The organism is Rhizobium terricola, from assembly GCF_012927355.1.
In the GTDB taxonomy this organism is placed as follows: Bacteria; Pseudomonadota; Alphaproteobacteria; order Rhizobiales; family Rhizobiaceae; genus Allorhizobium; species Allorhizobium terricola.
Window position 1 is genome coordinate 170,410 of the sequence record NZ_JABBGK010000003.1, and the last position, 113,774, is coordinate 284,183.

At 61.0% G+C, this 113,774-nt stretch carries 104 protein-coding genes, 1 tRNA gene and 2 pseudogenes (2 of these 107 only partly in view); 46 read left to right on the top strand and 61 right to left on the bottom strand.

The annotated features are described in order from the left end of the window. From thiB to HHL25_RS15870, 4 genes are all read left to right on the top strand, one after another. Window positions 1-415 carry the 3' end of a thiamine ABC transporter substrate binding subunit gene (gene thiB, locus HHL25_RS15855; protein ID WP_169593335.1) on the top strand. The gene continues 611 nt to the left of window position 1, outside the view, so 415 of the gene's 1,026 nt are visible here — the last part of the coding sequence; its start codon lies beyond the left edge, outside the window; it ends in the stop codon at window positions 413-415. Between the two features lie 2 nt (window positions 416-417). Then, the gene (gene thiP / locus HHL25_RS15860) at window positions 418-2,064 is read left to right on the top strand and encodes a thiamine/thiamine pyrophosphate ABC transporter permease (RefSeq protein ID WP_169594016.1); all 1,647 of its coding nucleotides are present in this window, start codon (window positions 418-420) and stop codon (window positions 2,062-2,064) included. After that, a complete protein-coding gene (locus tag HHL25_RS15865) occupies window positions 2,054-2,782 on the top strand; it encodes a thiamine ABC transporter ATP-binding protein (RefSeq protein ID WP_169593337.1) in 729 nt (242 codons plus the stop codon). Before thiP ends, HHL25_RS15865 begins: the two co-directional genes overlap by 11 nt. 275 nt (window positions 2,783-3,057) lie before the next feature. Next, the gene (locus HHL25_RS15870) at window positions 3,058-4,575 is read left to right on the top strand and encodes a M48 family metalloprotease (RefSeq protein WP_246701846.1); all 1,518 of its coding nucleotides are present in this window, start codon (window positions 3,058-3,060) and stop codon (window positions 4,573-4,575) included. 46 nt (window positions 4,576-4,621) lie between these two features. On the opposite strand, the gene HHL25_RS15875 is transcribed toward HHL25_RS15870, so the two are convergent. The 5 genes from HHL25_RS15875 to HHL25_RS15895 form a co-directional block, all read right to left on the bottom strand. After that, window positions 4,622-5,497, bottom strand: a complete 876-nt coding sequence (locus HHL25_RS15875) for an RNA polymerase factor sigma-32 (RefSeq protein ID WP_169593339.1) — start codon at window positions 5,495-5,497, stop codon at window positions 4,622-4,624. Between the two features lie 257 nt (window positions 5,498-5,754). Next, window positions 5,755-6,501 (bottom strand): lipid A 1-phosphatase LpxE, encoded by a 747-nt coding sequence (gene lpxE, locus HHL25_RS15880; protein WP_315853083.1) that lies wholly within the window; start codon window positions 6,499-6,501, stop codon window positions 5,755-5,757. 113 nt (window positions 6,502-6,614) lie between these two features. After that, entirely contained in the window at window positions 6,615-7,727 is a 1,113-nt protein-coding gene (gene leuB / locus HHL25_RS15885; RefSeq protein WP_169593341.1) for a 3-isopropylmalate dehydrogenase, read from the bottom strand. 160 nt (window positions 7,728-7,887) lie between these two features. Continuing rightward, entirely contained in the window at window positions 7,888-8,493 is a 606-nt protein-coding gene (gene leuD, locus HHL25_RS15890; RefSeq protein ID WP_169593344.1) for a 3-isopropylmalate dehydratase small subunit, read from the bottom strand. Window positions 8,494-8,637: 144 nt separating this feature from the next. Continuing rightward, a complete protein-coding gene (locus HHL25_RS15895) occupies window positions 8,638-8,871 on the bottom strand; it encodes a hypothetical protein (RefSeq protein ID WP_169593347.1) in 234 nt (77 codons plus the stop codon). Window positions 8,872-8,982: 111 nt separating this feature from the next. Between HHL25_RS15895 and HHL25_RS15900 the strand changes: the two genes are divergently transcribed. Both HHL25_RS15900 and HHL25_RS15905 read left to right on the top strand, forming a co-directional pair. Then, window positions 8,983-9,894: an HpcH/HpaI aldolase/citrate lyase family protein gene (locus HHL25_RS15900; RefSeq protein WP_169593349.1), complete on the top strand. Its 912-nt coding sequence runs from the start codon at window positions 8,983-8,985 to the stop codon at window positions 9,892-9,894. Next, the gene (locus HHL25_RS15905; protein WP_028737317.1) at window positions 9,891-10,097 is read left to right on the top strand and encodes a DUF1737 domain-containing protein; all 207 of its coding nucleotides are present in this window, start codon (window positions 9,891-9,893) and stop codon (window positions 10,095-10,097) included. Before HHL25_RS15900 ends, HHL25_RS15905 begins: the two co-directional genes overlap by 4 nt. Window positions 10,098-10,145: 48 nt before the next feature. Here the strand turns inward: HHL25_RS15905 and HHL25_RS15910 are convergent, their stop codons facing one another. Continuing rightward, window positions 10,146-10,895, bottom strand: coding sequence for an SDR family oxidoreductase (locus tag HHL25_RS15910; RefSeq protein WP_169593352.1), 750 nt, complete (start codon window positions 10,893-10,895; stop codon window positions 10,146-10,148). A 226-nt stretch (window positions 10,896-11,121) separates the two neighbouring features. Continuing rightward, the gene (locus HHL25_RS15915; RefSeq protein ID WP_169593355.1) at window positions 11,122-11,589 is read right to left on the bottom strand and encodes a metallopeptidase family protein; all 468 of its coding nucleotides are present in this window, start codon (window positions 11,587-11,589) and stop codon (window positions 11,122-11,124) included. 156 nt (window positions 11,590-11,745) lie between these two features. On the opposite strand from HHL25_RS15915, the gene HHL25_RS23535 reads away from it, so the two are divergent. The 5 genes from HHL25_RS23535 (at window position 11,746) to bfr (ending at window position 18,826) form a co-directional block, all read left to right on the top strand. After that, window positions 11,746-12,669, top strand: a complete 924-nt coding sequence (locus HHL25_RS23535; protein ID WP_246701847.1) for an ImuA family protein — start codon at window positions 11,746-11,748, stop codon at window positions 12,667-12,669. Window positions 12,670-12,709: 40 nt separating this feature from the next. Continuing rightward, window positions 12,710-14,119, top strand: coding sequence for a Y-family DNA polymerase (locus tag HHL25_RS15925; protein WP_315853086.1), 1,410 nt, complete (start codon window positions 12,710-12,712; stop codon window positions 14,117-14,119). Next, window positions 14,116-17,457, top strand: coding sequence for an error-prone DNA polymerase (locus tag HHL25_RS15930; RefSeq protein WP_169593359.1), 3,342 nt, complete (start codon window positions 14,116-14,118; stop codon window positions 17,455-17,457). Before HHL25_RS15925 ends, HHL25_RS15930 begins: the two co-directional genes overlap by 4 nt. A gap of 134 nt (window positions 17,458-17,591) precedes the next feature. Beyond that, window positions 17,592-17,903 (top strand): (2Fe-2S)-binding protein, encoded by a 312-nt coding sequence (locus HHL25_RS15935; protein WP_169593362.1) that lies wholly within the window; start codon window positions 17,592-17,594, stop codon window positions 17,901-17,903. A 437-nt stretch (window positions 17,904-18,340) separates the two neighbouring features. Beyond that, on the top strand, window positions 18,341-18,826 hold the full coding sequence (gene bfr, locus HHL25_RS15940; protein WP_169593364.1) for a bacterioferritin: 486 nt from the start codon (window positions 18,341-18,343) through the stop codon (window positions 18,824-18,826). Between the two features lie 443 nt (window positions 18,827-19,269). Here bfr and HHL25_RS15945 read toward each other — a convergent pair whose 3' ends face one another. The 11 genes from HHL25_RS15945 to obgE form a co-directional block, all read right to left on the bottom strand. Further along, entirely contained in the window at window positions 19,270-19,797 is a 528-nt protein-coding gene (locus HHL25_RS15945; protein ID WP_169592988.1) for a hypothetical protein, read from the bottom strand. 172 nt (window positions 19,798-19,969) lie between these two features. After that, on the bottom strand, window positions 19,970-20,497 hold the full coding sequence (locus HHL25_RS15950) for an RNA pyrophosphohydrolase (protein ID WP_169593367.1): 528 nt from the start codon (window positions 20,495-20,497) through the stop codon (window positions 19,970-19,972). Window positions 20,498-20,508: 11 nt separating this feature from the next. Continuing rightward, window positions 20,509-21,705: a divergent polysaccharide deacetylase family protein gene (locus HHL25_RS15955; protein WP_169593370.1), complete on the bottom strand. Its 1,197-nt coding sequence runs from the start codon at window positions 21,703-21,705 to the stop codon at window positions 20,509-20,511. A 66-nt stretch (window positions 21,706-21,771) separates the two neighbouring features. After that, a complete protein-coding gene (locus tag HHL25_RS15960; protein WP_169593372.1) occupies window positions 21,772-23,094 on the bottom strand; it encodes a S41 family peptidase in 1,323 nt (440 codons plus the stop codon). Beyond that, the gene (locus HHL25_RS15965; protein ID WP_390624519.1) at window positions 23,084-24,496 is read right to left on the bottom strand and encodes a murein hydrolase activator EnvC family protein; all 1,413 of its coding nucleotides are present in this window, start codon (window positions 24,494-24,496) and stop codon (window positions 23,084-23,086) included. Before HHL25_RS15965 ends, HHL25_RS15960 begins: the two co-directional genes overlap by 11 nt. Window positions 24,497-24,644: 148 nt before the next feature. Then, window positions 24,645-25,127 carry a 23S rRNA (pseudouridine(1915)-N(3))-methyltransferase RlmH gene (rlmH, locus tag HHL25_RS15970; RefSeq protein ID WP_169593377.1) on the bottom strand — a complete coding sequence of 161 codons (483 nt, stop codon included), beginning with the start codon at window positions 25,125-25,127 and terminating at the stop codon, window positions 24,645-24,647. Window positions 25,128-25,238: 111 nt separating this feature from the next. Continuing rightward, entirely contained in the window at window positions 25,239-25,625 is a 387-nt protein-coding gene (rsfS, locus tag HHL25_RS15975) for a ribosome silencing factor (RefSeq protein WP_169593380.1), read from the bottom strand. 147 nt (window positions 25,626-25,772) lie between these two features. Beyond that, the gene (locus HHL25_RS15980; protein ID WP_169593382.1) at window positions 25,773-26,423 is read right to left on the bottom strand and encodes a nicotinate-nucleotide adenylyltransferase; all 651 of its coding nucleotides are present in this window, start codon (window positions 26,421-26,423) and stop codon (window positions 25,773-25,775) included. Beyond that, window positions 26,398-27,681: a glutamate-5-semialdehyde dehydrogenase gene (locus HHL25_RS15985; protein WP_169593384.1), complete on the bottom strand. Its 1,284-nt coding sequence runs from the start codon at window positions 27,679-27,681 to the stop codon at window positions 26,398-26,400. The genes HHL25_RS15980 and HHL25_RS15985 overlap by 26 nt, the downstream gene beginning before the upstream one ends. Continuing rightward, window positions 27,674-28,852 carry a glutamate 5-kinase gene (proB, locus tag HHL25_RS15990; protein WP_169593386.1) on the bottom strand — a complete coding sequence of 393 codons (1,179 nt, stop codon included), beginning with the start codon at window positions 28,850-28,852 and terminating at the stop codon, window positions 27,674-27,676. The genes HHL25_RS15985 and proB overlap by 8 nt, the downstream gene beginning before the upstream one ends. Then, entirely contained in the window at window positions 28,853-29,917 is a 1,065-nt protein-coding gene (gene obgE / locus HHL25_RS15995; protein ID WP_169593388.1) for a GTPase ObgE, read from the bottom strand. 85 nt (window positions 29,918-30,002) lie between these two features. Here obgE and HHL25_RS16000 point away from each other — a divergent pair, with 85 nt between their 5' ends. Next, window positions 30,003-30,860, top strand: a complete 858-nt coding sequence (locus HHL25_RS16000) for an endonuclease/exonuclease/phosphatase family protein (protein ID WP_169593390.1) — start codon at window positions 30,003-30,005, stop codon at window positions 30,858-30,860. 44 nt (window positions 30,861-30,904) lie between these two features. On the opposite strand, the gene HHL25_RS16005 is transcribed toward HHL25_RS16000, so the two are convergent. From HHL25_RS16005 to rplU, 4 genes are all read right to left on the bottom strand, one after another. After that, window positions 30,905-31,438 carry a GNAT family N-acetyltransferase gene (locus tag HHL25_RS16005; protein ID WP_246701872.1) on the bottom strand — a complete coding sequence of 178 codons (534 nt, stop codon included), beginning with the start codon at window positions 31,436-31,438 and terminating at the stop codon, window positions 30,905-30,907. Window positions 31,439-31,467: 29 nt separating this feature from the next. Further along, window positions 31,468-32,103 carry a GNAT family N-acetyltransferase gene (locus HHL25_RS16010; protein WP_169593394.1) on the bottom strand — a complete coding sequence of 212 codons (636 nt, stop codon included), beginning with the start codon at window positions 32,101-32,103 and terminating at the stop codon, window positions 31,468-31,470. 137 nt (window positions 32,104-32,240) lie between these two features. Further along, window positions 32,241-32,513 carry a 50S ribosomal protein L27 gene (gene rpmA, locus HHL25_RS16015; protein ID WP_169593396.1) on the bottom strand — a complete coding sequence of 91 codons (273 nt, stop codon included), beginning with the start codon at window positions 32,511-32,513 and terminating at the stop codon, window positions 32,241-32,243. A gap of 36 nt (window positions 32,514-32,549) precedes the next feature. Continuing rightward, the gene (gene rplU, locus HHL25_RS16020; RefSeq protein WP_169593398.1) at window positions 32,550-32,864 is read right to left on the bottom strand and encodes a 50S ribosomal protein L21; all 315 of its coding nucleotides are present in this window, start codon (window positions 32,862-32,864) and stop codon (window positions 32,550-32,552) included. 298 nt (window positions 32,865-33,162) lie between these two features. On the opposite strand from rplU, the gene HHL25_RS16025 reads away from it, so the two are divergent. The 5 genes and pseudogenes from HHL25_RS16025 to HHL25_RS16040 all read left to right on the top strand — a co-directional run bounded on the left by HHL25_RS16025 (window position 33,163) and on the right by HHL25_RS16040 (window position 37,126). Then, window positions 33,163-33,252, top strand: a tRNA-Ser gene (locus HHL25_RS16025). A gap of 78 nt (window positions 33,253-33,330) precedes the next feature. After that, window positions 33,331-33,492: pseudogene (locus HHL25_RS23770) on the top strand (DUF6538 domain-containing protein); the annotation flags it as partial. Between the two features lie 36 nt (window positions 33,493-33,528). Continuing rightward, window positions 33,529-34,995, top strand: coding sequence for a site-specific integrase (locus tag HHL25_RS16030; protein ID WP_169593400.1), 1,467 nt, complete (start codon window positions 33,529-33,531; stop codon window positions 34,993-34,995). 146 nt (window positions 34,996-35,141) lie between these two features. Then, entirely contained in the window at window positions 35,142-36,410 is a 1,269-nt protein-coding gene (locus tag HHL25_RS16035) for a hypothetical protein (RefSeq protein WP_169593402.1), read from the top strand. Window positions 36,411-36,775: 365 nt separating this feature from the next. After that, complete coding sequence (locus HHL25_RS16040) at window positions 36,776-37,126, top strand: hypothetical protein (RefSeq protein ID WP_169593404.1); 351 nt, start codon at window positions 36,776-36,778, stop codon at window positions 37,124-37,126. A gap of 418 nt (window positions 37,127-37,544) precedes the next feature. On the opposite strand, the gene HHL25_RS16045 is transcribed toward HHL25_RS16040, so the two are convergent. Further along, window positions 37,545-37,841 (bottom strand): hypothetical protein, encoded by a 297-nt coding sequence (locus HHL25_RS16045; protein ID WP_169593406.1) that lies wholly within the window; start codon window positions 37,839-37,841, stop codon window positions 37,545-37,547. Between the two features lie 181 nt (window positions 37,842-38,022). On the opposite strand from HHL25_RS16045, the gene HHL25_RS16050 reads away from it, so the two are divergent. The 8 genes from HHL25_RS16050 to HHL25_RS16085 all read left to right on the top strand — a co-directional run bounded on the left by HHL25_RS16050 (window position 38,023) and on the right by HHL25_RS16085 (window position 46,856). Continuing rightward, window positions 38,023-38,346, top strand: coding sequence for a plasmid mobilization protein (locus tag HHL25_RS16050; protein ID WP_169593408.1), 324 nt, complete (start codon window positions 38,023-38,025; stop codon window positions 38,344-38,346). Further along, a complete protein-coding gene (locus tag HHL25_RS16055; RefSeq protein WP_169593410.1) occupies window positions 38,343-39,521 on the top strand; it encodes a relaxase/mobilization nuclease domain-containing protein in 1,179 nt (392 codons plus the stop codon). Before HHL25_RS16050 ends, HHL25_RS16055 begins: the two co-directional genes overlap by 4 nt. Then, window positions 39,518-40,117 carry a hypothetical protein gene (locus tag HHL25_RS16060; RefSeq protein WP_169593413.1) on the top strand — a complete coding sequence of 200 codons (600 nt, stop codon included), beginning with the start codon at window positions 39,518-39,520 and terminating at the stop codon, window positions 40,115-40,117. Before HHL25_RS16055 ends, HHL25_RS16060 begins: the two co-directional genes overlap by 4 nt. Before the next feature lie 205 nt (window positions 40,118-40,322). Beyond that, window positions 40,323-42,122, top strand: coding sequence for a site-specific DNA-methyltransferase (locus HHL25_RS16065; RefSeq protein ID WP_169593415.1), 1,800 nt, complete (start codon window positions 40,323-40,325; stop codon window positions 42,120-42,122). Further along, a complete protein-coding gene (locus tag HHL25_RS16070; protein WP_169593418.1) occupies window positions 42,119-44,674 on the top strand; it encodes a DEAD/DEAH box helicase in 2,556 nt (851 codons plus the stop codon). The genes HHL25_RS16065 and HHL25_RS16070 overlap by 4 nt, the downstream gene beginning before the upstream one ends. A gap of 25 nt (window positions 44,675-44,699) precedes the next feature. After that, the gene (locus HHL25_RS16075; RefSeq protein ID WP_169593420.1) at window positions 44,700-45,362 is read left to right on the top strand and encodes a hypothetical protein; all 663 of its coding nucleotides are present in this window, start codon (window positions 44,700-44,702) and stop codon (window positions 45,360-45,362) included. Further along, a complete protein-coding gene (locus HHL25_RS16080) occupies window positions 45,352-45,660 on the top strand; it encodes a hypothetical protein (RefSeq protein ID WP_169593423.1) in 309 nt (102 codons plus the stop codon). The genes HHL25_RS16075 and HHL25_RS16080 overlap by 11 nt, the downstream gene beginning before the upstream one ends. 179 nt (window positions 45,661-45,839) lie before the next feature. Further along, a complete protein-coding gene (locus HHL25_RS16085; protein ID WP_169593425.1) occupies window positions 45,840-46,856 on the top strand; it encodes a reverse transcriptase domain-containing protein in 1,017 nt (338 codons plus the stop codon). Window positions 46,857-47,098: 242 nt separating this feature from the next. Here HHL25_RS16085 and HHL25_RS16090 read toward each other — a convergent pair. After that, a pseudogene (locus HHL25_RS16090) lies at window positions 47,099-47,476 on the bottom strand (integrase core domain-containing protein); the annotation flags it as partial. Between the two features lie 404 nt (window positions 47,477-47,880). Further along, window positions 47,881-48,723 carry a helix-turn-helix transcriptional regulator gene (locus HHL25_RS16095; RefSeq protein ID WP_169593427.1) on the bottom strand — a complete coding sequence of 281 codons (843 nt, stop codon included), beginning with the start codon at window positions 48,721-48,723 and terminating at the stop codon, window positions 47,881-47,883. Window positions 48,724-48,854: 131 nt separating this feature from the next. On the opposite strand from HHL25_RS16095, the gene HHL25_RS16100 reads away from it, so the two are divergent. Next, a complete protein-coding gene (locus tag HHL25_RS16100; RefSeq protein WP_169593429.1) occupies window positions 48,855-49,637 on the top strand; it encodes an IclR family transcriptional regulator in 783 nt (260 codons plus the stop codon). Between the two features lie 44 nt (window positions 49,638-49,681). On the opposite strand, the gene HHL25_RS16105 is transcribed toward HHL25_RS16100, so the two are convergent. Together HHL25_RS16105 and HHL25_RS16110 are read right to left on the bottom strand one after the other, a co-directional pair. After that, window positions 49,682-50,551: an alpha/beta fold hydrolase gene (locus tag HHL25_RS16105; protein WP_169593432.1), complete on the bottom strand. Its 870-nt coding sequence runs from the start codon at window positions 50,549-50,551 to the stop codon at window positions 49,682-49,684. A 127-nt stretch (window positions 50,552-50,678) separates the two neighbouring features. Then, window positions 50,679-51,509 (bottom strand): IclR family transcriptional regulator, encoded by an 831-nt coding sequence (locus HHL25_RS16110; protein ID WP_169593434.1) that lies wholly within the window; start codon window positions 51,507-51,509, stop codon window positions 50,679-50,681. A 172-nt stretch (window positions 51,510-51,681) separates the two neighbouring features. Between HHL25_RS16110 and HHL25_RS16115 the strand changes: the two genes are divergently transcribed. From HHL25_RS16115 to HHL25_RS16170, 12 genes are all read left to right on the top strand, one after another. Further along, window positions 51,682-52,071 (top strand): hypothetical protein, encoded by a 390-nt coding sequence (locus HHL25_RS16115; protein WP_169593435.1) that lies wholly within the window; start codon window positions 51,682-51,684, stop codon window positions 52,069-52,071. Between the two features lie 32 nt (window positions 52,072-52,103). Further along, window positions 52,104-52,952, top strand: a complete 849-nt coding sequence (locus tag HHL25_RS16120; RefSeq protein ID WP_169593437.1) for an alpha/beta fold hydrolase — start codon at window positions 52,104-52,106, stop codon at window positions 52,950-52,952. Between the two features lie 193 nt (window positions 52,953-53,145). Continuing rightward, complete coding sequence (gene attM / locus HHL25_RS16125; protein WP_169594022.1) at window positions 53,146-53,916, top strand: AttM family quorum-quenching N-acyl homoserine lactonase; 771 nt, start codon at window positions 53,146-53,148, stop codon at window positions 53,914-53,916. Between the two features lie 44 nt (window positions 53,917-53,960). Further along, window positions 53,961-55,127 (top strand): ABC transporter substrate-binding protein, encoded by a 1,167-nt coding sequence (locus HHL25_RS16130; protein ID WP_169593439.1) that lies wholly within the window; start codon window positions 53,961-53,963, stop codon window positions 55,125-55,127. Window positions 55,128-55,239: 112 nt separating this feature from the next. Further along, window positions 55,240-57,093: a sugar ABC transporter ATP-binding protein gene (locus HHL25_RS16135; RefSeq protein ID WP_169593441.1), complete on the top strand. Its 1,854-nt coding sequence runs from the start codon at window positions 55,240-55,242 to the stop codon at window positions 57,091-57,093. Continuing rightward, window positions 57,090-58,481, top strand: coding sequence for an ABC transporter permease (locus HHL25_RS16140; RefSeq protein WP_169593443.1), 1,392 nt, complete (start codon window positions 57,090-57,092; stop codon window positions 58,479-58,481). The genes HHL25_RS16135 and HHL25_RS16140 overlap by 4 nt, the downstream gene beginning before the upstream one ends. Further along, a complete protein-coding gene (locus HHL25_RS16145) occupies window positions 58,481-59,842 on the top strand; it encodes an ABC transporter permease (protein ID WP_246701850.1) in 1,362 nt (453 codons plus the stop codon). Before HHL25_RS16140 ends, HHL25_RS16145 begins: the two co-directional genes overlap by 1 nt. Window positions 59,843-59,890: 48 nt before the next feature. After that, on the top strand, window positions 59,891-60,592 hold the full coding sequence (locus tag HHL25_RS16150; protein ID WP_169593445.1) for a bacteriorhodopsin: 702 nt from the start codon (window positions 59,891-59,893) through the stop codon (window positions 60,590-60,592). Window positions 60,593-60,640: 48 nt separating this feature from the next. Beyond that, window positions 60,641-62,311, top strand: a complete 1,671-nt coding sequence (locus HHL25_RS16155; RefSeq protein WP_169593447.1) for a flotillin family protein — start codon at window positions 60,641-60,643, stop codon at window positions 62,309-62,311. Window positions 62,312-62,380: 69 nt separating this feature from the next. Next, window positions 62,381-62,809, top strand: coding sequence for a hypothetical protein (locus tag HHL25_RS16160; RefSeq protein WP_169593450.1), 429 nt, complete (start codon window positions 62,381-62,383; stop codon window positions 62,807-62,809). Next, complete coding sequence (locus HHL25_RS16165) at window positions 62,806-64,722, top strand: hypothetical protein (protein WP_169593452.1); 1,917 nt, start codon at window positions 62,806-62,808, stop codon at window positions 64,720-64,722. The genes HHL25_RS16160 and HHL25_RS16165 overlap by 4 nt, the downstream gene beginning before the upstream one ends. A 27-nt stretch (window positions 64,723-64,749) precedes the next feature. Continuing rightward, window positions 64,750-65,874 (top strand): zinc-dependent alcohol dehydrogenase family protein, encoded by a 1,125-nt coding sequence (locus HHL25_RS16170; protein WP_169593454.1) that lies wholly within the window; start codon window positions 64,750-64,752, stop codon window positions 65,872-65,874. A gap of 208 nt (window positions 65,875-66,082) precedes the next feature. Here HHL25_RS16170 and HHL25_RS16175 read toward each other — a convergent pair whose 3' ends face one another. After that, entirely contained in the window at window positions 66,083-66,655 is a 573-nt protein-coding gene (locus tag HHL25_RS16175) for a helix-turn-helix domain-containing protein (RefSeq protein ID WP_246701851.1), read from the bottom strand. A 535-nt stretch (window positions 66,656-67,190) separates the two neighbouring features. Between HHL25_RS16175 and HHL25_RS16180 the strand changes: the two genes are divergently transcribed. After that, window positions 67,191-69,641, top strand: a complete 2,451-nt coding sequence (locus tag HHL25_RS16180) for a GcvT family protein (protein ID WP_169593458.1) — start codon at window positions 67,191-67,193, stop codon at window positions 69,639-69,641. Next, complete coding sequence (locus HHL25_RS16185) at window positions 69,638-72,085, top strand: GcvT family protein (protein WP_169593461.1); 2,448 nt, start codon at window positions 69,638-69,640, stop codon at window positions 72,083-72,085. Before HHL25_RS16180 ends, HHL25_RS16185 begins: the two co-directional genes overlap by 4 nt. Before the next feature lie 198 nt (window positions 72,086-72,283). On the opposite strand, the gene HHL25_RS16190 is transcribed toward HHL25_RS16185, so the two are convergent. The 6 genes from HHL25_RS16190 to HHL25_RS16215 are packed head-to-tail and all read right to left on the bottom strand — an operon-like array spanning window position 72,284 to window position 79,322. Continuing rightward, entirely contained in the window at window positions 72,284-73,249 is a 966-nt protein-coding gene (locus HHL25_RS16190) for a nucleoside hydrolase (RefSeq protein ID WP_315853087.1), read from the bottom strand. A gap of 32 nt (window positions 73,250-73,281) precedes the next feature. After that, window positions 73,282-74,199: an ABC transporter permease gene (locus tag HHL25_RS16195; protein ID WP_169593466.1), complete on the bottom strand. Its 918-nt coding sequence runs from the start codon at window positions 74,197-74,199 to the stop codon at window positions 73,282-73,284. After that, on the bottom strand, window positions 74,196-75,251 hold the full coding sequence (locus tag HHL25_RS16200; RefSeq protein ID WP_205927879.1) for an ABC transporter permease: 1,056 nt from the start codon (window positions 75,249-75,251) through the stop codon (window positions 74,196-74,198). The genes HHL25_RS16195 and HHL25_RS16200 overlap by 4 nt, the downstream gene beginning before the upstream one ends. Next, window positions 75,248-76,774, bottom strand: a complete 1,527-nt coding sequence (locus HHL25_RS16205) for an ABC transporter ATP-binding protein (RefSeq protein ID WP_169593468.1) — start codon at window positions 76,772-76,774, stop codon at window positions 75,248-75,250. The genes HHL25_RS16200 and HHL25_RS16205 overlap by 4 nt, the downstream gene beginning before the upstream one ends. Window positions 76,775-76,780: 6 nt before the next feature. Next, window positions 76,781-77,893 carry a BMP family ABC transporter substrate-binding protein gene (locus HHL25_RS16210; protein ID WP_315853088.1) on the bottom strand — a complete coding sequence of 371 codons (1,113 nt, stop codon included), beginning with the start codon at window positions 77,891-77,893 and terminating at the stop codon, window positions 76,781-76,783. A gap of 55 nt (window positions 77,894-77,948) precedes the next feature. Continuing rightward, window positions 77,949-79,322 carry an amidohydrolase family protein gene (locus tag HHL25_RS16215; RefSeq protein ID WP_169593471.1) on the bottom strand — a complete coding sequence of 458 codons (1,374 nt, stop codon included), beginning with the start codon at window positions 79,320-79,322 and terminating at the stop codon, window positions 77,949-77,951. A 214-nt stretch (window positions 79,323-79,536) separates the two neighbouring features. Here HHL25_RS16215 and HHL25_RS16220 point away from each other — a divergent pair, with 214 nt between their 5' ends. After that, window positions 79,537-80,442, top strand: a complete 906-nt coding sequence (locus HHL25_RS16220) for a LysR family transcriptional regulator (protein ID WP_169593473.1) — start codon at window positions 79,537-79,539, stop codon at window positions 80,440-80,442. On the opposite strand, the gene HHL25_RS16225 is transcribed toward HHL25_RS16220, so the two are convergent. From HHL25_RS16225 to HHL25_RS16235, 3 genes are read right to left on the bottom strand one after another with little or no spacing between them, the layout of a single operon-like run. Beyond that, a complete protein-coding gene (locus HHL25_RS16225; protein WP_205927880.1) occupies window positions 80,396-81,283 on the bottom strand; it encodes a sugar phosphate isomerase/epimerase family protein in 888 nt (295 codons plus the stop codon). The genes HHL25_RS16220 and HHL25_RS16225 overlap by 47 nt on opposite strands. A gap of 12 nt (window positions 81,284-81,295) precedes the next feature. Continuing rightward, a complete protein-coding gene (locus HHL25_RS16230; protein WP_169593476.1) occupies window positions 81,296-81,616 on the bottom strand; it encodes a 2Fe-2S iron-sulfur cluster-binding protein in 321 nt (106 codons plus the stop codon). 27 nt (window positions 81,617-81,643) lie between these two features. After that, on the bottom strand, window positions 81,644-82,873 hold the full coding sequence (locus tag HHL25_RS16235) for a cytochrome P450 (protein ID WP_169593478.1): 1,230 nt from the start codon (window positions 82,871-82,873) through the stop codon (window positions 81,644-81,646). A 109-nt stretch (window positions 82,874-82,982) separates the two neighbouring features. Here HHL25_RS16235 and HHL25_RS16240 point away from each other — a divergent pair, with 109 nt between their 5' ends. Beyond that, window positions 82,983-83,879: a helix-turn-helix transcriptional regulator gene (locus tag HHL25_RS16240; RefSeq protein ID WP_169593480.1), complete on the top strand. Its 897-nt coding sequence runs from the start codon at window positions 82,983-82,985 to the stop codon at window positions 83,877-83,879. A gap of 214 nt (window positions 83,880-84,093) precedes the next feature. Here the strand turns inward: HHL25_RS16240 and HHL25_RS16245 are convergent, their stop codons facing one another. From HHL25_RS16245 to HHL25_RS16355, 23 genes are all read right to left on the bottom strand, one after another. After that, window positions 84,094-84,657 (bottom strand): sugar transferase, encoded by a 564-nt coding sequence (locus HHL25_RS16245; RefSeq protein WP_205927881.1) that lies wholly within the window; start codon window positions 84,655-84,657, stop codon window positions 84,094-84,096. Between the two features lie 3 nt (window positions 84,658-84,660). Continuing rightward, window positions 84,661-86,121 (bottom strand): aminotransferase class I/II-fold pyridoxal phosphate-dependent enzyme, encoded by a 1,461-nt coding sequence (locus HHL25_RS16250; RefSeq protein WP_169593483.1) that lies wholly within the window; start codon window positions 86,119-86,121, stop codon window positions 84,661-84,663. Window positions 86,122-86,128: 7 nt separating this feature from the next. Continuing rightward, on the bottom strand, window positions 86,129-86,734 hold the full coding sequence (locus HHL25_RS16255) for an acetyltransferase (protein ID WP_169593486.1): 606 nt from the start codon (window positions 86,732-86,734) through the stop codon (window positions 86,129-86,131). Further along, entirely contained in the window at window positions 86,731-87,858 is a 1,128-nt protein-coding gene (neuC, locus tag HHL25_RS16260; RefSeq protein WP_169593489.1) for a UDP-N-acetylglucosamine 2-epimerase, read from the bottom strand. The genes HHL25_RS16255 and neuC overlap by 4 nt, the downstream gene beginning before the upstream one ends. A gap of 4 nt (window positions 87,859-87,862) precedes the next feature. Further along, on the bottom strand, window positions 87,863-88,936 hold the full coding sequence (gene neuB, locus HHL25_RS16265) for an N-acetylneuraminate synthase (RefSeq protein WP_246701852.1): 1,074 nt from the start codon (window positions 88,934-88,936) through the stop codon (window positions 87,863-87,865). Then, window positions 88,894-89,814: an NAD-dependent epimerase/dehydratase family protein gene (locus tag HHL25_RS16270; RefSeq protein WP_169593491.1), complete on the bottom strand. Its 921-nt coding sequence runs from the start codon at window positions 89,812-89,814 to the stop codon at window positions 88,894-88,896. The genes neuB and HHL25_RS16270 overlap by 43 nt, the downstream gene beginning before the upstream one ends. A gap of 258 nt (window positions 89,815-90,072) precedes the next feature. Further along, on the bottom strand, window positions 90,073-91,374 hold the full coding sequence (locus HHL25_RS16275; RefSeq protein WP_246701874.1) for an oligosaccharide repeat unit polymerase: 1,302 nt from the start codon (window positions 91,372-91,374) through the stop codon (window positions 90,073-90,075). 438 nt (window positions 91,375-91,812) lie between these two features. Continuing rightward, window positions 91,813-93,246: a hypothetical protein gene (locus tag HHL25_RS16280; protein WP_169593495.1), complete on the bottom strand. Its 1,434-nt coding sequence runs from the start codon at window positions 93,244-93,246 to the stop codon at window positions 91,813-91,815. Beyond that, window positions 93,236-94,501 (bottom strand): lipopolysaccharide biosynthesis protein, encoded by a 1,266-nt coding sequence (locus tag HHL25_RS16285; RefSeq protein ID WP_169593498.1) that lies wholly within the window; start codon window positions 94,499-94,501, stop codon window positions 93,236-93,238. The genes HHL25_RS16280 and HHL25_RS16285 overlap by 11 nt, the downstream gene beginning before the upstream one ends. Further along, a complete protein-coding gene (locus HHL25_RS16290; RefSeq protein WP_169593500.1) occupies window positions 94,479-95,288 on the bottom strand; it encodes an SDR family oxidoreductase in 810 nt (269 codons plus the stop codon). Before HHL25_RS16290 ends, HHL25_RS16285 begins: the two co-directional genes overlap by 23 nt. 10 nt (window positions 95,289-95,298) lie before the next feature. Further along, entirely contained in the window at window positions 95,299-96,675 is a 1,377-nt protein-coding gene (locus tag HHL25_RS16295) for a glutamate-1-semialdehyde 2,1-aminomutase (protein WP_169593502.1), read from the bottom strand. Between the two features lie 11 nt (window positions 96,676-96,686). Continuing rightward, window positions 96,687-97,364 carry a serine acetyltransferase gene (locus HHL25_RS16300; RefSeq protein ID WP_169593504.1) on the bottom strand — a complete coding sequence of 226 codons (678 nt, stop codon included), beginning with the start codon at window positions 97,362-97,364 and terminating at the stop codon, window positions 96,687-96,689. Then, entirely contained in the window at window positions 97,361-98,134 is a 774-nt protein-coding gene (gene hisF, locus HHL25_RS16305) for an imidazole glycerol phosphate synthase subunit HisF (RefSeq protein WP_169593506.1), read from the bottom strand. Before hisF ends, HHL25_RS16300 begins: the two co-directional genes overlap by 4 nt. Beyond that, window positions 98,135-98,752: an imidazole glycerol phosphate synthase subunit HisH gene (hisH, locus tag HHL25_RS16310; protein ID WP_169593508.1), complete on the bottom strand. Its 618-nt coding sequence runs from the start codon at window positions 98,750-98,752 to the stop codon at window positions 98,135-98,137. 1 nt (window position 98,753) lies between these two features. Beyond that, window positions 98,754-99,965 carry an N-acetyl sugar amidotransferase gene (locus HHL25_RS16315; protein ID WP_169593510.1) on the bottom strand — a complete coding sequence of 404 codons (1,212 nt, stop codon included), beginning with the start codon at window positions 99,963-99,965 and terminating at the stop codon, window positions 98,754-98,756. Then, window positions 99,962-100,705 carry an acylneuraminate cytidylyltransferase family protein gene (locus HHL25_RS16320; protein WP_169593512.1) on the bottom strand — a complete coding sequence of 248 codons (744 nt, stop codon included), beginning with the start codon at window positions 100,703-100,705 and terminating at the stop codon, window positions 99,962-99,964. Before HHL25_RS16320 ends, HHL25_RS16315 begins: the two co-directional genes overlap by 4 nt. A 2-nt stretch (window positions 100,706-100,707) precedes the next feature. Continuing rightward, a complete protein-coding gene (locus HHL25_RS16325) occupies window positions 100,708-101,499 on the bottom strand; it encodes a glycosyltransferase family 2 protein (RefSeq protein WP_169593514.1) in 792 nt (263 codons plus the stop codon). A gap of 10 nt (window positions 101,500-101,509) precedes the next feature. Further along, the gene (locus tag HHL25_RS16330; RefSeq protein ID WP_169593516.1) at window positions 101,510-102,007 is read right to left on the bottom strand and encodes a dTDP-4-dehydrorhamnose 3,5-epimerase family protein; all 498 of its coding nucleotides are present in this window, start codon (window positions 102,005-102,007) and stop codon (window positions 101,510-101,512) included. A gap of 107 nt (window positions 102,008-102,114) precedes the next feature. Further along, complete coding sequence (gmd, locus tag HHL25_RS16335; RefSeq protein ID WP_169593517.1) at window positions 102,115-103,236, bottom strand: GDP-mannose 4,6-dehydratase; 1,122 nt, start codon at window positions 103,234-103,236, stop codon at window positions 102,115-102,117. 409 nt (window positions 103,237-103,645) lie between these two features. After that, the gene (locus tag HHL25_RS16340; protein WP_169593519.1) at window positions 103,646-104,695 is read right to left on the bottom strand and encodes a hypothetical protein; all 1,050 of its coding nucleotides are present in this window, start codon (window positions 104,693-104,695) and stop codon (window positions 103,646-103,648) included. A gap of 265 nt (window positions 104,696-104,960) precedes the next feature. Beyond that, window positions 104,961-105,470 (bottom strand): VOC family protein, encoded by a 510-nt coding sequence (locus HHL25_RS16345; protein WP_246701853.1) that lies wholly within the window; start codon window positions 105,468-105,470, stop codon window positions 104,961-104,963. Continuing rightward, window positions 105,457-107,235, bottom strand: a complete 1,779-nt coding sequence (locus tag HHL25_RS16350) for an HAD-IIIC family phosphatase (RefSeq protein WP_169593521.1) — start codon at window positions 107,233-107,235, stop codon at window positions 105,457-105,459. The genes HHL25_RS16345 and HHL25_RS16350 overlap by 14 nt, the downstream gene beginning before the upstream one ends. Beyond that, window positions 107,235-107,468: an acyl carrier protein gene (locus HHL25_RS16355; protein WP_169593523.1), complete on the bottom strand. Its 234-nt coding sequence runs from the start codon at window positions 107,466-107,468 to the stop codon at window positions 107,235-107,237. Before HHL25_RS16355 ends, HHL25_RS16350 begins: the two co-directional genes overlap by 1 nt. 92 nt (window positions 107,469-107,560) lie before the next feature. On the opposite strand from HHL25_RS16355, the gene HHL25_RS23710 reads away from it, so the two are divergent. From HHL25_RS23710 to HHL25_RS16375, 4 genes are all read left to right on the top strand, one after another. After that, window positions 107,561-108,472 carry a class I SAM-dependent methyltransferase gene (locus HHL25_RS23710; protein WP_169593525.1) on the top strand — a complete coding sequence of 304 codons (912 nt, stop codon included), beginning with the start codon at window positions 107,561-107,563 and terminating at the stop codon, window positions 108,470-108,472. Window positions 108,473-108,496: 24 nt separating this feature from the next. Further along, complete coding sequence (locus tag HHL25_RS16365; protein WP_169593527.1) at window positions 108,497-109,900, top strand: MBOAT family O-acyltransferase; 1,404 nt, start codon at window positions 108,497-108,499, stop codon at window positions 109,898-109,900. After that, complete coding sequence (locus tag HHL25_RS16370) at window positions 109,869-111,035, top strand: hypothetical protein (protein WP_169593529.1); 1,167 nt, start codon at window positions 109,869-109,871, stop codon at window positions 111,033-111,035. Before HHL25_RS16365 ends, HHL25_RS16370 begins: the two co-directional genes overlap by 32 nt. Before the next feature lie 403 nt (window positions 111,036-111,438). After that, on the top strand, window positions 111,439-113,388 hold the full coding sequence (locus HHL25_RS16375; protein WP_169593531.1) for a polysaccharide biosynthesis protein: 1,950 nt from the start codon (window positions 111,439-111,441) through the stop codon (window positions 113,386-113,388). Between the two features lie 149 nt (window positions 113,389-113,537). Here the strand turns inward: HHL25_RS16375 and HHL25_RS16380 are convergent, their stop codons facing one another. Then, a protein-coding gene (locus HHL25_RS16380) for an O-antigen ligase family protein (RefSeq protein ID WP_169593533.1) crosses the window boundary here: on the bottom strand, window positions 113,538-113,774 show its 3' portion. It continues 1,101 nt past the right edge of the window; only the last 237 of its 1,338 coding nucleotides appear in the window; its start codon lies beyond the right edge, outside the window — the gene reads right to left on this strand; it ends in the stop codon at window positions 113,538-113,540.

Here is a 113,774-nt window from a genome sequence, read left to right on the forward strand (position 1 = left end):
CACTCCCGGCTGGTCGGAGGCCTATGGCCTGTTCACCAAGGGCGAGGCACCCATGGTGCTTTCCTACACGACGTCGCCAGCCTATCACATGGTTGCCGAAAACACCGAGCGCTACCAGGCTGCCGATTTCGCCGAAGGCCACTACGTCCAGATCGAGGTGGCCGGCATCCTGAAGTCGGGACCGGAAAAGGACCTCGCACGGCAGTTCCTGCAGTTCATGGTGACGCCCGGCTTCCAGGATACGATCGCCACCAACAACTGGATGATGCCGGCGACGGCGACGTCCGAGCCGCTGCCGGCAGCCTTCGACACGCTGGTAAAGCCGTCCAAGACCTTCCTGATGAGCCCGCAAGAGGTTGCCGAGCACCGCAAGGCCTGGATCGACGAGTGGCTCGCGGCCATGACGCTCAACTGATCATGGCGGCCGGGTTCCGTTCCCCGGGACGCAGGTGGCTGCCGGCTTTTGCCGGCGGCCTTGTCGTGCTCGCGCTGATCGGAGCCTTCGTTGGAACGGCGATCGTCTCCCTGCTGAAGATCGGCAGCGAAACCTCGCCGGTGTCCATATTCAGCGATCCCGTGGTTCGCTCCGTCTTGCGGTTCACGCTGCTGCAGGCTGTGCTGTCGACCCTCTTCTCGATCCTTGGCGCGATCCCGGTCGCCCGTGCACTGGCCCGGCAGCCCCGTTTTCCCGGGCGGGCCTGGCTTATCCGCCTGATGGCGGTGCCGATGGGGCTGCCGGTGCTCATCGGCGCGCTCGGCCTTGTCGGGATCTGGGGACGGCAGGGGCTGGTCAACGACCTGTTCGTCGCGCTGGGCGCGGACGGCCGTTTCGGCATCTACGGGCTTTCCGGCATCCTCATCGCGCATGTGTTCTTCAACATGCCGCTCGCCGCCCGCCTGATGCTGGCCGGGCTGGAAAACGTTCCGGCGGAATACTGGCGGTCCGGGGCGAGCCTCGGAATGGGCAGCCTTTCGACCTTCCGCTTCATCGAATGGCCGGTGATTGCGCGGGTCATCCCCGGCATTGCCGGCCTAATCTTCATGCTGTGTGCGACCAGCTTCACGCTGGTCCTGGTGCTCGGCGGCGGACCGGCGGCAACGACGATCGAGGTGGCGATCTACCAGGCGCTACGCTTCGATTTCGATCCGGTGCGCGCCGTCTCCCTGGCCTTCGCGCAGATTGCCGTCACGGCGGCGATCCTCGCGGCGATGGCGCTTTTCCCGGTGCCGTCCGATCCGGGCATGACGGCTGGAGCGGTGCCGCGCCGCTATGACGGCCGGAGCCTGCGTTCCCGCATCGCCGACGGGGTGGTCATTGTCGCTGCGGCGCTCTTCCTCGGGCTACCGCTCGGCCAGGTCGTGGTCGCAGGCCTCGGGGCCGATCTTCCGAAGCTCGTCAGGGAGGAGGCCGTCTGGCGGGCGGGGCTGACAAGCCTGACGATCGGGTTTTCGGCGGCCCTGCTTTCCGTTGCGGTTGCGGTCGCGATCATCCGTGCGCGGGCCGGGCTCGGTGACGGCCGGCGGATGCCGCTGTTCGGCTACACGCTCTCGGTCCTTCTCTCGGCTGCGTCCTCGCTCGTCCTACTCGTGCCGACCGCCGTGCTCGCCACCGGCTGGTTCATGATCCTGCGTGGTTTCGGAGACACCGCGACCTATGCGCCGGCGATCGTCGTCGGTATCAATGCGCTGATGGCGCTGCCCTTTGCCATGCGCGTCCTTTCGCCCGCCTTCGAAGAGCACAGGCTGCGGAGCGCGCGCCTAATCGACAGTCTTGGTATCCGCGGCATGGCGCGGCTGCGGCTGGTGGACTGGCCGGTGCTGCGCCGACCGGTGCTGACCGCACTCTCCTTCGCCATGGCGCTGTCGCTTGGTGATCTCGGGGCGGTGGCGCTGTTCGGCTCGGAAAACCTCACGACGCTGCCCTGGCTGATCTACAGCCGGATGGGCGCCTATCGCAGCCAGGATGCTGACGGGCTCGCGCTTGTGCTGGGCATCGTGTGCCTGATGCTTGCCCTCGCAGGGACGTCCGGTGCGGGACGAAGGGAGAGTGACAATGCCGCCTGAAACGAGAAGCGCGGTGGAGCTCGAAGACGTTGGGCTCAAGCTGGGGAGTGCCGAGTTTTACTTCGACTGCCGCATCGCCACCGGTCAGATCACCGCGATCGTCGGACCTTCGGGATCCGGCAAGTCGACGTTGCTCAACCTGATCGCCGGCTTCGAGCAGCCGGATACGGGGCGGGTCAGGATCGAGGGCGAGGACGTGACGGAGCGGCTGCCTGCCGCTCGGCCTGTCTCACTGGTGTTCCAGGACAACAACCTGTTTTCCCATCTCGATCTCTTCACCAATGTCGGGCTGGGGATCGACCCGGCCCTCCGGCTCACGGCCGCGGATCGTGCGTCGGTCTCGTCGGCGCTTGTCCGTGTCGGGCTCCAAGGCCAGGAGAAGCGCATGCCGGCAACACTTTCGGGTGGCGAGCGGCAGCGCGCGGCCTTTGCCCGGGCGCTGGTAAGAAAAAAGCCGGTGGTGCTGCTCGACGAACCTTTCGCCGCGCTCGATCCGGGCCTGCGCGCCGCGATGGTCGATCTCCTGGCCGATCTTCACCGCGAAACCGGCTTTACCATCGTGCTGGTGACGCACGATCCGCAGGACGTGGTTCGCCTTGCGTCCGACGTCCTGTTCCTGGAGCATGGCCGGATTGCGCTGCATGCAACGCGCGACGTGTTCTTCTCCCGGACGGATCTGCCGGCCATCGCCGCTTTTATCGGAGAATCAGCCCTCTAGCGGGATGGTGCCAGCGTTGTTCCGCCTTATTTTGGACGCTCGCGAGTGGCATTCGCTCAAGCCTCGACCGCCATACCGGCCCTTGTTTGTTTCCTTGTTCTCGACCTGCGCCTCTTTTTTCCCTATGCGAGTTTATCCATATCTAATGAATGGTGTTAAAAGGGCCGCACTGGTGAACGGCCTTGAGGGTTCATCCGTTTTCAGGTTGCGTCGGTCGGTCGGGCGCTTCAAAAGGAGTTGGGAAGGCACGGTGTCATCGGGGCAGGAAGCAGGTCATGGGCGTTAAGGGCGTATCGCGTCTCAGCCGCGTTCGGCGAAGCCTTTCGGCTGGTGCCACGCCGGGCATCGCGGCGATTCTGTCTGCCTCGCTCTTGCTGTCCTCCTGTCAGTCGATCTTCGAACAAGCCTATGAGCCGACGGTCGGTCCTTCGAGCAATCCGCAGATCGTCGATGAAGTGCAGAAGGACGACCCGCGCGCGCAGATGGGTGCGCGCGAGCATCCGCGCATCGTCGCGAGCTATGGCGGCGAGTATCATGACGAACGCACCGAAAAGCTGGTCGCCCGGATTGCCGGCGCGCTGACGGCGGTTTCGGAAAACCCGAACCAGTCCTATCGCATCACCATCCTGAATTCCCCGGCGATCAATGCCTTTGCCCTGCCGGGCGGCTATCTCTACGTGACGCGCGGCCTGCTCGCACTGGCCAACGATGCCTCGGAAGTGGCGGCCGTGCTCAGCCACGAGATGGCCCATGTGACGGCGAACCACGGCATCGAGCGGCAGCGCCGCGAGGAAGCAGAAGTGATCGCCAGCCGCGTGGTGGCCGAGGTTCTGTCGAGCGATCTCGCCGGCAAGCAGGCGCTGGCCCGCGGCAAGCTCCGGCTCGCCGCCTTCTCGCGGCAGCAGGAGCTCCAGGCCGACGTCATCGGCGTGCGCACGCTCGGCGAGGCCGGCTACGACCCCTATGCGGCGGCCCGCTTCCTCGATTCGATGGCCGCCTACAGCCACTTCACCTCCGTCGATCCGGATGCGGACCAGAGCCTCGACTTTCTGTCGAGCCATCCGAACGCGCCGCAGCGCGTGGAGCTTGCCCGCCGGCACGCCCGGGCCTTCGGGCCGGAAGGCTCTCATGGCGAATCCGGTCGCGACTACTATCTCAAGGGTATCGATGGCCTGCTCTATGGCGACAGCCCGCAAGAGGGCTATGTGCGCGGGCAGACCTTCCTGCACGGCAGTCTCGGCATCCGATTCGACGTGCCGGACGGCTTCCAGATCGACAACAAGGTGGAGGCGGTTCTGGCAACCGGACCTGGTGACGTCGCGATCCGTTTCGACGGCGTGTCCGACAACCAGCGCCGCAGCCTCAAGAACTACATTTCCAGCGGTTGGGTGACGGGCCTGTTGCCCGAGACGATCCAGGAGGTCACGGTCAACGGCCTGGAGGCTGCGACCGCGCGCGCCACCGCCGAGCGCTGGGACTTCGACATCACGGTGATCCGCATCGGAACGCAGATCTTCCGTTTCCTGACGGCCGTTCCGAAAGGCAGCGCGGCACTTGCCCCGACGGCGGACAAGCTGCGCGCGAGCTTCCGCCGGATCACGCCGCAGGAAGCCGCGTCTCTGAAGCCGCTCAGGGTGCGCGTCTTGACGGTCGGGGCGAACGACAATATCGGCACGCTTTCGGCCCGGATGATGGGCACGGACCGCAAGCTGGAGCTTTTCCGGCTGATCAATGCCCTGACGCCGACCTCGACGGTGGCGCCTGGCAGCAAGGTCAAGATCATCTCGGAGTGACAGAAAAGGCCAGTCGAAACCGGCCTTTTTTCGTGTCGGACTTTCCTCAGAAGGCCATTTCGAGCGGCTGACCGCTCTTCGGTCCGTAATGGGCCAGCGCCATCTTGAGTTTCTCGAGCGCCCGGGTCTCGATCTGGCGCACGCGCTCCTTGGAAATCCCGAGTTCCATGCCAAGTTCCTCGAGGGTCGCGCCTTCCTCGGTGAGGCGTCGCGCCGCGATGATGCGGCTTTCGCGTTCGTTGAGTTCGGTCATGGCGTTGCGCAACCACCCGCGCCAACGTTCGCCGTCGATGATGCCCCGCACCTGTTCGTCCGGCGGCAGTTCGTCGCTTTCCAGCATGTCCAGCTGTTCGGTGCCCTCGCCGTTGCGGCCCATCACGGGCGTCTGCAGGGAGGTGTCGGCGCTCGACAGGCGGGCGTCCATCGACTGCACGTCGGCGAGGCTGACGCCCAGCGCCGAGGCGATTTCCTGATGGATGGCCTGTTCGCTGAGGCGGTTGTCGCCCTGGGCGAGCTTGGCGCGCAGGCGGCGCAGGTTGAAGAACAGCGCCTTTTGAGAGGAGCTCGTCCCGCCGCGCACGATGGACCAGTTGCGCAGGATGTAGTCCTGCATCGAGGCACGGATCCACCAGCCGGCATAAGTGGAGAAACGAACTTCGCGTGCGGGCTCAAAGCGGGCCGCCGCCTCCAGCAGGCCGATGTAACCCTCCTGGATCAGGTCGTTGAGCGGCAGGCCGAAGCCGCGGAACTTGGCGGCCATGGCGATGACGAGGCGCATATGGGCATGGGCAATGCGGTTGCGGGCGTCCTGATCGTTATCGTCCTTCCAGCGGATGGCGAGGTCTAGTTCCTCCTCGCGCTCCAGATAGGGCTGGGCCATAGCGAATTTGATGATGTGTCTGTCGGCGGACATGGCGTTCATCGGCGTCTCCATGGGCAAAAGGATTGGGCGAAAAGGTCGTAAAGTCCGGTCACTCCTGCATGAACGGGCCGGGGGCCGATCGTGTTCCATCGCGCGTAGGACAAATCTTGCAAAAGACAAGATGCGGCCCGGCGACGCCACCGTTCAATTGACAATACGCAAGATGTGGGGATTCGGTTCGCCGCTGTCAGTGCGAAATGATCAAACTGCGCCTGTCTCACGCAGATGTGATGGCCGAGGCCTGCCTCGGCGAGACGTCAGTCTGCGGGAAAGAGGCGGAACCGCGGGACCGGCCAGCCCTTGGGATCCGGCATGAAGACGAGCCGGTAGCGGGCGAAGACATTGGCGAGCAACAGGGCACACCATGCGCCATAGGACAGGCCGGCTATCACGTCGCTCGGATAATGGGCGCCGACCATGACGCGGCTGAAGCCCATCCAGAGGCCCAGGAGAACGAATGCGAGGCGATAGCGCGGCAGGATGAGGATGAGCACCATGAAGATGGTGCCGACGGTCGTCGCGTGGCCGGACGGGAAGCTTTCGAACTTCGAGCCGCTGAAGGCAGAGAATCCGAACGCGCCCCAGTCGTCGAACTGGCCGGGCCGGGCCCTGCCGATGATCCGCTTCAGGATGTTGGCGGTAAGGCCGGAAAACGCCACCGCCAGGAAGAAATAAGCGCCGATCTGTGCGGCATAGAGGGCGCGGAAACGCTCCTTCAGGCCGCGGGCGAGGCGCGAGGAGGCAAGACCCGAGACGAACAGCATGGCGGATGCGATGAGGATCCAGCCGGAACTGCCGAAATCGGTGATGATCTCGCCGAGCGAGCGAGTGAAGAAATCCCTGTGGCGGATAGCGCCGACCGGATTGTCGAAAATCAGGAAGGAAAGGACCACCAGATTGGCGGCGACGACGGCGAAGATCTGCCAGTAATGCGGGGCCGGCGGGTGCCGGTTGAGATCACGGCGTCTTTCCAGCCAGGTCCTGATCTTGTCGATGCCGTTCACGTCTCTGTTCCGCTCCGCTCAAGCCTGCCGGGGGGACGGGAAAATATCGGGTTTCCGCAAACGGCATGCAGCCGCGGCAAGATGGTTGCCGCGGCTGGCAATTGCAAGGCTTGTCAGGCAGACAGCGCCTTGAATTCGGCGAGAATGGCAGCGCCCATCTCGGTGGTTCCGACCTTGGTGCAGCCTTCGGCCATGATGTCGCCGGTGCGGATGCCCTTGTCGAGCACGTTGGCGATTGCCTTTTCGAGGTTGTCGGCTTCCTTCACCATGTTGAAGGAATAGCGCAGGCACATAGCGAAGGAGGCGATCATGGCGATCGGGTTGGCGATGCCCTGGCCGGCGATGTCGGGGGCCGAGCCGTGGACGGGCTCGTACATGGCCTTGCGCTTGCCGGTCTTGGCATCCGGGGCGCCGAGCGAGGCCGAGGGGAGCATGCCGAGCGAGCCGGTCAGCATGGCGGCCACGTCGGACAGCATGTCGCCGAACAGGTTGTCGGTGACGATGACGTCGAACTGCTTCGGGGCGCGTACCAGCTGCATGCCGCCGGCATCGGCCAGCATGTGCTCGAGCTTCACGTCCGGATACTTGGCCTTGTGGGTCTCGGTGACGACCTGGTTCCACAGCACGCCGGACTTCATGACGTTGCGCTTTTCCATCGAGCAGACGGTGTTCTTGCGGGTGCGGGCCAGCTCGAAGGCGACGGAGGCGATGCGCTCGATCTCGTAGGTGTCATAGACCTGGGTGTCGATCGCGCGCTTCTGGCCATTGCCGAGGTCGGTGATGGTCTTCGGCTCGCCGAAATAGACGCCGCCGGTGAGTTCGCGCACGATCAGGATGTCGAGGCCTTCGACCAGTTCCGGCTTCAGCGAGGAAGCGGCGGCGAGTGCCGGATAGCAGATCGCCGGGCGCAGGTTGGCGAAGAGTTCGAGATCCTTGCGCAGACGCAGCAGGCCGGCTTCCGGGCGCACTTCGTAAGGCACGGCATCCCACTTCGGGCCGCCGACGGCGCCGAACAGCACGGCATCGGCGGCGAGTGCCTTTTCCATGTCGGCGTCGGTGATGGCGACGCCATGGGCGTCATAGGCGGAGCCGCCGACGAGGCCTTCATCTGTGGTGAAGCCGGCGCCCTGCTCGGCGTTCATGTAGTCGATGATCTTGCGGACTTCGGCCATGGTTTCCTGGCCGATGCCGTCGCCGGGCAGAAGGAAGAGATTGCGCTGTGTCATGGGAAGCCTCCCTGGCTTGATCAAGAGTTGCCGCCTTCTATCGGGCAGGAGCCCGGATTTCAAGGACACTCAGGGGCAGAACGGTACGGAGGGAGGGGCCGTAGCGGGCGTTGCGGTGCGGCAGCGGGAGACCGTTTGCCGCACCGGAGCGTTTTTCAGATCAGGCCCAGGGATGAACCTGAGCGTTGGTCTTTTCGAATGCCGTGATGCTGTCGGCCTTCTCGAGCGTCAGGCCGATGTCGTCGAGGCCGTTCAGCAGGCAGTGGCGCTTGAAGGCGTCGATGTCGAACTTGATGCGGCCGCCATCCGGCCCGGTGATTTCCTGGGATTCCAGGTCGACCGACAGGACGGCGTTGGAACCGCGGCCTGCGTCGTCCATCAGCTTGTCCAGGTCATCCTGGCTGACCACGATCGGCAGGATGCCGTTCTTGAAGCAGTTGTTGTAGAAGATGTCGGCGAACGAGGTCGAGATGACACAGCGGATGCCGAAATCGAGAAGCGCCCACGGTGCGTGTTCGCGCGAGGAGCCGCAACCGAAGTTGTCACCGGCGACCAGGATCTGAGCGTTGCGATAGGCCGCCTTGTTGAGGACGAAATCCGGATTTTCCGTGCCGTCCTCGTTGTAGCGGGCCTCGGCGAACAGACCCTTGCCGAGACCGGTGCGCTTGATGGTCTTCAGGTAGTCCTTCGGGATGATCATGTCGGTGTCGATGTTGACGACCGGAAGGGGTGCTGCGACCCCGGTGAGCTTTACGAACTTTTCCATCAGACCCTGCCTTCGGAATACAATTCAGGAATTCCGCTGCCCATAAAAGAAAACCGCGCGGATTTGAAGGCCTTTCCTGGTCGAAAGGGTACGCTTCGGCATCAAAAATGCCGGTTCCCGCCTCTTATCGGCGGGGCGCGCGTCTCAGAGATCGATGATCGTGCCGCGACCGTCGTTCCAGACGCGCATTTCGTCGCGGCGCTTGTTCGCCTTCGCATAGACCGGAGCGGCCTTCCTCTTCGGGCTCAGCATGCGGGCGGCGAGCGAAAGCGTCAGCACGGCGCCAGCGATCAGCGTCAGTGAGACGGTGAAGGCAGCAGCCAAGGCCAGAACGGCGATGCCGGTAATGCCAAGTGCGACGGAACGGAGATTCTGCATGATCGAAATCCTTTCTCGACAGTGAAGGTGGTCCTTCTTCTCCGGGAATGCAAGGGCTTTCCGCCAAATGTCGCCTTGCGCGGCTGGCCAAAGCTTGGCAAAAGTTCGCCCATGACTTCGATCACCTCACATCACCCCGCGCGGCTGCGCCGCTCGGTGCTCAGCGTGCCGGCCATCAACCCGCGTGCGCTGGAGAAGACCCATGGTCTATCCTGCGACGCCGTCATCTTCGATCTCGAGGATTCGGTGGCGGTCGAGAAGAAGGCCGAAGCCCGCGAAAATCTCAGGCGTTTCTTTGCCGAGACGCCGCTTCGGGGCCGGGAAAGCATCATCCGGGTGAACGGGATCGATACCGAATTCTTCTCCGACGACATGGCCGCCGTGATCGCCTGCCGGCCGGATGCCGTGCTGCTGCCGAAGGTCGACGGCCCGGACGACGTGCAGCGGGTGGCCGACCTCATCGCCGAAACCGATGCGACGGAAAGTCTCAGAATCTGGGCGATGATCGAAACGCCGCGCGGCGTGCTCAACGCAGCGGCGATCGCCGGCGCGGGACGCACCGCCGGCGGCCTGCTCGACTGTTTCGTCGTCGGGCTGAACGATCTGCGCAAGGAGACGGGCGTGGCTCCGGAGACGGGGCGGATCTATCTCGTGCCCTTCCTGATGCAGGTGATCCTTGCGGCGCGCGCCTACGGGCTCGACGCGATCGACAGCGTATCGAACGAGTTCAGGCAGCTGGACGCCTATGAGGCGGAATGCGCGCAGGGCCGCGCCATGGGGTTCGACGGCAAGATGCTGATCCATCCGGCGCAGATCGACGGCGCCAACCGGCATTTCGGCTTTTCGGAAGCGGCACTCGCCGAGGCGAAGGCGATTGCCGCCGCCTTTGCCGATCCCGCGACCGACGGCCTCAACGTCATCAATCTCGACGGCCGGATGGTCGAACGGCTGCATCTGGAGCAGGCCGAGCGACTGCTCGCCAAGGCTCGCGTCATCGCAGAAAGAGAAGGCAGAACAGCATGAAGGTCTATCGTTTTCTCACCGGCCCGGACGACGCGGCCTTTTGCCATCGCGTCACCGATGCGCTCAACAAGGGCTGGGAACTGCACGGCGCGCCGAGCCTTTCCTTCAATGCCGCGACCAACCAGATGCATTGCGGGCAGGCCGTGGTGAAGACCGTGCACGGCAAGGACTACGATCCGAGCATGAAGCTCGGCGAGCAATGATAGAAACGGAGCGCCTGCCGTCTGCGGCGGGCGCCCCGGGATAACGCGTCACTTGACGGCGGCATTTCCGCCGTCGGCGTAGAGCGCCGAGCCGGCGACGAAGCTTGCCATGGGGCCCGCAAGGAAAAGGGCCGCGCGGGCGATTTCTTCCGGCCGGGCGATGCGCTTCAGGGCATGCAGGCCTGCCGCCCAGTCCTTTTGGGCCTGATCGCCGGCCATCCGCGTATCGGTGCCGCCCGGCAGGAGCGCATTGGCCCGGATGTCGCGGCTGCCGTAATCCGCAGTGATGCCCTTTACCAGACCCATGATGCCCGCCTTGGAGGCGGCATAGGTGCCCATTCCGGGAAGGCCGACGCTCGTTCCGACGAAGGTCGAGACGAAGACCAGGGCGCCGGAGCCACGTTCCAGCATGGCCGGGATCTGGCAGCGGGCGGCGAGAAAGGCCGAGGTCAGGTTTGCCGCCAGCGTCTCCTGCCATTCGGGCATCGTGACTTCCGCGAGGGGCTTGATCGGACCGACGGCCCCGGCATTGTTGACGGCGATATCGAGGCCGCCGAACCGGCTCATGGCCGCATTGACCAGTCTTTCGTGGGTTTCGACACGGGCGACGTCACCCGGCACGGCATGGGCGATGCCGCCCCGGCTCTCGATCAGATCGACAACCGCGTCGAGTGCTTCGCTGCCCCTGGCATTGAGCACCAGGGATGCGCCCTCTGCGGCAAACAGCAGGGCGGTTGCGCGGCCGATGCCGGACGACGCTCCGGTGATGATGGCGACCTTGTCATTCAGGCTTGTCATGGAAACCTCCTTTGGGTGTCGGAGGCCAAGGGATAGGCGAGGAGGCGGGGCGGCGGCCACCCGTTTCCGGACGGGGCGATCGGCGGGCGTCTGATGGTGGTGGGCGGCGGCCTGCCGTGCTTTTCGACGGCGAGGTGGCGGGCGGGATCGGCATCCGTTCAGGTACGCCGGCACGGGATCTGCAATGTGCCGAAGCCGGGACCGCGCATTTTCTTGCGAAGCGCGACTAGTCCTTTACCGCGACAGAGAGGCCGTCCGCTTCCGCGGCGGCGTCCTCGGCGCTTTCCTCGATGCGTTCCATGTCGTCGTCGGAGAGGCCGAAATGATGGCCGATCTCGTGGATCAGAACGTGGGTGATGATGTCGCCCAGGGTTTCCTCGTTTTCCGCCCAGTAGTCGAGGATCGGGCGGCGATAGAGCGTGATGCGGTTCGGCATCTCCCCGGTTTCCATGGTGAAACGTTCCGAGATGCCGCGGCCCTCGAACAGACCGAGCAGGTCGAAAGGCGTCTCCAGCGCCATGTCCTCGAAGACTTCGTCGGTCGGGAAATCGGCGATCTCGATGATCAGATTTCCCGTCAGCGCCCTGAATTCCTCCGGCAGATGGCCATAGGCCTCGATCGCCAGCGATTCGAACGTGCTGATCGTCGGGGCATGGCGCTCGCGCCAATCTTCGGTCTGGTCAATGCGGGCCATCTGAACTCCTTACTGGTTCTCCATATAGGAGTTTTGTTCCCGCTTTTCGAGTGGGAATCCTGTCAAGGAATAAATTCACAATGAATCCGGTTGACTCTTTTCGAAAGCTCTGGAATCCATAAGAACATATAGAGAACATTTCGACGGAGACACGTCATGGGCGGGACCGCTCTGGCGCAGGGGAAGCTGTTTGCCCTGCGCGAGGCTATCGCGAAGATCGAAGGCAGGCCGCTTGCGGCCGGGCTCGAACCCGAGCCGGATGCCGGCTGTGCCGAGGTGGATGCTGCCGGCGGTTCCGCAGGGGCGGAGGAGGCTTCAGGCCTCGAAAGCGTGCTGCCGGAGGGGTTTCCGATCGGTGCGATGATCGAGCTTCGCGGCGCGCAGCTGAGGAACGCGGGCGCCGTCAGCGGCTTCGGGCTCGGCTTATGTCTTGCCTGTCTGCCTGCCCAGCCGGAAAAGCGCATTCTCTGGATCGGCGAGAGCTTCGTCGCCCGTGAGGCGGGGCTGCCCCACGCGGCGGGCCTCACCGATTACGGGTGCCGGCCGGGTGAACTCGTCTATGCCATGCCCCGGCGGGTTGAGGAGGCGCTGTGGCTGGCGGACGCCGCCCTTTCCTGCGGCGCCTTCGCGGCCGTGATGCTGGAGGTCAACGGCAACCCGCGCGGCTTCGGACTGACCGAAAGCCGGCGTCTCAGCCTCAAGGCGCGCAGCACGGGTGGCTTTCTTCTTCTGGTGCGGCAGGGAGGGGAAGAGGAGGCGAGCAGCGCCTCGCTTCGCCTGCGCATCGAACCCGCGCCGGCGGCGGCGCGCATTCTGAGCGACGGAACGATGCTCGGCGGCAGCATCGGCAATTCCGTCTTCCGCCTCGTTCCGGAAAAGAGCCGGCTCGGGGCATCCCGCGAACTGACCCTGGAGTGGAATAAAGATGACCGCCTGTTTTACCCCGCAACTTTCGCTCACACCGGCCAGCACCGCCCCGAACGGTCGGCGTATCCTGGCGCTCTGGTTTCCCAGGCTTTCGACCGATCGGCTGGCGCGTCGCCGCTGGGGACTGTCGTGGCGTTCGACAGGGCGTCCTGACCATCCGCCGGTCGTCTGTGCCGGGCGGGTGCAGAACGCGGTGCGCCTCACCGCGCTCGACGAGACGGCCGAAACGATCGGCCTGCGGGTCGGGCAGGGTCTTGCCGAGGCCCGCGCCATCTGCCCGTCCCTCGACGCTGCGGAGGAGGATCCCGCCGCCGACCGGCGGTTTCTGGAGGCGATCGCCGACTGGTGCGACCGCTATACGCCACTGGTGGCGCTGGACGGCACGGATGGACTGATGCTCGACGTCACCGGCTGCACGCATCTGTTCGGCGGCGAAGAAGCGATGATCGAAGACCTGCTGGACCGCCTTCTGCAGCTCGGGCTCGATGCGCGTGGCGCGATTGCCGGAACGCCCGGCCTGTCCTGGGCGGCGGCCCGTTTTTCAGGAAAGACGGTGGTGGCCGATCCCGAGATGGTTGCGGTGCTGTCGCCACTGCCCCTCAAGGCGCTGCGGATCGACGCCGGCATGGCGGCGTCGCTTGCCCGGGTCGGGCTGAAGCAGGTGGGCGATCTCCTCGCAATGCCGCGCGGCCCGCTGACGCGGCGTTTCGGGCCGGCCTTGCTGCTCAGGCTCGACCAGGCGCTGGGGCGCGAAGGGGAGCCGATCGTACCACGTCGGCCGGTTGCCCTGCTTTCGGTCGAGCGGCGGCTCGCGGAACCGATCCGTGACGAAGAAGCGATCCTCGATCTCGTCGGGCGGCTGGCCGCGGGGCTGAAATCGGGTCTCGAAGGGCGCGGGGAGGGAGGGCGGCTTTTCGAGCTTCTGCTCTTCCGCGTCGACGGACGGGTGTTCCGGATCGAGCTCGGTGCCGCCGCGCCGCTTCGCGATGCCGGGCGGATCAAGGCGCTGTTCAACGAGAGGCTCGCCGTGCTGCATGACGATCTCGACGCCGGTTTCGGTTTCGAGATCCTCAGGCTGAACGTGCTCTGCACGGACAGGCTCGCCGAGACCCAGGCGCGTTTCGGTGCCGGCGAGGCGAAGAACGATGCCGCGCTCGATTTCATCGACCGGGTGACGGCCCGGTTCGGCGAAGGGTGCCTGAGGCTTCCGCTGTCCCATGCGAGCCACTGGCCGGAGCGCGCCTCTGGCCTTGTTCCACTTGCGCAAGCGCCGGCGAGATCCGGGCCGAGGCCCTTGCCGCCGGTTCGCAACGACCGGCCGATCTGGCTCTTTGCTTGTCCGGAGGCGGTCGAGGTCACTGCCGAGGTGCCTGACGGTCCGCCAGCCAGCTTCCGGTGGCGCCGTACCCAGCATCGCGTAGTGCGGGCCGAGGGACCGGAGCGACTGGCGCCGGAATGGTGGATCGACGGGGAGGACGCGCTGCCGCGTGACTATTTCCGCATCGAGGACAGTGTCGGCCATCGCTACTGGCTGTTCCGCGAAGGCCTCTACGAACGGGGAGCGGATCGGCCGAACTGGTTCATGCAAGGGGTCTTCGCATGAGCGACCCGGCCTTTTTCGAGATCGGCTGCCGCAGCAACTTCTCCTTTCTGGAGGGTGCCTCGCATCCGGAGGAAATGGTGACCACGGCTGTCCGGGTCGGGCTTTCCGGATTGGGGCTCGCCGATCGCAACACGGTGGCGGGGGTGGTGCGCATGCATGCAGCCGCCAAACTCAAGGGGCATGCCTTCCGGCCGGGGGCGCGGCTTTGCTTTGCCGATGCGACGCCGGAATGCGTCGTCTATCCGATGAACCGGCGCGGCTGGGCGCATCTGTGCCGGATGCTGAGTGTCGGCAATCTCCGGTCCGAAAAGGGTGCCTGCACGCTCTATGAAAGCGATTTCGCCGAATGGGCGGAGGATCTGATGGTGGCGGCGATGGTACCTGCCTTTGCCGACAACGGAGCGGCCGAAGACTATTGCGCCCGGCTCGCGCGGCTGGGGCCGGTGCTTGCGGGACGGCTCTACCTCGCGATCGTGCCGCGTTATGACGGTCTCGACCGGCTGGCCTTTCACCGGATCGCGGAGATGGGCCGGCGGCTGTCGCTTCCGCTGATCGCCAGCAATGATCCCTTCTATAACGCCCCCGACCGCAAGCCGCTGGCCGACGTGATGACGGCCATCCGCGAACATGTGACCGTTGCCGAAGCTGGTTTCCGGCTGCAGGCGCATGCCGAGCGGCACCTGAAGGATCCGCGGGAAATGGCGCGTCTCTTTCGCGCCTATCCTCAGGCGATCGCCGGGTCGGGCGAGTTCTTCAGCCGGCTTCATTTTTCCCTCGATGAACTCAGCCATCAATATCCCGACGAAGCGGTCGGGGGGGAGCCGGCTGACCTGGCGCTGCGCCGGCTGACCTATGAGGGCGCGGCCCGGCGGTTTCCCGGCGGGGTTCCGGCAAAGGTCGCCGACCTGCTCGCCTATGAGCTGAACCTGATCGGCGAGAAGCGCTACGAGCCCTATTTTCTGACCGTGCACCGCATCATCGGCTTCGCCCGCTCGGAAGGCATCCTGTGCCAAGGACGAGGCTCGGCGGCCAATTCCGCGGTCTGCTATTGTCTCGGCATCACCGAGGTGAACCCGGAGAAGACCACGCTTCTCTTTGATCGCTTCATCTCGACCGAGCGCGACGAGCCGCCCGACATCGACGTCGATTTCGAGCATGCGCGCCGCCAGGAGGTGATTCAGTTCATCTACGATACCTATGGGCACGAGCATGCGGCGCTGACGGCGGCCGTGATCAATTACCGGGCGCGTTCTGCCGGGCGCGAGACGGCCAAGGCCTTCGGTCTTTCCGATGATGTGCAGACGGCATTGTCCGGGTCGATCTGGGGCTGGTCCACGGCCGATCTCTCCGAGCGTGAGGCCCGGGCTGCCGGGCTCGACCTGGCGGATCCGACCACCCGGCGCGTGCTCGACCATGCCTCGGCCCTGGTGGGTTTCCCCCGACACCTTTCACAGCATGTCGGCGGTTTCGTCATCACCCGGGACCGGCTCGACGAGGTCGTGCCGATCATGAACACGGCGGACGGGCGTTACATGATCGAGTGGAACAAGGACGATCTCGACACGCTGAAGATCCTCAAGATCGACGTCCTGGCGCTCGGCATGCTCACCTGCCTGGCCAAGGCCATCCGTCTGCTTGACCAACATTACGGGAGACAGTTGACGCTTGCTTCCTTCTTCGAGGATCACAGGCCGGAGGTCTACGACATGATCTGTCGTGCCGATACGCTCGGCGTCTTCCAGATCGAGAGCCGGGCCCAGATGAGCATGCTGCCGCGGCTCAAGCCCAGGGAATTCTACGATCTGGTGATCGAGGTGGCGATCGTCCGGCCGGGGCCGATCCAGGGAAACATGGTGCACCCCTATCTGAAGAACCGCAAGGAGAGGGAAAACGGCGGGAAGATCACCTATCCCAAGCCGGAACTCGAGGCCGTTCTGGCGCGAACGCTCGGTGTGCCGCTCTTCCAGGAGCAGGCGATGCAGATCGCCATCACCGCCGCCGGGTTCGCACCCGCGGAAGCCGACCAGTTGCGTCGCGCCATGGCGACCTTCCGCCGGACGGGGCAGGTCGCCAATTTCAGACAGCGTTTCATCGACGGCATGATGCGGCGGGATTATACGCTCGAATTCGCCGAGCGTTGCTTCAGCCAGATCGAGGGCTTCGGCGAATACGGTTTTCCCGAAAGTCACGCGGCCTCCTTCGCGCTGTTGGTCTATGCCTCGGCCTGGATCAAGACTTTTTATCCGGATGTCTTCTGCGTGGCGCTGCTCAATTCTCAGCCGATGGGTTTCTATGCGCCGGCCCAGTTGGTGCGGGATGCCCGGGAGCACGGGGTCGAGGTACGACCTGTCGACGTCAACGCTTCGTCCTGGGACAGCACGCTGGAAACGGACGGCTTCGATCCGCGGCGCCTTGCCTCGCGCCACGCCTCAATGCGCAACGTCATCCTGGGAAACCGGGCCGTGCGGCTCGGCTTTCGCCAGGTCAAGGGGCTTTCGGAGCCGGAGATGAAGCTTCTCGTGACACGGCGCGGCAGCGGCTATGCCTCGGTCCGCGATCTGTGGATGCGGACCGGGTTGCCGCGGGCCGCCGTCGAACGGCTTGTCGACGCCGATGCCTTCTCCTCACTCGGCCTCAGTCGCCGCGAGGCGCTCTGGGCGGCGCAGGCGCTTGATCACCAGGCTGCCGTCGAACATCTGCCGCTCTTCGCCGACGCGGCAGTCGATGCCGCGTCGCAGGTAGAGACTGCGGTTTCGCTGCCTTCGATGCCTGCCGGTGAAGAAGTTGTCAGCGACTACCGTGCACTGTCGCTTTCTTTGAAGGCCCATCCGCTCGCCTTCCTGCGCGAGGCCTTTGTCCGAAGCGGTATTCTCGTTTCCGTCGATCTGGAGAAAATAGCAAACGGGTGTCAGGTCGAGGTGGCGGGTCTGGTTCTCGTGCGCCAGCGGCCGGGCTCGGCCAAGGGGGTGATCTTCATGACGATCGAGGACGAGACCGGGGTTGCCAACATCATTGTCTGGCCGAAGACCTTCGAACGCTATCGCAGCATCGTCATGGGGGCGAGGCTGGTGAGAGTGAGGGGGCGTCTGCAGAAGGCCGAAGGCGTCATCCATGTCGTGGCCGAACATCTCATCGACGAGACCGAGAGGCTCGGCCTGTTGCGCGAGGACATGCAGGGCTTCGGCGGGCTTGCCCATGCCGACGAGGTTCGTCGCCCGGTCAACGAGCACCGGCATGACAGCCGATCCACCGGTTCCCTGGCGCGACTGATCCGGGATGTTCCCGATCTGGTTGGCGAGGTCAGGCAGGCCATGCCGAAGGGGCGCAATTTTCATTGAGGGAAACCGAAGGGAGGTGAAACGGGACCTGAATACCGGGACAGGCAGCGCCGGCCGGAAAATTTCTTGACAAAGGCCATCCTCTTTAGCAGAAAGAAGGGGCTGAAAGTCAGGTTTGAAAGTTCATCGACGCCATGCTCGTCTGCAGCTGCAATTACATCACCGACAGGGAAATCAGGGACGTCATCAACGAGCTCCTTGACGAGGACTGTTGGCAGCTGATCGTTCCGGCGAAGGTTTATCATGCGATGGGCAAACGGGGCCGTTGCTGCGGCTGCTTCCCGAACGTCGTCGACATCATCATCCGCACCACCGAAGACTATCACGCGTCCCGTCAGACCGATGGTGCGGAAGTGGTCGATTTCATGGAACGCTTGAAGCGTTTCCACGAAGAGCAGAAGACTGCAAGCCTGGAGCGCCGCCAGCGTGCCGCGCAGGTGGCCTGACCCTCTGCTTTCTTTCACTGCCGCATTCCGTTCCGATACCCGTCGCCGAGGACCGAGGTTCTGCCTTTCGCACGCCCTCTTCTGCATACCGACATTTCCCGGCCTGTCGTCACGGCGGTGCCTGTCGGCGTCGCGTGCGGCACCCAGCGGCGCTCCGGGTGCAAGATCCGGCGCCTTCGCCGACTGGAACGCTCCCCGGCGAACTGCGCTGAAAGCTCTGCGTTTCACGGTCTTAACGCCGCCCCGCTGCAATGGGTACTCGCGGCTTCGCCCGAGCGCCATGGGCGTCACGTCCGGACGGCGTCAGCCGAAGTGCCACCGGGCCGGTGTGGCGACGCGGGAACCAGGGTAGACCTCGGTCGTTTCACGCTTGCTCGACAGCTTCCGGCAATTCTGCTCTATTCTCAGAACCAAAAACACAAGAAGGGTGATTTATCATGAAGGGTGATCAGAAAGTAATCGACCGACTGAACGAGGCCCTGTTCCTCGAGCTTGGCGCGGTCAATCAGTACTGGTTGCACTACCGCCTTCTCGATGACTGGGGCTTCACCAAGCTCGCCAAGAAGGAGCGCGCCGAATCGATCGAGGAGATGCAGCATGCGGACAAGCTGATCTCGCGCATCATCTTCCTCGAAGGCCACCCGAACCTGCAGACCGTGGCGCCGCTGCGCATCGGCCAGAATGTCAAGGAAGTGCTCGAGGCCGACCTCGCCGGCGAATATGATGCCCGCACCGCCTACAAGGCATCGCGCGACATCTGTTCCCAGGCTGGGGACTATGTCAGCATGAAACTCTTCGAAGAGCTCTTGATGGACGAAGAGGGCCACATCGACTTCCTCGAGACCCAGCTCGAGCTGCTGTCGAAGATCGGCGAAGAAAGATACGGCCAGCTCAACGCCGACTCGGCAGATTCCGCCGAATAACAAGGTGGACCGGGCCTGCCCGAACAGGACAGGCCATCATCACCAAATTGCGTGGCGCGATCAGCGCCACGCCGACGGTTCGATGTCTGCCTCGCGCGGTTGCGACCAAGGTCCCGACAAGGCAGCTCACGTCTCTCGGCGCAACGCGCACAGGGGGCTGTGCGCCCGTCTCACTTCCAACACATCTTTCCGTCGCGCCGCCGCCTTGCTCGGGCAATCGTGCCGGAGCGTTTGGCTTCGACGGTTCTGACCGGCCCGGGCCGGGGCAGGACGCATGCAACGCCCTTAACGCAGTTTCGATGGCGGGCGTCCCGGGGTCTCACGGATCGGCCCTATCGGCGAAGACCGGCCACCTGACCACCCAAAGCCCCAGTTCACCCCGCGTGGTCGTCCGTCGAGTCACCGGCCTTTGCTTGGGAAAGGCCGGCGGATGCTGGGCAACCTCACTTCCACTCGAAGAGCTTTTCGGTGCGGAACGGCCGCTCGCGAACGAGGATAGAGGGATCCGGCAGGGCTTCCGCATAGCGGGCGGCATCCTGATCATCGTTGAAGCCGACGAAGATCATCACCATCGACCGCGCCATCGGCTGGCCCTTCTTGCGATAGGCGAAGCGGAAAGCGCAGGATGGATATTGCGATCCGATTGACGTTAGTCCTTGGAAGGGGTCGCCGCCCATCGCGCCGGCGCTGCCGTCGAGCGCAAGAAACTGGCCGAGCGCCATGAAATGGTCAATGGCTGCGAAGGCGGTCTTCTGGGCAATCTGGCGATTGCTCTCGTCCGGACCGGAGCGGCCGTAATAGAGGCTGTCGGTAAGCCCTTTCCGCCTGCGCGTTTCATAGACGACCAACCGGCCCGCGGCCGCCACTTCCACATGGAGATCGAAGTTCTGGAACAGGTCAGGCTGTCCGTCGAGTTCGGCAAACAGGACCCGCAGGTCTTTTACGTAATCCGCATAACGCGCGGCTGTCATGATATTCGTTCCCTGCTTGCTGATGTTCAATGCGACGTCTGCAGCGGAGGCGCGGAGCGGAAGGGTCACCGGCCGAGATCTACCTGTTTCAGTGTGATGCTGATGACCGCTCGTTGTCACGCCGCCTGTCACCCGGCTGTGGTCCGCCAACCGCGTCGGCGCTCCGCCCGGGCTAGCCGGCCAGATGGGTGAATTCGGCAACAACCTGTTCATACACGGCGCGCTTGAAGGGGACGATCAGGTCGGGCAGTTCCCGCATCGGCTTCCATGCCCAGGCATCGAATTCGGCGACGTGGCCGCCGGGCGGCGGATCGATGGCGATCTCCCTCTCATCGCCCTCGAAGCGGAAAGCGAACCAGCGCTGGGTCTGGCCCCGATAGCGGCCCCTGAGGCCGATGCCGATGAGTTCCCGCGGCAGGTCGTAGTTGATCCAGCGGCCGGCTTCGGCAAGCAGCGAGACACTCTTCATGCCCGTCTCTTCATAAAGCTCGCGGATAGCGGCGGCGAGCGGGTCTTCCCCGTCGTCGATTCCGCCCTGGGGCATCTGCCAGAGCATCGGGGAGCCGTCATATTCGGAATTGCCTTCCGGGATGCGCCGGCCGGCCCAGACGAGGCCGGCCCGGTTCAGCACCATGATGCCGACACAAGGGCGGTAGGGCAGGTCTTCAGGTTCGAGCCGGGGTGGCATGGTGATCTCCATCTGGATCCTCTTTACTCCACGGCGTCGGCGGCAAGGGCCGAGACGCCAACGATTTCAATACCGCGGGCTTTCGCCTCCTCGCTCCATTCGCGCACGGCGGCGATGGTCTCGTCGAAGGCGGAGGCCGTGCCGATGGCCTGTCCGTTGCGGCGGGCGATGCGTTCCAGTTCGTCGAGCTTGGCGAGCACGGCCTGCTTTTCCGGCTGGCCGTCGAGCAGCAGGTCGCCGTCCGCATAGGGCATGCCGATGGCCTTGGCAAATCCGTCCGTCAGCGAGCGGGCGGTGGAGCCGTCATCGAGGAAGAGCAGCCCGCGCTGGCCGATGTCGCGCATCACCGGCTCGAAGACGGACGCATCCGACATGAACTTGCCGCCCATGTAGTTCATGACGCCGGTGTAGTTGGTGATGCGGCCCAGGGCCTGATGCAGCTTCTTCAGGCTCTCTTCGGGCCGGTCGCTGGTCAGCAGAGTGCCCCTGCCCGGATCGTTTTCCGGATAGTCGAAGGGCTCGAGCGGGATCTGCAGCAGGATCTCGTGGCCCTTCATCCGGGCCTCCTGCATCCAGCGCGACAGGCTGTTGCCGGTAGAGGCGAAGGCGAGCGTGACCTCTTCCGGCAGGTCGCGAATGGCGCGCAGGCTGCCGGTCTGGCTGAGCCCGATGCCGCCGACGACGATCGCGATGCGGGTGCCGCGGGCGCCGGACCACGGGCGGGCATACTGGTCGACCGGGCGCTGGCCGTCAGGCCCGACGACGGGAAGGCGACCTTCGGCCGTCTCCTCGATCAGGTCGTCGTTGGGAAGCGCGGCAAGACGGCCTTCCTGCCCGAGATTGCGATTGTCGATCAGCACAGGCCCCTTGCCGTCGCGGGGCTTGGGCGAGAATTTGGTGACCACCGATCCGTCGTCGGTCAGTGTGCGTTCCACTGCCGCGCCGCCAAGCGGTCGGCTGTTCGCCATTGTCTGTCCGTTGCCGTCAGCTGCGCCCGCGGCCGGTGTCGTTTTGCCGGCGCCGCTGGCGGCGTCTTGCGCTGGTTCCGTGGCTGGAATGGGTCTCTGAAGGGGAAGCGGCTCGAAGGCCGAATAGGTCGAAAGCCCCAAGATGGAGAGGGCAGCGATCCCGCCGAAAATGGCAGACACGGGAAGGCGGCGGAGCGGCCTTTTCGCGGCCTTGCGATCCTGGCCGAGCGGTGCGTGAAGATCAGCGCCCAATTTGTCGTCCGCTCCCGTCGGGTCGCAAATGTGTTCGGGCGCCGGATTGCTCCGGCGCCCAATTCCTTACTTTGCGACGACGGCCTTTGCCGGGTCGGCGGGGAAGGACGGATCCGTCTTCACGCCACGCAGCAGGTCGAGCGCATAATTGAGCTGCATGTCGTCCTTGGCTTCCGGCGGGACGTAGGCGGACGAGCCGGAGCCTTCGTCGTTCTCGTTCTGGCCCTTGATGTGGCCCTTGAGCGAGGATTCGCCTTCCGCACGGACCTTGCCCTGCAGTTCTTCCGGCAGCGGCTGGTCGACCTTGATGTCCGGCTCGATGCCGGTGCCCTGGATCGACTTGCCCGACGGCGTGTAATAGAGCGCCGTGGTCAGCCGGAGCGCACCCTTTTCGCCCATCGGGATGATGGTCTGGACAGAACCCTTGCCGAAGGAGCGCGTGCCGACAACGGTCGCGCGCTTCAGGTCCTGGAGCGCGCCGGCCACGATTTCAGAAGCCGAGGCGGAGCCGCCGTTGACCAGCACGACCAGCGGCTTGCCGTCGGTCAGGTCGCCGGCGCTGGCGTTGAAGCGGCGGGTGTCTTCCGGATCGCGCGAACGGGTGGAAACCACTTCGCCACGCTCGAGGAAGGCATCCGAAACATAGATCGCCTGATCGAGCAGGCCACCCGGATTGAGGCGGAGGTCGAGGACGAAGCCCTTGAGCTTGTCGGCCGGGACTTCCTTCTTGATCTTGGCGATCGCGGCTTCCAGATCGTCATAGGTCTTCTCGGTGAACGAGATGACGCGCAGATAGCCGACATCGCCCTCGACGCGCGACTTGACGGCGCGGATCGGGATGATTTCGCGGACGATCGACAGTTCGATCGGCTTGTCGGCGCCCTTGCGGAGGATCGTCAGCTTGATCGGCGTGTTGACCGCACCGCGCATCTTGTCGACGGCTTCCTCAAGCTTGAGGCCGCGCACCGACTCGCCGTCGATCTCGGAGATGAAGTCGCCGGCGAGAATGCCGGCCTTGGAGCCGGGCGTGTCGTCGATCGGGGTGATGACCTTGACCAGTTCCTCTTCCATGGTGACTTCGATGCCGATGCCACCGAATTCGCCACGGGTCTGGGTCTGCATGTCCGCCGCATCCTTGGCGTTCATGTAGGTCGAATGCGGGTCAAGCGAGGTGAGCATGCCGTTGATGGCGTTCTCGACCAGCTTCTCCTCGTCCGGCGGCGTCACGTATTGTGCGCGAACGCGCTCGAACACGTCGCCGAAAATCGACAGTTCCTTGTAGGTGGAAGCGCCGGCGGCCTGTGCGGGAATGCCGGCCGAATAGAGAACGCTCATCGCAGTCGCGCCCATCAGCGCACCAACGAGAACAAGAGAGACCCTAGGTATCATTCTGTGCCTTTCCAGAACCGCTTCCGGCCCACCACTGGCGGGAATCAACCGGTTTTCCATCTTTCCGAAATTCTATGTAAAGTGTCGGGCGATCCGTTTCCAGCGCCAATGCCGTCGCGCTCGCCACTCTTTTTTCCCCCATCACCGCCAGCGGCTCGCCGGACAGGACGAACTTACCCTGGCTGGTGTTGATGCGGTCCATGCCTGACAATACCATATGATAACCGTCGCCGGTATTCAGGATGATCATCTGCCCGTAACTGCGGAATTCACCGGCGAAGACAACCCAGCCATCCGCGGGAGCGGTCACCAGCGCCCCGGGCGTCGATGCAATGACCATGCCCTTGGCCTCATGGCCCGTGCCGTCCGGATCGCCGAACTGGCGGAGGATATCGCCCGCGGCCGGCAGCTCCAGTTTCTGCTTCAGATCGGAGAAAGCGTATGCCGGGGCAATACGGTTTTTATCGGGCAATGACGATAGGGCAAGCTCGCGCGCCTTCTGGCGCTGCTCCTCGCTCAGGGCCTTCAGGCGCTCTTCCTCGGCACGCGCCTGCTCGGCCGCGTCGCGGACCGAGCGGATCTCGTTTTCCAGACTGGCGATGAGGCCCTCCATGTTGGAGGCCTTTGCCGCAAGCTCTTCAGCACGGCGCTTCTCGGTCGCGAGTTCCAGCGTGTTCTGGCGCGACAACCGGTCGTTCTCGACCAGCAGGAGATCCATGCGACGCTCTTCCTCCTGCCGGCTGGCCATGGTGGCAATCAGCGTCTCGGTCTCCTTCTCGCCTTCCTGGCGCAGGCGCACGAGTTCGGCGAGATCGTCGGCGAGCTTTTCCGTCTCCTTGCGGATGCCCGGAACGACCGCGCCGAGAAGAATGGCAGTGCGCACCGAGGCGAGTGCGTCCTCGGGCGTCACGAGCAGGGCGGGCGGCGGGTTGCGTCCCATGCGCTGGAGTGCGGCCAGCACTTCGGCGAGGATCGCACGCCGGTCGCGGAAGGATGCCCGGATCCTGTCCTCGCTAAGCCCCAGATCGGCTAGCTTGCGTCCACCCTCGGCAATCTTGCGCTCCAGGTCCTTGCGACGGGCGGCCGATTCGATGAGGGCAGTCTTCAGGCTTTCGGAGGTCTTGGCGAGCGCTGCGATGCTCGATTCCAGTTCCTTCGCCTTGTCGCCGGAGACCTGCATGCTGCGGGAAAGCTCCTGCAGTTCGCGGCCGATCTGGTCGCGTTTCTGGCGCAGGGCGACAGCCGCGTCCCCGGTGCCGGATTCTGCACCCGCCGGAGAAGGAGGTGCCGGCGGCGACGCCTCTACCGAGGCGGGAGGGGGTGTCTGCGCGGTAGCCTCTTGCGAAGAGCCGCCGGCCGGAAGGACAAGCAGGGTCGTGGCTGCCAAAGCGCGAAGGAGCAGTGCCCGGCTTCGGCCTGCAGAAACGATCTTGTTGGTCGGACGGTCGTCGTGTCGCAAAGCGCTATCCCGGTTCGCGCGGAAAATACGCTGATTTGCGCCGACAAGCAAAGAGCCCGGACAGGGAGCCCGGACAGGCCGGACGGTCATCTCAGACGCGATGGTAGGGATGGCCCGACAGGATGGTGACGGCGCGATAGAGCTGCTCGGCGAGCAGGATGCGCACCAGCTGGTGAGGCCAGGTCATGCGGCCGAGATTGAGAACGAGCTTGGTCTTTTCGCGAAGATCCGGATCGACGCCATCGGCGCCGCCAATGACGATCGCAAGGTCACGTTGGCCGCGGTCGCGATGATCGCCCAGAAGATCGGCGAATTCCTGGCTGTCGAGCGCCTTGCCGCGTTCATCGAGAACGATGACGAGGGCACCTTCCGGCATGGCCTTGACCAACTCCGCCGCTTCCTCGCGCTTGCGGGTGGCGGCGTTCGACGCGCGGCTTTCGGCAATTTCGACCGAGCGGAACAATTCGAGCCCGCAGGCAGGCCCGGCCTTGGCGAAACGATCCATATAACGGGACGCGAGTTCCTTTTCCGGTCCGGCTTTCAACCGGCCCACGGCATAAATGCCAACGCGCATGTCCCAATCCTTCCATGATGGCCGCAAAACCCTTTGAGCGGCGAACAGCGATGATCGCCACCTCGTTCCGTTTCGCTGCTGCCGGGATCAGCGGCAGCCGGCCACAGGTCCTTAGTGCAGACGTCCTTCCTCGATGTCCGGAGCCGCCCACATCTTCTCGATGTTGTAGAACTCGCGGATTTCGGGACGGAACACATGCACGATGATGTCACCGGTGTCGATCAGGACCCAGTCGCCCGTTTCCAGACCCTCGACGCGGGCAGAGCCGAAGCCCTCCTCCTTGAGGTCCGAAATGAGGTGTTCGCTGATCGCCGCCACATGACGGTTCGAACGGCCGGACACGACGACCATGTAGTCGCCCAGCGCGGACTTCCCGGCAATGTTGATGGTGACAATATCTTCTGCCTTGGAGTCCTCGAGGCTTGCGAGGACCAGCTCAAGCGCGCGGGCTGCGGCATCGGCGCCACGTTCCGGGCTTTTCGGGAGGATGGCGTGCATCTTTCCCTTGGTGTGTACTGTTGTCAGAGTTCTTCCTTTCCTTGAATAACAGCACGGAGGCGATTCCCGTTTCGGCAATCGCTGATAGAAGGTGGCATCGATCCGTCAATCTTTCAAGAGATCGGTGCGCCGGGAGGGCCGCAGAGCTCACTTTCCGGCCGCTTCGCGCAGCGCCGTCGAGCTCAGCGTGGAGCGCGGGCCATGGATGAAGGTCCAGGCCGGCGCCTTTTTCATCCAGAGCACGCCCGCATCGTCCTCGTCTATCCGTGCATAGTCGAAGGTACGGGCCATCTTGGAGGACAGGTAGGAGAGCGTCGAACCCGGTCGGTCGATGACGGCGATTGGGAAGGTGGTCGCGATGTGTCTCCAGCGCTGCCAGCGATGGAATCCTGCCAGGTTGTCGGCACCCATTATCCAGACGAAACGGGCGTCCGGATTGCGGGCCTTGATGGAGTCCAGGGTGCGGGCGGTGTAGCTGGTGCCGAGCGTCAACTCGAAAGCCGTGACCTTGATGCGGGGGTCGGAGGCGATCGCCTCGCATTTCTCCAGCCGTTCGGCGAGCGGAGCGAGGTTGCTGTGGCTTTTCAAGGGATTGCCGGGCGTCACGATCCACCAGAGCTGATCGAGACCAAGGCGCCGGAGCGCGATCTCGGCAACCAGGGCATGCCCCTGATGCGGCGGATTGAAGGAGCCACCGAAGAGGCCGACGATCATGCCGCTTTCGACATGCGGCATGCGGCGGTAGCGGTAAGCGATCGGCCCGTCCGCCACGTCAGGGCCGCACCTGTCCGGAGCCACGCACCCGGTATTTGAACGAGGTCAGCTGCTCGACGCCGACCGGACCGCGGGCATGCATCTTGCCGGTGGCGATGCCTATTTCGGCACCCATGCCGAACTCGCCGCCGTCGGCGAACTGGGTCGAGGCGTTGTGCAGCAGGATCGCCGAGTCGATCTCGTTGAAGAAGCGCTCGACGACCGCCGGATCTTCGGCGATCACCGCTTCCGTATGGTGGGACGAATAGTGTTCGATGTGGTCGATGGCACCCGATACGCCGTCGACGATCGCGACCGCGATGATCGCGTCCAGATATTCGGTGCGCCAGTCTTCCTCGGTCGCCGGCTTGAAACCGGGATGGACCTTCAGCACGGTCGGAGACGCATGGATCTCGCAGCCCGCCTCGGTCAGGGCCTCCAGCAGCGGCATCAGATGCGTGCCGATCGCGGCGCTGTCGACCAGCAGGGTTTCGGCTGCACCGCAGATGCCGGTGCGGCGCATCTTCGAATTGACGACAATGCGCTTGGCCATCTCCAGATCCGCCGAAGCGTCGACATAGACGTGGCACAGGCCCTCGAGATGGGCGAAGACGGGAACACGCGCTTCCGACTGGACGCGGGCGACGAGGCTTTTTCCGCCGCGCGGAACGATGACGTCGATTGCGCCGCCAAGACCCGTCAGCATGGCGCCGACGGCCGCGCGGTCGCTGACGGGGACCAGCTGGATCGCATCGGCCGGAAGGCCGGCGGATTCCAGGCCGCGCACGAGGCAGGCATGAATGGCGCGCGAGGAGTTCAGTGAATCCGAGCCGCCCCGCAGGATCACGGCATTGCCGGATTTCAGGCAAAGGGCGCCGGCGTCGGCCGTCACGTTTGGCCGGCTCTCATAGATGACGCCAATGACGCCGAGCGGCGTGCGGACGCGCTCGATGTGCAGGCCGTTCGGGCGATCCCATTCGGCAATCAGCTCTCCCACCGGATCCTTGAGATCGGCAATCGCACGAATACCGTCGGCTATCGCGGCCACGCGCTGCGGATTGAGCGTCAAGCGGTCGATGAAGGATCCAGCAAGGCCGCTTTCACGGCCGTTCTTGAGGTCGATGGCGTTGGCGGCAAGGATTGCCGCCTCGTCGGACAGGATCGCGTCTGCCATGGCAAGGAGTGCGCGGTTCTTCGCATCGGTCGAGGCGATCGCCAGTGGTCGAGCCGCCGCCCGGGCACGCTGGCCGATGTCGAGCATCAGCGCGTCGATCGTCCTGTCGTTGGTGACGGTATCAAGCATGGGCCTCGTCCCTGGGTTCATTCGCTACCTGCCCGGCCTTGCCGGCCGGGTCGGTCATCACGAGATCGTCGCGATGGATCATTGCGGCACGGCCGGCATAACCGAGCAAAGCTTCGATCTCGCCCGACTTGCGCCCGGCGATCTTGCGGGCGTCTTCCGCATCGTAGGCGGCGAGGCCGCGGGCGATCTCGCGACCCTCGGTGCCGATCACCGAAACCGTGTCACCACGGCTGAACTGTCCGACGACCTGGCGCATCCCGGCGGGAAGGAGGCTCTTGCCGGCCTTCAGCGCGGCCTGAGCACCGGTATCGACGTGCAGGATGCCGGCGGCCTGCAACTGGCCGGCGATCCAGGTCTTGCGGGCGGTGACCGGGGCCTTCGAGGCGGCGAACCACGAATGACGGGCGCCGGTCTCGATCGCCTTCAACGGATGATCGGTCTTGCCGGAGGCGATGATCATCGCGCAGCCGGCGCCGGTCGCGATCTTGCCGGCATCGATCTTGGTGCGCATGCCGCCGCGCGACAGTTCGGAAGCCGCGCCGCCGGCCATGGCCTCGATCTCCGGGGTGATCTCGGCAATCGTGTCGAGGAAACGGGCATCGGGATCGAGATGGGGTGGGGCAGTGTAGAGGCCGTCGATGTCCGACAGGAGGACCAGCAGGTCGGCGCCGGCCATCGTCGCGACGCGGGCGGCAAGCCGGTCGTTGTCGCCGTAGCGGATTTCCGTGGTCGCCACGGTATCGTTTTCGTTGATGATCGGCACCGCGCCGATTTTCAGAAGCTGCTGCAGGGTAGCGCGCGCATTGAGGTAGCGGCGGCGTTCTTCCGTGTCGCCGAGGGTGAGCAGGATCTGGCCGGCAACGATCGAGGAGCGCGACAGGCTTTCCGACCAGTGGCGGGCGAGCGCGATCTGGCCGACGGCCGCCGCCGCCTGACTTTCCTCCAGCTTGAGGGCGCCGGAAGGGAGATCGAGGACGGTACGGCCGAGGGCGATCGCACCGGATGAGACGACGAGTACGTCGACGCCGCGGGCCTTCAAGTCGGCAATGTCGTCGCAGATCGCATCGAGCCAGGCCTTCTTCAGGCCGCTGCCGCGATCGACGAGAAGGGCCGAGCCGATCTTGATGACGATGCGCTTGTAGCGTGACAGCGGCTTGCGGGCGGTCGACATCTATTCGTCGCCTTCCTTGTCTTCCTGGTCACGCTTGCGGTGCTTGTCGCTCTTTTCCCGGAGCTCGACGTCTCCGTTCTCGGCGACGATGATGTCGCGGAGCGTGCGCAGCGCCTCGGTCATGCCCTTGCCCGTCACGGCCGACAAAAGGAGCGGCGCCTTGCCGGATGCCTTCTTCAGCTCCTGGGTCTTCTTCTTGAGGCTTGCCTCGTCGAGCACGTCGATCTGCGATAGCGCGACGATCTCCGGCTTGTCCTCGAGCCCGCCGCCATAGGCTTCCAGCTCGTGCTTCACCGTCTTGTAGGCCTTGCCGACATTCTCCTCCTGGGCGGAGACGAGATGCAGCAGGACGCGGGTGCGCTCGACATGGCCGAGGAAGCGGTCGCCGATGCCGACGCCCTCATGCGCACCTTCGATCAGGCCGGGAATGTCGGCGAGGATGAATTCGCGTTCGTCGATGGTGGCGACGCCGAGATTGGGGTGCAGCGTGGTGAAGGGGTAGTTGGCGATCTTTGGCCGGGCGCGGGTGACCGAGGCGAGGAAGGTCGACTTGCCGGCATTCGGCAGGCCGACGAGGCCGGCGTCGGCGATCAGCTTCAGGCGAAGCCAGACCGTCTTCTCCTCGCCTTCAAGACCGGGATTGGCCCAGTTCGGCGCCTGGTTGGTCGAGGTCTTGAAGTGGGCGTTGCCGAAGCCGCCATTGCCGCCCTTGCCGAGGCGGAAACGCTGGCCCTCGACCGTCATGTCGACGATCAAGGTCTCGTTGTCTTCCTCGAAGATCTGGGTGCCGACCGGCACCTTCAGCGTCACGTCCTCGCCATTGGCACCTGTGCGGTTGCGCCCCATGCCATGCGTGCCGGTCTTGGCCTTGAAATGCTGCTGGAAGCGGAAATCGATGAGCGTGTTGAGGCCGTTCACCGCCTCGACCCACACGTCGCCGCCACGGCCGCCGTCGCCGCCGTCCGGACCGCCGAACTCGATGAATTTTTCACGGCGGAAGGAGACGCTGCCGGCGCCACCGTCGCCGGAGCGGATATAGACCTTAGCCTCGTCGAGAAATTTCATGCTTCTGCCATTGATAATGTGTCGGGATAAGCGGTTTTATGTGGGCCATCGATATAGCCGGTTGAAGCGGAGGTCAAAGAGTATCGTGAAGTTCGTCAGCTACAACATCCAGTTCGGCATCGGGCTGGATGGCAAATTCGACCCCCGCCGGATCGCCGACAGCATCGCCAAGGCGGACGTGATCGCCCTGCAGGAAGTGACCCGCGGTTTTCACCGCAACGGACATGCCGATCTGGTCGAGACCTTCGCCTCGCTCTTTCCCGGCTATTCCCATGTCTACGGGCCGGCCTGCGACGTGTTCGTCGACCACGAGACGATCGACGGGCGCCGGCGCGAACGCCGCTTCCAGTTCGGCAACATGGTGCTGTCGCGCTATCCGATCCTTTCCTGCCGGATGCTGCTTCTGCCGCGCAGCCGCACCTTCGACAAGCTCAACCTGCAGCGCTGCGCGACCGAGGCGCTGATCGACGCGCCTGGCGGACCGCTGCGCGTCTATTCGGTTCATCTCGACCACGTCTCGCCGAACGAGCGGATCGCGCAGATCCGCTTTCTCAAGGAGCGCGCAACCAACCATCTCAACGAGGGCGGCGCATTGACAGGCATCAGCGAGTTCGACCTGCCCGAGCTTCCGCTCGCGCCGGACTATCTGATGCTCGGCGATTTCAACATGGAGCCGGAATCGCCGGAATATGTCGAGATGGTCGGACACGACGACGCATTCTACGGCCGGGTCGCCCGCGCGGACCAGCCGCTGGACGCCCAGACATGCTGTGGCGGCCACAGCGCGGACGGCTTCAGCTGGGTGAGCCCGGACGGCAAGGTGCGCAAGCATCTCGACTATTGCTTCCTCAGTGGCAGCCTTCAGCCACGGTTGAAATCCGCCCGCGTCGACACGACGGCGGACGGATCGGATCATTTCCCGCTCTGGGTCGAGATCGACTGACCTTTGCCGGGCGGCCCGAAGGCCGCCCGGCAAAGGAAGAGCGCTCAGCGGTGGAAGGTTTCCGCCGTGATCTGCGTCTCGATATGCGGCACCAGTGCACTGCGCGAGATGCAGTAGATCTCGCTGCAGCGCCGGATCGCGAAGCCCAGCTTTTCCTGCAGACGCAGGGAGGCCGCGTTGTCGGCGAAGACGCCGGAATGGAGCACCGTTTCCGGCATGCGCCGGAAGAAGCGCTCGATCGCGGCACTGGCCGCCTCGCTCATTAACCCCTTGCCCCAGTAGAAGCGGTTCAGCCAGTAGCCGAGATGCCACTGGCCGTGCCTGAGCTCGATCGAGATAACGCCGAGATGGACATCGTCCCCGGCCGTGACGGCAAACGCCCAATCAGGGGTGAGGCCGGATGTCGCCCGGCTCAACCAGTCGTTCGCATCCTCGCGGTCGTAGGGGACGGGAACCCGCGCCAGCATGCGCGAGATCTGGAAGTCGGACAGCGAAGCGGCGATCGCGTCCGCATCGCTCATGCGATGCGGCCTGAGCGTCAGCCGCGACGTCTCGATGACCGGGCAGGGGCCAGGCATCGGAAGGGTCGTCTTTCTCAAGGGCGCGTTCACCGCATTTCCCCCCAGCTCTTCAGCGACATCCAGGTCTTGCGGTCGAGGCGATACCATTCGACCGGAACCATGCCGCCCATGGCGAGGTTGCCGACCATGCCGGTCCCCTGGAACTGGAAGCCGCACTTCTGGATCACCCGCCGCGAGGCGATGTTGGTGACCCGGCAGCGGGCGTCGATCCGGGCGATGTCGCGGGTACGGAACGCCATGTCGATCAGTGCATGGGCGGCTTCCGTCGCATAGCCCTGGTTCCAGTGGGGCTCGCCCAGCCAGTAGCCGATTTCCAGCGTGTCCTCGTCATTGACCTGGGGCTCGAGCGCGCAACAACCGAGAAACGCGCCGTTTCCGACCTTGGTAATGGCATAGACGCATTTGCCGATCTCGCCAGCCTTCGTACGTCGCACGAAATCGGCGGCGTCCTTTGCCGTATAGGGATGCGGCATGCGCGATACCATCGTTGCGACGGCGGCGTTGTTGGCGAGATGGGCAAGGGCGTCAATGTCTTCTTCGTGCGGCGCGCGCAGGACGAGCCGCTGCGACAGCAAGACGGGGCAATCGCTTCTTAACCGATCCGGCCTCAACCGGTCTTCGGGTGACCTGGACTGGTCGACCCGTGATAATTCGAGTTGCATGGTTCAGTCTCCTTCCAGTTGGAAAAAAGGCACAAGAAAAAGGGGAGATGGCGTCCCATCTCCCCTGTTTTCTGGACTGAACCTGGTACGGCCAGCCGGGTCGATGAGACGCCGGCTGTTTTAGAGCGTTACCGGCTTTATTCCGCTGCTTCGGCCGTTTTCGGCGCTACGGACACGTATACGCGGCCATTGGCCTTCGTACGGTAGGCGACATTACCGGCGGTGAGCGCAAAGAGGGTATGGTCCTTGCCCATGCCGACGTTCGGGCCCGGATGCCACTGGGTGCCGCGCTGACGCACGATAATGTTGCCTGCGACGACGACTTCGCCGCCGAACTTCTTCACGCCAAGGCGCTTGGATTCGGAATCGCGACCGTTACGCGAGGAACCGCCAGCTTTTTTGTGTGCCATTGGAGTTCTCCTTTAAACCTTGTTCCTGTTGAGCGCTTAAGCGGCGACGATGTCGGTGATGCGAACCACGGTGTGGTGCTGGCGATGGCCGCGCGAACGCTTGGAGTTCTGGCGACGACGCTTCTTGAAGGCGATGACCTTCTTGCCACGGTTCTGTTCGACGACTTCGGCCGTGACCTTGGCGCCGGCGACGAAGGGAGCGCCGATCTTGGCATCCGCACCTTCGCCGACAACGAGGACTTCGGTGAATTCGATGGTTGCACCAGCTTCGGCTTCCAGCTTTTCGATGGTCAGCACGTCGTTGGCGTTTACGCGGTACTGTTTACCGCCGGTCTTGATGACTGCGAACATTGGTTATCCTTTCATGTTCGTTCCGGCTCTGCCTGGCAACCAGGCGGCCGTCTTCTTGTCAGTCGGGTATTGGCAGACGGCGAAATCCAGGGAAATCGCTTGCCTGCCGGCGAAGCTCCGCGAGCCGCGGAGAAATCAGGACACAGTAAGCCCATGTCTAATTCACGGGCTCGCATACGTGAGGCCCAAAAAACTGTCAAGATAAAAGCTTGGTCTGGCGCGATATTCGCGCTTGCAAGCCTCAGAATCTCTCGCTATGTAACCCCCGCGCTTCAAACGCGCCGACCAAGGATGACCCGGAGAGGTGGCTGAGTGGTCGAAAGCACCGCACTCGAAATGCGGCATACGGGCAACCGTATCGTGGGTTCGAATCCCACCCTCTCCGCCAAAATTCGCGCCATTGATTTCATGCGGTTTTCAAAAGTCCCGGTTTGGGTCCGTACCCATCCATGTACCCGGGCTTTCCATGTATCATACACGTCACGGCAACGGCTTCAGATTTCAACGCCGAATCCCGCATGATCTCGTACCTATCCTTGGTAGGTCTCCAATCCGTCTAAATCTCGGCAGGGTGTCTAATCGACAGGCTGCGACAATCTGCCGGCTCTTAGCCGCCCGCCTTGACCGGCTATTTGCTCATACCCTCAGAACAGAGGGAAAAACGATGGCCCAAAAACAAGACCCGAGAGACATCATCATCGCCGAACTGCAGGCCGAGGTGGATTATCTCATGAGGACGATGAAAGAGGTGGCTGACGTCACCGATCAGGTCATGGAAGAGCAAGACCGCCTTCATGCAATCGAACTCGAAAATCAGGGTCTCAGACTACGAGCGGAATCACATGAGCGCGAGATTACCTTCAAGCGCGAGGTTAACGCCGTCTACTCGTCATTCATTGATACGCAAACCTCAATCCTCCAAACGCTCCAGCGCGGGAGGACGACCACCACGACGACTCCGGAAAATGTGCAAAATCAGTTGGAGGCGCTTGCCAGAAAAATGGCAAGCCTCAACCAGTCTGTCGAAATCATGCTTGATGGCGGCCATCCAGGTCCGCTGCTGTCAGAAGCACTTGAGCATTGGTTCAAGGTGCGGTCCGGACTCGGTCTCGACCAGAAGAAAGTCGATACCGACTACAACCGGGTAAAGGATTTCATTTCCTTTGCTGGTGACAAACCAATTAACAGATATCGCTATCTCGAGTTTCAGGAGTTTGCGAACCTGCTGGCGCACGTTCCCGCAAAATTCAGCATGAAACCTGAATTCAAGGGCATGACGCAATTCGAGGCGGCAGCACATAACCGTAGCCTAGACCCAAGGAAGCGCGAGAAAACCCTGACGGGCAAAACCATCGAGTCAAATTACCTCTCGCCATTGAACATGATTTTTCACGACATGTGCGCCCATCACGGTTTTCCATCGCCGCTGGCCAACGTCAGCATTCGAATTTCTCAAGAGGCGCGCGCGTCGACAGAGCGTCTGCCGATTGAAGTACCGGAGCTCAATAAGTGGTTCGAACATGCGGCAAAGGAAACCCGCGGGGACAACAAATGGCTACCGCTTCTGGGAACCGTAACGGGAGCTCGTATTGGCGAACTCATCTGGCTTCAGAAGAAGGATATCTACCAGGTCGAGGGCGGCATTTGGGTCATGGACCTTACGACCGACTTGATAGACGCCCAAGGCATTCCAGTCGCTCGTCGGATCAAGAACAATTCTAGCCGGCGGATTATTGCCATCCACCAAGCGATCGTCGATGCGGGGTTCATTGAGTACGTTCAGTCCTTTCCGAAAGACGGATGGATATTCCCGTGGGCATTTCACCATGGGAAAAACGAGGTCAAGCGCCCTGCAGATGCGGCGTCGAAACGGCTTAACGCTCAGCTGAAGAAACTGGGAATTCACAAAGAGATAGAGCAGACATTTCATAGTACGCGTCATACCGCGAAAGACATCATGCGCGTCGCAAAGATTGACCAACGAACGCATGATATGCAGACCGGGCATGCGCAGAAGACGGTTTCCGACAGCTACGGAGCCAAGACACTCAAAGCTGACCAGCTCGAGGTGTTGGTGGCTTTGTCACTTCCGCATGGCCTTGATCTCTCGCCTTACCTTGCAAGTCGGTAAGTTGATCGGCGCTTGACCCGTGCGCAAAAGGCCGGGAGCATGAAAAAACCGCCGTCGACGGGCTGGAACCCTCAGGCGGTTTTTTTGGGATGCGAGTTCATGTTGATCTACAGCGAGACTGCAGTAAAGCCCCGTCACTTTAGCCGGTGACCCGCTGGCTGGTAGATACCCCAGCCAAGTCCAAGCACGACCTCGCCCAACGACGTCAACAATTTTGGAAGCCCCGCGCCATCGGCGACGAAGTATGGCAAGGGCGGGATCGCGATCGCGCCCTTCGTCTGTCATGGCGTTGTAACGAGTATGAGTTTGCTAAATGCCTGGACCTTCCCCTTGCGGGGTCGGCGAAGAATGTGCGGGCGATGATCTCCGTCGCCGTCGATGCAGTTCACACGGCGCTTCATTTCCCCGAGCTTCGCGTCTCTTGTTCCCGCCGTAATGGCTGGTGGCAAGAGACACGGCGGTATCGCGATCCTGATTTCACCTACTATAATGTCGTGCCGGCGATCGATGCCCTGCTGGAAGCCGGAATTCTAGTCGACTACGACCTTCAGCCCGCAGGCCGATCCACTGGCGTCCAGTCGAGCTACCGGCCCGCCCCATGGCTTGCGGAGATCATATTGCCGGAGCTGCGCTACGAGGTCGGCGAGGTCATCCGATTGAGAGACGCCGAGGGGCGCTTGATCGACTACCGTGACAATGACAAGACGCGGCGCGATCGCGCCATGCTAGCGAAGATCAACCGCAGCCTAGCAGAAGCCGCTATCGATCTCGATGTTCCCGCCGCCGTTCGGGACGCCAATGCGATCCGCCTCGACGGCTATTCGGTGTTCCCGGGAATGACATCCCTGTACCGGGTCTATAAAGGCGGATGGGATCGCGGGGGCCGGTTTTATGGTGGGTGGTGGCAATCGTGTCGGAAGACGCACCGGCAGCACCTCACTATCGACGGCCACCGCACTATCGAACTGGACTACCAGCAAATCCATCCCCGCCTGCTCTATGGCATCGCCGGGCGGCACTTGGAGGGAGATGCGTACACTATTCCCGGGTGGGATCGCGGTGTCGTCAAAAAAGCGTTCAATACCCTCTTGAACACTCAAGACTTCAAGGAAGCCCGCGGCGCAATCGCCAAAAATCTAGGCACTGATCGTGACACCGCAGAATGGCTGATGCTCGATATCACGATGCGGCACCCGGATATCAAATCCTACTTCCACAGCGGCATCGGCATGACGCTCCAGAATATCGATTCCGAAATCTGTCGGCAGGTTCTCGTAGAGATGTATCGTAAAGGCATCGTCGCGCTTCCTGTGCATGACTCCTTCGTCGTCGCCGAGGAGCACGAGGACACACTCTCGCAGGTTATGCAGACGACGTTCGACGCGGTCGCGAAAACGGCCAAAAAACTATTCTAAAACACGTGGATAGAACCGTCATAGACTACAAGCGGCCCCGTAAGGGGCCGCTGCCCTTGGAGGCTTCCTTCTCTGTCAGGATGTAAACGGTCAACGATATCTCCAGTAAGCGCATCCGGGTCATTGAATATGCCAAAGTGTTGCGTCGAATCCGCTAGATTCCGATGGGATGTAAAACGTTGGAGTGCGTCCCGCCAGATGAGCGAACAGGCCTGCGATGGTGAAGGGCATCAATTGATGTCCCCTACTGACGCGCTCACTGGAACAAACGCATAGTGAGAATGAACTTGACCCAGGCTATTGCCGACCAGACCCTTTGATAAAGGCGCGATCATTTGACGCCGCCTATGCCAGGAGGGAAGTTTATGAAGACGTCAGGCCAAACGCTCAGGACGTGTGCCGCGGAACTCTCGACCGACTTGGAGGAAGCGGATGGCGCGTGGAAACTCGCGCGGCTGGACGCTATCGCAAGGATGGATGATCCGGCAATCCGTGAAAACAACCGGTACGTCTTGCGGTACATGGTCGGCAACTCGGGTGACTATGATGATGCCGCGTTTCTGCAGACTTTCGGCTCGATGGTCCTATTGAAAGACGCCGCGTGGCAAAGAGGGAAACTGGACGCGCAATCCGAAGCTATTCGATCAGGATATATCCGCGATCCAAAGACTGGAACGCTCTGGAGTTTACACGCCCTACCGTCCGACAGAGATTAAACTGTCGGACTTCCACGTTCAGAAAGTTGCTCAATGGAAGATTGCGGCCCGTCAGCACCGCACAAACGTTTCAATTGGGTCCGACATCGCTTTCGGCGCTGGACCCCATCTGTCGGGCCTAGAAACCGCAAATTCGGCCATGCAAATGAGAAGCGCTCATTGGCGCTGGCCTAGTCCCGGCCATGGTTTCATGTCCGGGTGCGGAATGATGGTGGACTACGATCCGTCAAGTTGTCGTCTTCGCGACCGAGGCTCGGCTTTGCCTGCGCCCGCACCGCCCGCTTGACGAAACTGGACAGCTCTTCTCTGTCCAATCGACTGTTTCAAAGTTCGAACGGTATGCTTCGAAACTCGAAATACCGGACAGTTCGACAATCGAACTATAGCCGTTTCGGGAGCGGAGGCATCATGTAATAGTTCATGATGATGACATTGGCACCGGCTTTTCAAATCCCCTGCTTGATGGTTCGAGCCTCGAAATATCTGTCCGTTCGAGTTTCGAAAGGTTCATTTCGAGTTTCGAGCTTTTTAGATGGAGATCGAAATCGGCGGCGGTCGATCCCGGATCGCTATGGCGACCTCCTGCGGCAGCCTTTTCTCCGATTTCTTCACGCGCGAATTCCCGAAGTCCCGTCCTCGACGGCGCTATGCTGACTTCTCCGATATGCTCATCCTTGTCCCGAGCCTTCGCAAGCGATGGCGGTTTAAGAAACATTTGAATGCTTCGAACTTCGAAGGACACCATTTGCGCCGGTGAACTTACGGGCACACCATTCTGAGAAGCAGAAGGGGATAGCCAGCAATGCCTCGTGCCCACAGGCACTCGGCGCTGGTCAGGGGAGATACTCCCCGTGAACCCCTCATCCCCGACGTCGGGGCAGAATGGAGGAAGACGCATGCGCGATCGCATCATCCGCATCCGTGCGAGCACGGAAGAAATGTCGAAAATCGAAGCACTCGCGAAAGGTCGAGGTCTTTCGATTTCCGAAATGATGCGGCGCGCTGCGCTCGGTGTGCGAATGCCCGTCCGAACGTTCGACGCAACCCAGGTCGTACTGCTGACCCGTGCCTTGGGCGAAGCCGGTAGGATCGGGGGAAATTTGAACCAGCTTGTCAGACGCGCGAATTCGGGAAAGCTCACCGGGCACGACGCCGATCTAGCCCAAACTCTTTCGGGCATCGACACCCTGCGGCATCATCTCCGGAGCATCATATCATGATCCTCCAAACCTCACGCATCTCCCGAAAAGGCGGCGTCCGCTATCTCTCTCATCATCTACTCGGCAAGGTTCACGAGAACGAGAGAATAGAAGTCCTTGCTGGTGATCGACATGTTCTTGACGACGCCCAGTCGCTCGCCGCCCTAAAAGGCTGTCGATACAGCATTCGGCATCTCTCAGTATCACCGGAACGCGAGATGACGCCCGCGCAGCTAGGTGAATTCTTGAAATCCGTTGATGTCGAGTTTCGCATTGGGCCGGACCGGCCGCGGCTTGTAGTCCGTCATATCAAGAAAGGTCGATCGCATTTTCACATCGCGATTGCCGAAGTCGATCCTGTAACGCTTCGCGTCTTGGATTGCCGTAACGACTACGCGCGTCTCGAAGAGCTCGCTCGTCGCTACGAACAGCGCCACGACGAGACCGTGCAACCGACGCGAACCGAACGTCGCCAGCGCAAGGTACAAGGGTGCTCAGATGTCGCCCGCAAACGTGCCGAGCGAGTTAGCCCCAAGTTCGACCGAACGAAACTGAAACTGGCGTTCGGCGTCGGCGGACAGGCCTTCGCTCATGAGCTTGCCCGACAGGGACTGCGGATCACAATCGGCTACAAGGGGCCGATCCTGGTTAACATAGCAGGGACGTTCGTCGCCGCCGCAAACCGCGCTGTTGGTGTCCGCCGCGGCGAATTCTCGAAATTTATGGAGACCCTCACTTATGACAGAAATCATTTCCGCGTCGATGCGGACGCTGACGTCGGTCGAGCGAAACACCGAGATGCTGTTGCCCCTTCTATCTCTGCTGGACACGCAGGACGGCCCGGATCGCATCGCCCAGCTCCTCGATCTACTGACGCACATTCTCGACGCGCAGAATCAGCAGGTAGAGGCTTTGAGGATCGTGGGCGACCGGCTCGATCGTCTATCTCGCCGCTGACCCGACGTCTTCGGCGAGAACAGCTCTTCCTGCACAGAATCGGAAATGTGGACCTTGATGATCTCCTGCGGCGCGCTCGCGAAATGGCCTTGTGGATTCAAGCGATCTTCGAACCACCGGCGCAGCGGCTGACCCGACGAATTCAAGAACTCAAGCAAGAGCAGAACAGGATCGTGCCGGCGGAGATTTCCACGCCTTCGCCGTCGACTTTCACATTCCAGAGGAGGAGGACACCATGAAAGACATGAGGAATAAGCGCAAACGGCGAAACTGCTATCATAGGCTTCGGGCACGTTACATCGAGGCCCAGCGAGCTCGTCGCGGCAATCCTGCCGCGTCTGCCGCAACGCAGTTGTTCGCCATCTTCGCGGTGGTAATCGGACGTGCGCCCTTGCTCCCCGCAGCGCCCGTCTGTCCTCGCTACAGTCCGCCGCAACTATCGCCAGCGGCGGCACACCGTACGGCGATGGCGCGGCGGATGGGGGTGCCTGTCAGATATCTCGATTTGGTCCTCTCACAGGGCCAGGTACCCTATGCTGTATTGTTCAATCACATCCGCCAAGGCGGCGTTTTGCGCCGTGATGCGATGATCGAATTACGGAAGCGGATACCCGAGGCGGCGCTTGATTGGCTTGATTACGTTGAAAAATGGGATCGATGGTCTGAACTCCTCCGCTGCCATGTCGCCAAGGAGCAGGAAGACCTAACAGATGTCAGGGTCTTGAAGTCGACGGTGCGCTGGCTTGAACATCTGAAGGACAACGTGCCCTTTCAGCCCGGTACAACGCTCGAAACTGCCGGCGGCGATACCGATCCTCAGAAACCCAAGACTTGAAATCGTACGCGCAAATTTGGGAAATGACGAGGCTTGAGGCCCCGGTCCTTTCCGATTAAGGCCGGTACAACTCTCGATTATCGCGCAGGGATCGTTGAGAGCCGGGTCCCGCTCGTATATCCGTAGAACAACGGCCACGGCGTTTAGGATTCTGGGTCCCGACGAGCTTTGGCGCGGGAATATTGTCGTCTGAAACGGAAATCGCATGAGCAGTTACGAAGACCTTTCCCGTGAACAACTAATCCAGCTGTTGAAGAAGCGCGATCGTACAAAGAAGCTTGGGCTTGTGTGGGAGCGGGACGAGATCGAGGCCGACAACGCTATTGATGCGAACTTCGTTGCCGCAACCATAATTCCCGAACTGTCGGATAGACCTGCACCTTGGCGTAACATGGTTATCGAAGGTGACAACTTCGACGCGCTACGTTGGTTAAGGATGACGCTGGCAGGCAAGGTAAAGTGCATCTACATCGACCCTCCATACAATACGGGAAACAAGGACTGGGTCTACAACGACCACTATGTAGAGAAAGAAGACCGATATCGCCACTCGATGTGGCTGGATTTCCTGTATCAGCGGCTTCGCATAGCGCGGGATTTGCTTTCTTCAGATGGGCTGATCCTAGTGTCGATCAGTGACGAACAGCGGGCAAAGTTGGAAATGTTGATGGACGAGGTGTTCCCGGGCATGCGCATCGGAACATTCGTCTGGAGAACGAAGGATTCTTCCAACGACGCTGATCGTAACCTGTCGTCCGTTCATGAGCATGTTTTGGCGTACGGAAATTCAGATTTTAGTTTCTTGGGCTTCGAACTTGATGACGCAAAATACCGACATGACGATGGGGATGGACGCGGCAAGTATAGCCTCGATCCGATAACCAAAGCCCATGACTACACCGAACGCGAGAACACTTATTATCCGATTCTCGACCCACAATCTGGGTGGTGGTACCCATGTAATCCGGATAGCGTGTGGCGTTTTGCTACAAAGGAAAAAGTTAAGGAGGGTCAGAAGCTTCGCAGTCAGACGATTGAAGACCTCATCAGCGATAGGAGAATTCATTTCTCCGCTTCCGACTACGTTATTTACGACACCATCGATGATCTGCTTAGCGCCATCGATAACCGTGTAGGCCCGGTTGACGGCAACGGCCGTCAGCTTTTACGCCGTGGCCTTCCCGATCTTGAGTTTTGGGTTGGTAAGAAAATTGGTCTCGGGCGTCCGTCGAAGAAAGCCTATTGGAACGAGAAGGGGGCTACAATAAAGCCGGTGAGCAGCTTCGTGCTGGGTACGAAGGAGGCAAAGGTTGAGAATTTTCACGAGCTAGTTTCGGAAAAGCAAGGCAAAGCGACAGGTATTGTCACTGAACTCTTTGGAAAGAGGGTCTTTCAAAATCCCAAGCCGGTTTCGCTCCTGAAGTCTTTAATCTCCGCATCAGTGCCAAACGATGGCTTAATTCTAGATTTCTTCGCTGGTTCAGGCACTACTGCACATGCCGTAATGGAATTGAACGCAGAAGATGGGGGGACGCGACGCTTCATATTGGTGTCCTCTACAGAAGCTACCAGTGACGAACCTGATAAAAACCTTTGCCAAGATATTACCGCCGAGCGTATTCGCCGCCTGAACAAATCTGAGGACCCCAAGTTCGCCGAGCTTGCCGCCGAGTTCGCGTATCTCCGCTGCGAGGGTATCGAATTCGAAGACCTTGATCACGATCTTCGGCCGGCGCAGGTATGGACGGCTTTGGAGGTGTTACATGATCTTCCGTTGACACATTATTGCGCCGGCCCATGGCAGGAGCACACGACCGATGAGCTGACGCTTATTTTTGCAGACCGGGTGAACTCCGACCTGATCGAGCACCTGAAAGAGATCGCACGGGAGCGCGTAAACGCTTTCGTATATGCCTGGGCACCCGGCCAGATCACTCAGCAGATCGGCCAAGCTCTTGATGTGAGGTCCGTGCGCGAAGAACTTATCGGAAGGTTCCGCCAATGAACGCGCCGGCTGATTTCCGTCTCTCCCTTGCCGCCTATCAACAGAAGGCGGTGGACGCTATCGGAGAGACACTGGATTATGTCGCGGAGCTTCATACGCGAGAGCCAAACCACCGGGCGAGGATCGCCAGGGAATTAGGCGTCATACTCCTGCAAGCTCCGACTGGGTCCGGAAAAACCCTGATGCTCGGTCGTACCCTCGAGGCAGTCCGCGGAAAGCTGGATGCCAAGACAATCTGGTTCTGGTTCGCTCCCTATTCAGGCTTGGTGGCTCAGACTAAATCGGCACTTGCCGCACAATGCGGGTCCCTTCGCCTACGCGATGTCTACGTCGATCGCGAGGCGATCGGCGCGCGCGATGGAGACGTCTTCGTACAGACATGGGCGTCTGTCGCCGTGGTGAAAAAGGAGAGCCGCAAGGTAAGAACCGACAAAGAGGCGGCGCTTTCCATCGACAGCATGATTGAGGAACTCCGTGAACGCGGCTTCCGTATCGGCGTCGTTATTGACGAGGCGCATCTGAACTTCGGGTCCGGCGCGGCGGCCACGGCCGATTTCTATCTCAACGTCCTGTCTCCGGATTATACGATACTCGCAACTGCGACCCCCAGCGACGCCAAACTCGAGAAGTTCGAGAAAGACGTCGGCCTGAAGGTGGAAAGCCGCGTCGTCGTTGGTCGTGACGAAGTCGTGAAGGCAGGTTTGAACAAAGTCGGCCTGATGGTCGGCGTCCTGCGCTTCAAGGAAGAAGACCGCGCCCTCATAGACGTCGAGATGGCGACGCTCACCGCCGGATGGTCGCAACACAGCTTTATCAAAAGCAGGCTTGCCGAGAAGGGCATCCATGTGACGCCCTTGATGTTAGTGCAGGTGGAAGACCAAGCAGAAGGAAAGGATGACCCCGTGGCTCGCGTCCGCGAGCGGCTGCTAGAAGTCGGTGTGCCTGAGAAGGCAATCGCTGTTCATACCTCGGGCGAACCAGACCCCGCCTTCCACACACTGGCATACGATCCCCAAATCGAAGTCCTGATTTTCAAAGTGGCCGTCGCCACCGGCTTCGATGCCCCGCGCGCCTGGACGCTTGTTTCCGTTCGCCCAAGCCGCGGCCGTGACTTCGGCCTTCAGATAGTTGGTCGAATCATGCGCGTTCATCCTCTGGTGCGCCCTCTTCATGGCACAGAGCCATTACTTGATCGTGGCTATGTGTTTCTGTCAGACCCTGAACTTCAAGTCGGACTGGATGAAGCCGCCGCCGACTTAAAGGCCGTCAGGGAGGGCATTGAGGTCCTGACTGATCGCCTGGAGGTCACAATCCTGGGGAATGATGATCGCGCATCCGAGGTCTTCGGCACGACGATCGCGCGCGTGCCTTTTCACGAGGCGTCCCCAGTCGATCCTGTAACTGAACGCGCAGAAAGACAAGCTGCGCTGGGGCTTCTGATTCCGGGGTATGTCACTGCTTCACCGGCACAGTTGGAAAGCGCGGTGGCGGTGATGGGGATTTTTACCGAGTCCGACGCTCCGCCGTTGTTTCCCGACTTACCTGAAGTAAGTTCCGCAAATTCAAGACCAGCCGCAACCGGCCCTAGTGCCGATCATCTGATCAAGTATCCACTCCGTCGGGAACTGGGAATCCCGAACTCACTCATCCGGGAGGAGCTTCCGAGCTTATACGACATCGAGGCCGATCTCTGCCCGCAGATCGCACGGGAGTTCTGCAAACATATACCGATGACGTCGCTCATTTTAGCGGTCAACAGTAATGCGGAACTGTCGATGCGCGACCTCTTCAACGAGGGGCTGATTGACACTCGGCATCTAAATGTCCGTATGTCCGCGGCCCGCATAGCCGAGCAAGCGCAGATGCAGCTCTCCTTCAATGACGGCATAGACCCGCGCCGGATCAGGGAGGCCATCGAAAGTGAACTTCAGCGTATTTGTCAGAAAGAGGGGTTCGACGTCACACTGCGTGACATCCGACGCACAATTAATCTGGCAATCTTGCGGCATCCTCATGCCCTAAGGGAAGCCGTCCGCGTGGCACAGGGTCTTCATATCCGGCTCGAAGACAACGAACCGATTCCTGAATTCCAGTATGGTGCAAAAGATGCCGCTGCCTCGAAAAAGGGAGCTTACGGCGCGTTTATCGGTAACTTTAACAGACCTGAACTTGCTTTCGCCCAGATGCTCGACAACGACGATACGGGTCTCGTTAAATGGTGGATTCGAAATCCTGAGAGCCAGACGTGGGCGACCCGGCTAATTCTGCCGACGGGTAGGCGATTTTTCCCAGACTTCGCGGTCGGCATTGCTGGACGTAAGACTAGGCACAGCGTCGCATTGGTCGAAATCAAAGACGATGGCGAGACCGGTCGTCTGCAATCGGACAGCAACACGATTAAAATCCGGTCTGAACATTCGGAGTATAAGAAGGTTTTTTGGACGTATCAGGACGTCGATAGCGTCTTCCTGAAGGCCGTATGGAACCAGTCCCACAATCGCATCTTCCCGGCCGGGCCGTTCGAGATCGGCGATATGGTGATGGTCAACTAGGCCTTTCCGGAGAGGCAGTTTATGGATGCGCAGTATTGCATGCGTAAAAAAATCGGTAGTAGAAGATAGCCAATCACAACCGTTCGATCGTCTTTCAAAAATGCAATTTGACCGGATCAAGAAACTGGCAATGGTGGCGCGGGCTGACGAAATCAGACGCGCCGCCGAACGTTACGAGATATTTGTTGCCGGTCCCTTCATCGATATAAATCTAGACAAGGACGATCCTGTAAACGCATCGACAGACGCGAAGCGGCTTCGCTTCCACGTTCATCAGTACTACCGAGCCGCGGGACATAATTTGTACCTCGGAGAGGACGTTGAGCTGCGGACGATCGGGGAAAAGCATTATGGCGCGGCTGCCAATGCGACCTTCTACGAAAGACACTACATTGCTGACAACATTGATGCCCTAATTGTTTTTCCTGCGGGACCTGGAGTCTTCTGCGAGTTTGGAGACTGGGCGACTTCACAACATTTTTGTCGAAAGATGTTGGTGGTAATTGATAAGGAATACGAAGGTCAGCCGAGCTACATCAACGACGGGACCGCGAAAGCTGCGGCATATAATGGCGCAACCATAGTCTACGAGAAATACTCGGACCAGGCTGCCGTCCTAGTTGAATGTGACAGATTTATCGATCGCTTAGCGACTCGGGCCAGAGTGGACCAACTCTATGGAAGATAGATTTTCGATTGCCGATAGATACATTCTTACCATGAGGATTATTCAGCCTGCCCGCGTTCAAGATGTTCTGCGGGCATATGCTGAAATGTGGGACGTAAAAGAAGACGATCGATTGAAGGACGTGATCTACAGCTTACACGAGAAGATGAGAGAGGACGGGCTTCTAGTCGATGTCCGTAAGGGCACATATCTGCTTACCGCCAAAGGAATGGAGATCGCCGCCCGTTTCATAAAGGAGCGCGAAATAGATAATCGACGATTGTTCTTGATGAAACGCCAACGCAGGTTGTATCAATGAGTCGCGAGGCGGTATCGGATAGGGGGCTGCACCAGCCTTCCTGCCATTCAGGTCAAATAGTATAAGGATCGCGTGAGAAGTAAGGATCGGTCAGCGATTGGCTGAGCCTTCACCCAACCACTGACCGATCCTTACTTCTCACGCATTCAAAGCAATCTTCTTGGAGATTGGTTTTTCCCATGCCGCCTCGCTCCTACTACAAAGAACCGCGCGTCTCGGACTACATCGCATTCGCGGATGCATATTTTCCTGAGGAAAGGAATCTGGCCGCCGAATTCGCGGAACGGACGCGGTTACCGTACGTCGAAAGCTCCAAGCACCTAGCGGCCTATGTGGGGGTGTCGCCATCCCTTCTCCGCCAAATCATGCACAAGCCCTCATACCATTACCGAGAGTTCCCTCTTCACAAGGCGGATGGGAGCGAGCGGAAAATTTCGACGCCAAAGACCTATCTCAAGGTGGTGCAATGGTGGGTCTTAGATAACATCCTCGCGCGACAGGCGCTCGATGAGTGCGTCCACGGTTTCCGGAGCGGGCGCAGTTATGTGACTAACGCTCGCGTCCACCAAAACTCCCGGCATATATTGAACGTTGACATCAAAAGCTTCTTTGACAGCATCAAGATGTCCCAAGTCGCCAACGTTTTTTTGTCGTTGGGATACTCGGAAGCTGGAAGCCTTACTTTGACGGCCTTAACCACGAAGGACGGGGTGGCACCGACTGGGGCTCCTACCAGTCCCATGATTGCAAACCTTATATTCCGTGATGCCGACCTCGCATTGGCCGAATTCGCGGAAGCTAACGGTTTAATCTACTCAAGATATGCAGACGATCTTACTTTCTCCGGCCAACACAGAATACCAGATGAGGCGGTCGCAAAGATCGCGGAGATCGTTAATGCTGCCGGCTTCGAACTAAACATAAAGAAGACCAAATTCATGGGACCCGGTGACCGACAGGATGTCACCGGAGTAGTTGTTAACAGCGGCCTCAATGCCCCGAGAGAATGGCGAAACTGGGCGAGGGGCTACCTTCACCGCGTCCGGCTGAACCCCGATAAGAGCGCTGAAGAGTTAGGTCGTGTTCGCGGCGTCTACGGCATCCTTCGTCAGTTCGATCCTGAGCGGACGAAAAGCCTGACACGCGCTGCATTCGAAACCCTAGAAGCGCTGAAACAGTATCGAACTGAGCCCTGAAACGGGGCCTCGTATGCGTGCGAACTCCCCTAGACAAAGGCACTCCATTTCTCTATTTCAGCGCCGTACCCACGAATGTACCCAAACCGCATTTTGGCGATGCATGAATCAATGGGTTACGCGACGTTTGGCGGGCGGTCCCACCCTCTCCGCCATGTCAGATCTTCGGCCTTAAGGTTTCCCCGAGACTAGCTGGCTTACTTCTATATTTGGAGTGCGCCCCGTTTCACCGGAGAGGTTGGCTAGTTTGATTTAGCCCCGATGAACTGCCGTGGGGATGCCATCTTGAGCGCGGAATGGGGATGGGTTTCTTTGTAGTCCTCGATCCATCCGTCGATGAGCCGGGGCGCCGTTTCAGCGTCCGGTAGGGTCGAGATGCGGATATAGTCTCGCTTCAGGGTTTTGACGAATGCCTCGGACCTGCCGTTCGACTGCGGACTGGCCACCGGCGTGAAGCAGGGCGTCAGGTTGAGCGCCTGGGCAAACAGCTTGGTCTCCCGCGCTGTGTAGGCCGAACCATTGTCCGAGAGATGCTCGATAGCATGTGGGGCTCGGGTGGCGCCGAACCCTTTCTCGAACGCCTCCGGCATCATGTCGCGCCCGTCTGAGCCGGAGAAGCCTGTGCCACCGGCAACGCAGATTGGGCGCAACGCCATCGCGGCGAGCAGTGGAAGACACTGTCTCGCCTGGTTCGGGGCGCTGCTCAATGATCGTTAGCTGCTACTCGGTTGTCCACGGCCTGCGGCGAACATCACCCGTCAGCAGTTCAACGTGCCGATACGCGTTGGACATACGCCCGTCCTCAAGCCTGTGCTTGAACCTCTCTGCTTGTGCCGACTGTCCGGTCGAAATGGGGGCAGCTCAGACGTGAAACGGTGCCGCCTGAAATCGCATATCAATGGTCGCGCCGAAAATCATCAGCAGGGTCTCGAGTGGTGTATTGACTGCAACGGTCACCACTGTCGCGGTCAACCCGTCCCTTCTGAAGTCCTCGCCAGCCTGCGACAACGGCTGGTTGGAGACGTCAGCGGGAAAGCCAGTCGGAAGCGCCCTGGCGGTAGAGGCGGGGCGAGACGGCGGTGTGATTACGAAAGAAGCGGCTGAAATGGGCCGGGTCGGAGAAGCCGAGGCTGCTTGCCGCCGCGCTGAGCGTCTCCTGAGAGACCACCGTGAGGCGGATCGCCTGTTCGAGCCGCACCACATTCTGGAACAGGCCCGGCGACATGCCCGTGCATGCCTTGAACTGGCGGAAGAAATTTGCCCGGCTCATGCCGATCTCTGCCACGACCTGGTCGATGGTATCGAAATCGGCGTTGTTCTGCTGGAAGAACTTGACTGCCTTGCGGATACGCCAGTCGAAGAGATGCGGCCGACCGCATCTGGCGCCGGCATGGCCCGCGGCGCCGGCTCGCGAGATTGTGGTCAAGACCAACTGGCTGAGCAGGAACTCCACATCCATCCGTGACGGAGATACGCCACTCAGGCAATCGACGACCGCCATCAGGATGCGATAGGCGTCACGCGAGACATGTCCCGAATTCGACTTGAAGAAGTCCATCGGGTTGAAATCGCCGAGATCTGCGCTCAATGCTGCGAGCCAGTCGGAATCAATATAGAGTGCGATGATCTGCGTGGGCGGCTGGCCGGGTCGGTAGACGAACTCGTGGGGCCGCCAGGCATCGACCAGCACCACCGAATCTTCCGTCAGCGGCGCCGCGACATCATCGACGATGAAGCTCGAATCCGCTCCGCCGACCTTGAACAGCATGTGGCAGTGGGGATGAGCATGGCGCACGAGGCAGTGCTCGAGCTCGACAAGCGCAACCCGACCAAAACTCCCCAACATGACACGTACGGCTGACGTCATGATCGCTCGATTACCAAGTTTCCAGTTTGAAAGAGAACAGAACTGCCGCAGTCATTCAAGTCGTGAATTGACTTAGCAAAGGCGTGAAGCGATACGATATTCGCCAGGGCACGAGAGGTGGGAGACGGCAGTTGGACGAAGACGAGTCCACGCGACTGAGGCTGGTTCCTGCCGTGGAACGCGCGTCCATCATTCTTGACATCGTGTCCGCCTCCAAGCGCTACCTCACTGTTTCCGATCTCGCGCGCGAGACGTCCCTTCCGAAGAGCACTGTGCACGGCCTCTGCACCACGCTCCTGCATCTCGGGCTTCTCATTCGGCGGCCGGACCAGACCTTCGTGCTCGGTCCGCATCTGCTGAAATGGTCGAACGCCTTTGAACGGCAGACGGACATCGCTGCCGAGTTCGCGGCTCTCTGGGACCAGACCGACGAGTTCAGGGATTCGGTGGTGTCGTTGTGCATTCTGGACGAGACGGACGTGGTGTTCATCGCGGCGCGGCAGCGAAGCGCGCTCGAGCATTTCACTGTCCGACCGGGCATGCGACTTCCGGCAGTCTTTTGTGCGGCGGGCAAGGCGATGATCGCGCGCTGGCCCGATCACGACATTCATCGGGCTTTGAAGGCTTTTCCGGAGCGGTTGACGGAGCGATCGATCACCGACGTCGGCGAATTTCTCGAAGAGGTGAAGGCGGTGCGTGCCGATGGCGTCGCAGTCGACGTGGGGCAATGCCAGCGTGGCGTTACCAATTTCGCTGCCGCGGTTCTCAATTCGTTGAACCGAACCGTGGCCGCCGTGCTGATCAGCGTCAATTCGGAAGATCTTCCGGAGGATGCGATCAGGGAGTTCAGCGCCAGTGCACGCGGGCTCGCGACGCGCCTTTCGCAGCGTCTGGGCGCGGAACTGGCCGGCTGAGCCAGGCGTGTACGCGCGTGGGCGTTGCTGCGCGCGCATCGGCATCAGCGGGCGGCACGGGTCCGTATCCGGCCGCTCCCGGATTTCCATTCGATGTCCTCCAGATGGCCGCAAATCAGGTCGAGCACCACTTCCGTGCTGTCATGCTGCGGGAAATGGCCGTCATTGCGCAGGATTACCCACTTCATCGGTCCCCGAACGTGTGCCGACAGTGCCGACATCTGCTGATGGGCACCGTATTCATCGTTCAGCCCCTGGACCAGGAGCAGAGGGGCGCCGAGCGTGGCGAGGCGAGCGAGCACATGGTCGGGGCGCGCAGCCAGCGCCTCGCGCGCGGCGGCCCAGCAACGAACCGCAAGGTCGGGATCCAGATGCTCGGCCTCCAAGCGGGCGATGTCATCGCTGAAACGGGAATCCGCCAGAAGGTCGCCGGTCGTGGCGACGAACTGCCGGTCGGCGTGAACCTGCGGCGAGAGTGCCACGATCCGCTCGACCATCGAGGGGTGGGCGCATGCAAACAGCATGGCCACCGCCACGCCGTCGCTGTGGGCTACGATGTCCGCCGACGTGATGCCGAGTGCCCGCAGGATAGCAGGCAGCACCCGCAGCGACTCGTGGGTGAGATGGTCGTCCGCCTCGATCCCGGGGCTTGCAGGACTCGATCCGCGGCCGGGGCGGGAGTAGGCGATGATGCGTCGAGCCGGATGGCGAGCCTCCAGCGCCTCGGCGATCTCCTGGAAGGATTCGAGGCTTCCCAGCCCGTGCGTGATGAGCAGGATAGCGCGTGGCGCATCCTTCCCAATGTCCAAGACGTCGATGCTGCCCGCATCCGTCGCGACAATCTGGCGCCTCCAAGCCGGCAATCTCGCCATGCGTGCGGCAGTCGCACTTCTGTCCTGTCTGAAATACAGCATTGATCCCCTCCCAAGGATGAGCCGCCGGCATCCCTGCTCTTGCAGATCAGCGCCGGCCCGTCAGGATCATGGCATCAACAGGCGAGGGCGATAAGCCCCGGGGCCTGCCGGAACTTGCCCCAGAATCTCATTTTTGTTCGCGCGGGGGCCGACCGCGGCTCCCCACCTCGCCGGCGACAGAGAGATCCGCGCCCATGCGATGGGAGAGCCGGGTGGCCATCTGCAGCACGTTGTCGATGATCGAGGAACGGTCGGCCATGGCATCGGCATCCATCGAGAGGCTGACGGCGACGCCTGCGATCGGTCGATTGCGCGAATCCAGCACCGTTGCGCCGAAACAAACCATGCCTTCGACAATCTGCTCCTCGTCGCAACTGTATCCGTCACGTCTGACGGCGCGCAGTTCGGTCAAGAGCTCGTCCACGCTGCGGACGCTGTGGCCCGTCCGCGCCTCCGGAAGGCCCTGGGCATAGAGACGACGGACCTCGTAGTCACTCATGTGGCTGAGAAAGGCCTTGCCCGTCGCGGTGAAGGCGGCGGGAAGGCGCATGCCAACCCGGAATTCGAGGGAAGAGTGCGCGCGCTCGTTGTTGCGGGCGGCAATGTAGACGACTTCCGCACCATCCTGCACGGTCAGCGTGATCGTGGCGCCAGGCAGCCCCGTCTCCTGGTCCCAAACGGCGGCGAACTCGGTGGCCACGTCCGATTGCAGCGTGAAGGCGTTCGACCAGCGCATCAGATGTGGTCCGAGCTGGAAGGTCTGGTCCGGGCGTCGGATCAGGAGCTCGAGATTGACGAGTGTCTGGCAAAGGGAATGAACGCTGGAACGCGCAATCTTCAGTTCGCGGGAGAGATCGGAGAGGCTCAGAAAGGTTTTCGAACGCGCCACGACGTCGAGAATACGGGCGCCTCGTTCGAGCGCGGGCGACTGATGTGCCTTGGTGTCCGTTGAAGCCATGAAGCGATCCGCAGATTTGGTAGGGCGTCATTTTTCTTCTTGACATTCGTATAGCCCGCCGACTAGCGTCCAGTCCAATGAAAAGTGTTCAGTATATTGAACGATTATCGAAATGCAGGATGCGGTCCCGGTTATGAGGATCGCGTGAAGTGAAGCGCTGGAGGTTTCAGGCATGGTCATGAGCGTGCGAGACTGGGCTGTCCGTTTCGGCGAGGCATCGGACCGGGATCCGACGATCGGTGCCATGGCCCGGTATTTCACTTGCCGCTACCTCTGGGACATGGGCTCGGCAAAGGTCATCGTCGATGTCCGGGACGGCAAGGTGCACAGCATCAATACCGACCCCCAACCGCTGGACGCCTATGACTTTGCGCTTCGGGCAAGCGCGGGAACCTGGCGCGAGTTCGCCAAGCCCACACCGGAGCCGATGTATCACGGCATCTGGTCGGCCAGCTTCCGCCGCGACCTGAAGATCGAGGGCAACATCCTCCTGATGATGCAGAACCTGCGCAACTTCACGGTCCAGTTCGAATTGCTCCGCAAGGTCGGCGTGCCGGTCTGACGACGTCCCCATTACCTACAGGAATAACCGGAATGGCCAAGCACTCCCCCGTTATCGGTCGTTACGTCACCATCGATGTGGACGGCTACGAATACAAGGTCTTCTATCTCAGGAATGGCAGCGGCGTTCCGCTGGTTTGCCAGCACACTGCGGGCTGCCACAATCACCAGTGGCGGGGCCTGCTCGAGGACGAGTCGATCACCGGTCGCTACGACGTGATTGCCTACGACCTCGCACGCCACGGCAAGTCCGACCCGCCTCTCAACAAGGAGTGGTGGAAGGAAGAATACGTACTGACCGCGCGTCACTACATGAACTTCATCATAGCGCTCTGCGATGCGTTGGAACTCGACCGGCCGATCTTCATGGGATCGAGCTTCGGCGGCAACGTGGCTCTGCAGCTGGCCCTGCATCATCCGGACAAATTCCGTGCCGTCATTCCCGTCGAGGCGGCCGAACACGCGCCCGGCTTCTATCTCGACTGGTGGCGTCACCCCCATGCCAACGCGGCACAGGTCTGCGCCAGTGGCGTCTGGGACTTGATGGCGCCGCAGAGCCCGGACATGGATCGCTGGCTGACCTGGCACTACTACACACAGGGTTCCGAAGCCTTCAAGGGCGACCTGTTCTTCTATTCCATCGATCACGACCTGCGCGGCAAGCTCGGGAACATCGATACGAAGCGCTGCCCGGTCATCATGATGACCGGAACCTACGACTATCTCACGCCGCCCGAAGCGACGGAAAACACCGCCCGCCAGATCCCCGGCGGCATCTACATCGAAATGGAGGACATCGGCCATTTTCCGATGTCAGAGAACTATCCGCTGTTCGCCGTCTATCTGAAAGAGGCGCTTCGACTTGTCGAAGCGCGCACCTGAAACCGATTCCGAAAGCGGGAAATCATCCATGAAGATCATTGAATTCGATGACAAGGGGCAACGCATCGAGACCGAGGCATCCGCCCCCTCGCGTTCCGCCACGACGTCATCTCTGGCGCCGCGCCCCAGTTTCTCCCCGGCCCCGAAGGAAGCGACCCGCACGCGTCGCAAGTCTTCGGGGATCGAATTGCACATGTTCCAAACCGGAACGCTGAAGACCAAGACCAAGTACATCAAGATGAACCAGGGAGAGGATGAGTTCGAGATCCCCGTGCCGTGGTTCCTGATCAAGCATCCGCAGGGCAACGTTGTCATCGATGGCGGCAATGCGGTCGAGACCGCGATCGACAAGCGCGGTCACTGGGGTGCCGTGGTGGACGCCTATGACCCGGTGATGTCCGTCGCGGACAACTGTGTCGACCAACTGAAGATGGTCGATGTGAGCCCGCAGGACGTGCGTTATGTCGTGCAGTCGCACCTGCACCTCGACCACACCGGTGCGATCGGCCGCTTCCCGAAGGCCCAGCATATCGTTCAGCGCAGCGAATACGAATATGCCTTCAAGCCGCACTGGTTTTCGGCCGGCGCCTATATCCGGGCCGATTTCGACCGCCCGGGTCTCAACTGGAAGTTTCTCGGCGGTGAGTTCACCGACAACTACGACCTGTTCGGCGATGGCACCGTGCGGATGATCTTCACGCCTGGTCACTCCCCGGGCCACCAGTCGTTCCTGATCACGCTGCCGGAAAGCGGGCCGATCCTGCTCACGATCGATGCCGCCTATACCGTGGATCACTGGGAAAACCGGGCGCTGCCCGGACTCGTCACCTCGTCGATGCAGGCGGCGGACTCGGTCGCCAAGCTTCGGCGCATCGCCCACGACACGAATGCCATGGTCGTGACCGGCCATGACCCTGTCACCTGGCCGGGGTTCCGAAAGTCCCCGCAGGATTTCTACGACTGATCGCGGGACGGGATTATCCGTCCACAACTAGGAGGAGAGTTGGAATGTTACGCAAATTGCTGTGCGCAGCGGCGCTCATCGCCGTTTCCGCCACCGGTGTGCTCGCCGAGGGTGTCGACGAGTTGAACCCCGACGTCGCCAAGCGGCTTTACAACAAGGACATGCTGGACCCGATGCAGCCGGTCGGCCCCAGCAAATGGCGCGATTTCAAGCCGAAGAAGGGGCCGCCGTGGAAGATCGGCTATGCTTCCTCCTACGCCGGCAATACCTGGCGCGCTGCCGCCATGGACGAGCTGCAGAACGTGATCGTGCCCGAATGGCAGAAGCTCGGGTTGCTGTCAGAAGTCGTGGTCACGCAGTCCAACCTCAATGACTCCACGCAGATCCAGCAGATCCGCCAGCTGGTCGACCAGGGTGCGGACGCCATCATCCTCTGCTGCTCCAATCCGACGGCGCTGAACGCATCGGTGAAGTATGCAGCCGACAAGGGCGTTCCGGTCTTTTCGATGACCGGCTACCTGACCTCCGAATATGCCGTCAACTCGTCGGTCAACTATCAGGTCGGCGGCTACGAGATCGGCAAGGCTATGGCCGATCAGCTCGGCGGCAAGGGCAATGTTCTCGTGGTCGAGGGCATTCCGGGCACGTCCGGTTCCGACAGCCAGAACCGCGGCGTGCTTGCAGGCCTCGCATCTTCCCCCGACATCAAGGTCGTCGGTTCCGTCGCCGGCATGTGGACGGACCAGGTTGCCCAGGGCGAAGTGCAGAAATGGCTCGCCACCAACCCCGGTAAGCTCGATGGCATTGTCGTTCAGTCGGCTGCGGAAATGGGCGTTCTGCGTGCCGTGCAGCAGGCTGGCCGCGGCGAGATACCGGTTGCGATCGGCGGCGAGCTCGGTGCACTCTGCCACTGGCGCAAGAACCCGAACTACATCAATGCCGCCTTCCAGCTGTGGCCGCCGGCCGACGACATCGAGCTGATGTGGCATATCATGATGCGCACGCTGCAGGGTCAGGGCCCGAAGGTGCAGTCGATCCTCGTCGATCCGGTGAAGCTCACCCATGAAGACCTGACCAAGGTGATGGACGAGAATTGCAATCTCGACAGCGCCGAATGGCTGAAGGTCGGTTCGAAACGCTGGGGCTATGATCCGTCCTATCTGGACGACTTCTTCCTGCACCCGGCCGATCCGCGCGCCTTCAAGCCGTGACTGACCGGGGCTGGCTTCGCCGCAATCCGGCGCGGCCAGCCCCGTTTTGAACCCCTCTCAACTCCCGCTTCCTTCGTTTCATCGGCCGTACCGCGACCGGATGGGTAGATCCATGACGTCCATTGCTCCAGAAATCGCACAGCCTGCCGGCCGGGAGACAATCCTGGTGCGTGGCGTGAAGAAGTATTTCGGGCCGACCCGGGCGCTCGACGGTGCTTCCTTCTCGGCGCGGGCAGGCGAGATCCATGCCATCGTCGGCGGCAATGGTTGCGGCAAGAGCACGATGGCGAAGGTGGTCTCCGGCATCCTGCCGGTCGACAGCGGAACGGTCTCCATCCTCGGCGAGACACCGTCCACCCCGGCGGAAAGCCGGGCGCTCGGTATTTCCACCGTCTATCAGGAAGTGCTGGTGGCGGATGAAAGCTCCGTCGTCGACAACATCTTCATGGGCTCCGACCGGCTCTTTTCCAAGACGCTGTCCCAGGACCGCAAGGTGGCCCGCGCAGCCGAACTCATGGAAGAGCTTTCCGGCGAACCGATCGATCCGCATGCGCTGGTCGGAACCCTGCCGCTGGGGCTGAAGCAGTGGATCACGATTGCCCGCGCGCTTCTCTCCGAACCGAAGATCCTGATCCTCGACGAAAGCTCCGCGGCCCTCGATTTCGATTCCACCGAGCGCCTGTTCGCCCGCATGCGAGCTCTGCGGGATCGCGGCACGACCATTCTGATCGTCACCCACCGCATTGCCGAGCTGGTGCGCATTTCCGACCGTGCCACGGTGTTTCGCGACGGCCGCGACGTGGGCGTGCTCGAAAAGGCAGACATTACCGAAAAGAACCTGCTGCGACTGATGACCGGGGACGACCGCTCGGGCGGTCACGGCCATGCGGAAGCGCCGGTGCCCACGAATTCAGAGCGCGCGATGAAGGCGCGCAAGCTTGCGGTCTGGCCGAATTCGAAACCGTTCGACTTCGATCTGCGCCGCGGCGAGGTCCTCGGCATTGCCGGCCTCGACGGACAGGGGCAGGACGCCTTCGTCCGCGTGCTGGCCGGTGTCATGAGCGCTTCCCAAGGAATGGTCCAGGTCGCGTCGCGCGACGGAAGCTGGCAGCCGGTACGCAATCTTGCCGAAGCCGTCGCGAACAAGGTCGCCTATGTCTCCGGCGACCGCAAGCGCGAGGGTATCTTCGCCTCGCTCTCGATCTTCGAGAACATGGTGATGCCGCTTTACCGGGAAAAGAAGCGTGGCGGCATCCTTGGCTTCATCGATCGCGGCACGCTCTCGACCCTGTTCAAGCGGGAGGCGGACAACCTGCTGATCAAGTTCGGCGTCAAGGAGGACCGCATCACTTCGCTGTCGGGCGGCAACCAGCAGAAGGTGCTGATCGGTCGCGGCTTCGCCATGCGGCCGGACGTCATCATCCTCAACGATCCGGCGCGTGGCATCGATGTCGGCGCCAAGACCGAGCTCTACCGTCACCTGCGCAACTATGCGGAAGAAGGTCGGGCGGTGATCTACCTCTCATCCGAGATCGAGGAATTCCTGGGCTTTGCCACACGCGTGATCGTCTTCCGCGACGGCGCGCCTTTCGATGCGTTTGACGGCCGCGGTCTGGAGCCGAAGCGGGTGCTGGAGGCAATGTTCGGCCAGACCGGGGGCGAGGGCCTTGCCTCGGCCACCTTTGGACTGCGTCCCGGCGCACCACAAGCCTCGGGCATGGCCGCAGCATCGGCAGAGCCGCTTCCCGGCGACGGCGTTCGCATTCGTGTCGACATGCCCGCGGATCTCAAGCCGAACCCGGTGTCCCAAGTCCTTCCACACGCGGCGGGTGGCTCATCGCCGGCCGCGGTCGACCCGTCGCCGGAAATCTCTGCATCGCACGCCAGGAGCATACCGGCTGCGAAGCCCATCCGGATCGTCGAGTTCGGCGAAAATGGTGTCCGGATCGAAGGAGGGCGCCGATGAGCCTGCCCGCGACCCAGACATCCGAGACGACGACGGCCAAGGCAGAACTGCAGGGCGGGCGGTCCAATCCGTTCCTGCTCATGCCGATCACGCTGTTTTTCGCGTTGCTCTCCATCGCGGTGCTGCGCACGCCGAGCCTGATGACGGCGTCCGGTATCGGCGCGGCCATCATCGTGGTGACGCCGTTGATCCTTGCCACCTATGCGCTGATGGCCTCCACGATCGCCGGCCGAGGTACGGTCGACCTGTCGGTCGGGCCGCTGATCGGCTTCATCAACGTGACGATGATCCAGCTCCACGCCGCGGGCATGCTGGAGAACCCGATCCCGGTGTTTCTCTACTGCATGATCGTCGGGGCGGTGTATCAGTTCATCTTTGCACTGATCGTCATCTATGTCCGCGTACAGCCAATCATCGTTTCGCTGTCCGGCTATCTAGCACTGTCGGGCATCAACCTCGTGATCCTGCCACGGCCCGGCGGCATGGCGCCGCCCTTCATGGCGGAATGGGGATATGGCACCTCGATCTTTTCGCCGGTGCTGATCATTCTGATCGTCGCCACCCTGGCCTGGCTGCTGTTCACCGCAACCGCTTTCTACACGCATCTGCGTCTGATGGGTTCGGACGAACGTGCGGCCTACACGTCCGGTGTGCCGATCACCGTGGTGCGCATCGGTGCCCATCTCATTTCCGGTTGCTTTGCCGGCCTTGCTTCGATCTGCTTCACGGCGCTGATTTCGTCCGGCGACCCTTCGCAGGGCACGACCTACACCCTGATCGCGGTGACCGCGCTGGTGCTTGGCGGCGCCTCGCTCGCGGGTGGTCGCGGCGGCGTCTTCGGATCGGCACTGGGCGCGCTCAACCTCTACATGATCACCTATGTGCTCTCGACCTTCAACTTCGGGGCCGTGCAGAGCTTCGTCACCAATCTCGCCTATGGCGCCATCCTGGTGATCTCGCTGCTGCTGACGCTGCTGATTCCGGTCATTCAGCGCTACATCCGCAACTTCTCGCCTCTGCTCTATTTCATCGCATTGTCGGTGGTCGTGCTCGGCATCATCCTTCATGCCACCTTCGACTACGCGAGCCTCGGCGCGGCACCGGCCTATCTGCCGGGACCGATGGACATGCAGGCGGCGCTGACCGGGCCGCTCGAGATCGCCACGCTCTCGCCGGAGACGCAGGCACTCCGGCTTGAGGCGGCCCCGTTGGTGTTCTTCGTCATTCTGCTGGTGATCCTCGCGGTGTTCCTGCGACTTGCGGTCGGCCAGTCGAGCCGGCGCACGATCGGACCCGCGGTTGCGGTCATTGTCGGAGCCCTCGTCCTCGGTGGCGCCTGGGTCATGCATGAAAACGCCATGCCCAGCAGCACGGAGGCCGTAAACTGATGGAAAAGCTGCCCCCAATCAGCCTTCCGGCCCGCATTCTCGGCCTCGTCATCGCCATCCTGCTTGCGGGGTTGGGCGCCGGTTTCGGCTTTGCGCAAGGCATGGCCGTCCAGGTCGTCATCCTCTCCGCCGTCGCCACGCTGGCGCTTTCGGTTTGGGCGTGGCGCTATGTCATCGGCCAGTTCGTCGAGAGCGAGCCGCTCGCCACGGACGCACAGAGCCCGCTGCGGCAGGCCTGGGTGCAATATCGCTGGCCGCTGATCGGCCTTGCGCTGGTGCTCGCTGCCTTCCTGTTGCTGTCGCTTTCCATCGAAGGCTTCTTCAACATCTGGAATGTGATCTCGCTATTGATCCTGCTCGCCATCCTCGTGCTCACCCGCACGCTGGGCCGGCAGTTCCAGCAGAACCGGTCCGCCTTTATCGGCATCATGGTGCTCGCGGGCCTGTTTTCGGTCGGTTCGATGAACATCGAGGGCTTTGCCTCGGGTAACAACATCAAGTCGATGCTGCTGTTTGCCTCCTTCCTTGGCATCGCTTCGATCGGCCAGACGCTGGTCGCGCTGCTCGGTGGGCTGGATCTCTCCATTCCCTTCATCATCGGCGGTGCCAATGTGGGACTGCTGTATCTGATCGGCCTCGGCGTCCCGCCATGGCTCGCCACGCTGATCGTGCTCCTGATCGGCACCGTTCTCGGGGTGATCAACGGCCTGCTCAGCTATCGTCTGCAAGGGCAGGCGCTGATCGTCACGCTCGGCACCGGCTTTGCGATTTCCGGCGGTGTGCAGATCGTCACGTCGATCGGCTCGGCCTATTCCGGCAACGTATTCGGCACGGTGCCGGCATGGCTCTCCAACATATCCGCCATGAACGGGTCCACCTTCGGACTGCCGTTCCCGCCGGTCATCCTGATCTGGGCGGTCATCGCGCTGATCCTGATCATCGGCCTGAGGACGACGGTCTATGGGCGCTACCTCTACGCGCTCGGCGTGAACAGGACGTCCGCCAGCCGCGTGATGATCTCGGAGATGCGCTACTGGGTCATGATGTATGCGCTTTCCGGCTTCTTTGCCGCGCTCACCGGCGGCCTGCTGCTCGGCTGGTCGGGCGGCGGCTTCATCGGAGTGGGCGACCAATACCTGTTCCTGACGCTGGCGGCCGTGGTGGTCGGGGGGACATCGCTTCTCGGCGGAGCCGGGGGCTACGGCTTCACCGTTATCGGCGTGCTCGTGCTGCAGGTGCTCTCGAGCTTCCTGGTCGGCATCGGCCTCGATTTCAAATGGCAGCAGTTCATCTTCGGCCTACTCATCCTGCCCATGGTGGCGCTCTACGCACGGTCGCCGCACATCCGGACGCAGATTTAGGGAGAACCCAATGCGACACGACATTTTCCTTCAAGAGGGACAATAACCATGGTGGTCTACCAGACATCCGACCTGACTGCGGCGAGCTTTTCTGTCGCCCTGTTCGGCCTGGCCGCGACCACGGTGCTTCTGCTGATGGGCGCAGCCTGGGTGGGCCAGAAATGGCGCATCCCCGTGGCGCTCTGCGCAATTGCGGCGCTGATCGGCATCGGTTCCGTCTACGAAGCGCGCGAGGCCTGGCTTGCCGGCCAGGGCGTGCCGGTGGTCTATCATTACGTGGGCTGGTCGATATCCATGCCGCTACAGGTGATCGCGCTCTTCTTCCTTGCGCGTACCGCCGGAACATTGACTGCCGGGCTCTTCTGGCGCCTCACGGTTGTCTCTGCGCTGATGGTCTTCGTCCGCTATCTCGGCGAGGCGCAGTTCATGCATCCGACACTTGCCTTCCTGATCGGACTGGTCTTCTGGCTTTATCTGCTCGGCGAGTTCTATTTCGGCCGCATGGACGACGTCGTCCGTGCCTCCACCGGCGACCACCTGCGTCGTGGCTATTTCTGGCTGAGACTGATCGTTACCATCGGCTGGGCCATCTATCCGCTCGGCAACTTTCTCACTGCCTTTGCCGGCATGGTCGACGATGGCAGCCTCTCGGTTGCCTACAACGTCGCCGACATCCTCAACCGCATGGCCTTCGGCATAGCCGTCCTCGCGACCGCCTTCCTCGTCACGGAGGAGAGCGCCCGTGCCTGAAATCCATCACCTGCCTGAAACCCCTGCTCATTCAAAAGGAACACGTCCATGAAGGGTGCAGACGTCATTGCCATCATCATTCTGGCGGCCATCGTCATCGCTGTCGCCGCCTATCTTCTGCACTGGCTCTATCGCCGTTCCACCAAGGACGTGAGCTTCGTTCGCACCGGCTTCGGTGGCGAGAAGGTCGTCATGGGCGGCGGCGCGCTGGTGTTGCCGATCCTGCACGACCTCACCGAAGTCAATATGAACACGCTGCGGCTGGAAGTGACGCGTGCCCGCGAAAAATCGCTTATCACCAAGGATCGCATGCGTGTCGAGCTGACCGTGGAGTTCTATGTCCGCGTTTCGCCGAACACCGAAGCAGTGGCTACCGCCGCCCGCAGCCTCGGCAACCGTACCATGAACGCGGAGCAACTGAAGGACCTGATCCAGGGTCGCTTCGTCGATGCCATGGGTGGCGCCGCCGCCAAGATGACGCTCGAGCATATCCATGAAACCCGCCAGGCCTTCGTCAAGGAGGTCAAGCAGGAGGTGGCGGAAAGCCTGGCGCTTGACGGCCTTGAGCTTGAGTCCGTCTCGCTGACCTCTCTCGATCAGACCGACATCAAGTTGTTCGATCCTTCGAACACCTTCGACGCCGAAGGTCTGACACGCCTGACCGAGCAGATCGAGAGCCGCAAGAAGAAGCGCAACGACATCGAGAAAGATACCGCCGTCGCCATCCGTGCCAAGAACCTCGAGGCCGAGAAGCGCAGTCTCGAAATCGAGCGGGACAGTGAATATGCACGGCTGTCGCACGAGGCCCAGGTGGCGATCGAACGGGCGGCCAAGAAGTCCGAAATTGCCGCCCAGAATGCCCTGCGGGAACGCGAGATCGAAGCGGTGAAGCTCAAGGAGCGCGAAGCCGTCGAACGCAGCCGCATCGATATGGAACGCGAAGTCGAGATGCTGGAGATCCGCCGGCGCGAGACGATCCAGCTCGAGGAGCAGACTCGCGAGATCGCGGTCTCGCTGAAGTCCAAAGAGCGCTCCGAGGCACAGGCGCAGGCAGAGCAGGCCCGTGCTGCCATGGTCGAGGCCCAGGAACGCGTGCAGACGATCCGCGACACCGAGATCGCCAACCGCCAGAAGGCCATCGAGCGCATCGACGCCGAACGTTCCGCGGAAGCGGAAGCCGTGCGTGTTCGCATCCTCGCGGAAGCGGAAAAGGTGGCGGCCAAGGACAAGGCCGATGCCGATCGCATCGCGGTCGCAGCGCTTGAAGCCCGCATGAAGGTCGAGGCCGAGGGCAAGGAAAAGCTCAACGCGGCGGAGAACATGCGTACCGACGCCAGCCGGCGTTCGGCCCTGCACAAGGCGCTGGTCGAAAACCTGCCTGCGATCATCCGCGAAAGCGTCAAGCCCATGGAGAAGATCGAAGGCATCAAGATCATGCATGTGGAAGGACTGCCCGGTCTCTCCGGCCATGGCAGCTCGACCGTGATGCAAGGGGTCGAAGGTGGCTCGCCGCGGGACGGAAACCTTGCCGAACAGGTCGTCAGCTCGGCGCTGCGCTATCGCACGCAGGCCCCCTTTGTCGACACGCTTCTCGGCGAGATCGGACTGACTGCCGAAACGGTTCATCGGCCGCATACGCTGAGCGACCTCTCCAAGGTCGTCTACACCGAGCCGTCCGCGGCCGCGCCGACGGTCGAGGAAAAGGGTCGTCCGAACTGATCCGGCAAACGCCGGCCGGGAGGTTCCCGGCCGGAGACCTCCCTCTGAGGAAACGCAGGAAATCGTATCATGAACCCAACCGGTCCTCACATCGAACGTGCCGTCCTGGTCTTTGCAATCTGGGCCGTCCTTGGTTTCCTCGGTCTCGGCGTATTCCTCGAGGGCATGAAGGATGACCTCTGGTCATTGTCGTCAGCAGGTGTGCTTCTCATTGTTGTCGCCTTTGCGGCCCATATCATTGTCAATGGAATATTCGACACCGGCTTCACTCAGGGCGAAGCGGCGCTTGGAATCGGGGCCTATGGAGTGCTGGGTCTCGTCTTCGTCGTCTCGGCGGCCGGCGGTGTCCTGACGATGGCGGACTACTACTCCGGCCTCACCCTGTTTGGCGTGCTGGCGGTCGGATTCCTTGCCTATCTTTTCACCCGGCATGGTCTGCGCGGCGCCTTCTCGCGCTTCCACATCAAGCCGATGGACAAGCGGGAGGAAGGCCTTTGATCTGGCTGCCGCTCTACGGATTGTTCTATGCCGTCGCCACGCTTTATTGGGCGCGTCTCAGCGCCCGTGCAAATGGCGACTATCAGACCTATTTTTCCGCTGCACACGGCCTTTCGCCGTGGATTTCGGCACTGGTCATCGCTGGCGCAAGCATGTCCGGATGGGCCGCGCTTGCCGGCGTGGATCAGATCGGCCGCCAGGGCTTTGGCCTTGCCGCAGTGCTGCAGGCCGGCATTGCGCTGGCCCTGCCGGGGGTAATCTTCTTCAAGCGGATCTGGCTGCTGGGCCAGCGCCTGCGTATCTCCTCGCTGGCGGAATTGCTGCGCGCCTATTGGGGGTCGGAATTCCTGACCGCCGTAACCGCGATTGTTGCGGTACTGTTTGCGGTTGCCTTCGCCGGCCTGCAGCTTCAGGCACTAGCCCGACTGATGGTTGCGCTCGGCGACGGGATGGTTTCGCAGGCGATGGCATCAAGCCTCCTCGGCATACTGCTGTTCGGAAGCGTGGTGATCGGCGGCATGCGCGCCAGCGGATATCTCGGCGCGATCCAGTCCGTGCTGGCGGCGGCGGCGCTTGTGGTCCTGGCGATGTTCTCGCTGATCGATGCCGGCGGCTTTGCCGCGCTCAACGCCGGGCTTACCAGGATGGCGGCCGAACCGACGACGGCCACCCGTTTTTTGGTGGCCGGCGTGGTCCAATTCACCGCGGGCATCGGCAAGGAAGCTGCTGCGGGGCACGAGGGCACGGCGCTTGCCAACCTGTCCTTCGCCATGACCCTGATGGGTCTGCAGGCCAGTCCGATGATCATGAAGGTGGTGCTATCGACCTCAAGTCCTCGCGGCTTGGCGGCCGGGCAGACCTGGGTGATGGCGGGAGCCTTCGGCGCGCTGGCCGCCTTCTGCATGGCGGTCATCGGTGCCCATGCGCTCGTCGATCCCGCGCGAGGTCTTTCGGGATTGCTGTCGGCGCTGTCGCCCTGGTTTTCGGCCTGGCTGTTCATCGGCCTCCTCGCCGGCGTGCAACTGATGGCCGGGCTTGCACTTCTTTCCGCTGGCGAGACGCTGGTCCGCCACCTCTACAAGCCTTTCTTCCATTCGAGCCTGTCGCGGCGGGATACGGTGACTGTGACACGGGTGGTCATCGGCCTGTTGCTGCTCGCCAGCGTGCTGATGCAGGTGCTCACACCGGTCACGCTCTCGCTGCTGGCCTCGCTTGCCCTGCCTTTGTCCTTCCAGCTTTGGGTGCCTCTGCTCGGTATGACCTGGCTGCGCTGGATGACGCGACCGGCCGTCGTGACCGGCGTGGGTTTTGGTATTGCGGGCGTTCTGCTTACCGAGCCGTTGGGCATCGCGGTTCTCTCCTTCTTCGGGCTTGATTTGCCCTGGGGACGCAATCCGTGGACGATCTATTCGGCTGCCTGGGGCATGGCCGCCAATACTGCGGTCACCCTGCTGGTGTCGGCCTTCACGCAGCGCCGCGGGTTCGGGGAAGAAGGCGAGGAAGCAAGACGTTTTCTGTATGTCCAGCTCGCCAGCAGCACGCGGATCAGGGCGCTACGCTCGACCGCCTGGTCGGTCACGCTTGCCTGGTTCTTCCTCGCGCTTGGTCCCGGCCTGATCTTCGGCAACTACGCCTTCACCGACGTCGAGGGCCACTGGACCCTCGGCATGCCTTCGCTCTGGGGTTGGTCTTTGATGCTCTGGGTGGCCGGGCTCGGGCTCGTCTGGTTCCTCGCCTACAAGATGGAGATGGCGAGCCCGCTGGCGATCGACGTGCCGGCCTACACGCCCCGCCCGAGGCTGAAGCAGAACCGGATCGGGGCCGAGCGGGAGCGGCGTCGTGTCGCGCTCATCACCCTGGTCATCGGTTTCAGCCTTGCGGTGATCGCCGCAATGTCCTTCGGACGCCTCTGAGAATCTATTGAAACAAGGAAATTCGAGATGAAAGCCAGGATTGCGCTTCTGAGGTCCATGGGTGCAGCGCGCCCCTACCAGGACACCAAGCCGCTCGAGATCGTCGAGGTGGATCTGGACGAGCCGGGTGCAGGGGAGGTGCGGGTAAAGATGGTCGCGGCCGGCCTTTGTCACTCCGATCTCTCGGTGATCAATGGGGACCGCCCGCGAGACATGCCGGTCGCACTCGGCCATGAAGCCTCGGGCATCATCGAAGCTGTCGGGCCCGGGGTTTCCCGCTTCGTCCCGGGTGATCACGTTGTTCTCGTCTTCGTCCCGTCCTGTGGCCACTGCGTTCCCTGCGCCTCCGGTCGGCCGGCGCTCTGCGAACCCGGTGCAGCGGCCGCAGCCAAGGGGACGCTGATCGGTGGCGAGCGCAGGCTCCGTTACAAGGGGCAGCCCGTCAACCATCACATCGGCGTATCCGCCTTCTCCACCCATGCAGTCGTTTCCGTGAATTCCTGCGTCAAGATCGACAAGTCCATCCCGCTCGACAAGGCCGCTCTGCTCGGCTGCGCGGTGCTGACCGGCGTCGGGGCTGTGCTAAACTCCGGCGAACTGAAGATGGGTGAGAGCTGCGCTGTCATCGGTCTCGGCGGCGTCGGACTTGCCGGGCTCTTGGGAGCCATCGCCGCCGGGGCACAGACGATCATTGCCGTCGATACCGCGGAGAACAAGCGAGCGATGGCACTTGAGCTGGGGGCGACCCACGTGATCGACCCCATGGCGGATGATGCCGTCGCACAGGTGAAGGCGCTCACCGGCGGGGGGGTCGATCTTGCCGTCGAACTGGCCGGTGCTGCGCCGGCGCTGAAATTTGCCTACGACATCACGCGCCGCGGAGGTACGACCGTCACCGGCGGCTTGCCCAATCCGAAGGCCGAGTTGCACATACCGGCCGTCTCGCTGACGGTCGGGGAGCAGACACTGAAGGGATCGTATGTCGGCTCCTGCGTTCCGGTGCGCGACATTCCCCGCTTCGCCGCGATGATGCAGTCCGGCCGCCTGCCGATCGAGAAACTCGTGACGCACACGATTTCACTCGACGAGATCAACGAGGGTTTCGAGCGCCTTGCCACCGGGGAGGCCATCCGTCAGATCATCCGATTCTGACAGCTACGTGGATGTCGAAAGCCGGCAAAGCTCCGTCGTTGGCTTCAAACGTGCCAACACGCTCGATGAACCGTTGAAGACGATCGGTTTAGTCCGAGACATCACCGAAGAGGGTGAGTGCCTCTCTTCGGGAAGGAATTCTGGCGATCGGGTAAAGGCTTCGGCCTCGTAAGCGGTCTGATGCCTTTTCGAAGCAATGTCCCGTGGCCTAATAGTGTGGAGGGGTGATCACCCAAACCACTTTGGTGGGTTCGTTGCCGCTGTTTGCGCAGCGGTGAACCTCGGTGCTCTTGAAGGAGAAGCTGTCTCCCTTTTCGAGCTGAAAGAACTGCCCGGACACCCAAAGATCAAGCCGGCCGGACAGCACGAAGCCGGCTTCAACCCCGTCATGGGTGTAGTCGCCGCTGTCTGCGCCGGGTTCTATGGTGCTCAAGAGCATCTCGAGCGGGCCACTCAGATTGGGTGACAGCAGTTCTTCCTCGATGCCGATCCCCGTGAAAGTGAACCGTCTGCGGTTGTGCGAGCGGACAATGATGTCCTTCTCCTGGGCCGGCGTATCGTTCGCCTGGAAAAACCAGTTCATGTGGACGCCCAGCACATCGCTGAGTTTTCTGAGGACGCCGATCGGCAGTTTGGACTGGTTTCGCTCGATCTGGCTGAGGTAGCCCACGGATATCCCGGCGCTGTCGGCCAATTGCTGAAGCGTCAGGCCCTTGACCTTTCGAAGCTCTCTTATCTGGCCGCCGACGGCCATTTCCTGGTCCGGGTCGGCGGTCTTCAAATCTTCTGATCTGCGAACTGCTCTCGGCGGCATGGCATTCCTCGGTGATTTTCACGAACAGGTACAGTCGTTGGATGCCGGTGACAACCGACAGTCACGCCTTGTGAAAAACATCACTGCAGTTGTCATGCAAGTTCCCCACCTAGGCAATGATAACTCTGCATATGTGAAAAAAGCGATCTATTTTTTCATACTTGTAAAAATTTTTTCGGTGTGACATGATTTTTCCATCCGCCGCAGTGCGGTCCGCCGGACCTGCCCGTTGCCGGGCAAGAGACGGGTTCGCGAGATGATAATGGAGTGGGAACGATGAATGACCGGAAACGGGTCGTCCGATCGGACGGCGCCCCGAATGCGAACCCCTGTCCTCTTGCTGGCTTCGCCGACTTGGTTTTGCTGCGCGATGACGCTTGGGAATAGGCCATCGCGCTAGGTCAACGTGCCGTTAATACGAGCCCACGGCCGCATCCGATGTGCCGAGCCGCGTCCGGCGACTTCCAATTCGCTCCCACAGGCCATCGACAGGAGTTGTTGAATGTCTGAACTACCATCGAGAACCCGCGTGGTGATCATCGGCGGAGGTGTGGTCGGGGTTTCCGGCCTCTATCATCTCGCCAAGGCCGGCTGGACGGACTGCGTGCTGCTCGAAAAGAACGAACTGACCTCGGGTTCGACCTGGCATGCTGCCGGCAACGTGCCCACTTTTTCCTCCTCGTGGTCGCTGATGAACATGCAGCGCTATTCGACCGAGCTCTACCGACGGCTCGGTGCGGAAGTCGACTACCCCATGAACTATCACGTGACCGGGTCGCTACGGCTTGCGCATAGCGATGAGCGCATGCAGGAGTTCCAGCGCGTCAAGGGCATGGGCCGATATCAGGGCATGGATATCGACGTCCTCGGCGTCGACGAGATCAAGGGGCGATACCCCTTCCTCGAAACCCACGACCTGAAGGGCGCGCTCTACGATCCCAATGACGGCGACATCGACCCGGCACAACTCACCCAGGCCTTAGCCAAGGGCGCGCGCGACATGGGTGCGAGGATTGTCCGCTTCTGTCCGGTGACGTCGGCCCGGCGCGAAAATGACGAATGGATCATCACCACCGGCAAGGGGGAGATCCGCTGCGACTATGTCGTTAACGCCGCTGGCTATCGTGCAAGGGAAGTCGGCCGCATGTTCGGCCGCGATGTGCCGATGGCGGTGATGAGCCATCAATACATCCTGTTCGACGAGATCCCGGAACTGGCGGCCTGGTCGAGGGAAAACGGCGGGAAGCTGCCGCTCCTTCGCGATGTCGACAGCTCTTACTATCTCCGGCAGGAGAAGAACGGGATGAATCTCGGCCCCTATGAACGCAACTGCCGGGCTCACTGGCACACGCCGGATGATCCGATGCCGGAGGACTTTTCCTTCCAGCTCTATCCGGACGATCTCGACCGGCTGGAATGGTATCTGAACGACGCGGTTGCCCGCGTGCCCATCCTGGGCACCGCCGGCCTCTCCAGGGTGATCAACGGTCCCATTCCCTATGCGCCGGACGGCAATCCGCTCATCGGCCCGATGCCCGGTGTTCCCAATGCCTTCGAGGCATGCGTCTTCACATTCGGTATCGCCCAGGGCGGTGGCGCCGGCAAGGTGCTGGCCGAATGGATCATCGAGGGCAAGACCGAGTGGGACATGTGGTCTTGCGATCCGCGGCGGTACACTGATTACACCGACCCGCAATACTGCGTGGACAAGGCGATGGAGATCTACGGCAACGAATACGCCATCCATTTCCCACGGCACATGTGGCCGGCCGGCCGCGACCGCAAGCTCTCGCCCGTCCACGACCGCATCAAGGCGCTTGGCGGACAATTCGGCCCGTTCAACGGCTGGGAGCGTGCCAACTGGTATGCGCATCCGGGAGACGACATCTCCGAACAGGCGTCGGAAACCTTCCTTCGCGATGGCCCGTGGCAGGCCCGTGTCCGGGAGGAATGTCTCGCCGTACGCGATCACGCCGGCATTCTCGATCTGCCGGGCTTTTCGCGTTTCGAGGTCCGTGGCGCTGGCGCCCGTGCCTGGCTGTCCGGCCTGACGACGGGCCTCATTCCCAAGCCCGGCCGGATCGGCCTTGCCTACTTTGCCGACGACGGCGGCCGCATTGTCACCGAGATGTCCGTGACCGCACTGGGCGAGGACGATTTTATCCTCGTGACCGCTGCGGTGGCGCAGTGGCATGACCGCGAGTGGCTGGAAAGGCACCTGCCCGGCGGCGGCCCGATCACCATCACCGATGTGACGGAGCAGTATGACTGCCAGATCCTGACCGGGCCCAAGTCGCGTGACATCCTTGCGGGCGTCGCGGCATCGGCTGATCTCGGAAAAGGCTGGCTTACCCACCAGACGGCGACGATCGCTGGGCGGGAATGCCGCTTGGTCCGCGTCTCCTTCGCCGGCGAACTGGGATGGGAAATTCATAGCCGGATCGAGGACACACCGGCGATCTTCGATGCCGTATGGGATGCGGGGCAAGGTTTCGGACTGAAGCCTTTCGGCATGCTTGCCCTGGATTCGCTGCGCATCGAAAAGGGTTACCGCGCCTGGAAGGGCGACCTCTCCACCGACTATAGCGTGCTTCAGGGCGGCCTTGAGCGCTTCGTCCGCTGGGAGAAGGAAAGCTTCATCGGCAAGGCGTCGCTTGCCGCCGAGAAGCAGGCCGGCGTCGACAAGCGTTTCGCCACGCTGACGATCGAAGACAGCGACTTCGATGCCCCGTACATGTCGATCCTCTGGCTTGGCGACACCATCGTCGGTGAGACGACGTCAGGCGGGTTCGGCTTCCGGACCGGAAAGTCGATCGCGCTCAGCATGCTGCGCGCAGACCTGCATGAACCCGGCACCCGTCTCGAGATCGAAATATTCGGACAGAGATACCCGGCGATCGTCGAACGGGACGAGCCGCTCTGGGATCCGAAAAATGAGAGAATCCGCGCATGAGCACCATTCCTTCCAAGGCGCGCGTCGTCATCATCGGCGGCGGCATTTCCGGCTGCTCCGTGGCCTATCACCTCGCCAAGCTCGGATGGACGGATATCGTCCTTCTCGAACGCAAGCAGTTGACCTGCGGCACGACCTGGCATGCCGCCGGCCTGATCGGCCAGCTGAGGGCCTCGCAGAACATGACGAGGCTGGCGAAGTACTCGGCTGATCTCTACGTCAAGCTCGAGGCGGAAACCGGAATTGCAACCGGGATGCGGCAGAACGGCTCGATCACCGTCGCCCTGACCGAGGAGCGCAAGGAGGAGATCTATCGTCAGGCGAGCCTGGCACGGGCCTTCAACGTCGACGTCCGGGAGATCTCGCCGGAAGAGGTCAAGAACCTCTATCCGCATCTCAACATCTCGGATGTGCTGGGTGCGGTGCATCTGCCGCTGGACGGCCAGTGCGATCCTGCCAATATCGCCATGGCCCTTGCCAAGGGCGCACGCCAGCGCGGCGCGAAGATCATCGAAAACGTCAAGGCCACCGCCGTCCATGATCGCGACGGCCGGGTCACCGGTGTGTCCTGGGCGCAGGGCGCGGAGATGGGCACGATCGAAACCGATCATGTCGTCAATTGCGGCGGCATGTGGGGCAGGGATCTCGCGGCGCGTTCCGGCGTGACGCTGCCGCTTCACGCCTGCGAGCATTTCTACATTGTCACCGAGGCCATCGAGGGGTTGACCCGCCTGCCGGTTCTGCGCGTCCCCGACGAATGCGCCTACTACAAGGAAGATGCAGGCAAGATGTTGCTCGGCGCCTTCGAGCCGAAGGCCAAGCCCTGGGGCATGGAAGGCATCCGAGAGGATTTCTGCTTCGATCAGCTGCCGGAGGATTTCGAGCATTTCGAGCCGATCCTCGAAAAGGCCGTCAACCGCATGCCGATGCTCGAGACGGCCGGCATCCACACGTTCTTCAATGGTCCGGAAAGTTTCACGCCTGACGATCGCTATTATCTCGGCGAAGCGCCCGGGTTGAAGGGGTATTGGGTGGCGGCCGGCTACAACTCGATCGGCATCGTTTCCTCCGGCGGCGCCGGCATGGCGCTTGCGCAGTGGATGAACGACGGCGAGCCGCCCTTCGATCTCTGGGAGGTCGATATCCGCCGCGCCCAGCCGTTCCAGAAAAACCGCCTCTATCTCAAGGACCGCGTCTCCGAGACGCTCGGCCTGCTCTATGCCGACCATTTTCCGTATCGCCAGATGGCAACATCGCGGGGCGTGCGCCGCTCGCCGCTGCATGAGCATCTCAAGGCCCGCGGGGCCGTCTTCGGGGAAGTTGCTGGCTGGGAGCGTGCGAACTGGTTCGCCAGAGAGGGGCAGGAACGCGAGTACCGCTATAGCTGGAAGCGCCAGAACTGGTTCGAGAACCAGAAGGAGGAGCATCTGGCCGTCCGCAATGGCGTCGGCCTGTTCGACATGACATCCTTCGGCAAGATCCGCATCGAGGGCCGCGACGCACTCGCCTTTCTCCAGCGGGTCTGCGCCAACCAGATGGATGTGGTGCCCGGCAAGATCGTCTATACGCAGATGCTCAACGAACGCGGCGGCATCGAGAGCGACCTGACCGTCACCCGCCTGTCGGACACGGCATTTTTCGCCGTCGTCCCAGGTGCCACGCTGCAGCGTGATCTTGCCTGGATGCGCAAGCAGTTGAAGGCCGACGAGTTCGCCGTCATCACCGACGTCACCGCAGCGGAATCCGTTCTCGTCCTGATGGGACCCAAGGTTCGGGACGTGATAAGCCGGGTCAGCCCGAACGACTTTTCCAATGACGCCTTTCCCTTCGGCACGGCGCAGGAAATCGAAATCGGCATGGGCCTCGCGCGGGCACACCGCGTATCCTATGTCGGCGAACTCGGCTGGGAGCTCTATGTATCAAGCGACCAGACGGCGCACGTGTTCGAGGCGATCGAAGAGGCAGGCCGGGAAACGGGCCTGAAACTCTGTGGCCTGCACACGCTCGACAGCTGCCGCATCGAAAAGGCATTCCGCCATTTCGGTCATGACATCACCGACGAGGATCACGTCCTCGAGGCCGGGCTTGGCTTCGCGGTCCGGACGGACAAGGGCGACTTCATCGGCCGTGACGCCGTCCTGCGCGCACGGGAGGAAGGACTGAAGCGCCGACTGGTCCAGTTCCGTCTCAAGGATCCGGAACCGCTGCTCTTCCACAATGAGGCGGTGGTTCGCGACGGAAAGATCGTTTCGATCATCACGTCCGGCAACTACGGCCATCATCTCGGCGGCGCGATCGGCATGGGCTACGTGCCTTGCGAAGGCGAGAGCGAGGAACAGGTTCTCGCTTCCAGCTACGAGATCGAAATCGCCGGTGTCCGTCACCAGGCCGTGGCATCCTTGAAGCCGATGTATGACCCCAGGGCGGAGCGCACCCGGTTTTAGCAGATCTCCGGTTGCAGAGTTGGTAATCTCCCACAAACGTCGTTGGTCACCTTCGCTTGAGAAGGTCGAAACACGTCGGTGCGAGCGGCATGTGGTGAAGCCCGTTGGTCGTCGTTACCGGCGCCTGGGGGCGTTCGGACAGATCGAGATGCCGGACTCCTCCATTGTGCCCCTGCGGCTATCCGGGTCGGCAAACGGTCAAGCCAATATCCTGCCGGTCAATATCGTCGCCCGGTAAAGTTCGCGAAGGCCGGCAGCATCTACCGACACGCACGCCCGGTGAGAGGGGCGATCGTCCCACGCACCGGGCGGGAAGGCTAGCGTATCCGGCTTCTGAATCGTCATGCCCCGCGTAATGCCGGTGGTCGACACGCGGATCGCTCCGGTACGGGTTTCAAAGAGGTCCGGCCTCAGCAGGTAGGCGACGGCGGAGGAGTCGTGGACATAGATCGACGGCACGCCACCAGCCTGGTGGAAGGCTTCATAGAAACGTGAGACGTCCCAGATGAAGCGCCCGCTTTCGCCGCCGAGGTCGGCCAATTCCGACAGATAGTCGGTCGGCATGTGGGTCTTCTGGGTCACGTCCAGTCCGACGAATGTGATAGGCCAGGCTGCCGCGCAGATCTCGTCGGCTGCTTCGGGGTCGCCGATGATGTTGGCCTCGGCGGCCGGTGTCACGTTGCCCTGGACCCCGGCGATGCCGAAGGCACCCCCCATGATGATGACCTGCTTCACCAGTCCGGCGATTTCCGGGTCCTCGCGTAGCGCCAGCGCCAGATTGGTCATGCGGCCGACAGCGACGAGGGTGATCTCGTGCGGCGCGGCACGCACCGTGTCGATGATGAAGCGGTGGGCCGGGCGCGGGTCGGCCGCGGTTGTGAGTTCACCCGGCAGCGATATGTCGCCAAGCGCGTTCACCCCGTGGACGAAGTCCGGCGGATCCATCGGCTCGCCGACGAGCGGCTTGCCGGCTCCCTGCGCGACCGGCACGTTCATGCCGAAGCGTTCGACCAGGTAGAGCGCGTTGAAGGTCGTCTGCGCAATGGTGCCATTGCCGAACGTGGTCGTGATCCCGACCAGTTCGATTTCCGGAGCATGGTGCAGGAAGAGAAGCGCCATGGCATCGTCCACGCCGGGATCGGTGTCGAAGATGACTTTGTGAATGGTCATTGGGGGCTCCTTGGAGAGATCTGCCGTCAGGAATGAAGCGCGCGCTTCTTGCGGGCACGGGCGTGAATGACGAGGGCGACGATCGGGACGAGATAGGGCAGGGCCTGCAGCAACTCGCTCGGGAAGCCCTTGCCCTGCAGCGAGATCGCGACAGCGTCCGCGGCCCCAAGCAGCAATGACGCCGCCAACGTGCCCCAGGCGCTGCCATGTCCCATCAGATCTGCGGCAAGCGCCACGAAACCGCGTCCCGCGCTCATGTTCTGCGAGAACCAGCTGACATAGCCGAGCGACAGGAAGGCGCCCGCTGCGCCCGCGAAGAGGCCGGACAGCACGAGCGCCGCAACCTGCATTTTTACGACGTCGATGCCTGCGGTTGCCGCGGCCTCGGGATTTTCGCCGACGGCCCGCAGACGGATTCCGAACGGCGTGCGCGTCATGGCGATTGCCACGACAGGGACGAGCAGAACGGCAACATAGGTCAGTACGTGATGCCCGGAAAGCAGTCTTCCGAGGACGGGAAGGTCGGCCACGAATGGCAGCGAGAGCGATGGCAGGGTGCCGCTCGAAAGCGACCCCGACATGCCCTTGTCTCCGGTCAGCATGTAAAGGACCAACGTTGTACCGGCCGCTGCAAGCATGTTGAAGGCTATGCCCGAGAGGATGAGGTCCGCCTTCAGGATATGGACCGCCAGCGACAGCAGCATGCCGAGTAGGGCGCCGGTCAAGAGGGCGCCGACGAGCCCGACCCAGGGATTGCCGCTTGCCGCACTCGCCAGCACGGCGGCGAGTGCGGCTGACAGCATCATGCCCTCGATGCCGAGATTGAGCACGCCGGCCCGCTGGGAAATGTGGACCCCGAGTGCGGCCAGCAGGATCGGTGTCATCACCCGGAGAAGAACTGGCACGAGATCGAGAAAATGGCTGATATCCGCCAGTGCCGTCATGGCCTTACCTCCTGTCGCCGGCCGGCGATCAGGGCAAGAAGACGCGGATTGCGGGTGATCGCGGCGGCCGTCACAAGGATCAGGATAAGCGCCTGGATAACCCCAACCACTTCGTTTGGCACGTCGTGATTGCGCGCCACCAGATCGCCACCGACCTGAAGGTAGGAGAGAAACAGCGCCGAGGGGATCAGGAGCAGTGGATTGTCGCGCGCGAGGATCGCGACGACGACGCCGGTCCAGCCATTGCCGGGAAGCGCCTGCCACGAAAAGCGCTGGTAGAGTCCGAGAAGCTCGATACCTCCGGCGAAGGCGGCGATCGCGCCGCCGATCACCTGGGTCCTGAGCATGATCGAGCGGATCGGCAAGCCGAGATGAGCGGCGAAGCCGGGATTGGCACCGACGATGCGCGATTCGTAACCGACCTTGGTGCGGAAGAGGTAGATGGCGCCAGCAATGCAGGCGACAAAGGCGAAGAGCGTGCCGAGGTGAATGCGGGTGCCATCGACGAGGCGGGGCAGCCGGGCTTCCGTCGGGATCTTGTAGCTGACCATGGCGCCGGCGGCCGGATCGCGCAGGATCGAATTGACCACGTAGAGGCCAATGAACATCACGGCGAAATTCAACATGAGGGACGAGACCAGTTCGGAAACCTCGAACCTGCTGCGCAAGACTCCCGGCACCACGCAGGCCGATGATCCGATGATCGTGCCGCCGATCAGACTGACCGGCGCCATGATCCAGCCGGGCAGCGGCAAGAGGATGACGATGGCGACGGTGGCAAGGCCGCCGAGGAAGAAGGCCCCCTCGACGCCGAGATTGAACATGCCGGCCCGGAACATCAGTGCGACTGCCAGTCCGCAGAGCATAGCCGGCGTCGCCATCTCGACGATGTTACCCGTGTGGCGAAAACTGCGGAACGGACCGAACAGGAATGTATCGATCACGCCGGCCGGATCCGCGGTGCTAAGCGAAACCGGGACCAGCACGACGGCGATGGCAACCACCAGAACGGCAAGTGTCAGGACGAAGGGTGCGAGCGTTTGGCGGATCATGCCGTCTCCTGCAATCCGAGCATGAAAGGCCCCAGTTTCTCCGGCGTGAGGTCCGGTTCGTTGTCGAGTACGGCACTGATCCGGCCGGCATAAATCACGGCGATCCGATTCGAAAGCGCCAGTAGTTCGTCAAGATCGGCGCTGATCAGCAGGACCGCCGCGCCGTCTGCCGCAAGCTTGAGGATCTGGCCCTGGAGAAAGGCGGCGGCAGCCACGTCGATGCCGCGTGTCGGCTGGTCGGCGATCAGGAATTTCGGTCCGGTCGCGAACTCGCGTGCGGCGATCACCTTCTGCGCATTGCCGCCGGACAGGGCCGAAAGCGGTGCTCGGGGGCCCGGACAGCGGATGGCGAAGCTGTCGATGAAGGCATCAGCCTGCGCTTCCATTTCCGCCCTTCGCAGGAACGGCCCCCGCGAAAAGCGCATGCCGCGATGGGCGCCGGCAAGGGCATTGTCGGTGACGCTCAACTGGCGGGCGCCCCCTTGATGGAACCGGTCCGCCGGCAGGTGGGCCATTCCGCGGCCGCGAAGCAAGGCGGTGGTGCTCCCCTTGCCGGTCTGGCCGTCGAGATGGAAATCGCCGTCATCGGGGCGACGCTCGCCGGTCAGGACGGATACCAGCCCGCGTTGGCCACTGCCGTCGACGCCGGCGAGCCCGAGGATCTCGCCGGCCCGGATGGAGAGGTTGATACCGCTCAGCCGGTCGGCTCCGGCGGCCGCATGCAATGTGAGGTTTTCTATCCTCAGCCGCTCCTCGGCCAACGTCCGGTCGCTTCGGAGCGGCGGTGTCGATTTTGCGGCGCCCATCACGAGCGCGGCGATCTCGGCATTGGAGATTTCGCTCATGGGAGCATCGCCGGACACCTCTCCGGCGCGCAGGGTGGTCACATGGTCAGCGAGTGCGCGCACTTCTCCAAGCTTGTGGGAAATGAAGAGAATGGTGAGCCCGGCTGCTCGCAGATCGGCCAGGCGCTGGAACAGCTCCTCCGTTTCAGGCGGGGTCAGCACCGCGGTCGGTTCATCGAGGATCAGTACCCGGACGTTGCGCGACAGCGCTTTCAGAATCTCGACCTTCTGCTGAGCCGCGACGGAGAGGCTTGAGACGCGCGCATCCGGATCGATGTCGAGATTGTATCTTGCAGCAAGCCCCGTCACCCGCTCGCGCGCCGCCCGGCGGTCGATGAACGGTCCTTTGCGCGGTTCCTGGCCGAGCAGGATGTTTTGCGCGACGGTGAGCGACGGCAGAAGCGAGAAGTGCTGGTGCACCATGCTGATACCCAGCGTAGCGGCGGCCTTCGGCGAGGCGATGTCGACCGCTTTCCCATCGATGAGAATCCTCCCGGATGTCGGCTGTTCGAGGCCGAACAGGATCTTCATCAGCGTTGACTTGCCGGCGCCGTTTTCACCGCAGATGGCGTGCGTTGTGCCCGATGCGATCGAAAAGGAGACGCCTTTCAGCGCCACCGTTCCGTTCGGATAGCGCTTCGAGATGGCCTCGAAGCGGATGAGGGGCTCTGCCGTCATGGGCGGTCAGGGCCGGACGGATGTGCGCAGGGCCTCGAGCGCTGCCGGATCGACGGCGAAGCCGGACGACACCTTGATTGCGCCCGAAATAATGCCTGCCTTCGCATCCGCGATCTTCTGCTTAAGCCCCGCCGATGCGAGGCTTGCCATGTTGCCGTCTTCGGCAAGGCCGACGGCATCCTCCTTGAGGCCGATCGCCTCGGTGGCACCGACCGGCAGCTTCCCGTCGACATAGAGGTCGTAGGCCCGGGCGAGTGTCACGTCGACCTTCTTCAGCATCGAGCTGGCAACGCGCGCTGCCATTTCCGGATCGCTTTCCTTGAAGATCAGTTCCTGGTCGGAGTTGACGCCAAGCGCCCACTTGCCGGTATCCTTGGCCGCGGCGATCTGGCCGATGCCGGTCAGTCCCGCGACGTTGAAGCCGATCGCGGTTCCGGCGCGATACTGGGCAAGGGCCAGTTCCTTGCCCTTTGCGGCGTCGTTGAAACTGCCGGCATAGGAGATCGCGACCTTGACATTCGGTTCGACGGAGCGAGCGCCTTCGATGTAGCCGACAAGGAAGTCGTTGATGACGGGAATGTCCATTCCGCCGAGGAAGCCGAGCGAGCTCCCCATGGAGGCCGCAATGGTGCCGTCCTTCAGCAGGCCAGCAGCGAGAATACCGGCGAGATAGGACCCTTCGTTCTGTTTGTAGACCACCGAATAGACGTTGCCGTAGTCACCCTTGTCGTAGGGCATCACGCCGTCGATCAGTACATAGGTCTTGTCCGGATACTCCGGCGCCACTTCCGTCATGATGTCGGAAATCTCGAACGTGCAGGCGACGATCAAGTCGTAGTCCTGTTCGGAAACGTCCTGGAAGGTCGGTAGCCATTTCGTCTGGTCGGTTCCCATCTCGATGACCTTGGTCTCGACGGCGTCGCCATACTTCTGCTTGATCATCTCCATGCCCTTGGCGCCGAGGTCGAAATAGGACTTGTCGCCAAGGTTGCCGTTGACGAGAAAGACAATCTTCTTCGGTTCGGCGGCAACGGTGCCGGTTGCCGAGGAGACAAAAAGAGCGCTCGTGGCTGTCAGCAGAATTGCGCCCAAAGCGGTGCGGCGGTTCATTGCGGTCATCTTCATGGGTTCCCCTTGATTATTGAATGAAGGACGACGTTGCTGGGATCGGTATTCAGGCGGCACTGATCGGGCTTATCGCTCCCTTGCTGTTGTCCGCAAGCCATTCGGCCCGGCGGGCGAAGAGACCGGGCACGACGCCGTGTACTTCGGCGATCAGTTCGCCGATGCTGGCTGTCTTCAGATGCCCGTCCTCGACGATGATGCGGCCGTCGACCATGGTGAGGTCGACGTCGCTGCCGCGCACGGCATGGACGAGATTGTGGTGCAGGTTACCGTCGCGTCCTCCGAAAAGCGGCGTCATGCGCGGTGTGTCGGTGCGCACTGCGATTATGTCTGCCTTCTTGCCAACTTCCAGCGAACCGATCTCGTGATCCTTGCCGATGGCGCGGGCACCTTCGATCGTCGCCATGCGCATGACGTCCCAACTGTCGAGGGCCGATGCGTCGAGTGTCGCGAACTTTGTCAGCAGGGACGCGAACTTCATCTCCTCGAACATGTCGAGATTGTTGTTTTCCTTCTCGCCGTCGGTGCCGATGCCGACGGCGACGCCGGCCGCGCGCAGCTTGCCGACCGGCGCGTAGCCGCTGGCGAGCTTCATGTTGCTGGTCGGGTTATGGGCCACCGCGACCCCGCGTCTGGCCATCAGTTCGATCTCGCTGTCGTCCAGCCACACGCAATGGGCAAGCAATGTCTTGTCTGCATCCAGGAGGCCAAGCTTCTCGAGTGCCTGGATCGAACGGCAGCCATAACGGCGCTGCATCTCCTTCAACTCGACGTCGGCCTCATTGGAATGGGTGTGGAAGCCCGTCCTGAACTTCCGTGCCAGTTCAATCGCCCGACGATGACCGGCCTCGGTGGAATAGAAGGCGTGTTCCAGGCCGACCCAGACTTCGACCCGGCCGTCGGCCTTGCCGTGCCAGGTTTCGAGCAGGCGTTCGGTGTCGTCGAGATGGTCGAAATAGTCATAGTCCGGATGCTCGCCGACATAGGGCGCCATGACCGTGCGGTTGCCGATCTGGCTTGCGGCGCGGGCTGCGCCCTCCATGTAGCGCCACATGTCGACGACGGTCGTGGTGCCGGAGAGGACCGCCTCGGCGTAGCATAGCCAGGACGCGGCTTCCGCCTCGCGCGGAAGAAGGACGCGGTGCATCGGGTCGATATACATGCGCAACCAGTCCCAGACCGGCAAGCCTTCGGCCGTGCCGCGCAGCAGTCCGGAATGGAGGTGCGCATTGACGAGGCCGGGCATCAGCACGCGGTTCGGCATCCTTCGCACACGTGCATGCGGAAGATCGGCGACGAGCTTGCCCAGGCTTCCGACGGCCTGGATCCGGCCGTGCTCAACGGCCACGGCGCCATCGGCGATCACGTTGTTTGCTGGATCCATTGTGATGACTTGGTCGGCGGCGAGAATTTGCATTGCCATGGCTATCGGTCATTCCTCAAAACGGCGCATGCGGTCGGCCGGAAGGACGGGGCGCGCCCGCGGCTTTCCTGCGTTTACCTTTTTCGCCAGAGAGTTAAGATCATCGGCAGGGGATGCTGCCTGCATGCTGGAGAAAAGTTTATGGTTGCATCTGGTCCCCGACAAGAACAGTTTATTGCACGCCCCGTGCTCAAAGTGAGAGCAGTCATATTGCATGCCTATTTTTACGACAGCCGCCCGTTGCCTGGTGGAAGTGATTGATGCCGGCTCGATCCGGCGTGCTGCCGAGATCCTCAACACTGCACCATCTGCGGTTAACCGACAGATCCTGAACCTCGAGGCCGAATATCGTACCACCTTTCTCGAACGCCTCCCGCGCGGGGTGCGTGCGACGACGGCCGGCAGACTGATGGCCGACCAGATCCGCAAGTGGCAGGGTGACATGGAGAAGGTTGCCGACGAACTGGCGAGACTGAGGGGTGCCGAACGCCACCAGGTGACTATCGGCATGATGGAGTGTTTTGCCGGCTCGTTCTTCGCCGAGGTGCTGGACGAGGTGCGCCGCAGCCACCCGGAGGCGAGCGTGATTGCCCGCGTGGGGGGCACCCGGGAACTCGTGAACCTGCTCGAGGATGGCGAGATCGATCTAATCATCGGCTTCAATATCCCGCCGAGCTCGAACTACTGGGTTATGGAGACGATCCCGGTGGCCATGGGCGTTGCGACGGCGGCAAACCATCGCCTTGCCGGAAGGAAGTCGCTCTCTCCGGCCGAAATCGAATCCGAACCCTTGCTGCTGGTGGATGACACGTTGAGCCTGCGGCCCTTCGTCGACAGCATCATGCCGAATGCCTCGTCCTGGTCCAACGCACCCCTGACATCCAACTCGATCGCCATGATCCGCACTGTTGTCGGCAGCGGTGCGGGTATTAGCATCCTGACGCGCCTCGACGTGCGTGACGAACTCGCTGCCGGGCGGATCATCCTTGTGCCGCTCGATGCTGCGAATACCCGCGAAAACCTGTCGATCTGCGTTCGCGATCAAACGGCCGTCCCGGCGCTTATCACGGCCTTCACCCAAGCCATGATTGCTGCGATCCGCCGAGATCTGGCTGCGTGACGGTGTTGGCTGCGCATTCCGACCATATCTGCCGCGCGATGCGCATCAGTTCGAGGGAATCCTTCCAGCGATTGCCGATGTCGATGCCGTCCGGACCGGTGATCGCATAGGGTGCGGCGCCGAGTTCGCACAGAAACGTCAGCTCGTCACCCTCCCCGTGGCGGTTCTGCCATGCATGAAAGCCGTATCGCCACCAGGATTCGAACTGCTTGAGCCAGTCCCGGTTGCAGCTGAAGCCGATGTCGAGCTGTATCTGCTCGGCCGAGGCAACCCGGCCATGGAAGGCCTCGGCGTGATCGAGGATGCGCCGCATCTGGGCTTCGGTTTCCCCGGCTACCGGCAGAAGGATCTCGCGACCGACGACGTAGTGGGAAAGATCGGCCGTGAGCCTGAGGCGGGGCAGCCCATCGAGCAGCTTCAATGTGAACAGCAGGTCGTTTGTCATGCGACCGCGATGGGTTTCGACATAGATCGGAAAATCCACCTGTTCGGCAAGGCGCTGCCAACCTTCAAGTATTCGGCAGGCTTCGCTCACTTCCGTCGGGCGGATGTCCGGCTGAATGTTGAGGTGGTGCAATCCGAATTCTGTGCCCCATTCGAGCGCGGGTTTCAGTGCGTCGATACTGTCGGGCAAGGCCGTGCCCTCGATTGCCAAGCCGAGTGCTCTGGCAGGCCTTGCCACTTCGCGAGCCGCTTCTCGCTCAAGCCAGAGCGTTCCTATCCCGTCGAAGCCACTGGCGCTGGCCAGGGCGAGCCGGCCGTGCAACGTTTCAATGCCCAAGGGCGGGTGGCGCAGGGCTTCGAATGTCCAGAGCGATTGCAGGACGAGAAGTCGTGACATGGGCCCGTATCCTCAGTGTTGCGCGCGCGGCAGGTGGATGATCAGGCCGTCATGGTGTTCGGTGAGGGTTACCTGGCAGCTCAGGCGGCTTTCCGTACGTGGATCGATCACGCACTCGATCATGTCCTGCTCGTGGGCGCCCGGAGCCGGCAACTTCGCGATCCAGCTCTCGTCAATGTAGCAATGACAGGTGCCGCAGGCGCAGGCCCCGCCGCACTCGGCGATAATTTCGGCGATTCCGCCGTTGACGGCGGCGGCCATCAGGCTGTCGCCCGGACTGGCTTTCACCTCGATCGGCTGATCTTCGGCAGGGATAAAAATGACGCGTATCATCGTATCTGGTTCCTTGGTCAGTCGTACTCAGTTGGCCAGTCGAAGCTTCAGTGCTTTCGGGCCACGGACCGAAAGGCTGTGTTTGTACTCGGGCGCTTCGGTCAGCTCGATGCGGGAGAAGCGCGAGAGCAGGATCGTGAAGACGATCTCCATGTCTAGCCGGGCGAGATGGTTGCCGAGGCAGAAATGGGCGCCCCCGCCAAAGGCGAGGTGGCGGTTCGGCTTGCGGGAAATGTCGAAGCGGTTCGCGTCGGCAAAATGCGCAGGGTCGCGATTGGCTGCGCCGTAAAGCAGGCCAAAACGGGTGCCGCGCGGAAAGCGTCGGCCGGCAACCTCGACGTCGTCGCTTGCATAGCGGTCGAAAAAGGGCAGCGGGCATTCGTAACGGAACATTTCCTGCACGGCCGTCTGGGCAAGGCCCGAATTGGCGCGCAGCATTTCCATCTCCTGCGGAAACGCCAGCAGCGCATGCATGCCTGATCCGAGGACATCGATTGTCGAGCCGTGTCCCGCCATCAGGATCAGCATTGCGGTCGAGATGAACTCATCCTCCGACATCAGCCCGCTGTCCTGCGCGGCAATCAATTGGGATGTCAGGTCTTCCTTGGGGCTGCGGCGGCGCTCGGCCTTCAGATCGCGCAGGTAATCGGCAAATTCGGCCGTTGTCTTCTCCGCAAGTTCCTTGCGGTCGGCACTGCGGTCGATGTCGAAATACTGGACGATGTTCTCCGACCAGGTACGCAACATCGGACAATCCTCCTCCGGTACGCCGAGCAGGTGGCCGATGACATGGCCCGGGATGGCGGCGGCGAGGTCTTCGATGAATTCGATTTCGCTGTTTTGGTCAAAGCGATCGACCATGCCGACGACCAGTGCCTGGATGAAGTTCCGATGCGAGGTAACGTAGGCGGGTGTGAAGAGCCTGAAAACCAGCCGCCGCAGGCGATCGTGAACCTCGCCGTCGCTGTTGAGCATGGAGAATTGCACGAAGCGCGCATGGTGGGGCATGTCGTGGAAATTGTCCTGCTGTCGGCGACGTTCTAGTTCGTCCGCCGGCAGGATGCCGTTCGGCATACGCGGCATGTTCGGATTGAGGACGATCGAGGAAACATCGTCGAAACGCGAGGCCAGCCACATATCGAGGGGCGCGAAATAGGCGAGCCCTTCCGCTTCCCGCAGGCGGGCGTAGGCCTCATAGGGATCTGCGGCGAAGGCCGGCGAAAGCGGGTCAAACGCGGCGGGGGTGGATTCGGTCATGGTCTGGTCTCCGTGGGGAAAAGCAGGCTAAGGCGGCAAGGCTCGCCGGACCATTTATCGATGTTGCATCGACATAGATATTTGTCGCATCCTGTCGGCTAATTTTCCCATGTTTCCAGAACTGTCACCGCCAATGAATGACGAAATCTACTTTCCCGTGGCCAGGGCCGAGGCAGCATTCTTTGCCTATCGGCTGCTTGTGGCTGGCTCGCGCCGCGCCCGGCCGGCGGATCCGGCAATCACCACGCTCTTTCACGAGCAGTGCCTTATCCTGACTTTGTCCGGACGTGGCATTGTCGACGCCGGCAGGACCCGATCCGTCGTCACGGCCGGCGATGTCGCATGGATAGACACGGCGCGGCCCTATGCCCACCACTGCCATGGTGAAAGCGATATCTGGCACTATCTCTGGATCAGCATAGACGGCACCGGGATTGCAGACCTGCATGGCTGGTTAGGCTTCCGTGAGGCGCCCGTCATCGCCTGTGGCGAAGCCGCTGAACTCGCGGACCAGATGAGGGAGATCCTTCGTCTTGCCAGAATGCCCGACCGTCACGTGCTGGGAACCCTCAACGTGGCAGTCGCTCATGTACTCTCGGTGATCGCCCGGTCGCGCTTGACCCTGGCCGAGAAAACCCTTTCCCGCGGCGACCAGGCGATGGAGGCGCTGGTCGCTCAGGTGCGACGGGATATTGCCGCCGACTGGTCCGTTCCGCGCATGGCTTTGTCGGCGGGCGTAAGCTGTTCTCAACTTCATCGCCGCTTCCTGAAGACCTTCGATCAGTCCCCGGCCCGGTGGCTGCGGCAGGAGCGGATCAACCTGGCGCGCCGCTACCTGCTGAGCGGATTTGAAAAGATCAGCACGATTGCCAGTCGCTGCGGTTATGACGATCCGTTCCACTTCAGCCGTGACTTCCGAGTCTTGACCGGCCTGAGCCCCACCGACTACCGGAAGTCGCAGGCTGACGGAGCCAGCGCCGATCGCGGAAGTTCGGCTGAAACCTGAGGCTCTGGCGCAGGATCGCGAAGGGACGACGCCTGATGACGGTCTCGCGTCCTTGGCCAGCAGGTGAGGGAAGAGCAGGTTTTCCGAACGGATCCGAGCCCCTGGGCCTCCGCCGGATTTTGGGATGGTCCGTCAGAGCAAGCATGCAGCAGCAGCCACAGCCTGACGCCGCACGGCCTTGAAGGCCGGACTGCGGTTCTAAAGGCCGTTCTCCCTAGTGGCGTATGCCGGTACGGGAGGTGATGACCGGAAGGGTCATGAGAATGATCTTGATGTCCAGCCAAAGCGACTGCTGCTCCAGATATTCCCGATCCATCGCTACCTTCTCCTCAATGCTGAGGTCGTCGCGCCCGCGCACTTGAGCAAGCCCAGTCAGGCCTGGGCGCAGTTTGTGGACGCCTGCCTCCGTGCGCAGCTTTATCAGGTCGTCCTGGTTGAACAGAGCCGGGCGCGGGCCGACAATGCTCATGTCGCCGACGAGGATCGACCAGACCTGCGGCAATTCGTCGAGGCTGGTCTTTCGAATGAACTTGCCGACGGGAGTAATGTAGACCTCAGGCTGCGTCAGTTGGTGAGTGGCGACGTTCGGCGTATCGGTCCGCATGCTGCGAAACTTCGGCATCTTGAAGATCGCGTTGTCGCGGCCCACCCGATCCGACCAGAACAGGACCGGCCCCTTCGAGGTTGCCTTTACGAGAATTGCCACAAGAATGCATGGCAGCAGAAACACGAGTCCGGCCAGTAGGCTGAGTATGATATCGATAGAGCGCTTCAGCATCGTTCAACCCACCAGCGAGCGGATCTTGCCCGTAACACGGGCAATGTCGTCCTGCGTCATGTTTGATCCCGAGGGCAGACACAAGCCGATATCATAGAGCGAATCCGAAACACTGGTATTGTCATGCTGGTAATAGCTGCAGCCCTTAAACACCGGTTGCAGATGCAGCGGCTTCCAGATGGGCCGTGCCTCAATCAGATCGTCAGCCAGTTTCTTCAACAGTGTATGATTGTCGATCCTGCTTTTGGTCGGATCGAGTGTGCAGGCTGTCAGCCAGCGGTTCGAGAAGCTCCATGCCGGTTCGGGCATCCACTCGATCCCCGGAATTCCGGAGAGTTCGGTGACGTAGGTATCGAACATCCTGCGGCGTGCCTCGATCCGGTCATCAAGCACCTTGAGTTGCCCGCGGCCGATACCGGCAAGGATATTACTCATCCTATAGTTGTATCCAATCTCCTTGTGCTCGTAATGGAGTGCAGGCTCGCGTGCCTGCGTGGACAAGAAGCGGGCCCGCGCGATCAGATCGGAGTCGTCGGAGACAAGCATGCCGCCGCCCGACGTGGTGATGATCTTGTTGCCGTTGAACGAGAAAACGCCCAGACGACCGAATGTGCCGCTGTTGCGGCCCTTGTATTTCGCTCCGAGAGATTCGGCTGCATCCTCGACAACCGGCACGCCGTAGTAGTCGGCAAGCTCCAGAATTGGGTCCATGTCGGCGCTCTGGCCGTAGAGATTGACCACGACAATCGCCTTCGGAAGCTTCCTTTCGGCCTTTGCTTCAGCCAATGCACGTTCCAGCGCCTTGGGCGACATGTTCCATGTCTCGGGTTCGGAGTCAATGAAGACCGGTTCGGCATCCTGATAGACAATCGGGGCCGCGCTCGCGATGAAGGTCAACGAGGAACAGAATACCCGATCTCCCGATCCCACACCTAACAGCCGCAGCGCAAGATGGATTGCCGCGGAGCCCGACGACAAGGCTGCGGCCGCCTTGATGCCGATCATCTCGCAGATTTCCCGTTCAAAGGCGTCGACGTTGGGGCCGAGTGGTGCAATCCAGTTCGAGCGAAACGCCTCGTCGACGTATTCGCGTTCCAGGTCGCCCATGTGCGGCGACGAGAGGAAAATCCGTTTCGACAAGGTCTTGCGGTCGAAGATTTCGACCAGCCGGTTGCCGGCATCAACGACCGGCAGATGATCCAGATGATATTCATCCATGATGCCGAGCGCCTCGACACGCGAGATTCCCTGCGGGGCCGTGACCGGGACGCGCGGAGGCAGCCCCCTGACCGGATCCTCGAGCGAGGCGCCCTTGAGGATCAGACGTCGCAGATCGCCGTCAGTAACGGTTCGGCGGACTTCGCCGCCTTCGGAAAGGATCACCAACACGCCGCGACCCGAGGCATCAAGCCGCGCAAGGGCCTCGCGCAAAGTGGTTTCTTCCGCAATGCAATCCGTTTTCATTCGCTCGTCACTCCCTGACAATGCGTGCATTTCCAATCCAAACCGCGCCATGGGGGATGGATTTGGTGACGACAGATCCGGCTCCGATCACAACGTCGTCGCCGATTTCGATACCCGGCAGGATGGTCGCATTGGAACCCACCAGGACATTTTTTCCGATCAGAACGGCTCCGCCGAGGGTCGATGCCGGTGCTATATGCGTGCCGTCACCAATCACGCAATCATGATCGACGATCGCCCCATGATTGATGATCACGCCATGCCCCACCCTGGCCTGCGACGACACGATTGCACGGCAGGCTACGAACGTGCCTTGCCCGATTGTCGCGCTGGGCGAAAGGGAGGCGTCGGGATGAACAACACTCAACAGTTCGCTTCCGGAGGCGCGAGCCCTGTCCAGCAAACGGATACGCACGGCGTTATTCCCTATGGCGACGTGGCTTTTCGTTCCCCGCATGTCCGCGAGGCATTCCGGCGCCTGTACGAGCCTGCCCATGAACTCCCCTTCGTGGTCGGCCCGCACGGTGACCTGCGTAGGATCACTTCCAGCGGCAATCAATGCCTCAAAGACCACCTTTGCATGGCCACCGGCTCCAATCAGGATCGTGCTCAATATGACAGGACCTTCTTCAGGATCTCCGCCCCAAGAGGATGGGTGGAAAGGTGAAACGCAAGTCTTTCGCCGGCCCGCCCGTCCCCATAGACATTAACGGCGGCGGGCCTTGGCGTCACGCGGATCGACGCCAACCGGTCCGCAATCGCGGCTGCGTCTTCGGGAAGGTCGATAACGTTGGCATTGCGCTCGCGCAGGTTCTGACGTGATCCAAGGTTCAGAACCGGCGTCCCGAAACTGGCTGCCTCGATGATGCCAGAGCTCGAATTCCCGACCATCGCATCCGCAACAGCCATGATCTGGATGAATTCGGCGCGCGGAAGGTGGACGAAGGTCTTCATCCCCTCGAGCGTTTCGGTCTCGAAGACGGCGCGGATCGCGTTGCTTCCCGCATCGGCATTCGGCAACAGCGCGACGCTTTGCCATTGCGCCCGACGAAGCCCCTCGAGCACGGCGCGGATCTTTTCACCGGCGGCCTCCGCTTCCTGCAGAACCGGGTGGAACAAGACCAGCGCGACCGGCCGGGCCGTATCGAACCCCATTTCGGCGAAGACCTCGTCGCGGGTGCGCAGGGGGCCATCGGTCAGGCCATCGAGGCCGGGGGCTCCTGTGACGTACACGCAATCGGGTCGCTCACCCAATCTTATCAGCCGCGCGCGCGATTCCTCGGTTGCGGCAAAATGGAGGTGGGACAACTTCGATATGGCGTGACGCACGGATTCGTCCACTGTCCCGGACCGTTCGCCGCCGTGGATATGGGCCACCGGGACGTTCAGGTGAATGGCAGCGATCGCGGCTGCCAGCATTTCGCCTCGATCCCCGAGCAGCAAAACAGCATCGGGACGCTCGGCCTCCATCACATCGACGAAGGCACTGGTCATGGCGCCTATGCTTCTTGCCATGGTCGCGCCGGTTGCCGGATGCAGGGCGACAGCCACCTTGGCAGCAATCCGCAAGCCAGAGGCCTCTATCTCGCGCCAGGTTTCACCATACCGAGGATCAAGATGCATCCCTGCCGCCACGACAGCAAGGTCGAGGGCAGGATCCGCCGCGATCCGTTTCAGGCTGGATTGCATCAGCCCGAAATCGGCGCGTGTACCCGAGACATAGAGAACCTTGCGCATTCGTTCACGCGCCTTCGATGTCATCCCATTGAAGGGCTTGCCCGTCTGTGACGGGCCGCTTCAGCACCCGCCCTATAAGCGAATCGTGATGGCGCGGCAATATCCCGACCGCAGGCCGCAGCATCGCCATATCGGATGCCGCCAGGATGGTGCCCGCCGGCAAGTCGCGCGTTGCCGCGATCGAGCGACGAGCGAGCACACGCATTTCCTGTTCCGAATCGGTCGGGCTTTTGTCGGCACTTCCCAATGCAGCTTCTACAACGCGGACCTGCTCGACCATGGTCTTGAGCTCCGATGGTTCGAGCGACGCCTTGTGGTCCGGACCCTCCATGGTTCGATCGAGGGTGAAGTGCTTTTCCACGACCGTCGCGCCAAGGGCGACTGCTGCCGGACATACGGCGATCCCCAACGTGTGATCCGAGTAACCAACGGGCAAGCCGGTCGAAGCTGCAATCGACTGCATCGCCCGGAGATTGGCGTTCTCCGGTGCCGTCGGGTAGTTCGACGTGCAGTGCAGGATCGTCAGGCATTCGTCGAGGTTGCGCGCTCCGGCCCAATGCGTCCGCAAGACGGAGACGGCATCGACGATCTCGTCCATCGTGGCCATGCCCGTCGAGAGGATGAGCGGCAATCCCTTGCGGGAAAGGTGCCGCAGAAACACATGGTTGGTAATCTCACCCGATGGGATCTTTATGCGCGACATGCCAAGGTCGACGAGGAAATCGGCCGACTCCGCGTCGAAGGGCGTCGACATGAATTCAATTCCGCGTCTTGCGCAGTACGCGAACAGCCCGCGATGCAGGTCATGGCTCATCTCGAGCTTCTTCAGCATCTCATACTGGCTGCCTTCGCCCGTTGCCTCCTGCTGGTATTTTGCCTTTGCGGCGGATTTCTGCACCACCTTGTCGGCGGAAAAGGTCTGGAACTTCACCGCGTCGGCGCCGGCGTCGACGGCGGCGTCGACAAGCGCATAGGCAAGATCGTCCTGACCATTGTGGTTCACCCCAGCCTCGGCGATGATGAAAGTCGACATGATCAATCCTTGTCTCGGAAGAATTCGTCGCGGGGAGGCGCCCAATTCAATCTGGATTTCGTGGCGGTGATATCGACTTCGAGGTCACCGAACAGCTGTTGATCCATCGCGCGTTTCCCCATGAGGCGCAAGGCCGCACGCAGCAAGAAAACGGGAACGGGCACGAAGCGTGCCCGTTGTCCCGTGGCCGCCGCCAGACGTTCGAGAATTTCACGCGTGCTCATGGGTTGCTCTTCCGCGACCAGAATCGGTCGCCCGGGAGCGCTCGGATGGATGGTGCAATGGCGGATCAGGTCGCACAGTGTGCCGACACTCACCAGTGAACGACGGTTTTTCGTCGCGAGGCCAAAGGGCAGCGGGATGCCCCTGCTGATCATGCGCGACAAGGACTGCAGGTTTCCGACCGGCTCAGGACCGATGATCAGCGGTGGACGGATGACGACCACCTCCAATCCCGTCTCGGCGGCGATCTGGGCAAGCCCTTCTTCGGCCGCAAGCTTGGATACCGCATAGGGCGAATGCGGTGCTGGCGGGTCGGTCTCGCGGAAGGGAGTGCCATCGGTCTGGTTTCCGTTCACGCCGATCGACGATATGAACACGAAGCGCTTGACGCCTGCCCCAACCGCCTGCCGTGCCAGATGCAACGTCGCATCCCGGTTCGCCCGCATGAACAACGGCAGCGGGTCGTCTACCGTTTCGTGCAGGATATGTGCCCTTGCAGCGCAATGAACGACACAATTAACCCCGCTTAGCGCCGCTTCGAGATCGGGTGTGTCGGTCAGGTCCTCGAGGGCGACGCTGTCCGTATCCATTGCAGTGGTGGTGCGCATGCCGGCCAGAACCCGCCCGTCCCGGCGGAGGAAGGGTACGAGTTGTCGACCCAGAAAACCTGCCGCACCCGTTACAAGAATGGTTTGTGTCATCAATGGCCCTCAATCGGCGAGAGACCCGCCTCGGCGGGTCTCGTAGTCACCCTATGCAACACAGTGTTGTCGTTCCGGCCAGTCCAGGGATCCGCGCAAGAAATCTGGTGTCTGGCGCCAAACACTTGCCAGGGCAGGCGAGACGGCGACCCAAATCGGAGCTGCATCGCAGCCGGTTCTCCTTCCTGGTCGAGCTCCTCGCTGGTTGTTGATTTCGTTCCCGGGTCTTAGAACCGGGCAAATTGCAGATAGGATCCTTCAATTCGTGGATGAGTTCCTGGCAACCGCTGCATCGGCCGGGCGGCGCATGAGAACAAATGCCAGGACCAGCCAAACATGCGTGATGAAGCCGTTGCTGAAGCCAAGGGGCGTGTTCACGATGCTGAAGAAGATCCCCAGCGTGACGAAGGGGGCGAAAACAAACCAGCGTGCATCTTGCCCGAGCCTGGTATTCCGATAGACCAGGGCTGCCAGCCATCCCCACACCAACGCAATTGCCAGGCCGCCGTATAGATAGTCGACATAAAGCGTTCCAAACGCAGATGGATAGAAACCATAGATGTCGTGATCCAGCAGGTACTTGAAGTTCTGGGCCACTCCGTCGGGGTCGAGGCGACGCATGATCGCCGTCGTGATTTCGATGCCATAGACCCCCATCAGTGGTCCGCCGGCGTAAGTCGCGAACAATGAATTCGAAATGACGATGCCCTGAATGAAATACCAGACGAAGACAAAGATCAGATAGGTCGTCGTCGAGCCCAGGAGATCGACCATCCATTCGGCCTGGGGGCCGCCGAATGTGACGCCCCACCGGATTGCGGCATGCCGCAACATCTCCTGTCCGCCGCCATCCAGTTCGGCACGTGTGATGAAGACATTGATGAAGTAGTTAAACCCGACAAGGGCCAAGACGACCGCGACGATCTTTACCAAAGGATGAATCCGGTGCGGCTTGGCGGCACCGAGCGCTTTGACGCGACCCCAGAGATACGGCCGCGCCGCATAAGCCAGAAACGCATAGGCCATGGTACTGAAAAGCGGCGTTCGCCCGCCCATGGCCAAGCTTGCTAGCACACCTGGAAACACACCGAAAATGAAGATCTCTACCCAATTCGGCTTGCTTTTGAACAAGACGGCACGAACCAGGTAAACATAGCTCGCGGGATAACACAAAAAACCGATCTTAAACGCGCCGGAGCTTTGCGACATGGTCCCGAGCAACATGGCCTGGGCCTGCTCCGAGCGAGCGGTGTAGGCGGAGGCCAGGTCGAGCCCGGCGCCGCGAACGAGCTCATAGCCCATTGAAATGCAGCCGACTACGGCGATCGACTTCAGGAGGAGATCTGCCCGCGAAAAGTCGATTTCGGTAGGTGCCTGTACCGGTTGCTGAGGCAGGTAGACCGTTCTCAGGAGGCCGCCTAAGCAGAACATGGCCAGGAACGCCAAAAGAACCAGGAAGCCATCGGTCGAGATTGTCCGGTAGGTCAACTGGAAAGGAAGCACCAGAAACGCGCTGAGCGCCCCGAGCCAGACGACAATCATGAAGAGCGCGGGATGCATCCTCACGACACGAGTCCTTGCGTTTGATCTGGCGCCCCGGCGGCCAACCAAGCTGTGCGGTCGAGCCGGGGAGAAGCGTTTGATGCCCGCAATCTCCCTGCGCATGGTTGGCGAGAGTATTCCAACTCAAGAGTTCCGTCGACCGGGGTCTTGAATAGTATGTCGGGCAGATCGGAAATCTGCCGAAATTCGGGATTGTCGCCAGCAGCGCAAGAAGCACCGAGCAGTCTTCGTTTGATGAGCGACGTCATGAAATCCTGATCGAGATTGCCTGAGAACGATTTGCGGTGCAACTTTCGCGTTGAATGCCAGATCAGCCGGACTGGGTGCCGCTCTCCGTTGCGGTTCACTGGCTGATGGGCTCCATAAACCCTGCCGAACTACGCGGGTCAAACAGAAACGACCGTCCCTGCGATTGATGAAAACCGTGGCTGGGGCTCAATTGCCGGTCGTCCTTGGGCCGTCGCCTTCCTGTTGATTTGGCTGCACAGTCATCAACTGTCTGATCTCCTGACCTACGATCTGGCCGAGTTCGGTTGCTCCGTTTGACGGATTTTCCGGATCAAAGCCCTTGAAGGAGAAGAAGTCCGAAGGGAAGCTTCCCTTGAGCAGCTTTGCGACAATCCGTCTCTGTCTTGCGGAAAGGTCCTGGACCACCGGAAAGGCCTCCACCATCTGAGGAAGCGAAGGGACCTGATCGCGGTTCTCGAGAAGGATGAAATCTCCCTCGGTGGTGTAGTAGTTCCGCGTCGTGATTGATTTCGCGCCAGCCAAGGCGGCTTGCAGGCCGAGTGTGCCCGTGCAGGTGAAATTCACGCCGCAGAGGCCGAGCGCTTCCATTCCGCTGACTTCATAGGGCAGCAGAACGACATTGGGCAGGGCGAGGAGCCGTTGTATCAATCCCAACTGTCGGAATCCGAACTGTAGCGGATGATCTTTGACAAGGATCACGTAGCCGGCGCTTGTAAAAGCATCGGCGGTCTCGACAAGAAGATCCTCATGTTCGATCAGCTTGAGATCATGAACCCAGTAGTCGATCGATGCCTCGGGGAACAACTGAAGGCCGAAAAACACACGCCGGCTCTTGTCGAATGCTTCAATCTTGTTGCGCCAATCGTAATCGACCATTGCTGTTATCTTGCGGTCTGACAGACTTGGCTTGTGCCCGAGGAAGCTTTGCGCATCAAGATAGTGGAGATTCAGGCGATCTTGCTTCAGCAGCGAGATGAGCCAGAAGATGAGGCCTCTTAAGCGGAAATACAAGAAGACCTTGAGGAAGCGGTACTGGGTGAAGTTCGCAGCCCCCTGAACGTATGACGGCGTGAAGAGTGGGGCCGTCAACGCGTCGACATGGCGCGTGACCTCGTCAGGATCGGGTGGTGCATCGTGCATGCACAGGACGCCCTTCTTCATCAACATCGACATGTGGGGAAGGGCAGAAACCGTCAATTCGTAGAACGGGATGCCCCGCTTGAGCGCGATGATGGACAGAACGTCCGAGACGTACCGGTCGATCGGGAAGCTCAAGATCACGTCGGGCCTGGTCTTGTCGAGCACCCCCTTGAACGCCTCTGCCATCGCCAGGGCCATTGCCGAGGCACGCCGCTCGCCCATGAAGCGCAGGACCCGGCAGCGCGCCACAATCTCCCCGACCTCGTTCTGACTCAACAATTCTGATGAGGTGGCGTGCTTGTCATAAAAGATCTTCTGGTGGCGTTGAAAATCGTCGACGACGCAGAAATCGCCCTCTCCCCGCAGATCCGAGACGGTGTAGCTTCGGTGAAACCCCATATTACGCCCGAGATGGCGAAACCAGGGTTCAGTGCGGTGAATCGAATAGATCAGCACCGCGCCTTCGCGTTCAATTGACATGTGAGAACTCCGAAGTCATGCGCACAAGGCGTATCTTTGTGAGGATCAGGTAGACCGTCGCGCTGACCCCCGTCGCCGCAATCAGGCCCGGAATGCCGAACCAGGCGGCAGTTGCGATCATGATCGGAAGGCCTATGGCAAATGAGAGAACCTGGGCGCGGAAGACGAAGGCTTCCTGATGTAGTGCATTGAACACGAGACTGTTCAGATCCGCGCGCGCTCGGACCGCCGACACGACCAGTAAACCGCCGAAATAGGCAAGGTCGAGCCTGTAGGCGAGAATGAGTTCCGTTGGTGCCAGCACGAAGAACCCGAAAATGCAAATGGCGGTCAACAGCCAGAAGATCAAAACTCTGCGGAACTCCCGCCTGACTATCGCTTCAAGCGCCCCGGGGTCCCGCTGCTGGCCGGACGCAAACACCGTCGGCAGAATCCGATTGAAGAAGGCGATGTTAAACACCTGATACAGCATCGCCGTCAGGAGAATGTGGCGAAAAAAGATACCGGCCTGTTCATGCGAAAGCAGCGCGCCGACCAACAGGCGATCCGACTGCAGGGTCAGAACTGCAGTCAACCCAAGGAGAAAATGCGTCCATGAACCGCGGTACTGCCCCGCGACAATTTCACGATAGCCAGCACTTGCCGCACTTTCCGGCGAGCGCCCGCGGAAGCCGGTCCATAGGAGTGCTATCACCAAAAGCGCTGCAAGCGATGCCCCCGCCCAGATCCCGACGACGAATTGAAGCGTGAGTGCTTTGCCCCAGAGCGCCCCGGCGAGCACCCCGGACGCGATCACGACATTCTTTGCCACCGTCACCACCAGCATTGAACGATAGCGCGGCTCGACCATGGCCATCTGATAGGCGAAGTTCATCAATTGCTCGGCAATCGCGATGGTCACGCACATGGCAATGATGGCGGGCGATGCCTTGACCATGAAGACCAGAGCGAGCACGAGGAGCGGGACGCAAAGCAGATAGTTGGTGGCGAAGAGCACCAGCGCCCGGGCGACAGCCTGATCGAAGCTTGCTGGCTCACGGCCGACCATGCGACGCATCAGGTCGATGTGGCGCTCATAGCCGATCGCAAAGGAGGCCAATCCCTGCAAAGTCACCAGAAGGCCGAACTGTCCCGCCTGTCCGACTTCAAGCGAATAGGTCGTGAAGACGACAAAGAGCGCCCGACTGCCGACCTCGAGAAATTTCAAAAGGACAACAAACATCCTGCCGATATCACCACGCCGTCCAGCCGCCATCGGCGGCAAGCACCTGACCTGTGATGTAGCTTGCCTGATCCGATGCAAGGAACACCGCGGGGCCGACGATCTCCTCGGCCTCGGCCATGCGTCCCATGGGTGTGCGTTGAGCGTAGTTCTGCTGAAACACGCCATTCTGACCGCTCGACACCCCACCGGGCACAAGGCAATTCGCCCGTATGTTGTGGGGTCCCCAATGTGTCGCGAGCCATTTCGTCAGCCCGACGACGGCGGCCTTGGACGCCGAGTAGACTGCGGGCGTATTGATCGGGCCGCCAAGGTAATAGGACCCTTCATAGATGCGCGGATCCGGCCCGACGAGCCCGTAGATCGAGGCTATGTTGATCACCGATCCACCTTTGCCCTGTGCAAGAAACTGCCTACTGGCAGCCTGCGACATCAGAAACATCCCGTCGATGTTCACCGACATCACGTCACGCCAGATTTCGAGGTCGTAGTCCTCGAATGGCGTGAAGAAGGCACGCACATCGCGCGATTTCGAAGCGGCGTTGTTGATCAGCACATCCAACTGGCCCGTCCTTGTGACGACTGCCGCCAGTGCTTCGCGCACGGATTGTGGATCGGTGATGTCGCAGGTAACGCCGAAGGCGCCGTTTCCGGTGGCTTCGGCTGCCTCCGCCGTGGACGTGGCATCGCGATCGAGCACGGCCACGGTTGCGCCGGCCGCCGCGAAGCCCTTGCAGAAATTCTGCCCCAAGATGCCGGCGCCGCCTGTGATCAGCACCGTCTTTCCCGACAAGTCCGGCAATGTCTGAACGCTGCTCATGAACGAGACCTCAGTTTGTGGGGCGGAAGACAGGCTTTACGGGTTCGCCTTCAAGGAAATCGGCGGGGTTTCCGTTCAGCGCCGCCGCGTACACGTCCAGGGCCTTCGACGCTGCCAGAAGTGTCTGGTCGAGCTCTGTGGGGCCATGGGCCAGCGAGATGGAAATCCAGGGGATCATGACCCTGTTGCGCAGCATCTCTTGCGCAAAGATCGTACGCATCACGGGGCTTGCTTGCCCTGTCGCGTCGCGGGTGACGTAGTTCAGTGCAACCGCAGGGCCCTCCAGGAGGAAATGGTCGGCCAGTCCGCGTTCGGCCGCGAGGGCTTGCAGCCCTTCCCGCAGCCGTGCACCGTATGACCAAAGATGTGCCGGAACATCCTCCTGCTCGCAGATATCGACGGCGGCAAGGAAGGCTCCCAGTGCAGGCATCTCTCCGCCATGTGTCGAGGAGAGGAGGAAGGTGCGCTCCATTCCGGGCTTGTTGATTGCCCCGACTTCCATGTATTCGGCCTTACCAGCCACTGCTGCCAGGGCGAAGCCGTTTGCCATGGCCTTGCCGAATGTCACGAGATCGGGCTCTACGCCGAAGAAATGCTGAGCGCCTTTCAGGTGCCAGCGGAATCCGGTGATCATCTCGTCGAGAATGAACAGCGCGCCATTCGCGTGGGCGAGGTTGCGAACCTGATGCAGGAAATTGGTGCTGTTCTCCGGGCATTCCGCGCAGGGTATCTGCGGCCACCGGGCCGAACAGGTGCTGCTGCAGGGCGTGATATGCGTCGCAGGCTCCAGCATGACTGCGGCGATCTGGTCGGGATATGCCGCAAAGTGAGCCGCCAACGAGTTGATGTCGTTATAGTCGAACAACAGCGTCGTGCTGGCATGTTCGGAGAGAACCCCACGCTTGATCGCAGTTGACCCGATGAACCAGTCGTCGAACGAAAAGAACGGATGCTGGCGGGGCACGCACACGTATTTGCGGCGCGTATAGGCGCGAGCAATCTTCACTGCCGCGGTGGTCACGTTCGAGCCGTTCTTGGCGAACTTCACCATCTCGGCTGCGGGAATCAACTGGCTCAGGCGTTCGGCGGCGCGCAGCTCGGTCATCGACGCCCGGGTGAGGCCTACGCCTTTCCCGATCTCGGCGATCGCGGCGGCATTCACCTTGGGGTGCGCGTAGCCCAAGGTGACCGATCGCAGCGCCATTCCGTAATCCAGATAACGGTTGCCATCCACATCCCAGACATAAGCGCCTTCGCCGCGTTCCAGCAGAGCCGGCGCATTGGATGGAAACTGATCGTCTCCGCGCGAGTAGGTGTGCGCCCCACCGGGTATCACAGCGTGCAGGCGCTGGCTGAGCGATTGATTGTCGGTCTTGTCACGGGACATGGGTTGGATCCTTATCCGATCGTGCGCCAGAGGGGATATGGCGCGGTATTGGGCTTCATGCGCAGCTGGCCGGGGCGGCCCATGACCAGGGTGCCAGCCGAAACATCAGTGTCGAGAACCAGCGTTTCGGCCGCAATCTGGCAATTGTCTCCGACGACGCTCTTTCCGAGGACGGCTGCGCCTGGACGGAGTGTCACATGCTTGCCCAGCCGGGGATAGATATCCCGATTCGAACCGATGCCGCAGCGCTGATAGGAAACGAAGTAATCCTGATAATCACCGCGCCCCAGAACGGTGCCCAACGGGTGCACAAGAAGAAAGATCTCGGGCAGCGCCACCTCATAATAGATGTCGCAGCCATGTAGTGCCTTGTTGAGCAGAAACAGCTTGCTACACACCGCAGCGTCGCCCCCCTGACGGAACAATTCGTTCGACAGGAAATAAAGCCACATTGCATATTGGTCGCCATGCAGATGGCTGAAGACCGATTGCGTGCCGTCAAAGAAGTACTTGTTGTCGATCTGCGCGAAACAATGCGCAAGCCGTGCCAACGCCTGGGGTACTGCATCACGCAGGTCATCGACGTTGACCGGATCCGGATCCGGAAACTGGTTATTCAACTGTGCTGTCGCATAGCCGGCCAACTGTGTCGGGGTCAGCGAAGTGCGGATATCCGAGACGGGTCTCACGACCTACTACCATGTTGCGAGCGAACGTTCCGCCCGTTCGTCGAAAGATAGCTGCGGACTTTGATCGGGCTCTGGTCGGTGAAAAGGAACATGGACGAGATCGTGATGGCCGAAGCCCCTGCATCCAGAGCATCCATGCAGTGCTTCAGCGTTCCTGCGCCGCTCGAGGCAATCAGTGGCTTCTGGAGCCGGTCTGAAAGAGCGGCGATCATTTCCAGATCGTAGCCTTCCATCGTGCCGTCGCGATCGATCGACGTCATCATGATTTCACCGGCATGAGCATCTTCCATCCGCAATGCCCATTCCACCGCATCGAGTTCGGTCCTTTCGGTCCCGCAACGTCGGTAGACAAACGACCCTTCAGGGCCGGTGCGATAGTCGACAGCAACCACGATACACTGATCGCCGAAACGCGATGCCGCCTGCGTGACGAAACCGGGACGATCGATCGCCGACGAGTTGATGCAAACCTTGTCGGCCCCGGCTTTCAGCAAGGCCTCAATCTGCTGGAGCGTCGTAATCCCGCCGCCGACGGTCAGGGGCATGAAGACCTCTTCGGACACCTTCTCGATGATACGGCCTTCGGGCGGACGATTCTGCAGCGTTGCGTCGATGTCGAGAAAGATCATCTCGTCGACGCCATAGCTGTCGTAGACCTTCGCCGTCGAAACCGGATTTCCCGCTTCGCGCCATTGTTCGAAGAACTCGATGCCCTTGACCAGTCGACCGTCACGGATCAGGAACTTGGGGATGATGCGTTTCTTCAGCATTCAGAATTCCCTGTCCATCCAGTTCTGCAGGATCTGCAACCCGTTGTCCTGACTCTTCTCCGGATGAAATTGGGTTGCCACGATATTGCCGTGTGCCACCGCCGCAGTAACCGTCTGCGCATGATCGGTAGTGGCGATGACATCGTTTTGGTCCTTGCAGACCATATGGAAGGAGTGGACGAAGTACACGTCGTTTCCCTTGGCCGGCAGACCCTTGAACAGCCACTCCTCGCCGCAAATCTGCAACTGGTTCCAGCCGACCTGCGGCACCTTGGCCTCAGGCGTCGAAATCATCGGCATGACATCGGCATCAAACCAGCCCAGACCCTTGTGCGTGCCGTGCTCGTGGCTCACGCTGGCCATGAGTTGCATCCCTAGGCAAATTCCAAGGACGGGTTTGCCCTGGCCGAGGACCTGGTCGTTCAAGGGGCCTTCGAGGTCGAGCGAACGCAGAAGGCCGATGGCATCGCCGAACGCGCCGACACCGGGCAGGACGAGCCGGTCCGCCGCCGCGAAGGCCGCAGGGTCGCGGCTGATCTCGGTGTCGTAGCCGAGATACTCGAACGCGTTCGACAAGGACCGGACGTTACCCATGCCGTAGTCGACGATGACAATCATCTCACTCGCCTTTGTCCGTGTCTTTCGTATTCCTGACTCGCCCCCAGGTCTTGTCTTGCGGTCCGAGCGGAACATCACTCAAATCCGTGCGGTCCCATTTGTCGAAGTCGTAAGGCACAGGCCCGGTTTCGACCTTGGCCCGGTCAAACTCCCATGGATGGATAGCGAGGGGCCGAAGATACTCGTAATATTCGTCTTCCGTCATGCCAAGGATCTCGAGGAACCAGTCCATCGAGGCAGGGCGCTTGCCGTCGTACTGGGCTTCGAGGCGCAAAGCCTCTTCGCGCGTCTTGCGGCCGTGGCGGATGTCGATCGACATCAGGTGGTTCGTGCGGCCATAGCCACGCTTCACGAACTTCGAATAGTCACGCATTCCCTGGAATGTGCATTCGACCTTTTCGTAGTGATACTCCGGCGGTACGCCTTCGACCTCGTGTCCGAACCAGTCCAGTTCCTTGCCGATGAGCTCGACGTTCGCACGGGTGTCCCACTTGATGTAGTTGCCCAGGCAGATTGAACGGACCTTGAGCTTCATCAGGTCCTTGCGTTTGGGATAGTTGAACATCCAAAGGTCGCGCATCTCGACACGTCCGCCGAGGAACTCGTACATGTCATCGGCAGTGATGCCCTGATTCATGAGCCGGTTGAAGCGCTTCTCGTCGACTTCTTCCATTTCTTCAAAGGTGTACCAGCTATGGTATTCAGCGGTGCTCTCTCCCCAGAACAACAGCGGCACCTCGAAGCGCACAGCCATATGCATGACGCCGGCATAGATGCCCGTGTGGCAATGCCAGCAGAAGTCGCCCCGGCGCTTGAAGCTTTCCAGCATGAGCTCGCGCACGACATGGAAGTTGGGCTGGAACTCGACCACATCGACGCCGAGCTTCTTGAACACCATGGTGTTGTTCTCTTCGACCTTTGGCCGGTAACCCCAATGGTTGAAGCGCACGACCAGCGGCTTCAGCTTTAGCTTGCGGACGATGTACCAGAGCTGGAAAACACTGTCCTTTCCGCCCGAAAACGGGACGATGCAGTCGTAGAGCCCCTTGTTCGCATATTCGGCGATGAGTTCGTCAAGCTGGCGCTGACGGTCGTCCCAGTCGATGGCCTCCGCCTTGTATTCGGACTGGCGGCACACGCTGCAAACACCTTCTTCATCGAAGGTTAGCGTGTCGACGGTTTCGACGTTAAGGCAGCGAGTACATCTTTTCATGATTTATCTCCTTCAGAGACGGCGTTTTTTGCCCGGTGCTTCATGATCGCTTCGATGCAGATGAAATCAGTGAGATCATCAACTTCGAGGGACTTGAAGCGATCGGTCGAAATTCCCATCGTCGCATCGTGACAAAAGCCACGTTTCTGGCGAATTGCGTCAATTGTCGACAGATAGAAGCTGCCGTCCAGTGCATAAACAGGTTCAAGGTCCTGGCGCCTCGGCAACGTGCCGAAGTCGCCACCCTGCAGAGGGACGATCTGTCCGGATTCGGGGTCGCGGCGCACGGCAAAAGCCGGATGCTGGGTTTCCATCGCGGAAATTCCTACGGCCGCCGTGAGTTCCGGGCGCGACATCAAAGCCTTGAGCGCGGCGTCGATATCGGATGCCTCGGTCATCGGCGAGGTGGGTTCCAACAGTACCAGCAGGTCGAAACGGTCGCCTGCTGCTTCAAGCGAATCAATGGCATGCAGTATGAAGTCGATGCTGGGGGCCTTGTCCGAGGCGAGCTCCGCGGGGCGCAGGAATGGCACATCGGCTCCATACTTGCGACCGATATCGGCGTAGTCAGGCGAATCGGTCGACAGGATCACCCGGTCGACATACGCTGACGCCCTGGCAGCCTCGATCGGCCACGCGAGAAGCGGCTTGCCGAGCAACGGCCGGATATTCTTGTGAGGCAGCCCCTTTGACCCTGCCCGAGCGGGTATCAGTGCCAGAACTCGTTTGCCGTCAATCATGGTTATCTCGTCGCCAGGAGGTCCGGAGCCTTGACGAAGCGCCCGCGTACGCGCTGCATGAGCCGGTCGATGATCTTTACGCCGTAGAACCTTACCGTCGAGCAGCGAACGCCATGCTTTTCCTGCGCGGCGCGAATTTCGTTGTTCTGCCGCAGGATCGACTTCATGTTGCCTCCGGTCGCGCCGCCCGAGCGCATCCGTACCCAGATTTCTGGGACATAGACCGACTGGACATTGTGTGTGTAGAACGTGCGCAAAAGGAATTCATAGTCGGCGGCGAGCCGGTAGGACAGGTCGAAGTTGCCGACCTTTTCATAGACGCTGCGACGCAGGAACACCGTCGGGTGGGCGGGAATGAACCCGCTGCGTAATGCCGCGCGTGTTATCGGCTTCGAATGCCAATGCCGCTCGATCTGTTCGGTGTGTTGGGGGTTCACATAAACCAGGTCGGCATGGCAAGCATCAACCGCCGGGTCCTCGAACACCTTCATTACCTGAGAGGCAACATTGCCGGAGGCATAGTAGTCGTCCGAATTAATGAAGCCGATAATTTCGCCAGTGGCAAAGGTGAGGCCCTTGTTGTAGGCGTCGTAGATCCCCTTGTCGGGCTCGCTGACGATTTTCGTGATCCGCGTCCCGACATTGCGACAGATCTCCACGGTGTTGTCCTTCGAGTTCCCATCGATAATGATGTGCTCGATTTCGGGATAGTCCTGCGCGTTCACGGACTTAAGCGTATCCGCGACAGTGGACGCGCTGTTGTAACACGCAGTCAGCAAGGTCAGCTTGGTCATCGGTTCACTCTCAATTGGCTTGGCGAACAGGCCGGGCAAGCGGGATCCCTGCCTTGTCCTTGTTCGAAAGCTGCATGTCTCCGAGCGAAAGTGCCTCGCTCAACACGTCAGCGACGAAGTAGCTGTCCTCTGCGGCTTCATCATAACGGCCGTCACAAAAATATTCGAACTCGACGTCGGTAATTGCATAGAATCCGTGTGCAAGATGGGCGGCAATATGAACCCAGTCCGTTTCCGGAGTAATCTCGCGATACCAGATCACACCCTGTGGATCGTCGGGATCGGTGACGAAATCGTAGATCCGTCCGGATAGGACACGGATGATCTTGTCCTGCAACGAGGGCGCTCGCTGCCGATGGAGTCCGCGAAAAACGCCCTTCTGCGAGGTCGAGCGTTTCAGGACGACATTGCCTTTTTCGTAGAGGATCTTGATGCATCCTCGCTGATCACCCAGAGTCACGGGCTGATCCAGCAGGCAGGCAAACGGCTTTGCGACGTGTGACGTCATGGATTGCTCATCAAAGGGAAAACCAACGCCTCGATACCGACTGCAGCCCCCGTTTGCAAGGAAGATCATGGCCCGCACAGTGCGGCGGCCATGATCCGCCGGCCATTTCAGCCTTCGATCGACACCGGCAATTCCAACCCGTGTGCCTTGATCAGAGCGTGTCGGCGAGCCGTCTTGAGATCTTCAACCACCATTTCGGCGCACATTTCCCTAGCCGTAATCTCCGGCGTCCAACCGAGTTTTTCCTTCGCCTTGCTGGGGTCACCCAGCAATGTTTCGACCTCGGCAGGACGGAAGTAGCGCGGATCGATCCGCAGGATCACGTCTCCGGGCTTGACCGCCGGGGCATCATTGCCGGTGACGGCTTCGACCACCGCGATCTCGTTCACGCCAGAACCTTCGAAGCGAAGCGTGATGCCAAGTTCCTGCGCGGTCCAGACGATGAACTCGCGCACCGACTGCTGGACGCCTGTCGCAATCACAAAGTCTTCCGGTACGTCCTGCTGCAGCATCATCCATTGCATGCGGACATAGTCCTTTGCATGGCCCCAATCGCGCAAGGCGTCGATATTGCCCATGTAGAGACAGTCCTCGAGACCCTGCGCGATGTTGCAGAACCCGCGCGTGATCTTGCGGGTCACGAAGGTCTCGCCGCGACGGGGGCTCTCATGGTTGAACAGGATGCCGTTGCAGGCGTAGATCCCGTAGGCTTCGCGATAGTTTACCGTGATCCAGTATGCATAAAGCTTTGCCACCCCGTAAGGACTGCGCGGGTGGAAAGGCGTGGTCTCGCGTTGCGGCGCTTCCTGGACCAAACCATAAAGTTCAGAGGTGGAAGCCTGATAGAAACGCGTCTTTTTCTCGAGGCCGAGAAACCGTATCGCCTCAAGCAAGCGCAGGGTGCCGATCGCATCAACATCAGCAGTGTATTCGGGGGATTCGAAGCTCACGGCGACGTGGGACTGGGCCCCTAGATTGTAGACCTCGTCGGGCTCGATCTGGGCGAGAATGCGGGTGAGGTTCGAGCTGTCCGTGAGGTCGCCGTAATGGAGTTTCAAGCGCTGATGATGCGCATGAGGATCCTGATAGATGTGGTCAATTCGCTGCGTGTTGAACAGCGACGAACGCCGCTTTATGCCGTGAACCTCATAGCCCTTGTTCAGCAGAAACTCCGCCAGGTAGGAACCGTCTTGCCCGGTAATCCCCGTGATAAGTGCCCGTTTTGTCATAGATAACCCGTCCGTTCGTGGAAACAGCTTGTCTCAGGCTGGCGCCTTGTCCTCTTGCGCCGAGCATCGTGTTTCGTGTGAGTCTGGTTTCAGTTGCCCCTTGGGTATCCGGTTCAAGTGTCAGTGTCAGGTCTGCCGGCTGCCGCCGGTCCCTGCCGACCACACCAGACTTCTGTTTCAGGTGCCAAAGGCGTGGTCGTGCCACAATCGTCAATCCCCCAGCCCGGCTGCGGTGGAGAAGTTCAAGATGGGATAACATTCAAGCCGGATTGCCCCAAGGGTTAGATCCGACCGGACCTCCGGAACCCCCAACAAATCGAAGTGAGAGCCTGCCAGGAAGGGGGAGCCGTCGACGATTTGGTTCGACCAAGCAAGCCGAGCCTGCTCTGAGCGTTCACCAAACATCACCTTATCCAAGCCTCGGTACGGCATGTCTGGCAAGATGTCGAACCAGAAGCAACCCCAATCCCGCAAGGGCACCAAACAACAGTGCCACGACGGTGAACATCATGCGTCTGGGTCCGACCGCATATTCGGGGGCGTAGATCGGCGTGGCAAACTTTGCGGCTTCTGTTGCGGGCGGCAACAGATCGCGCTCCAGCTCGCTGATACGAGCCCTCAATGTTCTCGATTTTTTTTCCTGATCCTTTAGCAGGACGCCCTTCTTGTCGCTTTGATATACTTCGCTGTCAAAGTCGAGCGATATGTCCTCCTGCGAGGATTGAAGCAAGTTCAGTCTCTTGCCGAGATCCTGAATGCTGGATTCAAGGCTTCGAATGTCTGCTTTCTTCGACAGAACCACGGATAGAAGCATTGAAGATTCCAGCGAGTGGTCATCATCTTGAGTGAGACGTGCAGCCGCGGCCTCGAGCCGGCCCAGGACAGTTTTCGCGTCGGCGAGCTCTTGTTCGGCCAACTCAAGCCCGTTTTGAGTCAGCTCAAGCTCGTTTCGTTGCTTGATGTCAGTGTAGGCCAATAGTTTCTTTGATGCCTTCAGATCGTCTTCGACGCTTTTCGAACGCGCGGCCATCAATTCGGCCTGGTTCTCATTGACGTCGCTCAGCACGGCCTGAAGGCAATCTCGCGACAGTTGCGAACTTCCGGACCGGTAGGAAACAGAAATGAATACCGATTGCCTGGATATGCTTGCGTTGATTGCGTCGCTCAGCTGTTTCCCGTCCGCCGAGCCGCACGCCTCAAGTGTCTTCGCGGTGAAGAAGGTGGGCGAGCGCATCTTTTCTACCAGGACGTTGATATCCTCCAGCGGAACGTCTGAGACCTGAGCGGGGCGTATCAGGCCTGTCGCGGAGAACTGGTCCGGCATGCGATAGCTGAGGCCAGCACCGATGATGCCTCCCAGCGCGGCGGCAAGCGCAAACGTCTTCCAGCCTTCCTTGATAAAGCGATAGACGTCAACAAGGCTGATTTCGCCATCGGAATCGTAGCTGCGTTCGTTCATGTGTTCTTCCAGATATAGATTTTCACGATGCCGTGTCGCCTAGATACGCCGTGGTGCCTCTTGAGCAGAGCGACAGGGCTTTTCGTTACAGCCTGGAAAGGCGGCATGCTATCCTTTTTCGAGGTACGCGAGACGTTGCGCCTTCGAGACAGGGGCAATTCAGCGAAAGAGCCTGCCTGCCGCGTTTGATAGTCCGGCCCGAATGTTAATGCATGCGGGGCCCGATCGCCACCACAGAGTTGGCGTTTCGACGTGCTGGGGCCGATCAGCTGTTCAGGCCCCATATGGCCGTAGCCTCCCCTAAGGGGTCGACAGCGTGCTTTCCGATGCGCCGTTTTGTCATCAACTCTACCACCAGGCCTACCCTTGTCAGAGCAAAAGCGATCTCCCGGTCAAAGACGGCGCCATAGCTGGGTTCCGCCACAACCTGGGCGCCGCCTGCGACAAGATCGTTCAGGTCACTCGCCAAATCGTCAGTGAACAAGCAGATATGATCCAGCCCTCCCCCGCGCGCCAGACGGTTTGCCACCGGGCTGTCGGTTGCGTCCAACGGTGCCACCAGTTCGATTGGCGCCGCGCCCCGAAACAACAGGAGCGCACAGCTCACCTTCTGAATCGGGTCAATCGCAGGCGGCACGAGGATCTCCGCGCCGAGCTTCGTCCATGCCTTAATGGATCGCTCCATGTTGGGAACCACATATCCGAGATGGAACAGCTTGCGAGGATCGTATCCCAGGTCAGGATCATCAGGGATCATGGGGCTATCGCCAGTCATCGCGAATATCCGGCTTCACGACCTGAATGTATTCCGGGACGGCAAGCTCGTCGGTGCTTCTGTCAAATGTCGAGCGACCGCTGTCGGTCTCGCGCAATTCGAAACCGTGTCGGAGGAAGAGGTCGGCTACCATCCCGTTCTTCTTGGTCGCAATGATCTCGCCGACCGCACGCTTCGAACCCTTCCGTCGCGCCAACTCGATGCCGAAGCTGATGATTGCGGATTCAATCCCACGTGCCAGGACACGACAGGACATCAGCAACGTGTCAAATTCGGAACGGCCATCAAAGTGCTTGAGTATTGCGACGCCGACGATCCCGTATTCGCCGAACCGATCTTCGACGCTGACGCAGAACAGGTCGGTCGTCGGATCCTTGAGATATGCCGTGATCTCCTGCGCCGTATAGCGCCTCGATGTCGCGTTGAACTGGTTGGTCTTGTTGACCAACTGGGTGACCCTCGCGATGTCGCTCTCATCCGGAACTATGATCGTCACCTTGAGGTCAAGGCTCGCGAGATATTGTTCCGGCGCAAGTTGTTGCGCCAGTTCGTTGCGGGCTGCTTCGTGCCGGACCATGGCCACGCGCTGCAAGTCTTCGCTGGTGATCTCAAGCCTGTCGAACAGTCGGGACGCGGCCTTCAGCAGGGTCGGGATATCCGTGGCATCCTCCGGGACGGTCAGGCACGTGACGCCCGGCGCGTTCGTGCCGACTTCATCGATCTCGAACGGATTGTCGTCAATGAAAACCAGGGAATCCAGGCCGATGTTCAGGTCCTTGGCGATTTCCGCGAGATTCTTGGACTTTGGCTCCCAATTCACTCTCCAGGAGGAGATGTCATCTCTCTTCAAAATCATGCCGCTGTGACGCTCGAAGATCTCGTCGACGTCAGCGGGGTTGTTCTTGCTGCAAACGGCGAGGAAGATCCCGGAATCGCGCATCTTCTTGAGTTGCCGCTGAAACTCGCGATAAGGCCTGCCGGGGAAATCATCCGACAGCGAGATGCCGTCGAGGCCGTCTTCGCCGATGATCCCGCCCCACAGTGTGTTGTCGCAATCGACAACAATACATTTCTTCGGCTCGCGCTTCCTTGCGGCATGGATGCGCAACAGCCTGTCCGCGATCCGCAGCTGAAATCTTGGGGAATACGGCTGACGATAAAGCATTTCGTCGCGAGGGCTAAGGCTCTGGGCTTCCCCCAATCGCGAAATTTCTTCTTCAAGATCGACGGTGTAGATGCCGGAGCTCGAGCTTGCCAGATCATGGATCCTGGTCAGCGTCTCATACCATACGCCCATCAGGGCCGATGGTTTGGAGAAGGTTGAAATCCCCTCGGTAAACCCTCTCGGCTTTGGGGGGAGGGAAAGCACGATCATGCCCTGATACTGTTCCCTGAGAAGAGTGACGGCGCGCAGCAGCACGTCCGTCGCCTCGCGTGTCGTCCGGGGATCGTCCGTGTTCGAGAGATCCTCCAGCCGGAACAAGATGACAATGGCTTCCGGCTCGGGGGTCCCGAAAGCATCGCGATGGTTCAGGCAGATCTGGGTGACCTGATTGTAGTCGGCGACGCTGACCCGAGGATTGGCGTGACCGGCCTCCAGCAGCAAGGCGCCAAAGAAGTCGGCGATCCCGCGATCCGTGAACGTGGAAGAGAAGGCAACGAAGACGTCGTTATCGTTCTCCTGCGTTTCCTCGTAGGTGTAGCTGCGCCAGAGTTTGGAAAGGCTGCGAATTCGATCCTTGTCGGGATCTACGTGGCTGCCCATCAAAAGGTCACGCCCTTTGCAGCGAGCACTTCGCGGGCGATGCCGATCGTCCGCATCTTCATAACTTCCTTGCCCGAGAGCGTGACGTCGAATTCGCTTTCGATCGCGGCCACCAGACGCATCGCTGCAAGGCTGTCCCAGCTTTCTACCGTGTCGGGGTTGCTGCCGTCCGAAAGTTCGGAAGGGTCAACGCCCAATTCTTCGGCAAATAGCGCAATCAGTTTATCGGACATCGGCCTTCAGCTCTCTGCAGGTTTTGTTGCGGTGTTGTTGGTGTTCGTCTATACACGCCGCATCTGAGCGCATCAAGAAGGGGCGTTGCGCAGTGTTTTCTGAGAAGTACGACTACCTGAACAAGGTCCTGAAAATTCAACTTGATGCGTTTCCGGACCACGAGAAGTTTTTGGACCGCAGGCTTAAGGCCGTGAGCAGCGACGACCTAGAGACGCTGAACGATCTCGCAGGCCATGTCATCAAGCTGACCGGAGCGGAGTTGTCGACCTACGCTGCCGACTATGCGTGGCTCTGCAGGGAGCAGCTGGACGAGGAGCTTTTCTTTCGTCGGAACGGCCGATATCGACTGAGCACGTTCGCGGAAGCGTATGAACTTGTCTACAGTAACAAGGAATACATGACCCGCTACATGAACGGGTTGCTGATGACCCAGTTGTGGTGGTCGAATCACACCGGGGTCATGGACTATTACCGTACGGAGTTTTTGGCGCGTAATCCGGAAGGATACAGGCACCTCGAAATCGGCCCGGGCCACGGCCTCTTCCTTTATTTCGCCGCTGCGGACAAGCGAGCCGGTGCCGTAACCGGTTGGGATATCTCCGAGGCTTCAATTGAACTTACTCGCGAAGCGCTCGCCAAGCTGGGGCTCGAGGCGCTGCCAAGTCTCGAGTTGCAGGACTTCTTCGATGCCCCGCAGGCGAAGTTCGACAGTGTCGTCTTCAGTGAAGTTCTGGAGCACATGGAGAAGCCCCTCGAAGCGCTGCGTGTGATCCAGCCGCTGCTTTCGGAGGAGGGCAGGCTGTTTCTCAATATGCCGATCAACAGTCCTGCACCCGACCACCTGTTCAATGCCGACAGTCCTGATGCATTGAAGGCGTTCGTTGAAAGCGCGGGATTCAGGATCGAAAGCTGCGCCTATCTGCCGGCAACCAACCAGACGCTCGAGATGTCGCTCAAGAAGAAGATGACGGTATCCTGTGTGTTTATCGCACGGCCGGCGTAAGGCGTTGCACGGTAACAGTTTCCGATGGCGCTGAGTGATCCCCGCTACCTCCTCTTCATAGCGGCCGCCACGTTATGTCTGGCGTTCGTGGCTGCGGGCCGCAGGCGTGAACTCTGTCTGCTCGCATTCAGTTGCTTTTTTCTCCTGCTCCTTGAAGCCCGGTGGTACATCCCGTTCTTCGTGGCCGGATGCGCGTATCTTGGCGGTCTTGCCCTCTCCCGCATTGAAGACGGCCGGTTTCGCGACATGGGATTTGTCGCGTTGCTCGGCGTGCTCTTCTTCCCGCTTGCTTTCTACAAGTATCTGCCCTCGCTGCATTTTGCCGTTGAACTCGGCAGCGGCTTCGATCTGATCCTTCCGATCGGTATCTCGTTCTACACATTTACCGCCGCAGGCTACCTGATCGACGTCTATGTCGAGAAGATCGAGGCGGAACGCAGGTTGCTGACATTCTTCAACTTTATCCTCTTCTTCCCGAATTTTTCCGTTGGGCCGATCGAGCGGGCTGAACACCTGATCCCTCAGATGAGCCGCGTTGGAGGTTTCGATTACCGTCGAACGGTCAGCGCAATGCAGCTCATCCTGCTCGGTTACTTCTACAAGGTGGTGATTGCCGACACGCTTGCCCCGTACGTCGATCGCGTCTATGCGAGCCATCAGACCCACAGTGCGGAGGACCTGTTTCTTGCCACGGTCTATTTCGCTTTTCAGGTGTATGCGGATTTCGCTGGCTACTCACTGATTGCCATCGGAAGCGCCCGACTGCTCGGCATCGATCTGATCCCGAACTTCCGGCAACCTTACCTCAGCACCACCGTGGCGGAGTTCTGGCGCCGCTGGCACATCAGTCTTTCCAGCTGGTTCAGGGACTATGTATTCACGCCGATACATTTTCGGTTTCGCAAGCGTGGCCGCGTGGGAATGGCGATTGCCCTGTTGACCTCGTTCACGTTGGTCGGTCTATGGCACGGCGGCGGCGTTCAGTTCCTCGTTTTCGGCTTGATTCACGGGACGCTGGTCGTGTCGTCGTCGCTGAGCCTTGAAGCGCGCAATCGCTTCTGGGCGAAATACCATATTCCAGACCAAATACTCGTGCTGGGCCGGACGATCATCACGTTCCTGATTGTTTGCAGTACCTTGGTGCTGTTCCGTGCTGCCAGCATGAGCGACGCGATCAGCATCTATGAGCGGGTCCTCGATTTCGGTTCGGGTCAAAGAACGCTTCCGCTTGGCTTGCCTCTCCTGGCGATATCGGCGTCGCTGGCCTGTGACGTGTTCGCCTACAAGAGACTGTCAATCTACGCCATGTCGGCGGGCCTCAGGTGGGCCACATATTACGCAGCAATCGCGATTATTCTCGGCGCGACCGTGGTGCACCTGTCCGAAGGAAGTTCCTATGCGCAGCAATTCATCTACTTCAAGTTCTGAAGCCTTGGTTTCTGCCGGTCCCGGAGCATCAGATTTCTTTGCGCGCGTTCGGACGTTTCTCCTCCCGTTCCTCATTCTGCCTGTGCTGGCAGTTCCCTTTCTGCTGAGCGGAGAACTGGTGCCGGTTTCCGTCGTCGCCTGGGCTCAATCCCGTGGTGTGCCGCTGCTGTTTCTCCAGAAATATTCCGACCACAATTTCGCACTGAAGGTTGCATCCGCCAACATGCGCAAGGCCGAGGTCATTGTTCTCGGCAGCTCACGCACGAATCAATGGCGCAGCAGACAATTCGCGCCATACACGTTCTATAACGCCGGAAACACCGCTGCGCGCCTAGGCGATATAGCGCAGTTTCTCGCGAAACTGGAATACAATCCGAAGGTCATCATCTTCTCGCTCGACTACTTCATGTTCAGTGACTCGTGGTCTCCTGAATCCGACAGGATGGCCAAAGGAGACATCGAGTATCCCCATGAAGCTGCCTATATCCTGACGCAGTTGGCGCAGTCCTACGTGAATGGTTCTGCGCGGCTGTCGGTTTGGCCGAAAGAGCCGAACTATTCGCAATGGGCAGTTGGCCTGTCGGCCCAAAACGGCGTCGGTTTTCGGCTGGATGGATCTTATCAGTACGGGACCATCTATCGCGGCATGAAGGCGGGCGTCGCAACGCCGGATGATGCACTACAGAGAATCGAAAAGGGCGTCGCGCCTTTCATCAAGTCCGCCAAGCCGGACGCCGCGGAACTTTCGGCTTTTCGCGAGCTTGTGAATGCCGCCAGGAAAAGAGGGATTGCGCTCGTCGGCGTGACGACTTCCTACAATCCCGTTGTTGTAGATGCGATCGAAAGATCTGCCGACCACGGGCTTTGGCGGCTCTTCCGGTCCGCCGCGTTCCGGTCGTCGCTGGAAAGCCTAGGCGTGATCACATTCGATTTTACGGACATAGGATCCTATGATGGCCGTGCAGCCGAGTTCATCGACGCGTTCCATCCGAGTGAGCCGTCTCTCAGTCGGCAGCTTCTGGCGATGATGAAACGACCGGAAATGAAGGCGCTGCTCCCCGAAATCAGGACGGGCGAAATTGCCGCCGCTCTGGAACAGGCGTCGGAGTTTGAAGTCTACAGAAACAGCTTCTAGTTGATTTTTCGGGATTGGAGCGTCGTCCGGAAACGCTGACCCGATTGGTAGTCCCGGGCTGGCCATCGTGAACGACTGCGGGCGGAGTTCCTGAAACTCTCTCGCTAAAGCCTTGTGCGGATGAATCGGTTTACATTGAACCCTCTGCAAGGCGGAAAGCGATCACGTCATGAATCGAACGCTTTCACCAGTCAGGTTCCTGCGGTTACACGAGGCTTGGCCTGTTGCGTCGACATCTCCCGGCATATCACACCGGCGTCGATCCAGATGCCACGGGCGTCAACTGCGTTGTCACGGTGCGGGTCTTGCAATGCCCGGCTCGCAGTGTAAGGGGTAACCGAAACGGTCGGGCGCGTCGGAACTCGCAGTTTGTATTGGTGTCTTGAATGTCGAAGCCAGCACGATGACTGAGAAAATAATATCTCGAATTCTGAGCATACCGCGGATCGTCAAGCGTATCATTGCGCTCGGCGTGGACATGGTGTTGTGCACGCTTACTGTGTGGCTTGCCTTCTGTCTGCGGCTCGATGGTTGGGTCGCGTTGTCAGGCGTTCAGTACGTCACGATCCCTGCATCGATCGCCATCGCCATCCCGATCTTCATTCGCTTTGGCCTTTATCGCGCCGTCTTCCGCTTCATCGGATGGGAAGCATTTTTTTCAATCGTCAAGGCGGTCGGGCTTTATGGCCTTATCTACATGACAATCTTCACGTCCATCAGCGTTCCGGGAATCCCGCGAACGGTGGGGATTCTGCAGCCTTTGTTGCTTCTGATCGCCGTCGGACTGAGCCGCTTGGTCGTCCGTCGTTTGTTTGGCGAAGCTTACCAGAGGGTGCTCAGGGGCAATGAGCAATCGAATGTCCTGATCTACGGAGCCGGCTCGATCGGGCGGCAATTGACTAGCGCCCTTGCGAATTCCGGCGACCAACGTGTCGTCGGATTTCTCGATGATGACAGGAGCCTTCACCATTCGGTCATCAATGGGGTTAAAGTCCATGATCCCCAAGAGTTGAGTGCACTCGTCGCCAAACACAACGTGCGCACCGTGTTGCTTGCCCTGCCGACCTTGAAGGCGTCCCGGCGCAAGGAGATCATCGAGAGCCTCCGCGGCAAACGAGTAGCTGTGCGAACTGCGCCAAACGTCAGCCAGATTGCACAGGGAAGGGTTGATTCTGCCGCTTTTCAGGAACTCGACGTCAACGACCTTCTTGGTCGTGAGCCGGTAGACCCCGATCAGGCTCTTCTGCGCCGCAACATCAAAGACAAAACCGTTCTGGTCACGGGGGCCGGTGGGTCGATCGGCAGCGAATTGTGTCGGCAAATTCTGACGATTGGCCCGAAGCACCTCCTGCTGGTGGAGCAGAACGAATATGGCCTCTACGCCATTCACAGCGAACTGTGCAGGCACTTTCCGCAATGCATCAATCTCGTGACGCCGCTTCTCGCGTCGGTTCGCGACGACCGGCGTATCCGCGAGATACTGAAGAGCTGGTCCGTTGACACCATCTATCACGCGGCTGCTTACAAGCATGTTCCGCTTGTCGAACACAATCTCATCGAGGGCATTCGCAACAACCTGCTCGGGACGGAGATCGTTGCCAAGGCCGCGATCGACCACAAGGTGAAGAGCTTCGTCCTTGTCAGCACGGACAAGGCGGTAAGGCCGACGAATGTGATGGGAGCAAGCAAACGACTGGCCGAGATGGTCCTTCAGGCCTTGTCGGAGACGTGCGAAGCGCCCGTCTTCTCCATGGTGCGTTTCGGCAATGTCCTTGGCTCGTCGGGTTCCGTGGTGCCGCTGTTTCGCCAGCAGATACGTGAAGGTGGTCCGATCACGCTGACGCACCCTGACATAACGCGCTTCTTCATGACCATCCCGGAGGCGTCGCAACTGGTCATTCAGGCGGGCGCGATGGCAAATGGGGGCGATGTTTTCGTTCTTGATATGGGTGAACCCGTCAAGATCATCGACCTCGCAAAGCGTATGGTCGAACTGTCAGGCTTGACCGTGAAGGACGAATCCAACCCCAACGGCGATATAGAGTTGATCATGACCGGCTTGCGCCCGGCCGAAAAGCTCTATGAAGAGCTTCTGATGGGTGACAATCCTTCTCCCAGCCAGCATCCGCTGATCATGCGGGCCAAAGACGATTTTCTTCCGCTACAGACGTTGGAAGAGCATATTGCGCGCCTCGTCGGATACATGAATGCCGGGAAGGTTCAGGAAACCAAGGAGCTTCTTTCTGTTCTGGTGAGTGGTTACCAGCCGAGCGCCGAAATCGTGGATTTCATCGCGTTGCGTAAGGCTGAACTCCAGAACGAATCGATGCACGGCAGCGGCGGCACGATCTAATGCCATCAGAACGGTGTGTTCCGGTCATCATCCGATAACCCCGCTCGCGATGCCGTTTCCGGTAATTCACATGGGAGCCGGGGCAATCGTGGGTCGCCGACCCTGCCCCGCTCGGCCGGCTTGGGTCCGAGACCGATCGGCGCCGCCTTTCAGATCCGTGGCTTGTCTCCTGGGGCAAGCGAAGCTTTCCGGACAAGCGTGAGGGCGAAGACAACGGCGGCTGCGAAAATGAAGAAGCTTTCGCCGATCGCCAGACGGTTGTTGGAGTTCGTCGCGATCGTCGCGAAAAAGAAGAAGCTGATGCTGAACAGATAAAGGGCAAGGCTCATGGAGATGAGTCCTTCGCGGTGGGCGCGATTGATTCGCCAGGCAGATGCAAGTGCGAA

What these genes read in the sequence shown, in the direction of transcription:
- thiP (WP_169594016.1), top strand. Translation starts at nt 418, where the DNA reads ATGGCGGCCGGGTTCCGTTCCCCGGGACGCAGGTGGCTGCCGGCTTTT.
- HHL25_RS15865 (WP_169593337.1), top strand. Translation starts at nt 2,054, where the DNA reads ATGCCGCCTGAAACGAGAAGCGCGGTGGAGCTCGAAGACGTTGGGCTC.
- HHL25_RS15870 (WP_246701846.1), top strand. Translation starts at nt 3,058, where the DNA reads ATGGGCGTTAAGGGCGTATCGCGTCTCAGCCGCGTTCGGCGAAGCCTT.
- HHL25_RS15875 (WP_169593339.1), bottom strand. Translation starts at nt 5,497, where the DNA reads ATGAACGCCATGTCCGCCGACAGACACATCATCAAATTCGCTATGGCC.
- leuB (WP_169593341.1), bottom strand. Translation starts at nt 7,727, where the DNA reads ATGACACAGCGCAATCTCTTCCTTCTGCCCGGCGACGGCATCGGCCAG.
- leuD (WP_169593344.1), bottom strand. Translation starts at nt 8,493, where the DNA reads ATGGAAAAGTTCGTAAAGCTCACCGGGGTCGCAGCACCCCTTCCGGTC.
- HHL25_RS15895 (WP_169593347.1), bottom strand. Translation starts at nt 8,871, where the DNA reads ATGCAGAATCTCCGTTCCGTCGCACTTGGCATTACCGGCATCGCCGTT.
- HHL25_RS15900 (WP_169593349.1), top strand. Translation starts at nt 8,983, where the DNA reads ATGACTTCGATCACCTCACATCACCCCGCGCGGCTGCGCCGCTCGGTG.
- HHL25_RS15905 (WP_028737317.1), top strand. Translation starts at nt 9,891, where the DNA reads ATGAAGGTCTATCGTTTTCTCACCGGCCCGGACGACGCGGCCTTTTGC.
- HHL25_RS15910 (WP_169593352.1), bottom strand. Translation starts at nt 10,895, where the DNA reads ATGACAAGCCTGAATGACAAGGTCGCCATCATCACCGGAGCGTCGTCC.
- HHL25_RS15915 (WP_169593355.1), bottom strand. Translation starts at nt 11,589, where the DNA reads ATGGCCCGCATTGACCAGACCGAAGATTGGCGCGAGCGCCATGCCCCG.
- HHL25_RS23535 (WP_246701847.1), top strand. Translation starts at nt 11,746, where the DNA reads ATGGGCGGGACCGCTCTGGCGCAGGGGAAGCTGTTTGCCCTGCGCGAG.
- HHL25_RS15930 (WP_169593359.1), top strand. Translation starts at nt 14,116, where the DNA reads ATGAGCGACCCGGCCTTTTTCGAGATCGGCTGCCGCAGCAACTTCTCC.
- HHL25_RS15935 (WP_169593362.1), top strand. Translation starts at nt 17,592, where the DNA reads ATGCTCGTCTGCAGCTGCAATTACATCACCGACAGGGAAATCAGGGAC.
- bfr (WP_169593364.1), top strand. Translation starts at nt 18,341, where the DNA reads ATGAAGGGTGATCAGAAAGTAATCGACCGACTGAACGAGGCCCTGTTC.
- HHL25_RS15945 (WP_169592988.1), bottom strand. Translation starts at nt 19,797, where the DNA reads ATGACAGCCGCGCGTTATGCGGATTACGTAAAAGACCTGCGGGTCCTG.
- HHL25_RS15950 (WP_169593367.1), bottom strand. Translation starts at nt 20,497, where the DNA reads ATGGAGATCACCATGCCACCCCGGCTCGAACCTGAAGACCTGCCCTAC.
- HHL25_RS15960 (WP_169593372.1), bottom strand. Translation starts at nt 23,094, where the DNA reads ATGATACCTAGGGTCTCTCTTGTTCTCGTTGGTGCGCTGATGGGCGCG.
- rlmH (WP_169593377.1), bottom strand. Translation starts at nt 25,127, where the DNA reads ATGCGCGTTGGCATTTATGCCGTGGGCCGGTTGAAAGCCGGACCGGAA.
- rsfS (WP_169593380.1), bottom strand. Translation starts at nt 25,625, where the DNA reads ATGCACGCCATCCTCCCGAAAAGCCCGGAACGTGGCGCCGATGCCGCA.
- HHL25_RS15985 (WP_169593384.1), bottom strand. Translation starts at nt 27,681, where the DNA reads ATGCTTGATACCGTCACCAACGACAGGACGATCGACGCGCTGATGCTC.
- proB (WP_169593386.1), bottom strand. Translation starts at nt 28,852, where the DNA reads ATGTCGACCGCCCGCAAGCCGCTGTCACGCTACAAGCGCATCGTCATC.
- obgE (WP_169593388.1), bottom strand. Translation starts at nt 29,917, where the DNA reads ATGAAATTTCTCGACGAGGCTAAGGTCTATATCCGCTCCGGCGACGGT.
- HHL25_RS16005 (WP_246701872.1), bottom strand. Translation starts at nt 31,438, where the DNA reads ATGCCTGGCCCCTGCCCGGTCATCGAGACGTCGCGGCTGACGCTCAGG.
- HHL25_RS16010 (WP_169593394.1), bottom strand. Translation starts at nt 32,103, where the DNA reads ATGCAACTCGAATTATCACGGGTCGACCAGTCCAGGTCACCCGAAGAC.
- rpmA (WP_169593396.1), bottom strand. Translation starts at nt 32,513, where the DNA reads ATGGCACACAAAAAAGCTGGCGGTTCCTCGCGTAACGGTCGCGATTCC.
- rplU (WP_169593398.1), bottom strand. Translation starts at nt 32,864, where the DNA reads ATGTTCGCAGTCATCAAGACCGGCGGTAAACAGTACCGCGTAAACGCC.
- HHL25_RS16030 (WP_169593400.1), top strand. Translation starts at nt 33,529, where the DNA reads ATGGCCCAAAAACAAGACCCGAGAGACATCATCATCGCCGAACTGCAG.
- HHL25_RS16040 (WP_169593404.1), top strand. Translation starts at nt 36,776, where the DNA reads ATGAAGACGTCAGGCCAAACGCTCAGGACGTGTGCCGCGGAACTCTCG.
- HHL25_RS16045 (WP_169593406.1), bottom strand. Translation starts at nt 37,841, where the DNA reads ATGTTTCTTAAACCGCCATCGCTTGCGAAGGCTCGGGACAAGGATGAG.
- HHL25_RS16050 (WP_169593408.1), top strand. Translation starts at nt 38,023, where the DNA reads ATGCGCGATCGCATCATCCGCATCCGTGCGAGCACGGAAGAAATGTCG.
- HHL25_RS16055 (WP_169593410.1), top strand. Translation starts at nt 38,343, where the DNA reads ATGATCCTCCAAACCTCACGCATCTCCCGAAAAGGCGGCGTCCGCTAT.
- HHL25_RS16060 (WP_169593413.1), top strand. Translation starts at nt 39,518, where the DNA reads ATGAAAGACATGAGGAATAAGCGCAAACGGCGAAACTGCTATCATAGG.
- HHL25_RS16065 (WP_169593415.1), top strand. Translation starts at nt 40,323, where the DNA reads ATGAGCAGTTACGAAGACCTTTCCCGTGAACAACTAATCCAGCTGTTG.
- HHL25_RS16070 (WP_169593418.1), top strand. Translation starts at nt 42,119, where the DNA reads ATGAACGCGCCGGCTGATTTCCGTCTCTCCCTTGCCGCCTATCAACAG.
- HHL25_RS16075 (WP_169593420.1), top strand. Translation starts at nt 44,700, where the DNA reads ATGCGCAGTATTGCATGCGTAAAAAAATCGGTAGTAGAAGATAGCCAA.
- HHL25_RS16080 (WP_169593423.1), top strand. Translation starts at nt 45,352, where the DNA reads ATGGAAGATAGATTTTCGATTGCCGATAGATACATTCTTACCATGAGG.
- HHL25_RS16085 (WP_169593425.1), top strand. Translation starts at nt 45,840, where the DNA reads ATGCCGCCTCGCTCCTACTACAAAGAACCGCGCGTCTCGGACTACATC.
- HHL25_RS16095 (WP_169593427.1), bottom strand. Translation starts at nt 48,723, where the DNA reads ATGACGTCAGCCGTACGTGTCATGTTGGGGAGTTTTGGTCGGGTTGCG.
- HHL25_RS16105 (WP_169593432.1), bottom strand. Translation starts at nt 50,551, where the DNA reads ATGCTGTATTTCAGACAGGACAGAAGTGCGACTGCCGCACGCATGGCG.
- HHL25_RS16110 (WP_169593434.1), bottom strand. Translation starts at nt 51,509, where the DNA reads ATGGCTTCAACGGACACCAAGGCACATCAGTCGCCCGCGCTCGAACGA.
- HHL25_RS16115 (WP_169593435.1), top strand. Translation starts at nt 51,682, where the DNA reads ATGGTCATGAGCGTGCGAGACTGGGCTGTCCGTTTCGGCGAGGCATCG.
- HHL25_RS16120 (WP_169593437.1), top strand. Translation starts at nt 52,104, where the DNA reads ATGGCCAAGCACTCCCCCGTTATCGGTCGTTACGTCACCATCGATGTG.
- attM (WP_169594022.1), top strand. Translation starts at nt 53,146, where the DNA reads ATGTTCCAAACCGGAACGCTGAAGACCAAGACCAAGTACATCAAGATG.
- HHL25_RS16130 (WP_169593439.1), top strand. Translation starts at nt 53,961, where the DNA reads ATGTTACGCAAATTGCTGTGCGCAGCGGCGCTCATCGCCGTTTCCGCC.
- HHL25_RS16135 (WP_169593441.1), top strand. Translation starts at nt 55,240, where the DNA reads ATGACGTCCATTGCTCCAGAAATCGCACAGCCTGCCGGCCGGGAGACA.
- HHL25_RS16140 (WP_169593443.1), top strand. Translation starts at nt 57,090, where the DNA reads ATGAGCCTGCCCGCGACCCAGACATCCGAGACGACGACGGCCAAGGCA.
- HHL25_RS16145 (WP_246701850.1), top strand. Translation starts at nt 58,481, where the DNA reads ATGGAAAAGCTGCCCCCAATCAGCCTTCCGGCCCGCATTCTCGGCCTC.
- HHL25_RS16150 (WP_169593445.1), top strand. Translation starts at nt 59,891, where the DNA reads ATGGTGGTCTACCAGACATCCGACCTGACTGCGGCGAGCTTTTCTGTC.
- HHL25_RS16155 (WP_169593447.1), top strand. Translation starts at nt 60,641, where the DNA reads ATGAAGGGTGCAGACGTCATTGCCATCATCATTCTGGCGGCCATCGTC.
- HHL25_RS16160 (WP_169593450.1), top strand. Translation starts at nt 62,381, where the DNA reads ATGAACCCAACCGGTCCTCACATCGAACGTGCCGTCCTGGTCTTTGCA.
- HHL25_RS16170 (WP_169593454.1), top strand. Translation starts at nt 64,750, where the DNA reads ATGAAAGCCAGGATTGCGCTTCTGAGGTCCATGGGTGCAGCGCGCCCC.
- HHL25_RS16180 (WP_169593458.1), top strand. Translation starts at nt 67,191, where the DNA reads ATGTCTGAACTACCATCGAGAACCCGCGTGGTGATCATCGGCGGAGGT.
- HHL25_RS16185 (WP_169593461.1), top strand. Translation starts at nt 69,638, where the DNA reads ATGAGCACCATTCCTTCCAAGGCGCGCGTCGTCATCATCGGCGGCGGC.
- HHL25_RS16195 (WP_169593466.1), bottom strand. Translation starts at nt 74,199, where the DNA reads ATGACGGCACTGGCGGATATCAGCCATTTTCTCGATCTCGTGCCAGTT.
- HHL25_RS16200 (WP_205927879.1), bottom strand. Translation starts at nt 75,251, where the DNA reads ATGATCCGCCAAACGCTCGCACCCTTCGTCCTGACACTTGCCGTTCTG.
- HHL25_RS16205 (WP_169593468.1), bottom strand. Translation starts at nt 76,774, where the DNA reads ATGACGGCAGAGCCCCTCATCCGCTTCGAGGCCATCTCGAAGCGCTAT.
- HHL25_RS16210 (WP_315853088.1), bottom strand. Translation starts at nt 77,893, where the DNA reads ATGACCGCAATGAACCGCCGCACCGCTTTGGGCGCAATTCTGCTGACA.
- HHL25_RS16215 (WP_169593471.1), bottom strand. Translation starts at nt 79,322, where the DNA reads ATGGCAATGCAAATTCTCGCCGCCGACCAAGTCATCACAATGGATCCA.
- HHL25_RS16220 (WP_169593473.1), top strand. Translation starts at nt 79,537, where the DNA reads ATGCCTATTTTTACGACAGCCGCCCGTTGCCTGGTGGAAGTGATTGAT.
- HHL25_RS16225 (WP_205927880.1), bottom strand. Translation starts at nt 81,283, where the DNA reads ATGTCACGACTTCTCGTCCTGCAATCGCTCTGGACATTCGAAGCCCTG.
- HHL25_RS16230 (WP_169593476.1), bottom strand. Translation starts at nt 81,616, where the DNA reads ATGATACGCGTCATTTTTATCCCTGCCGAAGATCAGCCGATCGAGGTG.
- HHL25_RS16235 (WP_169593478.1), bottom strand. Translation starts at nt 82,873, where the DNA reads ATGACCGAATCCACCCCCGCCGCGTTTGACCCGCTTTCGCCGGCCTTC.
- HHL25_RS16240 (WP_169593480.1), top strand. Translation starts at nt 82,983, where the DNA reads ATGTTTCCAGAACTGTCACCGCCAATGAATGACGAAATCTACTTTCCC.
- HHL25_RS16245 (WP_205927881.1), bottom strand. Translation starts at nt 84,657, where the DNA reads ATGCTGAAGCGCTCTATCGATATCATACTCAGCCTACTGGCCGGACTC.
- HHL25_RS16250 (WP_169593483.1), bottom strand. Translation starts at nt 86,121, where the DNA reads ATGAAAACGGATTGCATTGCGGAAGAAACCACTTTGCGCGAGGCCCTT.
- neuC (WP_169593489.1), bottom strand. Translation starts at nt 87,858, where the DNA reads ATGCGCAAGGTTCTCTATGTCTCGGGTACACGCGCCGATTTCGGGCTG.
- HHL25_RS16270 (WP_169593491.1), bottom strand. Translation starts at nt 89,814, where the DNA reads ATGACACAAACCATTCTTGTAACGGGTGCGGCAGGTTTTCTGGGTCGA.
- HHL25_RS16275 (WP_246701874.1), bottom strand. Translation starts at nt 91,374, where the DNA reads ATGCATCCCGCGCTCTTCATGATTGTCGTCTGGCTCGGGGCGCTCAGC.
- HHL25_RS16280 (WP_169593495.1), bottom strand. Translation starts at nt 93,246, where the DNA reads ATGTCAATTGAACGCGAAGGCGCGGTGCTGATCTATTCGATTCACCGC.
- HHL25_RS16285 (WP_169593498.1), bottom strand. Translation starts at nt 94,501, where the DNA reads ATGGCGGCTGGACGGCGTGGTGATATCGGCAGGATGTTTGTTGTCCTT.
- HHL25_RS16290 (WP_169593500.1), bottom strand. Translation starts at nt 95,288, where the DNA reads ATGAGCAGCGTTCAGACATTGCCGGACTTGTCGGGAAAGACGGTGCTG.
- HHL25_RS16295 (WP_169593502.1), bottom strand. Translation starts at nt 96,675, where the DNA reads ATGTCCCGTGACAAGACCGACAATCAATCGCTCAGCCAGCGCCTGCAC.
- hisF (WP_169593506.1), bottom strand. Translation starts at nt 98,134, where the DNA reads ATGCTGAAGAAACGCATCATCCCCAAGTTCCTGATCCGTGACGGTCGA.
- hisH (WP_169593508.1), bottom strand. Translation starts at nt 98,752, where the DNA reads ATGATTGTCATCGTCGACTACGGCATGGGTAACGTCCGGTCCTTGTCG.
- HHL25_RS16315 (WP_169593510.1), bottom strand. Translation starts at nt 99,965, where the DNA reads ATGAAAAGATGTACTCGCTGCCTTAACGTCGAAACCGTCGACACGCTA.
- HHL25_RS16320 (WP_169593512.1), bottom strand. Translation starts at nt 100,705, where the DNA reads ATGATTGACGGCAAACGAGTTCTGGCACTGATACCCGCTCGGGCAGGG.
- HHL25_RS16325 (WP_169593514.1), bottom strand. Translation starts at nt 101,499, where the DNA reads ATGACCAAGCTGACCTTGCTGACTGCGTGTTACAACAGCGCGTCCACT.
- HHL25_RS16330 (WP_169593516.1), bottom strand. Translation starts at nt 102,007, where the DNA reads ATGACGTCACACGTCGCAAAGCCGTTTGCCTGCCTGCTGGATCAGCCC.
- gmd (WP_169593517.1), bottom strand. Translation starts at nt 103,236, where the DNA reads ATGACAAAACGGGCACTTATCACGGGGATTACCGGGCAAGACGGTTCC.
- HHL25_RS16340 (WP_169593519.1), bottom strand. Translation starts at nt 104,695, where the DNA reads ATGAACGAACGCAGCTACGATTCCGATGGCGAAATCAGCCTTGTTGAC.
- HHL25_RS16345 (WP_246701853.1), bottom strand. Translation starts at nt 105,470, where the DNA reads ATGACTGGCGATAGCCCCATGATCCCTGATGATCCTGACCTGGGATAC.
- HHL25_RS16350 (WP_169593521.1), bottom strand. Translation starts at nt 107,235, where the DNA reads ATGGGCAGCCACGTAGATCCCGACAAGGATCGAATTCGCAGCCTTTCC.
- HHL25_RS16355 (WP_169593523.1), bottom strand. Translation starts at nt 107,468, where the DNA reads ATGTCCGATAAACTGATTGCGCTATTTGCCGAAGAATTGGGCGTTGAC.
- HHL25_RS16365 (WP_169593527.1), top strand. Translation starts at nt 108,497, where the DNA reads ATGGCGCTGAGTGATCCCCGCTACCTCCTCTTCATAGCGGCCGCCACG.
- HHL25_RS16370 (WP_169593529.1), top strand. Translation starts at nt 109,869, where the DNA reads ATGCGCAGCAATTCATCTACTTCAAGTTCTGAAGCCTTGGTTTCTGCC.
- HHL25_RS16375 (WP_169593531.1), top strand. Translation starts at nt 111,439, where the DNA reads ATGACTGAGAAAATAATATCTCGAATTCTGAGCATACCGCGGATCGTC.